The following is an 81,260-nucleotide window of genomic DNA, read 5'->3' as shown; positions in this document are numbered from 1 at the left end:
CATTGACAACGGACCTATGGAAGCCTTCTGGGGGACCTTGAAGTGCGAGATGTATCATCTGAACTCATACCATACGTTCGAGGAACTGGAGAAAGCCATTGACGCCTATATTTACTTTTACACGAACCAGCGAATACAGGCAAAATTAAACGGCCTCAGTCCTAAGGAATATTGGACTAAAGCCGTCTAATTCTTTTACTTATTTGTACTGTCTACTTGACGGGGTGCAGTTCAAGACGCGCCCGGTCGTTCCGGTACGCGTCCGCCTGCAGCGGGTCTTAATGAATCCAAATGTCCGAATGATATGCTTTCATGAAGCCGAGCAGCCATTCCAGCACCTCGACAGACCGATCGCGTACCGGTCCTTGAAGACGTGCGTCCATTCCCGCCCGCGCGCATGGTCGACGATCATGTCGAGCGCCATGCGCAGCATCTCGTACTTCGAATGGGGCAAGCTGTCCTCGATCGTGACGAGGAACAGCACATGGATTTTCGGGTGGCCGAAATCCGCGTACGAGATCGTCCCTTCCCGGGAAACGTCCTTCCCGTAAAACAGCTGCTTCTCGTCGTCGTAGCCGTACAGAAGTCCGAACTCCGGCGTGAACAAATCGAACGCGATAGCCGGATAGCCTTTGTCGATCGATCGCTGGACGAGGGCGATCGTCCGCTCCAGCTTCTCGGGCGAGACGGGGACGGACGCTTCGCCCATGCTGCTCGTATAGCCCAAATTGCACAAATTGCGGCGCAGGATATACCCGCCCGGAAACGAGGTCGGTCCCGCCACGTTCACTTCCGCCGGATCGATATTGAGCCGGAACGCGTGACCGGTCAATCCCATCACGTCCACGAGCGTAAACCCTTTCTTGTCCGTATAGCTGACCGCTCCGTATACGGCGCTTGCCGCGGTCGTCCACGTCTTCGTCCAGTCGCGCCCCGCGAACCGGTTCGTCGTCATGCGTCAATCCCTCCCCGTCAAATCGGAGGAGAAGCCAGGATGACCCGCTTCGGCAAGCCGAGCGACGCCCGCTTCTGCACGTATCCGTGCAAATAGACGCGGATCCGCTCCCTGGACACTTTCGCTCGGGAACGGGACAGCGCATTGTACACGTTCGCGGTCGTCGTCCCGAACAAAGCGGCGATTTCGGCCGGCGACAGCTCGCCGAAAAAATGCGCCTCGAAAATCGCCCGCTCCCGCTTCCCGAGGCAGTGCAGCAAGTCGCGCAGCGAACGGATCGTATCGGCCTTCATCATCGCGTAGGCGGGATCGCTGCGCCGGCGCGCTTCCTCGGCGGAGGAGCGGGAGAGTCGGACGAGAATGCGGTCGATGTCGGTCCAGTCCGGCTCGGACGCATCCGCCCAAGCGTCGCCGGACGCATCCCCCGCTCCCCCGCTACGGCCGAAGCCGGAAAACGGCCGTTCCTTCCCATAGGGTCCGCCCCGGCGCATTTTCATATACGCCTGATTGCGCACGATGCGCTGCAGCCAAGGGACGAACCGATCCGCGTTCATCAAGGTGCCCAAGTGCAGAAACGCCCGAATCAGCGCATCCTGAACGATGTCCTCGGCCATCGCGCTGTCTCTCGCAATCGAGTTCGCCCAGCCGAGCGCCTTGGCGCGATGATGCCGCACGAGCTCTCCGAACGCCTCGCGATCGCCGGCCCGGGCGCGCTCCACCAGCCGCCGCTCCTCGTCCCCGCATGGGTTCGCCGTCGGCGCGCGGAGCAGGACGCCCGATGGTACCGCTTCCGCCGATACGCCGCCCGCTCCTCCGTCCGTCGCCCCGATTCCGATTCGTTGTTCCTTTCCCGATCCCGATGCCGTTTCCGCTCTCCCGTGCAACGCCAGCCATCCTTTCCTTCTCCCTCTAAATCGTCAGATGCCCGTGCCGTCCTTGAATCTATCATGGCCGGAAATCTTTTTTTACGCAACGAAAAAAGAAAAGGCGCCTATCCCGACGGCCGGGCAGCAAAAAAGCCGGCTTCCTCCGAAGTCGGCTTGCAGCTTATAGGCGGGTTCCCCCGAAGGGAATCGGACAACGGCTCACGCTTGACCGAAAATGTCCATGCTCAAATACCGTTCGCCCGTATCCGGCGCGATGCACAGCACCCGCTTGCCCTTCCCGAGCTTGCGCGCTACCTGAAGCGCCGTCCAAACGGTGGCGCCGGCCGACGGCCCGACCAGAATGCCCTCGAGCGCCGCCAGCTCCCGCGTCGTACGGATCGCGTCCTCGTCGGCCACCTGGACGATTTCGTCGTAGACGTCCGTGTTCAGGATGGGCGGGACGAAGCCCGGACTCGTGCCGACGAGCTTGTGCGGCCCCGGCTGCCCGCCGGACAGCACCGGCGACCCCTTCGGCTCGACGACGTAGATGCGGATGCCCGGGATGCGCTCGCGCAGCACCTCGCCCGTCCCCGTAATCGTGCCGCCCGTACCGGACGAGGCGACGAACGCGTCGAGCTTGCCGTCGGTCTGCTCGATAATTTCGAGCGCCGTCGTCACCCGGTGAATGTCGGGATTGGCCGGATTTTCGAACTGCTGCGGAATGAAGCTGCCGGGTATTTGCTCCTGCAGCTCCTTCGCCTTGCGGATCGCGCCCGGCATCCGCTCGGCCGCCGGGGTCAGCACCACCTGCGCCCCGTACGCCTTCAAAATGTTGATCCGTTCCTTCGTCATATTGTCGGGCATGACGAGTATCGCGTTATAGCCTTTCGCCGCCGCATTCATCGCGAGCCCGATGCCGGTATTGCCGCTTGTCGGCTCGATGATCGTGGCGCCCGGCGCGAGCCGGCCGTCCTTCTCCGCTTGGGCGATCAGATTGAAAGCGGCGCGATCCTTCACGCTGCCGCTCGGGTTGAAATATTCCAGCTTGACGTACACGTCCGCGTCGTTTTCCCCGACGAGCCGATTGATCCGCACCGCCGGCGTGTCGCCGATCAGCTCGGTCACGCTCCGAACCATTTTCCGTGTCATGACGTACGTTCCTCCCATGGCTGATGTGTACGTCCATTATAGCATAAATTCATGGTATCGTTATCGGGATTTACCGAATTGAACCGGAACCAGCTTGTTCCGCATCAGCAGCCAGACGAGGAGCGGCGAGCTGCCGATGCCGAGCAGCAGCCAATTGATCACGTGCGGCGCGGTGCTCCACGAGACGACCGCAATAAACGCAAGCGTCCCGAGCATGCGTCCGAAGTTGAGGCCCAGCTCCCGCAGGACGACGTATTCGACCCGATGCTCCGCGCTCTCCCGGTCTTGGCCGATAATATCGAACACCGACGACGTCATCGGGACGGTATAGAGCGGGATGAACAGCGCGGTGCCGATGCCGAACACAAGCAGCGTCGCATAGCTTACCTGCCAAAAAAACGGCACGATGACGAGAATCATCGCCAACACGCCGACGATCATTCCCCCTTTGCGGTATGCGGGCTTCAGCCATTTGCCGACGGCGTAAAAGCTGAAAAGCGCCACCGCCGACGTGATGAGCGAGAAGTTGCCGATTTTCATCTCGTTGCTCGTCGCGATATAGACCATCAGTCCGATCAAAAATCCGAATACGCCTTCCCGGATCCCTTGAGCGACCAGCGCGCCGAACACCGTCTTCCACGGGCCCCGCCGTTGAGCCAGCGTCCGGTAGCCGTGCGCCCACTCGTAGGTGCCGGGTACTTTCCGCTTCTTCAAGAAAAAGCTGAAGACGACCCCGACGACGAACACGCCGAGCGATATCGCGAAAATAAGCCGGTACCCGTTCGTGCCGGGCATTCCCGTTATGAGCCAGCCGGAAATCCAAGGCGCGATCATGCCGATGCCGGAGCCGAGCAGCCCGGCCCAGCCGTTGAACCGGTCCCGGTTTTCCGGCGACGTCACTTCGAAGTAGACGACGTTGAACGCCAGCCAAAAAAAGCCCGAGGACAGCCCCTGCACCGCCCCGAGCAGCCAGACGTAATGCACCGCCTGCTGCTGGAGAACAAGAACGATCGTATAGAAGACGGCGGAGATGGCGACGCCGAGCCGCAGGCTGTTCATCTTGTTATGCTCCTTCACCCACTTGCCGGCGGCCCAGAACGTAAGCGCCATCGTCACTTGATGCGCGAACGCAAACCAGCCGATCAAAGCGAAGTCGCTTTTCGCCTTCCACAAATAGACGTTCACGAACGTGCCGGACAGCGCGTTGGCCGCGCCGAACAGCGCGTTCACGAGAAGCAGAAGCCGCGTCTGCGAATCGAACCGGGACCCCGGACGTGTCGCGCCCGCCCCTTTTCGGTCCTGGTCTCGGTCCGCGAAATAACCGTCCCGCCCTTCGCGGGTCAACGCCGCCTTGCCGCCCCGTGCGGCCATTTCCCCGTAACGCAGTTTGTCTCGCTGCATGAGCCTCACCTGTATCCGTTATTGCCATTGAAAACGCTGGGCGTTCGCGGCTGGTAATAACGTTCCCCAAAGCGGAGCAAAATAAGGTTGTCAAAACTTTGCAGCAGCGCAAAAACGCCCGTTCCGTAAAGGAGCGGGCGCAGGCGGGCGTAGCGATTATCGGTCTTCCTCATGATCGGCGGCCGACCATTCGTTCACGAGCCGGACCCGGTCTTCGTCGGACAGCGTTTGGGCTACCGAGAAGCAGGACGGGCAGACGAACAGATTGACGCGGAACGGAGGCTTCAGAAAGGCGGGCGCCGTCTCCGATGAAGCGGCGGGCGTGAACGATCGTTCGTCCACCTGCATCGTGCCGGCCAAAATCATGTCGTCCTGGCAGCGGACGCATTCCATGCCGTCCTCCTGCTGGTCGAGCCGCTTCCGCACGTTCAGCTCATAGCCGCCGAGCTCCGTCAGTTCGTCGTCGTCGTCGGAGGTCAGCTCCAGATCGTCGCCGTCCAGCCGGACGTGCAGGCTGCGGTAATCGTTCAGCTCGTTGAAGCAGTGCGGGCACGTCTCTTCCGGACCGATCTCCTCGTCCCATACGATTTCCATTTGGCACCACGGACAAACCGCGGGAGTATCGCTCATTCGTATTCCCCCATCAGGCGTATTTAACGAAATAATAAACGCCCACGGCTACAAACGCAAGCGCCAGCGCCAGAAGGGTTCCCCACAAATATTTCATCGTCAGGTCACGCTCGCGCCGACGACGTACGAGATGGAGATCGACAAAATCATGGAGAGCAGGCCGACCGCCTTGTTATCCTTTTGGATCTCGGCGTCGATCTTGAATACCGGCGTCAAAAATTCGAAGATGAAATACGCCGCGAGCAGCAGGACGAACCCGAAGCTGGCCCACATCAGCGAATGCAAAATCGTGTCGTTGTTCAGGATCGCGAACCGGAATATGTTGCATATCCCGAAAATTTTGCCTCCGGTCGCCATCGCGACGGAGACGTTGCCCTTCTTGATCTCCGCCCAGTCGTTATAGCGGGTGACGAATTCGAAAATCGCCAGGAACACGATCAGCGCCAATATGGCGATGGAGAAAAAAGCGAGCGTTTCCAACCACGGATTCGACAACAATACGTCCACCTCTTCGTTCATTAGGTTCAGCCGCCTTTCCCGAAATGGCTGAAAGAGACTTCGGAAACACGGCAAAACCGGCCGGGGAGGCCGATTTTGCACGTGCACGCGTCGTCTCTTTTTAAGTCATTGTATCACAGTTCGGGCGTTTCCGCTTATTGCTGTTGTTTCTTCGCCGCCAGCTGCGCCTTCAGAGCAGCGAGCTCGTCGTCCACGCCGTCGCTTTTGTCCAATTGGGCCAGCTCGTCGTCGAGGCTGCGGCTCGAGCTGCGCAGCTCCTTGCTCGCTTCGGCTTCCGCTTCGAGCTGGAGCACCTTCTCGGACATCCGGTCGAACCCTTTGGCCGCGTTGTCGGTGCCGAAGCCGCTCATCGCCTGGTTGATCTGCTTCTGCGCCTTGGCCGCTTCCGCGCGGGCGATCAGGATGTCCTTCTTGTTCTTCATCTTGTTGAATTCGTCTTTCATCTCGTCCAGCTGGTTGCGGAGCTGGTCGGCGTTCGTCTTCGCGATGTCGTATTGGCGCTTCATCTCGTCATAGCGAGCCTGATGCTCCTTCTTGTCCTGGAGCGCCTTGCGGGCAAGCTCCTCGTTGCCCTGCTCGAGCGCCTTGACCGCTTGCTCGGCGCGGCGGTTAACCATATCCTCCGCCTCGTCGGCTTGCTGCTTGAATTTTTTCTCGATGGCGATTTGCTTCGCTACCGCGGCTTCCGCCTCAAGGATGTCCTCTTCCATGTCCCGCAGGAACTGGTTGAGCATTTTGACCGGATCCTCCGCCTTGTCCAGCAGGTCGTTGATCGAAGCCATCGTCAAATCGCGCAGTCGTTTAAAAATTCCCATTCTAAAGTTCCTCCTTCGGAATATGCATCGGTTTATGGTTCAGGTTCGTTTCGAAAAATCAACGCGTCGTTTTCGGAATACATCCATTTCATACGCGCACGTCGAACCAAAGTTTCAACCCAGCTTCGCTTTTTTTCAAAAAATTTGTCGCCTCATGGACAATAAGGCCCAACGCCGCTCCGCCCGCCTTTTGTAGCGCGGCAGGGCGCGGTAGACGAGCAGCGCCTCGGCGAAGGCGCGCTTCGCCTCGGCGCGGTGGCCGAGCCGGTCGTAGATGCGGCCGAGCTTGTACGAGCCTTCGACGGACGACGAATGCATGCCGCGGAATTGCTCCAAATACCGGATCGCCTTGTCCGGATCGATCGGCGCGAACGTTTCGCCGAGCCGCAAGTACGGCTCGCCGTACTTCACCCGCGGATTCATTTCCAGACTTTGCAGGATCAGCTTCTCGCCTTCCTCGATGCGGCCGAGCTTCAGTCGGCAAAGCCCGGTCTCGTAAACGACGTCGGCCGAGTCGTAGACGTCCCCGACCTGCTCGAGCAGCTCGAGCGCTTCCGCGTAACGTCCCTTCTCGATGTAGAGCCTCGCCGCTTCCAGCTTGGCGGACGCGTTGTGGGGGGCGAGCAGCAAATCCCGCTTCAGGCGCGACAGTCTGCGGTTGCGACGGTACGGGGCCAGCAGGCTCGGCGACAGACCGACGAAGCGGCGGTCGAGCAGGTACAGCACGACAAGCAAAATGATAATGGCCAGAAACGGATTGCCGACCAGCCACCAGATCAGCGCGAACAAAAAAAATTTACTCAGGCACCTCACCTCCACCTTTTCCCATCTTACCACATCCTTCGCCGGCCGAACACGGACCCGGGGACGGAGGTTCGATCCGGTCAAAAAGCGAAGGAGCGATTCCGCGGAACCGCTCCTCCAATATTGGCTTTATTCGCTCAAGCGCGCCCGGACAGCAGCAGCTCGTACTTCCCCGATGCCAGCTCCATCTCCCGGCCGGAGAAGGCCGCCGCTTCGGCGCTCCCTTCCTTTGCGACGGACAGGCTTCCGGCTATAGGCACCCGGTCCAGACTCAGTTTGGCTTTCGTCGACGCGGGGATGTCCAGCGACAGGCGGAGCACGCTCCCGGTCGCTTGCCCGGTACGTTCCCATCGGACCGATATCGGACCGCGAACCGTCGTCACGCATGCTTCGGCGAAGCGAAGGCCTTCCGGAACGAAAGGACGGATCGACACCTCGGCGAAGCCGGGAGCGATCGCCCGAACGCCCGTCACGTATTCCTGGAGCAGACGGATCGGATACCCGTTCCATGCGTGGCAGTGCGATTCGATGTCGTTCCAGCCTTCCCACAAGGTGGTCGCCCCTTGCCCGATCATATAGCCCCATCCCGGATATTCCCGCCGGGCGATAAGCCGGAACGCCGCTTCCGGCTCCCCGTACTCGAATAAGGCCCTCAGCATCGGCAGCGAAAGCACCGTTCGCGCCTCCCACTCCTTGCCGGCGACATATTCGGCGACCGCGCGCTCATCCGCCTCCGGTACCAGACCGGCATGCAGGGCGAGCCCGTTTACCCCTTGGTGGGCGTTCGCGGAGCCGAGGCAGTCGACAAACCGCTTCCGCTCGGCGTCGTACAGATAACGGACGATGCTGCGGCCGAGCCCGTCGGCCAGGCGGGCATACGACTCTCCGTCGTCCGAACGTCCGATCCGTCCTGCGGCGTCGGCGACGATGCGCGCCGCCTGAACCAGCTTGACGTTCTGCACCGTCAAAAACGGCGAGCCGTGATCGACGGTCGGATACGGCCAATCGCTGATGTGCCACCCTTTGCCGACCGGCACGAGCCCGGTTTCGGAGTCCGCCGTTCCGAAATAGTAATCGACCATTCGTTTGGCGGTGTCGTAATACCGTTCGAGCACGCGAATATCGCCGCCGCTCCAATACAATTTCCACCACAACGTACAATAATGGAGGTCCCATTCCGGGATTTGCAGATGAAAATCCGGATGGTCGTTATTGGTCGGGTAAACGAACGGGAACGTGCCGTCCTCCAGCTGCGAATCGGCGAAATCCGCCAGCACCTTCTCCAGCATCGAATGGGAGTCGAAATTGTACAGCAGCAGCTCGGCCTGCAGATCGGAATCGGCCAAATATTGCGCCTGCTCCCGGTGCGGACAGTCGACCGTCTGGCCGAGCACGTTGTTTTTCTGCGTCTGTACGGCCGCCTCGAACAATCGGTTCAGCATCTCGTCGGAGCAGCGGAAACGCCCCTCGCAAGCAAGGTCCGTATGGGCAAACACGATGTCCACGTGGTCCCCGGGAACGAGAATGTCCGGATAACCGGTGATCTCCACGTACCGGAACGCCTTGTACGACAAATCGGGCTCCCACGTTTCGGCCGCATCGCCGCGCATCGTATACCGGTCGTAATGGCGTTCCTGCTTCTCGTTGCATACGTGGTGCTTCACGAAGCCGCTTTGCTCCAGATCCTCGGCATACCGCATCTGCACCGTAACGCCGGGAATGCCCGGCAGCCGGATTCGCGGCCAGCCCGAGACGATTTTGCCGGTATCGAACACTTGCGTTCCCGCCGGAGTGCCGGGCGGCGTTATATCCCGCGGGACGATCGTCTCCTCGGCCGCCCCTTCGGGAATGTCCTGCCATTTCATCGGCCAGCCGTCTTCGCGAACGTCGGCGACGACCGCCCGGCGGCACGCCGACTTGTCGAAGCCGGGAAGCTGCCAGGCCGGATCGAGCTTGCGCGCATCGTAATCGTCGATCGCCGACATGCGGCGGTTTTGCTGATAAGGCATTCCAGCCGAACGGGGCATAGTCTGAAGCGTCTCCCACGTCGTGTCCGTCGTCCACCTTTGTCCGGTTCCGTCCTCGTAGACGGCTTCGAGCTGCAGCCGGAAGCCCGGTACGCCGTTGACGTAATTTTGGCCCGAGCCGCCGAGATAGTGGGCGATCGCGCTTAGGCAGTTGCTCCCTTGTCGGAGCGCGGCCGTGACGTCGTATGCAAGGTAATATTTCCGCTTGTCGGGATTCGTCGGGGCCGGGGAGCCGTAGCCGCCGATCCTCGTTCCGTTGACGAACACTTGAGCTACGTTGTGCGCCGACATGAACAGCTTCGCGTATGCGATTCGCTTATTCGCTTCGATTTCTTTGCGAAAATACGCGTAATCGTTCGTCAACGTGTCGGTCGTCCGCCAAATCCATTGCGCCTTCCAATCCTCGGGGAACAATCCGGTGTCGAAGCGGGCCGGCTTCGAGTCGCTTCGCTCGCCGGCTTCGTTCCAAACCGCGACCTTCCACCAATATCGCGACGCGCTTTGCAGGCGGGGACCGGCGTAATCGGCATGCAGCGACTCACCGGCGAACGGGCCGCTATCCCATACGTCCGCCTCGCCTTCGTCCAGCAGCCGCCGTTCCGTCGCCACCCATATTCGCGCCGTCCGGCTCTGCAATCCCCGAGCTTCGCCGGCGAGACGCCAGGAGAAGCGAAAGGCGTCTTGATCCAATCCGAGCGGCGTCTCCTTGCCGTCCACCCGCAAATAGTCGACCCGAAACGGAGCCGTCAGTCCCGCTCCGCCTTCGTCCGCAGCTTTGCTCATACACCCGTCTCCTTATGACAAACGATAAATGATGCGGCGCTCCGCGCCTTACTCCACCAGCTCCAGCGCGATCGGCCCGAGCAGCCCGCCCTCCCGGCGCAAGGAAAACTGGTTTCGCAGCTTGATCCAGTTCGGCGCCGCGTTTTCGAGCTGCGGCTCCACGCTCATCCGGTTGGATACGACGTTGGTCACCGACACCCTAAACGCATTCGCGCCCGGACGAATCGCCGCCGTCACGTCGAACCGGTAAGGGGGGACGAATGAATGCCCGATCGGCATGCCGTTCACTTCCACCTCGGCGATTTCCTCCACTTGACCGAGGTCGAGCAGCAGACGATGCTGCGAATGAAGCAGGTCGGCGTCCACGTCGACGCTCCACGTATAGGCGACGGTGCCGGAGAACGTCGGATCAAGCTCCAGCCACGGCTTCAAACCGCGGTGTTCTTCGCCTTTACTCCACTCGAAGCGGACCCGCTCCGGATCGATCGGCTTCACGGACGCGACCGAAGCGGCGCTGCGGTAAGGGGCGGGCGCCATTCGGCCGATCGAAGCCCGTTCGTCGTCGGAAAGGCCGTCGTGCGTCGTCAATACGACCGACCGGTACGGCGGCAAGCAGACGAACAGGCCGATCCCGCTCCCGGACGTTCTCGTCGGGGGAAGCCACCGCTCCCCGGTCAACGGCTCCCAGGCGACGACCGATTGCGCGCCTCCGGTATCCGGCAGCGTCATGCAGCCTTCCGCGGGCTCGTCGATGCTTTCGTTGCTCACGAACCAAACCGGGCAGCCGTCCTTGATCCGGTGAAGGACGCGAAGCCCATCTCTTCCCGAGCCCTCGAACGCGAGCTGCGGTTCGATGGCGGCGTCCTTCCAAGCGGATGGGAGGTCGGCGCCGCAAGCCGTTACATAGACGGAGGGCATCTTCCGGAACGCTGCAAGCTTCGGCTCCCATTCCGATCGGTCCTCCGTCCCGATCAGCCGGCTCGGATACCGGTCCGCGAAAAAGACCGGAACGCCCGCATCGCGAATCGTCATCAGCTTGCGCAGAAGCGGTACGGTGATGCACTCGATGCCGGGGATGACGATGCCCCGGTACGTTTCCCGTTGAAGCCGCAATTCGCCGTTCTCGGCGACGACCGATCGCACCAGCTCGTCTTCCGGGATCAGGTCGTAGTCGTACTGGTGCTCGCACATGATCTGCTGAACGTCCTCCACGGGCACGCTGTCCCCCGCGTAGCCGATCGAGCCCGGGTACAGGAGCAGCAAGGAAGCGACGTGGCGTCCGCCCCGCAGGACCTCCTGGAGCCGGTTCGCATACTTCACGTAGTGGCCGAAATACGGCCATTGCGGGTTCAAGCCTCCGTCGTAAAAGTACGGCGGACAATCGAGGTCCGGCCACTTCGGATTGAACGTGTGCAGGATGAAATGGTTGATCCCTTTCACCGCCTGCCAGTCGGTCAGCCATTTCATCATGCGCAGCCCCAAGTGCCAGCCGTACGCGCCGAACGTTTCGGACAAAGCGAGATCGTCCTTCAAGCCGTAAATATGCGCGGCGGAGCTGCCTAGCTTCGGAAGCCCCCAGTAGTCCCGGTTGCGATGTCCGGGAATGATCTGGTTGCAGACGACGTCGATTCCGCCCTCGTGGGCGTAACGCGATACTTTGAAGAAATCGCCCGGCCCTTCCGTCGTCCGGTTGTGGAACATGTACCGCTCGCCTTGCGCGGGACTTGCCTCGTGCTCGTACCAATGCCCGATATATTTCAAGCCGTTCGCCACGCACCATTCGTACAGCGGTCGGCAATACGTTTCCGCGTATTCGCTGTTGAGAAACTCGTAATAATCGTAGACGAACGATGCCGCCGTCGGGCTTTCCTCGGACAGCCACAAGGCGGGCAAGTACGGCATCGGATCGTACCCTTTCTTCGCGATGAACCGGTTCCGGAGGTTATACCCCCACGGCACTTGATGCTCCTTGTTATAGTAGAGCGGCTCGTCGAAAAAGAACCCTTTCACCGTGGAGCCGAAAAAATGGCCCACTTCGATTTTGGACGATTCGTACACCCGCTCGCGGAACGCTTCGACGGCGCCGGGATGCAGCGGATCGATATAATTGTCGGAGCGGTCTTCGATCACGAAGCAGACGATCCACTCCCCCTTCGGCACGTCCCACCGGATCGCGTCCAATATGCCGTGCATGTGCAGCGAATCGGAGCGGGCCAGTTCGAGCGGCACGCCTCGGCCGTAATCGATCTCGCCGCGCTCGCACGGATACGCGTAAGCGGCCAAAATCGTATTGGCCGGCGACTGCGTCCACGGCAGCATGACGCTTACTCGGGCAAGCGGTCCCCGGTACCGAACGTACTGCAGACGGATGGAGGAGCGCAGGAAGGCCGGGTCCAGCTTTTGTACCGTATGGCCGGCCACGCCGCTCGGATACCATTTCTCGTCGAACAAATACACGTCGATGCCCGCTTCCGCGCACCACGATAAAATCAGCTTCAAATCTTTCCACCACTTGGGCCCCAAAAAGTCCCAGTGCGGCCGCGACTCCAGCGTCAATTCGCCGATGCCGGACCCGACGGCCAGCTCGAACGTGCGCCGAAGCTCCGCTTCGCTCTCCGTTCCGTGCAGCCAGAACAGCGTGCCGAGATGCCGCGGCGGACGATCGAACGAAGCCAGCGGGTGGGGCGATCTCTCTTTTCGCATCAGGCGGCGTCCTCCGTTTCGTTTCTCATTGATAATCGGTACTCCATATGCGGGCTTTATAGAACGCTCCTCCGGAAACGGTTCGCCGATCGCCCGGAACGTGCAGGTCGACCGTATCCGTCGTCCAGACATACTTGGTTCCCGGCTTTTGAACCGTCTTGACTACACGACCGGACGGCTGGTTGCCGATGCTCTTCACCCATCGTTCGTCGATCTCGCTTGCTCCTTCATAGGACGACGACCAGCTGTCGCCCGGCTTGTCGTACTGGTACACCCGCGTATTGGTCGTAACCCACAGCTTGTCCGGATTTCCGTATACCGCGAACAGATCGTGACCCCAGTCCGACGGCAGCTTCGACCGAAGCGCTTCCTCCAATACCGGCGCTTCGGCCGTTCCGTTCACCCGAAGCGCCGCCAAGTCGCGATCGCCGACCGCCCACAGCAGGCACAGCCGGGGATCCCAAAGCACCCCGTGCGCTCCCGGGAGCGCATATTCCGCGAAGTCGGCCGAATCGGGCCCGAGCGACGCCGTATAGACCCGAACCCAGCCGCCCTCGCTGGCCGCGATAGCGATGTTCCCGTCGGGCAGCAGCTCGGCCGCGTGCGGGTTGCCGCCCACGATCGCTCCCCACGTCCTGCGATCGCCCGCCGGATAAGGGACGATCGCCGCCAGTCCGCGGGAATCCGTGACGACCATGTACGTTCCGCCCGTTCTCCCTTCGCGCAGCTTCACGTCGGAGGGCAGTCCCCATCCGCGCGTAAGCCCGGCGAATCCGTTCGTCCCGGAAGGGGCCCACGACCACAGCTTCGCCTCGTCGTCGTTCCAGTCGTTCTTCGCCGGATCGTATACCGTAATTCGCTCGGCGGCTTGGTCCGTCACGGCTATGCCGTACTCGTGCAGCCCGCGTCCCGTTTCGGCCGTCATGACGATTTCAACACCTTTCTCCAGTTGTCGGCGATCCGGAACGGATCCGGCTTTCTCACCTCGTGCATGATCGGTCCCCGATAGCCGGTTTTGGCGAGCGCCTCGATCACTTCGTCCCACGCGATGATCCCATCGCCCGGCATCCAATGCTTCTCGTCCGTACCGTCGTTGTCGGAAATGTGAGTCGTCACGATCCGATCGCCCAGCCGTTCGATAAATTGCTGCGGCGATTCCCGGAACAGATGGTTGACGTCGCAGCATACGCCCAGCTCGGGGTTGGCGGCCAGCAAATCGAGCATTTCGTCCGCCGAATGGCCGAGGCAGGTCCGCGGCAAGCATTCCGCCGCCAGCCTCACGCCCCGCTCGGCCGCATCGCGGGACAACAAGCCGAGCGTTTCCCGCGCCGTCTCCAATCGCCGGGACCTCTCCTCGTCCGCGACGGGCTCCCAGCTCGGATGAAAGACGGCGGTTCGAATGTTCCATTCTTCGGCGCAGGCAAGCACCGTGCGAACCTGGCCGACGACTCGCTCGCGGACGGCGGCGTCCAGGCTGGACGGATCCCACTCGGTCCCGAACGGAATGTGCAGCGACCATACTTCGAGCCCGAGCTCCCGCGCCCTGCTCACGACCTCGTCGCAAGCCCGCTTGACGTCCGGGTCCGCTAGGCGAAGCGGCTGCCAGGTCAGCTCGATGCACGCCAACCCCGCTTCCTTCACCGCCTCCAAGTCGATCGGATTCGCCAAGCTGAAGGAGGTGCCTACCTTCCAAGCGCAGGGGTCCGATTTATTCGCGAATCCATGCTCCATCATCATCTCTCATCCTTTCACGCTGCCCATCACGATGCCTTTAATAAAAAATCGCTGAAGAAACGGATAAACCAAAATAATCGGCAGCGCACCGAGGAAAATTTGCGACGTCTTGACGGTCCGTTCGGACAATTCGTTCAGCAGCGACAAATCGGTCGAGGTGAGCATCGTCAAATCTTGGCCGACGATGATCGTTCTCAAGTAGCTTTGCAGCGGATAATGCTCCGGCGAATTCATCAGGATCAGTCCGTCGAACCAGCTGTTCCAGTGCCCGACGATCGTGAACAGGCCGATCGTGGCGAGCGCCGGCGTCGACAGCGGCACATAAATGCGCCAAAGCGTCGTCCAATGGCCGGCGCCGTCCATAAAGGCGGATTCCTCCAGCTCCTTCGGCAGTCCCCGATAAAAGTTCAGAAGCAGGATCACGTTGAATACCGGAACCGCTCCCGGCAATACCAACGCCCATATCGAATTGAGCATGCCCAGCGACTTGATCGTCATGTACCAAGGAATCAAGCCGCCGTGGAACAGCATCGTCAGGACGAACAGCCAGGCGTATACCGTTCTCCATCGGAACTTCGTCTTCTCCTTCGCGAGCGGATAGGCGGACAACACGGTCAAAAACATGCTGATCGCCGTTCCGAGGAACACTCGTTTCACCGTAACGAACAGAGCCGTCAAAAATTCGGGCTTTTGCAGGGCGAACTCGTAGGCGCTCGTCGTGAATTGGACCGGCCACAATTTCACCATGCCTCCCATGGCCGCCGCGCTGGAGCTGAACGAAACCGCCAGCACGTGAACGAGCGGAAGCAGACAAAGCACGGCGAGCGCGATGAGAAACGTATAGTTGAATGCGATAAACAGCGTTCGGCCGGCTCCCGTTCTTTGAACCATATGTGCGTTCCTCCTTAAAAGATCCGGTATCCGGCGAACCGGTAGGCCAACATATACGATACGGATATGAGCAGAAGCGAGACGACCGATTTGAAAAGCCCGACCGCGGTCGCCACGCTGTACTGCGCATCGATCAACCCGATGCGATAGACGAACGTGTCGATAATATCTCCGCTCTCGTACACTTGCGGGCTGTACAAATTGAACACTTGGTCGAACCCGGCGTTCAACACGTTCCCCAAGCTCAAGGTCGTCATAAGAACGACAACCGGCAAAATGCCGGGAAGCGTAATATGGATCGTCTGCTTCCATCGGTTCGCTCCGTCCATGACGGCCGCCTCGTACAGGCTCGGATTAATGCCGGTCAGAGCGGCCAAATAGACGATCGTGCCGAAACCGAAGTCTTTCCAGGTGTCGGTGGCGACCAGCACGTAAGGAAACCAGTCGTTGTCTCCGAGAAAATAGACCGGGTCGATTCCGGCCAGCCCGATCCATTGGTTGACGATCCCTTTCAACGACAAGACGTCGATCAGCACGCCTCCCAGGATGACCCACGATAAAAAGTGCGGCAAATAAATCAGCGTTTGGATGCTTCGTTTGATTTTTTCCCTCGCCACCTCGTTGAGCAGCAGCGCGACCGTAATCGGAACGACCAGCCCGGCGACGATTTTCATCACGGCGATATAGATCGTGTTGTAGACGATCTGGAACGTATCCGGCAGGTTGTAAACGTACAAAAAGTTTTTCAGTCCGACCCACTCCGAGCCGAATAGCCCCTTGGCCGGCACGTACTTTTGAAACGCGATCACGATCCCGACCATCGGCCAATAACTGAATATGAGCAGGATGACGAGTCCCGGCAGCATCATGAGATGCAGCGGCAGCTCGTGCCGCCATTTGTTCATCATCGGTGCATCCTCTCCTTATCTAACGTCGGGTAATAATAGAGCCGCGGGGAGGCGCTTCTCCTCCGCCGCAGCTCTCGCTTGCATGCCGGCATTACCGTGCCGATTTAGCCCATTCGTTGACTTCCTTCGTGATGTCGGTGCCGCCCAGCTTCTTCCAATCCTCCACGAACTTATCGAACGCTTCGATCGGCTCGCCCATAATGATTTTCGTAAACGTTTCCAGCTCCATCTTGTCGAGCGTCGCTTTTTTCTCGCCCATCGTCTTGGTCGGCGCCCCGAAAAATTGGCTCATCAGCGGCAGGTTGTTGTTTTGATATTGGTTGATCACCGCGAACGAGCTCGATTCGCCGAACACGCGCGCCTGGTTCCAATTTTTGTTGTCGCCTTCGTTAAACTTTTTGATTTTGTCGTAGGTCGATTTTTGCTCCCCGTTCAGCTTGGACGTATCGCCGGTTTTCAAGCTGTTGACGACCGCCAAATGCACATCCAGGTTTTTCGTCGGAGACCAGGCGTTGAACGGCGAATGCTTGAACAGCTCGATCCCGTCCTTGGACGTGAAGAAGTTGTCGAAGTCCTGCTTCTCGCCCCAGCCCTTTTCGACAAACAGGTTGACCATCTTCATGACCGCTTCGGGATTTTTGGCGCCTTTCTTCACCGCGTAATAGGCGAAGACCGGATTGCCCACCTGCGGCCGGGCCGGCTTCGAATCGACGGATACGATCGGAAACGCTCCCCATTCCATGTTCGGATCGAGATCTTTTCCTTTTTGCAGCGGATTGATCGGGTTCCACATGGCTCCGTAGTACAGGCCGATTTTGCCGGCTACCGCGTCCTCGCCCGCCTTGGCGCCGTCCTTCACGCCGAACTCTTTATCGAGCAAGCCGGCTTTGTACATCTCCTGCAGCTTGAGCAGCGCGGGCTTCACCTCGGGCAGGATCGAGCCGTATACGAGATTGCCGGACGCATCTTTCACCCACGACCCGGTATAGGCGTGGAAGCCGTTGAAAAAGCCGGCCAATCCCATAATACCGCCGCCGCCGATGCCTTTATTGATGCCGAGTCCGAACGTATCGTTTTTCCCGTTGCCGTCCGGGTCCCGCTTGGCGAACGCCTCGGCGATATTGCCGACGTCGTCCATCGTCTTCGGCTCGGACAGCCCCAGCTTCTTGAGCCAATCCGTCCGGACCCATAGGATGGAGGCGCCGTCGATCGACGAGTTCGTGTTCGGGATCGCCATCAGCTTGCCGTTGAACTTGGCCGAATTGAGCTGCTCCGGGCTGTTGCCTTCCATGAACTTTTTCGCGAGCGGCGAAGCGTATTTGGCGTATACGTCCGACAAATCGGCGATCAGGTCGGCCTCGACAAGCTGCTTCAGCTGGATCGCATTCACCGGGATAATATCGGGAAGATCGCCCGATGCGATCATGACGTTCATTTTTTGCGCCGAATCTTCCCCGCTCGTCGCGATCCAGTTGTACTTCAGCTTGATGCCCAGCTCATCCAGATACGCCCGGGTCCATTCGTTGTTGTCGATCGTATCGCTTCCGACAAACTTGATGGAAGCGTCGACGCTCCGGACGGTGGTCACTTCAATCGGAGTCGGGTATTTGCTCAAAGGACCCGCTGGCGCGGCCGGCGCCGTCGAGGACGAATCGCCCGATTTCGGCTTCTCGTCCGCAGGAGCGGTGGAACCGCATGCCGATGCGAGGAGCAGAGTACCGATTGCGGCAAACGATAAGGACGCTTTCAAATGCTTCATGTGGCAACCTCCCTTTATCTCGTAACCTCTCGAATGTCTTACAAGTTCCATTATAGGGAGGCCCTATTTTCGTTCCTATATGAACATTTGCACTTCTCTTGCCCTTTTTGCACCACATCGTTTGTGACTCACGGCTCGCTGCGGGTCGACCTGCCTTGCTCCCGGAATTCCTGCGGCGTCCACCCCGTCTTTTTCTTGAAAATCCGCGTGAAATAGGCGGGCGATTCAAAGCCGACCTGCTTGGCGATTTCGTGCATTTTCAGGTGGGAGCCGGCAACAAGCTCTTTCGCTTTTTTCAGCCGGACGTCGGCGATATAGTCGGACAAATTCAAACCGGTAATTTGCTTGTACAATCTCGACATGTAGTACGGATTCAGATAGACGATTTCCGACAAGGTCGTGAGCGAAAGATCTTGATCCAAGTGGGCCTCCACGTACCGGTTGATCGCCTCCACCACCTGATGGGTGCGCTCCGCCTTCTCGCTGTCGCGAGCCTCGAACAGCCGCACCGCGGTCTGAATCAAGTACTCGAACGCCTCCCTTCTCGTGGCGTGCAGCTCGTAGCGGGACAGCTTGTCCAATGGAACGTCGGGAAGCTCGTCCCGCCCGCCTCCCCACCGGTTCACTTGGGAAAGCAGGTGGGACGCGATCGCGTAGTACACTTCCAGGAAAAACCCCGTATCGTCGTACAAGTCGTCCATCAGCCCGGCAATTTCGTACATCCGTTTCATAAATTCTTCCTTGTCGCCGCTCTCGATATAACCGTCCGAGCCCGTCAACCGTCTCGCCAAATTCCGGATCGATTGCTTGCGGCCTTCTCCCTCCTCGAGCGCCACGTCCTCCTGCCGCTTGTCCACGATAATCATCGTTTCCCGGCCGATTCCGAGCCCCCGGCCGAGCCCGTTGCGCAGCATGGCGTAGCAGGCCGGAAGGTCGCTCCATTCCGCGGCCGTCTTCCCCGACGCGAACGAGACGGGCACCTCCAGCAGCTGCAGGCTCGTCGCCTGAATCACTTCCAAAACGCCGTGCACGAGCCGGATCGTCACGCTCCAAGCCGAATCGGCGTCGTCCGACCCGTTCCCGGCCTCTTCTCCCGGCTGAATGAGCCAAATAAAGCGGTTCTGATCCGCATTGACGGCGTGAAACGAGCAGGAAGCCAAATGCTCCTTGGCGATATTGTGAATGGCGTACATCATGAGCGCTTTGTCCGACGCCTTCATGATCCGGCTCGGCCAGCCGTCCACCCGCCCGATGACGAGCAGAACCGGCTCCCCGAGCCGCAGCGGAATGTACAAATCCCGCAGCAGCTCGGGCTTCAAGGCGGAGATCGACTTCGTGCCTTCGCAGATCCCGAGCATATATTCTCGCTGCAGCGAAGGGATGGCCAGCTGAATTTGCTCCGCGGCCTTGTCCAGAAACTTCGCGTTCAGCCTCTCGGCGTTCAGCGCTTCGACCGCCTTGGCCACGCTGCGAACGACTTCTTCGTCGCTTTCCGTTTTAAGGATATAATCGATGCTTTTGTTGCGCATCGCCGCTTGCACGTATTCGAAATCGGGATGCCCCGTCAAAAAAATGACTTTGCATGCCGGCCACCGCGCCACGATGTTCTCCTGAAGCTTCAGCCCCGACATGCCCGGCATCCGGATATCGGTCAGCACGATGTCGTATCGCATCGCGTTCAGCTTCTCCAGCGCCTCGTCCCCCGAATAGGCGCGGTTGAGATCCAGATCCAACCGCTCCTCCTCCTGAAGAAGCCGGTATATGCCGTCCACGATAATGGGCTCGTCGTCTACAATTAACAATCGGTACATCTTACATCCGCTCCTCCGCTGGAATGATGATTTCCGCCTTCAGCCCTCCCAAACGGCTGCGGGTCAGACGCAAGCCGGACTGCTCGCCGAACCGAATTTGAATTCTCCGGTGAACGTTCACGAGTCCCGTCGTCTCCATAGGCTGCCGCTTGGAAAGCAGCTGCGCCTGCAATTCGCTCAGCTTCTCGTCCGTGAGATCTTCGCCGTTGTCCTCGACCGAAATCGACAGCTGCGTTTCCTGCCGCTCCAGCGCGACTTCGATCAGCCCGTTGCTTTTTTTGTTCGCCAGCCCGTGGTTATACACGTTTTCGATGATCGGTTGAATAATGAGCCTCGGGATCGTCCGGCTCTTGCATGCCTCCGGAATATCCCCGAAGCGGGCTTCGATCCGGGACGAAAATCGAAACGATTGAATGTCCACGAACGTTTTGGCGAAGTTCCATTCCGTCTCCAGCGTCACTTCTCCCGCGCCGTCGCGCGTAATAAATTGGAAATATTCGCCCAAATAACGGGTGAACCGGGTCACGTTTTCGTAATCCTCGTTCTTGGCGATTCTCGACAGCGTAAAGAAGCTGTTGTATAGAAAATGCGGATTGATCTGGGATTGAAGCTGCCGGAATTCGGAAGCCTGGGCCCGGTATCGCTCCTCGTACACTTCGTGGATCAATACCCGGATGCGCTCTACCATCGCATTGAACTGAAAGTAGAGGTACGAAAACTCGTCCTTGAACCGGTAACGGACCGTCTGGTTGAAATCCCCGTGCTCTACGGCCCGGAACGCCCGCACGAGCGTTCGGAGCGGACGATGAATCAACCGGTAGATGACGTAAGAGAAAAAAGCGATGATGATCGCCGAAATGCCGGACAGCAGCCAAAACCAGACCCGATGCTTATCGAGCGGCGCCATGACGCTGTTCTCGGGCAAATAGGCGACCAGCGCGGCCCCGAGCACGGGCGAATGCTCGAAGCTGATGAAGTAGCTTTCATTGCCGATTTCGGCCGACTCGACGCCTTGCGACAATCCGGCCGACAGCTTGCCCTTCACCCAATCCGTCAAAGCCCGATCCTTGCTCCGGTCGTCGCTGCCGGAAATGCTCCATCGCAGATCGGTATCGACCAGCAGCGAACCGCCCATCTTGTTTTCGAGCATCTGCCGCAGCACTTGTTCGATCTCCTTCCGGTCGATTTCGATGTCGACCAGAAAGGCCGGCTTCCGGTCCGTTAAAGCGTATTCAGGATAAGGATACGTAATAAACATGCGGTTGCGCCAAGTGATGAAAGGGGAGTTGTAGGGATTGGGCGAGACGGACAAAGCCTCGAATTCCTCCATCGGAATCCGATCGACCGTATTGTTGGCGGAAATCGTACGATCCATCATCGAAATGTGAATGCTGGCGTTCGCGATATAGCTGCTGGACGCTTTCAGCAGGAGAAGCTGCTTCTGAAGACGCAGCATCGCTCTCGTCTTCTCGAAGTCGGGCATGACCTGGGCGGCGACGCTCAGCTTGCCGATGTCGTCGTCCGCTATATATTCCCGGCCGAGCTTGGCGATTTTGCTAATATCCAGCTCGAGAAGTCCCAAATAAAAATGAACTTTGGCCAGCATCGAATTCGATATTTCGCTTTTGACCGCAGTCTCGCCCGAGCTGTTCAGCAGAAGACTTACCGTATACAAAGGTGCCACGATAATGAAAAGCGTAAACACGAGACGCAAGTAAATGTTCAACTTCGGACGCTTGAACCGTTTCATGGATGATGTTCCTCGCTTTCCACCGCAAAATTCACGATGATTGTACCATCCCCGTCACGGCGGGGGGAAGGACGTAACGTTCCGGTCGGCCCGAAAAGACGAAATCGGTATAAATCGGGCAACAAAAATCGAAATATTACTATTTTGGTCGATCCGCCGCGGGGCATAAAATGAAGGCGCAATCCAATATGAAGCAAAGGAGGAAGGGTTGATGAAAAGAAGCATATCGGCGATTGCGCTCGCCGCCGCGCTGCTTATGCCGCAGTCGGCCGGCGCGGACTCCAACGCGTGGGTGGCCGTCACGGACGGGGTCAGCGACAAAATTAAAGTGTACGACCCCGTCGTCTACAACTGGAACACCTTGCCCGCACAACGATGGGAATGGAAGCCGAACGCCGCGGCCGGCTACAGCTCGGCGGAAATCGCCGCGTGGGACGGAGCGGCCGACGTCAAGCTGAGAGACAGCGGCTTCTGGGGCGGCCAAGTGATGGCGACGGTCAGCGGGGCCGGGCTCGCCACGGTCGCGGCCTATCCGGGCGGCAAAGAGCTGTGGTCCGTCGTGCAGGGCGGAACGGGTACCGTCAACTTGCATTCCATCGAAGTGCTGCCCACCGGCGACGTCGCAACGGTCGGATCCGTCGAGGGCAAGGTGCGCCTGTACGGTGTATCGCACGGCATCGCGACCCCGATCACGTACGATCTGCCCGACGCCCACGGCGTCCATTGGGACGATACCCGCGACGTTCTTTGGGCCGTCGGTAAATTCACGCTCGTCGGACTGCACGTGAACTACGTAAACGGCGTCCCGGAATTCAGCGAATTCCGAAAGGTCCCCATTCCGCTCACGAACGGGGAGATCCCTTACGGGCACGACGTCTGGCCCGTATACGGCAATACCGACCGGCTGTGGATTGCGGTCAATTGGCGCGTGTGGCAGTACGACATCGCCCAAAACAGCTGGGACGACTCCTATGTCGGGGCAAGCGTCCTGCACGATTCCGGCCAAATGGTGAAATCGGTCGGCAACGTCCCGAGCGGCCAAATCGTCTATACGTTCCCGAAGACGGGCTGGGTGACCGATACGGTGAGCTTTACGAATCCGACGGCGACCCGGCCCGTAACCGGAGCGCAAATCTATAAGGCGCGCCCGTGGATTCCGGGCTATGACGGCACTTCCGGTACGGCTCAGGACAATTTGGCGCTGAAGTCTTCCCCCTCCTCCTCGAGCACCTACGAATCGTCCACGTGGGGAAGGGCGAAAGCCGTAGACGGACAGTCCGGCTCGGTTGCGGGCTCTTACGGCTTTTCCAGCGGTGTCGGGAAGACGACCAACCATACCGAATGGTTCGCGACCGGCTTCACGAGTCCGCAAGCGTTCAACACGGTCGTCATTTACCCGAGGAGCGATAGCGGCTATGTGGGTGCAGGGTTCCCGATCGACTTTAAAATCCAGGTGTGGAACGGCTCTGCTTGGCTGGACCGGGTAACCGTGACCGGTTATCCCCAGCCCGGCAACGCGCCCCAGACGTTTTCGCTCGGCACGACGGACTGGTCGACGGCGATCCGAATTTATGCCACCAAAATCCCCAAGGTCGGTCCGACCGATTATTTGATGCAGTTCGCCGAGGTCGAGGTGCTGAATCAATAACGAACGGCCGATAACCATGAACCCAGATGGAGGGCTCGCTATGCAAAAAATGTTGCGTGTAACGGCCGTTGCCTTTACGATCCTGTTGGCCGGCGTTCTGTACGGGTTCCATTCGGACCCGAAAACCGAGGCCGCCGCCCCGCCCTGCTGTCTCATCGCCATCACGAATCAAGCGAACAACACGATCGAAGCGTACGATCCGGCATCCCCGGACTGGGACGGCGTCGATGCGCGCGTATGGTCCTGGAAGCCGAGTACGGCTCTCGGCTATACGTCCCGAGAGGTCGGCTTGTGGAACGGTCCTTCGGAAGCGAAGCTGAAAGGACGCGTGCTGGTCGCAACGGCCGGACAATTGGCCACCATCGCTTCGTACCCGACCGGTACGCGGATCTGGGCGGCGGACGTAGGCATCGGGAGCAATCCCCACTCCGCGGAGCTTCTTCCGAACGGCAACATCGCCGTTGCCGCCAGCGACGGCAAATGGGTGCGCGTCTACGCGTCCTCGCAAGGTCCCGATGCCGTTGCGTACGGCGAGTTCAAGCTCGACTTCGCCCATGCGACCCACTGGGACGAGGAGAACGAGCTGCTGTGGGTCATCGGGCACGATGCCGACGCGAAGCAGCATATATTGACGGCGCTCCGCGTGGGCGGAACGGATGCGAGCCCGACCTTGACGGAGGAACCCGGCCGCAGAGCCATTTTGCCCAGCCCGTGGGGCCACGATGTCGCCGCCTATGACGGCGACGCCAACAAGCTGTGGGTCAGCACGAACGCCGAGGTGTACGTGTACGACATCGCCGCGAAGACGTTTACGCCCGCGCCGGGCGGAGCGAACCGTTCGTTCGTCAAGTCCGTGGGCCAATTGCCTTCGGGTCCAATCGTGGAGACGAGACCGGACAACCTCAAGACGCCGCCGGGCAACTGCAAATTAAACGGCTGGTGCACCGATACCGTCGACCTGTTCTCGCCCGACGCGACGCGAACGGCGACCGGCTCGGCCATCTATAAAGCCCGCATCTGGGACGGCCGGTCGGACATGCGCGCGGCCTTCCTGAACCGGTTGACCGTCTCGGAGAGCTTCTATGCGGGGAGCGCGGGCGCAGCCGGGGGAGGAGCGAAGATCCCCGACGATTACTTCGTGAACGTCGACAACCCGCAGGACCCGATCGCGCTCTCCCGCTTTCTCGATCCGGCGACCGGAAGAAGCTACTTGTCTGTCGTCAATCTTTCCCTTGCCCGGGCGCAAACGGCCGTCCTCCAATTCGACGCCGACCGCCGCATCGATCCGGTCACGGAAGTGTCGAAGGAAACGGGCACGGAGATCGCAGCCGATTACGATGCCGGGTCGGCCAGGCTGACAAGCGCCTTGCAGCCGGGAGAATCGAGGCTGTATGCGCTGCCGTCCGATTTCCGCTATCAGCTGCCGCAGCAGCTTCCCTCGGAGCCGCCGATCATCGGGCCGTATACGAACCTGGCCCTGCATAAAACGGTTACCGCCTCCAGCGATTACGGCCGCTCCGGCTGGTACGCCCGTGCGGCGACCGACGGGCTGCGTACGTCGACCTCCAGCTCGATGGGCTGGACCAGCTACAACGATATCAAGAACAATCATACGGAATGGATCCAAGTCGACTTGGGCGCCGTCTACACGGTCAATACGGTCGATCTGTATCCGCGGGCGGACGGCAAAAACACCGGATTGGGGTACCCGACCGATTTCACGATCCAAGTGTCCGAGGACAACGTCCGCTGGTCGGTTGCGGTTGTCGGACACCAGGCGTCCAAGCCCGGCGGCATGCTGGAATACGTATTTCCCGCAGCGTCGGCGCGTTATGTGAAGGTTGTCGGCACGAACTTGACCGGCGACCCGTTCGGCAACTATCATATGCAGTTCGCCGAGATCGAAGTGTATTCGCGTACGAGTCCGTTGTCGATCGGGCTGAAGCCTTCCAGACTGCTGGTCGGCAAAACGGGGACGTTGACGGTCGTCGGCTGGACCCGCGACGGGCAAATCGACCCGTTGAACGGAGCTCAAATCCGCTTCGCCAGCCAAAATCCCGCCATCGCGACCGTCGATGAGAACGGCGTCGTGACCGCTCATGCGGAGGGAACGGCCGTTATAACCGTCTCCGTGACGAAAAGCGACGGGACCGTCGAGAGCGGCGAATGCGCCATCGTGGCCGAACGCCTCCCTTCCCCATGGAACGCCGATTTTTACGGGCATGCGCAAGGGGTGATCTCGGCGACGGAGAACGGATTTGACCTGCGGGCGAACGGCACGGGCTTCGGATCGGCCGGCGACGATCTCGTCTACTTGTACCGGGACGTCGGTGCCGCCAACCCGATCGCCGTCACGAGCGTCGTCCAATCGGTTTACAAAACCTCGACCGGCCATAACGGCCGTGCCGGAATCATGTTCCGCGAGGGCGGCGAAGCGGATCCGTACGGGCCGTCGGTCTCCTTGACGGTCAATCCGCAAGGACGCATCGTCATGACGGGCCGAACGAAGGACGGCGCGATTCAAGAGATCAAGGGGGATTACACCGTATTCCCCGTCCGCTTGAAGCTGGAGAAAACCGGAAACCGGTTTGTCGGGTTTTACAAGAAAGACGGAGAGTGGGTGCCGTTCAACGGCAATCCCGGACATTCGGGCATAAGCGTCAATATGGACAAATCGCTTCGGGCGGGGGTAGCGGTGTTCTCGGAGGATGCCGGGCACGATACGAAAACGACCGTATCGGACATTCGCTTCGAATCGAAACGAGGCTTGCCTTAACGGTCAGGGCCGGCGGATCGACTCCGCCGGCCCTGCCGCGTTAAAGTCGGCCGCAGGCTGTCGACAACCGGTGCGCTTTCGCTTCATCCGCGTCAATCGACTCCCTCGCTTATAGCGTTACGTGCCGAATCTTCATCAATTCGCCGACTTTCTCGAACAGGGAGGCGTTATGTCCGACCGTCATGGCGCAATGGTGGGTTGGCGCTTCGGCGAACCATTTGTCCATGTAATCGTCGGGGTGAAGGCGAAACTTGACCGGCGTCTGCGTATTGCCGATTCGCATAATCGGACCGTCCGTGGAGCGGCCTTCGCTTATGATGAGCTTCAGCCTGCCGTCGCCCGTCTGCGTCACGTTGAGCGTCGTAATCGGGCCCGGCTTCACTTTCGCTTCGACGGACACGCCCGTTCCCTGCTTTCCGTGATAAAGCCCCATGCCGCGCAAAATCGGCTTGCCTTCGGATATGGCGATATGGAACGGTCCGTCGTGTCCGAGCAAAATCGTCTCGTCCTCGTAATCGACCGCGACGATTTCGGAGAAGCTTCCTCCCGCGCCGGCGATGTCGCCTATTTTCATGGCAACGGCCGTTTTCAAATCCCCCTCGCCCGAGCATGGAATACCGCCGGCGGTTAGCAACGAATGTCCGACGATAAACCCGCTTTGCAGCTTCTCGTAAGCTCCGCCGGGCGCACCGTGGTAATAATAAGTCAGCGCGTCGAGATCGTACTCCCGCACCAGCTTTTCCTGCGCGGCCGCCACTTTGGCCGACCACTCCATCTGCTCCTCGGTCGGCTTCCTGGCGATCGGGTCGGAGGGCGAATCGCCGCTGATCCGGAACATGGCATGGATGTGCGCCAGCTTCTCCCTCACCTCTGCCGGCGTAACGTCCTTGACGAGACGATCGAGATCGCACATTTCCAGCACGACGACGTGCAGCCCCGTCTGCGCCTGCACCATCGTAAAATCGCTGTACAGATCCAGCATGCCGCCGTACGTGTTGCCCAGAAAGCCGAACCGGCTTTGCCGCAAGGTGCGCATCACTCCGGCCGCCCTCAGCCATTCCTCGATCCGCTTCCATGCGCGCACAGCCTCGATCCTCTCGTGGGTCGTCTCGTCGGTCAGCGAAATATCGGGGGTGTAGTCCAGCCCGAGCAAGCCGTTCACGACGCGAAAGGAAAGTCCGGCCCGCTCGAACGCGTTCGAGAACTCGGGTACCGGACAAGCGCCGCAGTGGGCGAGCCATTCGCCCGTCGTCGACTGCTCGTAATTCATCCGCGCCGTCGGCTGAAGGTTCAAGAAAACGGCGGGCGCTTGGCACCTCTGATGGACCTGCAGTACGGTCGAGCTTGTCGTATAGGTCGCGGCATGGCAAAATACGATGTCCACCTGCTGCGCGTTCAGCCATTCCCCCGCCTCGCGCCCCGTGTCCTCCGCGTCCACCAAGCCGAAATTATACACCTCGGCCCATTCCGACATCCGCTTCTGGATGAACGCATTGTACTGCAGCAGCCTCTCCCGCAGTCCGGGAAATTGCTCCCAATAGGCGCGCAAGCCAACGGAGTAAAGTCCCGCCCGCGGCTTCTTGCTCGGTTTGATCGGATTCGGCATCGACATGAACAGCCCCCCCTTTACAATGGAAATAGCAGATTTGTATCCTATTATAGAGAGCGCTGTATGGATGAACATCCATCAATATTGGTGAATAATAACACAATCTTGGGGAGATGCTCGCATGGCAAACGTCAAAGAACGATACGCTCCGGCTTGGACGGACGATTCGAAGCGGCTTGTAAGCGCTCCGTCTCCTTTTGCGAAGCAATCGTTGTTTTATGTCCAGGAAATCGGCCACTTCCGCACCTTGCCCGCCTATTTTACGGAACGGGAACGGCTCGACTCTTATTTGATCGTCTTTACGCTCGACGGACAGGGAAGCTTGACGTATCGGGGCGATGCTTATTCCGTATCCGCGGGGCAATGGTTTTGGATCGATTGTATGGACTACCATCATTATCGCACGCACGCCGACCGTCTCTGGGAGCTGCTGTGGGTTCATTTCAACGGGCCCTCCGCGAAGGGATACTACGATTGTTTTGCGGAGGAAGGCCGGTGATTGCGCCGCGGAGGCACAGCCGCGTCCCGCAGCTTATTCGGCAGCTGATCGAGCTGCAGGGACAAAGCGGCAGGATGAAGGAGCTCCTCTGCTCCCAACGGCTGGTCGATCTGCTGACGGAATGCCTGCTCGACCGGCAACTCGCCGAGAGCGGATTCGGAGAGCCTCCCGGCTTCGTCGAAGGCGTCGTTCGGGACATCGCGCTGCGCTATCAAGAGAAGCTGACGCTCGACGATTTGGCCGCCAAGCAATCGGTGAGCAAATATCATATGGCCAAGGAGTTCAAAAAGCACACCGGCTTTTCGCCGAACGAGTACCTCATTCATACCCGGATCACGAAGGCGATCGAATTGTTGAAGTATTCCGACCGCTCCGTAGCCGGCGTTGCGGCCGAAGTCGGCATCGAAAACGTCAGCCATTTCATTCGGCTTTTCAAGGAACGCACGGGACAGACGCCGCTCGTCTATCGCCGCAAATGGCAGCGGCCGGAGGAATAAGGGCGGGAGGGCCGGAGGAACGGCAAAAAGCGGCGTCCGTCGGGAACGCCGCTTTCACGATCGTTTCGCTTCTACGTGGAGCGATCCGCTCGCCGTTCCATTCGAGGTCGAGTCCCGATCGATGGCCCGCCCTGGCTCACGCTACGCCCGCAGCACGATCTCCACGTCGACCGGCCCTTCCGCATCGCCGCAGTCCATCGTATAGACGCCGGCCCGACCGCTGTCGGCCGTCATGCCGACCGGCCGGCCGTTCGAGAGCGCCCTTGCCGGCTCCCGCTCCGATACGAAGGCGAACAGCCCGCCCTCCTTCAACCGGACGAAGACGCGGTCGGCTTCCCGGCGGATGCGCTCCACGCCGTGGGCCGGCACCAGCTTGCCGATCAAGCCGATCGGCTCGAGCTCGTGACGCAGCGGGACGAGGCTGTACAGCGCCGTTCCCTTCGGTTCGAGCTGGACCGGGAGCCGTTCGCCCGGAGCAAGCTTCGTCGCTTCGCCCGCGAAATAGTTCCAGACAAGCACCGTCTCCGTCTCGAGCCCCGGAATGTCGGCCGCGGATACCGTTCCTTCCGCCGCTTGATCGCCGTCGTACACATGGAACAGCGCCAGCACGCCGGTTCCGTTCGACCGGCTCCATACTTTGAGCGGAATCGGCTCCGCCGAAGGATCGACCGTCAAGCAGTCCGCACCCGGGCGTCCCGGCTCGTCGCAGCGGACGATCGAACCGTCGCGGTAGACGATCGGCCATAGGTTGGACGGATCGGTGCCCCCCATTTTGTCGCTGACGTAGACCGGGCCCCCGCTGACCGCGCGCAGCACCATGTTCGAACGGCCCTCGTGATGATCGGTCCAATACATGTCCCAATCGCCCCAATAAAAGGCGCCGTGGTAAAACGAGTTGTACGCGTTTTGCAGCGCGTGCTCGCGGAAGCCGTGCGGCTCGTTCGGCACGAAGTCGTCGCTGTTGCGGGAAAGCGACGACGCCGGCCGGTTCCATACGTTTTCGCCCGCCATCCCCATGCAGTTGATGACGCAGCCGTCGAACCGGAGAGCGACCGACGCCTCGAGCGACGTGTGCATCGCCTTGGCCGCGGCTCCGATCGCCTTCTGGTCGCGCAGGAAGTTGAGCACCGCGCTTTGGCTGTCCACCTTGACGAAGTCGACGCCTTGCCGGCGCAAATAATCGTGCCAGGCGTTCCAGAAGCCGAAGCCGACCGCCGCGTCCGGCGCCGGGATCCACGCTCCGCCGTTCGCTTCGTGCAGCGACCCGCGCACTTGGGCGAACAGCTCGCCCGTCGGATCGATGCCGCCCCAATACCCCGCGATCGTATGCCAGACGCCGACGTGCCGGACGCCGTACCGCTCCTTCAACGAACGGACGGACGCGCCCAGGCCGTTCGGGAACTTGGAAGGCTCCGCATCGAACGAACGCAGCTTGCGGTCCTTGACGTCCGACCAGCCGTCGTCGATCATAACCCAGCGGATCGGCAGCCCCATGCCGTGCAGCTCCGCCAGCTTGGCGTCGAGCCCTTCCGCGCTGACGTCATGGTAGAAGGCGTCCCAGCTGCACCAGCCGAGCCCGTCCAGCATGGCGGGATACGCCTTGTCGGCACGCGGCCGGACTGTGACGCGGCCCGTCTCGCCGGCGAGCCGGAGGCCGCGCTCCGGCAATTCGAACGGCGATTCGTCCGCCGTCAGGACGAGCGCCAGCGTCTCGTAACGGCCGAAGCCGCCTTGATAGGCGGAGAGGCGGACGTTGAGCCCCGGCTCGCCGCCCTCCAGATCGGCCCGCAGCCGCTCGCCGGTCACCGGGAGCAGGTGGCCGTACGTCCGCTCCGTACGCCAGAGCAGCGACAGCGTCTTCCCCGGCAGCGTGCGAAGGTCCGGCCGGAAGTACGGGCGCGTCCACCAGTCCTTGTGCTGGTAGTTCGCCATCAACCCGGTCAGTCCCGGCAAGGCGGCGAACCGCACGACGATGCCGTCCGTCGGGGCGAACGTCCGCTGGCGTCCGAACGGAGACGCGTTGTCGACCGTTCCGTCGACGTACATCAGGACGCCCTGTTCCCGCACGTCGAACCGGACGTCGACGCGAATGTTCCCTTCCTCGTCGGCGAAACGGAGCGCATCCCCGTCCCCGTTCCTGGCCCCCTCCTCCGTCCGGATCAGCCGGATTTCGTCCTCGTCGCGGAGACGGACGAACACGTCAAGCCCTTCCACCGCCGCATGCCCGTCGTATTGAATCGAGAAGCTCCCGTTCGATGCGTTCAATCGAAACATGATGTCCTCCTTGTCAAGGTTATCGCCGCATGTCGACGTCTTCTTCCGCATACCAAGCCCGCACCGCCTCCTCGTAGGAGGCGAAGGCGCCGTGCGAGACGGCGGCGTGCAGGGCGGCGCCGTAGGCCGCTTCTTCTTCGCGCGGGGCGATCCGGAGCGGCAGGCCGAACGCCTCCGATACCGACCGCCGAAGCCCCGGATTGCCGCGAAGGCCGTTGCCGGCTCCGACGAGGGAGGCGCTTCCGCGCTTCACGTCCTCGGGAAACCGGTCGTAATACGCGAGCAGCTCGCGCGCCATGCCCTCCAAAAACCCGCGGACCAGATGCGACGCCGTGAAATTGCGCTCGGTCAACAGGTCGATCGCGCCCGTAAGTCCCGGCTCCTCGCGCGTGCCGAGCAGCGTCGTCCGGATGAGCGGCGGCGCTTCCGTTCCGGTTCCGCGGCGGCCGCCCGCATCCCGCTCCGCCAGCCGGTTCATCGCTTCGTACAGGTCGCCGGACGGCTCGGCGCCGGTCATCTCGCGCACGACGTCGCGGAAAAACGATTCCAGCAGCGCGTACGCTTTGCCCCCGTTAATCGAGGCGCCGACCCACAGGTAGCCGCCGCCGGGAAACGGGCGCAGCTCCAGCCCTTCGGCACGGCCGTACGTTCCGGCGTAAGCGGACACTTGCGAACCGGTGCCGACGTTGACGAGCACGGAGCGACTGACGGAATGGACCGCGCCGAGGAAGCTCGCCTGATTATCGCCTATGGCGTTGTAGACCGGGATGCCGTCCTCGGTCCGCCCGACCGGCGCGTTCGACGGCACGACCGCCGGCAGCGCCCCGGGCGGTGCACCGGCCGACTCCGCCGCGGCCGGATCGAAGCGGCCGCGCTCGAGGTCGAAGCCGCCGAGGCTGGCCGCGTTCGTCGCGTCGATGATCGGCTCGGTGCGGCCGGCAAGGCGCATCGCGACGTAGTCGCCGATCGTGCACATCGTGCAAGGCTCGTCGGGAAGGGCGCCGTTCGCCGCATTCCACGCGTGGGTGACGAGACCGTAGCCCGCGGCGAGCCGGGAGGACGTCGCCTCCGACAGCCACTCCGCATAAGTCCGGCCGCCGCCTCCGCTACGGCTGGCCGCAGCGTTTCCGGCCGGGAACCGCTGCCGGTCGCCGCGGCGGTCCTGCCACGTATAGAGAGGGCTCGCATGCCGCCCGCCCCGGTTCACGTAAACGATGCCATGCATTTGGCCGGTTCCCCCGACGCCGGCGATTGCCGGCCGGTACGCCCCGATGTCGCGAAGGACGTCCTCGACCGTCCGCCAAATCCGCTCGGGATCCTGCAGCCGCTCATCTTCCCGCGTTCCCGGAATCCAGGAGCGGTTCGGCCTGGAGGCGGCGTACGCCTCGACGCCCGTAGCGGCGTCCGTCAGCACGATGCTGACGGAGGTGGTTCCGATATCCAGTCCCGCCCATAACATAAGCGTTCCCCCAATCCGTCGACTTACCCGCCGTCCTCTCTCTCCTACGTTACAGCAAACTGGCCCGTTCGTAAATCGGTTTTTGACGTTTTTATCGATAGAATCTACAAAATCCGTCAAAAAATAATAATTATTTTGTTGCATTATGAGGCGTTGTAACAAAAAAACCCGAAACGCTTCTCGCGTCTCGGGTTCCTCATTTATCGGCCAACGGCCGTCCCTTTACTTCAGCTCGACGACGGTGACTCCCGCGCCGCCTTCGCCGTAATTGCCGAGTCGGAAGCTCTTCACGTGCTTGTGGCGGCGGAAATAGTCCTGCAAGCCGGCGCGCAGAACGCCGGTTCCTTTGCCGTGGATGATGTACACCTGCCCGAAGCCGTTCAGGAAGCTCTCGTCCAAAAACCGGTCCGTCTCGATAATCGCTTCCTCCAAATTGCTGCCGCGCAAATCGAGCTCGGTCCGGACGTTCTCGTCCCGGCTCCGCTTCACGCTGGCGGCGGCTGCCGGCTGTACCGGCTTGGCGGGCGCGGACTTGATCAGCTCGACGTCGGACTTGTTCACCTTCATCTTCATGATGCCGAGCTGCACCGTCAGCTCGCCGCCGCTCCCCGCCTCCACGACGTGCCCCTTTTGTCCGAGCGACACGACGCGCACCTCGTCGCCGACCTCGACCGCGTCCGGCTTCTTCTTCGCCTTCGGCACGTCGCGCTTGTCCCGCAGCTCGGGCACCGCCTGATCGAGCCGGCGCTTCGCCTCGATCAGCTTATGCTCCTTGACGGCGCCGCGCTCCTCGAGCGCCAGCCGCCGCAGCTCGCGGATCACCTCGTCGGCCTCCTGGCGCGCCTTCGCCACCGCTTCCCGCGCCTCGCTCTCGGCTTTCGCCATCAGCTTGTCGCGCTGCTCGCGGAGCTTCTCGCGCTCGTCCTCGAGCTGGGCGCGCAGCCGCTCGACCTCCGCCCGCAGCTTCTCCGCGCTCAACCGTTCGGCTTCGGCCGCCGCCCGGTTCGTCTCGAGCGAGGCGATCATCGACTCGACGCGGCGGTCGTCCTCGTCGACGTGCCCGCGCGCCATCTCGAGAATCGGCCGGGGCAGGCCGAGCCGTTCGGCGATCGCGAACGCGTTGCTTCGCCCCGGCACGCCGACGAGCAGCCGGTACGTCGGGCTCAGCGTCTGCACGTTGAACTCCATGCTCGCGTTGATGACGCCCTTCCGCTCGAAGGCGTACGCCTTCAGCTCGCTGTAGTGGGTCGTCGCCACGACGCGGCTGCCGATCCGGTGAATGTACTCCAAGATCGCGATGGCGAGCGCGGAGCCTTCCGACGGATCGGTGCCGGCGCCGAGCTCGTCGAGCAGGACGAGACTTTTCGGAGTCATTCCTTTCAGAATGGAAATAATATTGGTCAAATGGCTGGAAAACGTACTCAAGTTTTGCTCGATGCTCTGCTCGTCGCCGATGTCGGCGTAAATGGCGTCGAACACGCACAGCTGGCTGCCGTCCTCGGCCGGGATGAACAGGCCGGACATCGCCATCAGGCTGAGCAGCCCGATCGTCTTGAGCGACACCGTCTTGCCGCCCGTGTTCGGTCCCGTGACGATAATCGTCGCGAACTGGTTGCCCAGCTCCACGTCGAGCGGCACGACCGCCTCGCGGCTCAGTAGCGGATGGCGGCCTTTCTTGATCTTCAGAAAGCCGCGGTCGTTCATGATCGGCAGCGTCGCCTTCTGCTCGCGGGCAAGCCCCGCTTTAGCGAAAATGAAATCGAGCTCGCCCAGCGCCTCGACGGAAACGGCGAGCTCGTCGGCGGCTTCGGCGACGTAGCCGGTGAGCATGATCAAAATTTTCTCGATCTCCCGCTCTTCCTTCAGCTTCAGCTCGCGAAGCTTGTTGTTGAGCGTCACGACCGCCTCCGGCTCGATGAACAGCGTCGCCCCCGATGCAGATTGGTCGTGGACCATGCCGCCGAAGCTGGCGCGGTACTCCTGCTTGACCGGGATGACGTACCGGTCGCCGCGAATCGTGATGAGGGCGTCCTGCAGCATTTTTTGAATCGACGGCGTGCGGATCATCTGTTCGAGCTTCTCTCTCGCCCGCGATTCGCTCGTCCGCAGCTCGTGCCGGATGCGGCTCAGCTCGGGACTGGCGCTGTCCAGAATGTCCGCCTGATCATCGACGCACGATTTGATCTTTTCTTCGACGATGCGGTTCTCGCTGACCGGCTCCGCCGTCTCGGCGAGCGACGGAATCGGCTCGCTCTCGTGAAGCGCCAGCAAAAACCGCTTCAGCTTGCGTCCGCCGGCGATCGTGTTGGCGATGTCGAGCAGCTCGGCCGCGTTCAGCGTGCCGCCGATGCGCGCCCGGTGCAGAGCCGCCCGGATGTCGCGAATGCCGCCGAACGGCGCCCCGCCCTTCAGCCGGTCCACCTTGACGGCCTCGTCCGTCGCCCGAAGCAGCCGTTTCACTTCCTCGAAGTCGGGACTCGGCTGCAGCGCCTCGATGCGCGCTTTCCCGAGCGAGGTGGCGGCGTGTTCGGCGAGGCGGTTGCGGACTTTATCGTATTCAAGCGTATGCAGTACTTTCGGGTTCAAAACGGGGTCAAACTCCTTCCATCCGCAGCAAACGGAATCTATATCGACACGTATCGGAACTTGCGGCGTTTGCCTTCTATTATATCCGAACCCCGGGGGATTAGCTAATGAAGGAACGATTAAACCGGAATTCCCCTGACGGTTCGACAGGCCATATATTGGTTACATAGGTTTCGGCTTCGTGGAAAAAATAAGGGGTGCACCGATACTGTCGCCCATACGACCGGAATGCAGCGATGACGTTCCCGCGAACCGCCGGGTTCGCGACCATACCAAAGGAGGTAGCGTACAGTGCGATTTCTTGGACATGTGATCCGCTTTATCGTGTCGGCCCTCGTGCTGATGTTCGTCGGCTGGGTCGTACCGAATTTCGCCGTGGGGGGCTTCTGGAGCGCGTTGTTCCTGGCCTTGGTGATCGCCCTGCTAGGTTGGATCGTGGAAGGGATTTTCGGCAAACGAATTACTCCGTTCGGTCGCGGCATCGTCGGCTTCTTGGCGAGCGCGGCGGTCATCTGGTTGGCCCAATTCGTCGTTGGCGGCGTATATGTAACGGTAGTCGGTGCAATTTTGGCGGCGCTTGTTATCGGGATTATCGACTTGTTCATACCGGTCAGCACCCCGTTCGATGCGGGGCGCAGCCGGGAAGAAGCCCGTTAACGAACCGATCGAGCGCAGCGCCGGGGACGGTCCGCTTGAAGCGGTCCGTCCTTTTGGCGTCCGCCCGCTTTCCGAAAACCGCCATCGCTTGTTCACCAAGGTTCACCGGTCTGTCACTGACTTTCCCGCCTCCGTTCGCTATAATGGACTCGTTACCACATTACGAACGAGGTATGGAGGGGTTCTTATGAAAAAAACGTTGCTGTATGTGCTCGCGCTTGTCGCCGTACTGGCCGTCATTTCCGCTTGCGGCAAAAAAGAAGAATCGAGCGCTCCCGCGGCGACCGGACCGGTTAGCGGCGAATTGAAAATAACGGCCACCAACTGGCAATTCGACCAAAAAGAATACAAAGTGAAAAAGGGCGACACGATGAAAGTGACGCTCGACAGCAAGGAAGGCGCGCACGCGATCAAAATTAACGGCATTAACGTCGACGTCGGCACGAACAAGTCGAAGGACGTCACGTTCGACAAAGCCGGCACGTACGACATCATTTGCAGCCAGCCTTGCGGCACCGGCCATGCGACGATGAAAGCGAAGCTGATCGTCGAGTAACGTTCGATTCCATAGCGTCATGATACGACAAGCTGGTACCGGCACATCGCCGGTGCCGGCTTGTTTCGTTTTATCGGCCGGGAGTCGACTAGAACATCTCGAACAATACGGTCAAGGCCGCACAAATTTTCATCGGCGCGCTGCCGATTCTGCTCGTATATCCGTTCCTGCAAAAAAATATTTTGTCAAAGGCATGGTCGTTGGCTCGGTGAAAGAGTGGCGGGGGCGCAAATGTAGGAGACGTTTCGGGGAGACGTATCGGGATTGCCGGATTCGCTTCGGCCGGTTATCCCGACGGCCTCCCCGGCAATTATCCTGCTCTATGGCACAACAAAGCTGCCGCCGTTCAGCACGATTTCATTACCCAAACGCATATCTAGGATAAGATTGACAGTAAGAATAGAAACATTGTTGGGCTCTTGTACGTATCACGATCTACCCGACCGGCATTAAACTATACCAGTGTTTCAAGGCTGGCGCCCTGGAATAAATGTAAGTTATTGGTCAGGAGGGTCATGCGTGCCGCTGAAAAAGTTTGTTACCCCACTCGCCATTCCGCCGGTTTTAAAACCTAAGATCTCCGAAAAAAAGTAGTTACTACGAAGTAAGAATGAAACAGATTAAGCAAAAGCTGCATAGGGATCTTCCGCCTACTACGGTATGGGGATATAACGGGAGATATCCGGGACCGACCATCGTCGCCCGCAAAAACAACCGTGTCCGGGTCAAATGGATAAACGCGCTGCCGCTCAAGCATCTATTGCCTATAGACAAAACGATTCCAGGGGCCGGACCTGACGAACCGCAAGTTCGTACTGTTGGTTTAGCCGCAATTTTCGGCGGGTCGGACCGTTGTTCAAACAGAGGGTGTACGAATATCCGAACCGGCAATCTGCAGCCACATTGTTTTATCATGACCATGCGCTCGGAATTACCCGTTTGAATCTGTATGCCGGTCTCGCCGGCGCTTATCTACTGCGTGATGCTCGCGAAGCGTCTTTCCGCTTGCCCAAAGGAAAGTTCGAAATTCCGTTGCTCATTCAGGACAGGTCGTTCAAGAAAAATGGGCAGCTCTTTTATCCGAACAACACTACCCCGCCGGTAAGGGGGGTAAACCCTTCGATCGTCCCGCTTTTCTTCGGAAATACGAATCTGGTTAACGGAACGGTGTGGCCTTATCTTAACGTGGAGCCGAGAAATTACCGGTTCCGCATCATAAACGGAGCCAACGGGCGTTTTTATAAAATGCGGTTGAGCTCCGGTCAATCGTTTATTCAAATCGGGAACGATCAGGGCTTCCTGCGTAAACCGGCGCGGATTAAAGAACTGATACTCGCTCCTGCCGAGCGAGCGGATGTAATCATAGACTTTTCTCGGCACAAGGGCCAGAAAATTGTGCTCACGAACAGTGCGAGGGCGCCGTTTCCGGGAGGAGCAAAGGCTGATCCGAATACAACGGGAAAGATCATGCAATTCCGGGTAGCCCATCGTCTTACTTCCCCGGATAAAAGCAGAATACCCTTCAAATTGAGATCGATCCCTCGGCTATCACCTGCCAAGGCACGCCGGATACGGTACATTGAGCTAAACTCATCCCCCGATCAATATGGAAGGCAGGTTCAGCTGCTAAATGGCAAAGGCTTCGAAGCGCCGGCCACGCAGCGACCGAAGCTAGGGTCCATCGAGGTGTGGAACTTCGTTAATCCGGGTACTAACACGCATCCTATGCACACGCACTTGGTTCATTTCCAAATCCTTAGCCGAAGACCATTCGATGTGAATTACTACAACAAGACGAAAAAAATACGCTACACAGGCCCGGCCATTCCTCCAGCCCCTAACGAACGCGGGAATAAAGACGTTGTTCGCGTTCCCCCGGGATTTGTAACAAAAATTATAGCCAAATTCGTACCGTATACGGGCAATTTCGTTTGGCACAGTCATATTTTAGAGCACGAAGATTACGATATGATGCGGCCGCTTAAGGTTGTTCGCAGCAAAAGAGTCCGTCGCAGAAGTTGATTCGATCGAAAGGTCCGGGCCCCGTTCCGGCCGACTCCTGCTAAAGTCATGCAAGGTGCCTTCCGGAATATTCAATTTCTCGGCGATTCGAGGAACGGTCTTCGATTGTTCCTGAATGTACTTCACCGTCTTCGTCTTGAATTCATCGTTATTACGCTGATTATTTCTTCGTTGCCTCATGGAATTGCTGTTCAGTACCCACAAAAAATCGATTCACCGATTCTTTTTGCATCGTACCGTCTGAAAGCGGCGTTTCTTTCGACTTCATGGCTTGGCCGTGAATCAAATCGAGTCCGATCTCATTACGGTAACCTTGTTTATCGATGTAATAAAACTCCATTTTACCGGCTGTGGGAGCGTTTGAAGTCGTTACGATTCCCGTTTCGGGAACGACGTGCACGTAGCTTTTTCCTTCCACCGCGAGTGCGGGGCTATCTTTTTGATCGTATCGAATCTCGACCCATCCCGTATAACCGTCCGGAATGAAATAAATGTGACTTTTCTGCTTCGCAATCCCGATAGTCCCGATCGCAACAGCGGCAGCCGTAACGAGTACAAACAGGATGAGGTACCTTTTATACGCTGTTTTCATGTTGTTCACCTGCCTTCTTCATGATTATATAATAAAAACGAAGCCCGCTCCGCTTCGGAAACATTTCAGGGCGAAATTACCATTCGGAAGCGAACGGTCGAAAAAACAAACACGTCCAACGGATTGGGCGTATACAAAAAAGCAGCCGGTCGCTTCGGACGGCTGCTCTCGCGTTTTTTTATTCCCCGTTTACTCCGCCTGCTTCAGCAGCGTGACGAGGTGGGATCTCATGAAGTCGTAGCTGGGCTTGTCGTCCTTCTTGGCGTAAAACCGCAGACCGTCCAGTCCCTTGAACAGCTGGTAGCACAGCAGCCTTTTCTCGAAATGGGCGATCTCCCTCCCCTGCCGCTCCCAATGCTCCCGGAGCCGCTGCGGAAACCCGATTTGCGGAACCCACAGATGCAGTACGGCCGCGTCGAACAGGAAATCGCCGTACATCGCCATCTCCCAATCAACGATCGCCGTAATCCGGCCATCGTCCGAAAGCATGTTGCCGAGATGGAAGTCGCCGTGAACCAGATACCGCTCCTCGGGCGCATACTGCGCAAGCTCGATCATCGCGGCATACGTCCGGTCGAACAGATCCTTTTCCAGAAAGCTGCTTTCGAAAAGCGACGTCCATCCCTCGTAAAACCCTTCCTGCTCCTCGTTAAAAAGGGAGGCGAGCCAATCGGTCCAAGAGGCGGACGCCCCCTCTCCGGAAGGCGTAATCCAGCCGTAGCCGCTCGCAGAATCGACGCGAACTTGGTTCATGGCGGCGAACCGCTCGATCAAGTCGGGGATGACGCGGACGATTTCTTCTTTGGGCTGCGTTAGGACGGGGGCGCCGACCGCTTGTTCCGATATCGTATACGGCAATCCGTCGCACGTGCCGATCTTCACCATACGCGGAATCGGCAGCACCGACGAGTAGCGTTCGGAGATTAGCTTGACTTTGTCGACCGTTTCCCTGCCGCTTTTAAAATGAATGACGAACGATTGCGCGCCAAGCCGGTAGCGAAACACTTTGCTCAGCTCCCCCATTTCGATCGGGGCGATATCGGAGACCGTCTCCGATTCGATCGTCTGCAAAAAGTGCTGGGCACGCTCGATCGTCATGTCCGGCTTAAACGATTTCATAACGGAATCCTTTCATTGCTGCGCTTATTTGAACCAGCCCTTCTCCCTGAAGCGCTTAATCGCTTCGATCCGGTTGCCGACCTCCAGCTTGTCGAGGATGGCCGAAATATAATTGCGGACCGTCCCCGTCGTCAAATAGAGCTGACTGGCGATTTCCTTCGTATTTTTGCCGTCGGCCATCAGCACGAGCACCTCGTTCTCCCGCTCGGTCAACGGGTTGTCCTCGCCGTACGCCTCGTCCACCAGCTCGGGAGCGTAGACGCGCCGGCCGGCCATGACGGTCCGGATCGTACCGGCCAGCTCCTCGCTCGGGCTGTCCTTCAGCAAGTAGCCGTGGACGCCGGCTTTCATGGCCCGTTCGAAATACCCCGGACGGGCGAACGTGGTCAAGATGATCACTTTGCACCCGCATCCCTTCAGCTCCTCGGCCGCATCCAAGCCGTTCTTTCCCGGCATTTCGATATCCATGATGCAAACGTCCGGCTTCAGCAGCCGGACGAGACGGACGGCCTCCTCCCCGTCGGCCGTTCGGCCGACGACGGTCATGTCCTCCTCCAATTCGAGCAAGGCGGCAAGCGCACCGAGCAGCATCTTCTGATCTTCGGCGATGACGATGCGAATCATCCCTCACCCTCCTCTCGCGACGGCGCATAGCCGTTCGGTACCCGGATCGTCAGCGTCGTTCCCCGGTCCGATACGATGTCCAGACTTCCGTTCACGAATTCGAGCCGCTCCTTCATTCCTTTCAGGCCGTTGCCGCCGTAGCGTTCGGCCGGCCCTTCCATGCCGATTCCGTTGTCGCGCACCTTTACGACGAGCTCGGTGGCCGAAGAGTCGACGGTTACGGAGCAGCAGGTGGCGCCGCCGTGCTTCACGACGTTCGTCACCGCTTCCTTCAGACACATGCTCACGACGTTCTCGGCGATGAGCGACGTGTGCAGCCGTTTCGGATCGCCCTCCAGCGTAAATTCGATCTGGGCGGCCTTCAGCATCTGTTCGACGCGAAACAGTTCGTCCTCCAGCTTCGTCCCGCGCATGCGGGTGACCATCTCGCGCACTTCCTTCAAGGCGGTGCGGGCCGTCTGCTGAATATCGCGAAGCTCCGCGCGGGCCTGCGCCGGGTTTTTGCCGATCAGCTTCCCCGCCAAATCGCTCTTCAGCCCGATCAAGGACAGCTTCTGCCCCAACGTATCGTGCAGGTCCCGGGCGATCCGCTGCCGCTCCTCCAGCTTCACCAGCTCCGAGATCCGTTTGTTCGCATCCTCCAATTGGCCTTGCAGCTTATCCTCTTTATTCTTGTTATACGTGCTGACCGGCAGGAGGATGACCGCGACGAGACTTAAAAAAACGAACGGCAGCTGGTTGAACAGGATCGGATTTTGCGTGGCGAAGCCGTAGTTGACCGTAGCGAACGTGGTGACCAGATGAACCGTATACATGGTGATGAAGGCGGCCCGATTTTTCAAATGCCCGATAAAAAACGCCAAGAATAGGGAAAAGTACACGTAGCCGAACACGAGGCTCATGGCGACCGAAATGACGATCTGCACGCTCGACCAAAAATAAACGTACCATCCTTTCGAAACGAAGGACAGCACGTAGCAGACGAAAAAGACGATAATCATCAAAATGCCGAACACGATAAGCGGCGTCGAAGAAGTACGGAAAATGAAGTAGAACGGGAGGATGTACAGGACGACCCAGACGTACGGGCTGAGTCCCGTATTTTTGCGAAACGTATGGTTCCAGTTCGTCAAAGCCGACATCGCTCCCCTCCTCCTTCCATCGAATCAAGTGACCGAGTTGCTTGTCCGGGGCAGCTTCTCCCGAGCCGATTTCGCCGGCTGCGCGGGCTTGCGGATCGCTTTTCGGCTTGCCCGGTACCCGACAAACGTTTTGCTGTCTTCATCCCATAACCGGAAGCGCAGCGACTTCAAACTCGTCCCGATCGTGATCGTGGTCGCCTTCTGAAGCGGCGGCGTCGCCAAATGCGCCTGCTCCAAATGATAGTTTGGCACTTTCGGGCTTAAATGATGAACGTGATGAAACCCGATATTGCCGGTTATCCACTGCAGCAGTCTGGGAAGCTTGTAATACGAGCTTCCTTCCACCGCGGCCTGTACGTAGTTCCACTCCTCCTCGTTCTCGAAGTAGGAGTCCTCGAACTGATGCTGCACATAGAACAGCCAAATGCCGAGCAGACCGGATACGAAGAAGACCGGAGCTTGAACGAGCAGGAACGCCTGCCAGCCGACCGCCCAGCAGAGCAGCGCATACAGGGCCGCCGCGCCCGCGTTGGTCACCCAAGTGTTGATGCGCTCTTTCCGTCTCGCTCCCTTGCGGTTGAAGCGATATTCGATCAGAAACACGGCGATCGGACCGATTCCGAACATGACGAGCGGGTTGCGGTAGATCCGGTAGGCGATGCGACGCCAAATCGAAGCGGCCGCATACTCGTCGACGGTGAGCAGCCACATGTCCCCGGTACCGCGGCGATCGAGGTTGCCGCTCGTGGCGTGATGGATCGAATGGCTTCGTTTCCACTGCTCGTAAGGGACGAGCGTCAATATGCCCGTTATGGTGCCTAGTATATCATTTGCCAGTCGGTTCCGGAAGAACGACTGGTGACAGCAATCATGGAATAAGATGAACGTCCGGACCAAAAATCCCGCTGCGACGATCGCGATCGGCAGCGTAAGCCAATACGATACGGAAAGAGCGGCGTAGGCCGAATACCATAGGACGATCAACGGCACCATCGTATTGCAGATTTGCCACACGCTCTTCCTCGTATCGGAACGTTCGAAAGCGGCGACATCTTGCTTCAGCTTGGATATGCGGGATTGGGTCATCGCGGGTACGCCTCCTCGGGTCGAAGTCGCCGATCGTTACTCCTTCACTCGGTACACTTCCATAGCTCTCATTATAAGAAAGCCGACCCGCCCGCTGAAGTCATAAACGTCAGGTGGGGGACATGACATTTGTCATGCCGGACGGCGAATGGGAACAGCCCGCCGGCCGTTTCGAAGGCCGGCGGGCCCTTTGGCGCCGCGCCGTAGTTCTCCCTTGCGAAGACGGGCTCTTGAGCGGCCCGCCGCGCCTATCTGTTCAAAGCCATATGGAGCAGCGGGTACGGACGCCCCGAAGCATCCCGCTCCGACCGCCCGGTCTGCACGAAGCCGTACCGCGAGTAAAAAAGACGCGCCCCCTCGTTCTGCTCATTTACGTCGACCTGCAGGTCGCCGCCTTTCCTCGCTTCCGCGTACCGGATCAAACGCGTGCCGATTCCGCGGCCGAAATGGCCGGGGTCGACAAACAGCATTTCGATCTTGGCGCCCTCCAAGCCGATAAACCCTCTCGGCTTCCTGCCTTCGTCCACTTCGACCCAAAGCTCGGCGGCCTTCAACGCCCCTTCCCTTACAAGCCGATGGTAAAACTCGAAGTCCGCTTCCGCCAAAAACGTATGCGTCTGCCGGACGGCCCGGTACCAAATCGCGACAAGCTCGTCGTAGTGCTGATCTTCAAAGGGGATTATCCCGCTTGCCATCGAATGCCCTCCGATCACGGTTAAGGTCGATTTTCTTTGACGTACAGGTACGTCGGGAGATTCCGGTTTTTGGGGTTCATGAATTCCTTCTCCAACACCATTCCGAGCTTGACGGCCACTTTTTGGGAACGGGTATGATGAACCGGCATATTGGCGCATATGCGCGGCAATCCGAGCGTCTTCAGCCCGTATTGCAATAACGCCGCTGCGGCTTCCGCGCCGTACCCCTTCCCCCAATAGTTCGCATGAACGATGTAACCCAAATCCCACTCCGGTACCCCGTCGATATCCGTCTTTTGCAGACCGGCGTCGCCGATCAGCGAATCGTCCCGTTTCTCGAATACGCCGAGCCGGCCGTACCCCTCGGCGTACCGCTCCCTGTTCCGCTCAAACCATTGCCGGGTTTGCTCGGTCGTAAACGGCGCCGGCCAAAACTCCATCGTGACCGGGTCCGACAACAACTCGTGAAGCTGGGGCAGCTGATCGCGATCGTACGGCCGCAGCACCAGCCTTTCCGTCTCCAACAACATCGTTCGACGATGCCTCCCTTTTCAGCTGCGTCCGCGCCGGGACTCAAGCCGTATATGTCTCGACCAATTGCAGCAGCGCCGACCGGACGTCCCCGTGGAACTCCCCGCCGTGATAGCAAATCAACCGCTCGATATCGTACTCCAGCAATCGGCGAACGGAGCGCACGGCTTCGTCCATATCCAGCGTGAACTGGGGATTGGCGATGTTTAATTTCCCCTCCTCGATGACGACGGCGTCGCCCGCGATCATCGTTTGGCTCGCGGGAAGGTACAACGAAATATGACCGGGCATATGGCCGGGCGTATGAACGATCTCGATGCCTCCGCACCAGGGAAGCGTTTCGCCGGCGGCCACCGTTCGATCGACGGGCGCCGGTTCGACGGAACGGAGATAGCGGATAAACTGCTCCGCCCACGGCTTCGACTCGTCCGGCAATCCGTCATAGGTGGATTCCGCCTGAACGAGGCGAAGCGACTTTTTCTCGCCGCGAATATACGGTTCTTCCTCTTCGTACGCGATGACCTCGATTTGCGGATGCGCCCGCTTCAAAGCGGCAAGCGCCCCGATATGATCCATATCGTGATGAGTGACGACGATCTTGGTGATGGCATCCAGCTGAAGGCCATGCCGCTCGACGGCCGACCGAAAGTGCGGATAAAAGTGCGGGTAACCGCAATCGACGAGAATCGTCTCCCGTTCGTCCCGAAGCAGGACCGGTGTGATGACGTTATGCCGACCTCCTTGTTCGAACGCGATGTCCAGCAACATGACGTGTTTCATCGTTTTCTCTCCTTTGCCGATTAGCACCCCTATTGTATCAAAGCGCGGGAAACGCGCCTATTGTCCAATTCTCGTATAATAAAAAAAACCGACGCCGGTTGAATACCGACGTCGGCTCGCGATGCCTGCGTGTTAGCGCGAATCGAGCGCGCTGCGCAGCCCGTCCCCGATAAAGTTGAAGCACATGATCGTAAGGAAAATGAGCGATCCCGGAATGATCGGGAACCACGGCGCCTTCATCATGATCGTCAAGCTTTGGGCGCTTTGCAGCAGGTTGCCCCAGCTCGCGTGCGGAGGCTGGATGCCGAGACCGAGGAAGCTCAAGCTCGACTCCGTCAAAATCATCGAGCCCATCTGCAGCGTGGCCGAGACGATAACCGGCGCGATCGCGTTCGGCAAAATGTGCACGAAAATGATACGGAAGTCCGACATTCCCATCGTCCGCGCCGCGTCGACGAACTCGCGGTTTTTGAGCGTCATCACCTGACTGCGCAGCAGCCTCGCTTTGCCCATCCACCCGAATACGACGAAGACGACGATAATGTTGAACAAGCTCGGCCGCAGCAGCGTAACGACCGTTATGAGCAGGAAAAACTGCGGAAACGCGAGCATAATATCGACGAACCGCATCAGGATGCTGTCCGTCTTGCCGCCGTAATAGCCGGCGACCGCGCCGACGACGACGCCGATCACGACGTTGAAGACGACGGCGAATATGCCGACCGACAGCGAAACCCGCGCTCCGTAGAGCACCCGGCTGAGCAGGTCGCGGCCCAGGTCGTCGGTGCCGAACCAATGCTCCGCGCTGGGCGGCTTCAGACGGTTAAGCAAATCCTGCTCGGCCGGATCGTACGGCGCGATGACAGGGGCGAGCAGCGCCAGAAGAATAAGGGCAGCCATAATGAACAGGCTAACGACGGCCAGTTTATTTTGTTTGAACCGCCCCCACGCGCGGTTGCGGGGTTTGACGGGTTGAATCGTCGTGTTGTTGGCAACGGCTACGCTCATCGGCTACACCTTCACTCCTTTCTGGTCGATGCTCACCCGCGGATCGAGCGCGGCGTACAAAATGTCGGCGATGATGCTGCCGAGGACGGTCAGAAACGCGCCGACCGTCGTAATCGCGAAAATGATCGGGTAATCCCGCTGGAACGCCGCTTCGATGAAGAGTCGGCCGATGCCGGGGATGCTGAAGATCGTCTCGATGATGACAGCCCCTCCGAAAAACGACGGCAGCATCAAGCCGAACAGCGTCACGATCGGCATGAGCGCATTGCGCATCCCGTGCACGGCAATGACGCGTCCGTCGAGCAAACCTTTCGCCCGGGCCGTCCGCATGTAGTCCTGGTGGATGACCTCCAGCATGCTGGACCGGATATAGCGCGTCCAGACGGCCACTTCCGCAGCGGCTATCGTGCCGATCGGCAGGATGAGATGCTTCACCCGGTCCATGATACTGAACGGCGTATTGATTGTCTGCAAGCCTCCCGACGGCAGCCAGCCCAGCTTGACGGCGAACAGCATCATGAGGACGAGGCCGAGCCAAAAGCCGGGGATCGAAATCCCCACGTTCGAGATCGCCGTCACGATCTGATCGAGCCGCGAGTGCGCCCGGAGCGCGCAGGCGATGCCTAGCGGGATCGCGATGACGAGCGCGATGACGAAGCTCGTCACCGTAAGCAGCAGCGTCGTCGGCAGCCGATCCAAGATCAGATCGGAGACCGGATCGCTTTTCAAGAAGGAAGTTCCGAGATCTCCCCGCGCGATTCCGCTGATCCAATCCCAATACTGAATATAGAGCGGCTTGTCGAGCCCGTAGGCCTTGATCATATTGTCTTTGTCGACTTGTTTGATGGTCGGATCTTCGATGTACGCGGAGAGCGGACTCCCGGGCGCCATATGGATGATCGCAAATGAAATGATCGTGATGCCGATCAGTATCGGAATGGCGTTCAGGAAACGCCTCAGCGCGTAAAGAGCCACCGGAAGTTCACTTCTTTCGTTTCATTTATATTTTACTTGGTGAAATACCATTTCTCGATTTCTTTCAGGCTGTCGCGGTTCGGGTTGAAGCCTTCCAGGTTGCTCGGGTACGCCATCGTAATCGTCGGCGAGTACAGGAACGTGTACGGCTGGTCTTCGGCGATAAGCGCGTCGACTTTGTTCAGCAGCTCCTTGCGCTTCGCTTTGTCGAACGTCTTCAAATCTTCGTCGATCAGCTTGTCGACTTCCGGATTGCTGTACGAAACGGTGTTCAAGCCTTTCGCGATTTCGGACGAGTGCCAGATGCCCTTCGGGTTCGGGTCGCCGGAGATCGCCCACGCATAGTAGATCGCCTCGAAGTTTTTGCCTTGGAAGTTTTTCGTGAAGGCCGAGCTTTCCACGACGCGCGGCGTCACGTTGATGCCGATCTTTTTCAGCTGCTGCTGGATGACCGTTACGCCTTTTTCGCGAACCTTGTTGCCTTGGTTTACTTGCATTTCGAACTCGAAGTTTTTGCCGTCCTTGTCGAGCGTGCCGTCGCCGTTCGTATCTTTCCAGCCGGCTTCCGCGAGCAGCTGCTTCGCTTTGTCCGCGTTGAATTCGAACTTCGGCACGTTGTCGGTATACGTCCAATACGTCGGAGGCGTTTGGCTGTTGACGACTTTGCCTTGGCCTTCCACGACGCTGTCGACGATGCCTTTGCGGTCGATCGCCATCGTAAGCGCTTGGCGCACTTTTTTATCCTGGAACAGCGGGTTGTTCAAGTTCCAAGCGACGAACAAATATTGGCTGCCGGCGATTCCTTTTTGCAGCTTGATTTTGTCGTTCGTCTTCGTGTATTGCTCGATGGCGGCCAGGTTGTCGGCCGGTACGCCGATGACGTTGATTTCACCGGTTTGCAGCTGCGCCATCATGGCGTTCGCGTCCGGAATGATTTTGGCCGTCACTTTCTCGATCGCCGGCTTGCCGTTATAGTAGTTTTCGTTGCGGACGAAGCTCAAATATTGGCCTTGCTTCCATTCCGTCAGCTTGTACGGACCGGAACCGACCGGCTGCTTGAAGAACGGCGATTTGTCCATTTCCTTCACCGGCACGTCCTTGAGCAGGTGCTGCGGCAAAATGTTGTAAATCATCATGTCGATATAGCCGGCATGCGGCTCCTTGAAGGTGATCTTGACGGTCGTGTCGTCGACCTTCTCGATCTTTTGCATTTTCTCGAACGCGCCTTTGCGGGGGCCCGTATAGTCCGGGTTGATCGGAATGCTGTACGTGAACACGACGTCGTCCGCCGTAACCGGCTTGCCGTCGCTGAATTTGACGTCGTTGCGAAGCTTGATCGTCATCGTCAGCTTGTCGTCGGAGAACGTCGGCTGGCCGACGGCCAAGTCCGGCACGATGTCCTGCTTCTCGTTGAACTTGTACAGGCTGCTGAATACGAGGTCGATCACTTCGGTCGAAGTCGTCGTCGTCGCCCAGAAGCGAATGAAGCCTTGCGGGTCGCCCAGGTAAGCGGTCGTAATTTCGCCGCCGTCCACTTTCTCCTTCTTCGGGGCGGTCGTATTCGTGTTCGTATTGGTGGAGGTGTTGGACGCGCCGGATTGGTCGTTGCCGCCCGACGAGGAGCAGCCTGCCAATGCGATGCTGGCCCCCATGGTGGCGACGAGCGCTACGGTCGCGAGCTTGCGGTACGATTTTTGGTACATGTACGATAAATCCCCTTTCCCAAATCTGGTTTATATGAAATGGCACGAGGCGAAATGCCCCGGCTGCACTTCCCGGAAGACGGGCGCTTCGGTGCGGCACCTATCGGACGCGTGCGGACAGCGCGGATGAAACGCGCAGCCCGTAGGCGGATTGGCCGCATTCGGCACTTCGCCGCCGAGCACGATTCGTTCCCGCTTGACGGTCACGTCGGGCTCCGGCACGGAGGAGAGAAGCGCCTGCGTGTACGGATGCTGCGGCGTCGCGAACAGCTGGTCGCGCGAAGCCATCTCGACGACGCGTCCCAAGTACATGACCGCCACCCGGTCGGAGATGTGCCGGACGACGCTCAAGTTATGGGAGATGAACAAGTAGGACACCTTCGTCTTCTGCTGCAGTTCCCCGAGCAGGTTGACGATTTGCGCCTGGATCGAGACGTCAAGGGCCGATACCGGTTCGTCCGCCACGATCAGCTTCGGCGCGAGCGAGACGGCGCGGGCGATCGCGATGCGCTGCCGCTGGCCGCCGGAAAATTCGTGCGGGTACAGGCTCGCTGCCTGCGCGCTCAACCCGACCGTCTCGAGCAGCGCCTCGGCTTCCTTCATCGCCTCCCGGCGGCTTCGTCCGCCCTGGACGACGAGCGGCTCGGCGATGGCGCCCCCGATCGTCATGCGCGGATTCAGCGATGCGTACGGATCCTGGAACACGCACTGCATCTCTTTGCGAATCGGACGAAGCTGCCTTTGGCTCATCCGCCCGATCGACATCCCCTTGAAGAGAATATCGCCTCCGGTCGGATCGAGCAGCCGGAGCGTCAGCCGCCCCACCGTCGACTTGCCGCAGCCCGACTCGCCGACGATGCCGAGCGTCTCGCCTTCGTACACCGTCAAATTGACGTCGTCGACCGCCTTGACCGAGCCCGATTTCGAGCCTCTGCCTATCGGAAAATATTTCTTCAATTGTCGGATTTCGAGAAGCGGTGCGGACACGTAGTAATCCCCTTTCAGTAACGAGCTAAGCCAAAATGCAGCGCACGCGGTGGCCCGGCCGGATTTCCCGGAGCTCCGGCGGCTTCTCGCGGCATTCCGCCCGCGCGACCGGACAGCGGTCGGCGAACCGGCAGCCGGGCAAGACGGTGCCGGCGGGAGGAACGGTGCCCGGAATCGGCACCAGCTTCTCGATGCTGCCGGTCATGCGCGGCGTCGATTGGAGCAGCCCTCTCGTATACGGATGCATCGGCGAAGTAAACAGCGTGGCGACGTCCGTCGTCTCCACGATTTGACCGGCGTACATGACGATAACCCGGGTGGCCATCTCCGCGACGACCCCGAGATCGTGGGTAATGAACAAGACCGACATGCCGGTCTCCTCCAGCAGCTGGCGCATCAGATCGAGCACCTGCGCCTGGATCGTCACGTCGAGCGCGGTCGTCGGCTCGTCGGCGATCAGCAGATCGGGCTTGCACGCCATCGCCATCGCGAGCATGACCCGCTGGCGCATCCCGCCGGACAGCCGGTGCGGGAATTCCTTGCGGATGCGCGCAGGCTCGGGGAACCCGACCCGGCGGAGCCATTCGTCGGCCGTTGCAATCGCTTCCAGTTTCGTAGCTCCCGTATGGCGCAAGATGGCTTCCGTCATCTGCAAGCCGATCGTCAGGACCGGGTTGAGCGACGTCATCGGCTCTTGAAAAATCATCGCGATATGGCGGCCGCGGACTTTGGTCATTTCCTTCTTGTTCAGCTCGAGCAGGTTCCGTCCGCGAAACCGGACTTCGCCCCCGACGACTTTTCCCGATCGGGGAAGCAGCTGCATGATCGAGAGGGACGTCATGCTTTTGCCGCAGCCCGATTCGCCGACGAGCGCCACCACTTCGTTCGGACCGATCTCGAAATCGATGCCGTCCACGACGGTCGACGTTTTGGTTTTATTTTGAAAAGCCGTTTGCAGCGCCTTTACTTCCAAGATCGGTTCGGGCAAAATCGATCACCTTCGCTTCCACTTCTGTCAAGATAAAAAAAACATAATGTTATTTTACATATATTATCGGCGAATGTCATTAAATTTTTTTTCACAATTTAACTATAAAATATGGCATTTTATTACCTAAAAGCGTTAAAGGAGCAATACTTCAAAATATAGACGCTTTGAAGGAAAAACGCTTCAATGTAGGAACGCGACAATGAATAAACGCTTCGATAGACAAAAGCGAAAAAGGAGTAAACGGCCCGCCGAAACGGTTCGCCCACGTCAAAAAAGCTCCGACCCGCTTCGCGCGGACAGAGCTTCTGCCTCATTCGGTATTCGCTTGAGCGGCCCGTCCCTGTCGATTCCTTCGCGGCGGGCGGCCTACGGGGAGTCTTGGTTCCACAAGCTTTGCAGCTTCGCCGCGAGCTCCGGCATATGATCGATGACGTAGCCGGCGGCGACCGATTCGCGAAGCGTGTTTTGCAGCGGATCGGACGGAATGACGCTCATGACGTGGACGGCGACCGTGAACAGCACGACCGCTTCGAGCAGCGCCAATGCCGCGCCGCTCCATTGATTCAGCTTTTTCAGCCCGGGAATCGAGGCGATCAGATGCAGCATCCGGCCGACGACGGACATCCCGACCTTCACGAGGAAGAACAGCAGCGCGAACGACAGCGCGTTGTAAAAGTAGACGTTCCAATTCAAGCCTTCCACGAGAAACGCATACTTGCCGTACGCTTCGAACTTGTCGAGGGGGAGAAAACGGGCGACGATCGGAGATACGTCGTCGTACAAAACGTACGCGACCAGGTAAGCGACGAACAGCCCGGCGATGGAGACGAGCTGGGCGATAAAGCCGCGGTTGTAGCCGAGCGCGAGCGAGCCGATGCCGAGAACGGCGGCGACGATGTCGATCGTATTCCAATGATCCATGCTTGGGGCGGCATCCGGGGCGTCCGGAGCCTACTCCTTCTCGACCAGCTGAATCCACTCGTTGAACTCGTTTTGCAGCTTGGCGTATTCGTCCTGCAGCTTGCGGTACTGCTGCGCGAGCTCGCTCTCGTCGCGGCGGTCGGTCTGCAGCTGCTCCAGCTCGAGGCGCAGCCGACCGCGCTCCCGCTCGAACTGCTCGAGCAGGTCGTCGCGCTCCGCGGCGAACGCTTCCCGCTCCGCGCGCAGCCGCTCCTCGAGCTCCGCGATGCGCTCGCCGTCGCGCGCGAGCCGCTCGCGGCCGTCGGCCGCCGCCGCTTCGACCCGCGCGCGCAGCTCGGACGCCTCCGCTTCGAGCGCGGCAAGCGCCCGCTCCCGCTCTTCGGCGAACTCGCGGCGCATCCGTTCGCGCTCCGCCTCGAACGCCGCCCGCTCCGCCTCGAGCGCGCGGAGCCCTTGCAGCCGCTCCGCTTCCGCCGCCTCGGCGGCCATGGCGCGCCCCGCCTCCAGCGCTTCGGCGACGCGGGCCCGTTCCGCCTCGAGCGCCTGCCGCCCGCGCTCCTTCTCCGCCTCCAGCTCCCGCTGCGCCTTGCGGCCCGCTTCCTCGGCCGCTTGGCGGGCGCGCTGGCGCTCCGCCTCCAGCTCCCGCTGCGCCTTGCGGCCCGCCTCCTCGGCCGCTTGACGGGCGCGCTGGCGCTCCGCCTCCAGCTCCTGCTGCGCCTTGCGGCCCGCTTCCTCGGCCGCTTGACGGGCGCGCTGGCGCTCCGCCTCCAGCTCCTGCTGCGCTTGGCGGCGCGCTTCCTCGACCGCCTGGCCGCCTCGCTGACGCTCCGCCTCCAGCTCCTGCCGCGCTTCCTCGGCGGCTTTCGTACGGGCTTCGCGCTCGCCGACGATTTCGAGCAGCAGCTGCTCCTCCTGCTCCTGCATCAGCATCCGCTTCAGCTCGAAGCTCTCCTCCAGCTCGCGGTACGCCTCGCGCAGCCGGGCGGTCTCCGCCTCGAGACGCTCTTCGGCCGTCCGCCGCGCCTGACGCTCCGCCTCGAGCTCCCGCTCGGCCCGGCCGGCATGATCGCGCACGCGCTCGACCTCTTCGGCGAGCTCGCGCTCCCGTTCGCGCAGCCGTTCGGCTTCGAGCTCCGACGATTCCTTCAAGACGCGGTAGCTCTCCTCCAGCTCTTCCAGACGCTTCTCCGCGCCCTGCACCGCTTCGAGCTGCTGCTGCACCTGCTCGAGCATCGAATGCAGCTTGAAATATTCGTCCGCCATGTTCACGGCGGCCAGTACGGCCAGGCGCGGCGTATCGAGCCGCGGGAACACTTTTGCGATCTGGTGCATCTGGTCGTTCACGTGCTCCGCGACCCGCTTGACGTAGCTCGGGCTCGAATTGCCCATCAGTTTGTATTGCGTCCCATATATATCGACCGTGACTCGTATTTTATCGCCCGTACTCACGAAGGCACTTCCTTTCTCCCGTTCACGGAAACTGTCGAAGTCCGACGGCATTCGACCGATAACGAAAAAGGCCGATCCATCGACTATATCATTCGATGCGACCGGCCTGTTTTCCTTCTATTTGCGCAACTCCGCGCCGAATGTTTGTTCAAGCGCGGCGACGACCTTGCCGTGCAGCTCGGCGACTTCGTCGTCGGTCAGCGTCCGCTCCGGATGACGGTAGACGAGGGCGAACGCCACGCTCTTCTTGCCGCCTCCGAGCCGCTCTCCCGTGTAAATATCGAACACGTCGATCGACTCGAGCCAATCGCCCGCCGCATCGGCCGCCGCCTGTCGGATATTGCCGACGGGGACGCCCGCGTCGACGACAATCGCCATATCCCGCCCGACGGCCGGATATTTCGGCAAGGAACGGTACGCGATGCGGAAGTCGGCATGCTCGACGAGCGGCGCGAGCTCGACCTCGAGCACGTACGTATCGTCCAGGTCGTACGCCTTCTGCAGCTCCGGGTGAAGCTGGCCGATGCGTCCTACCGTCCGCTCCGTCGCGCCGGAACCGATCGCGATCGTCGCCGACCGGCCCGGGTGGAAGCCTTCCGGCTGCGAGGCGACATAGCGGATGCCCGCGATGCCGAGATGCGCCGTCAGCTTCTCGAAGACGCCCTTCAGGTCGTAGAAGTCGACCTTGTCGGCCTTGCCGCCCCAATGCTCTGCGGTACGGCGGCCGGTCCAGACGATGCCGAGAGCGAGCTTCTCCTCCGGCAGCTTCGTGAGCGTCTCCTCCGCGGAAACGAACACTTTGCCGATCTCGAACGCCGCGACGTCGTCCATGTTGCGGTTCCGGTTGTAGACGGCCACGTCCAGCAAGTTCGGGACGAGGCTCGTGCGCAGCACGCTGCGGTCTTCGCTCATCGGCATCGCCAGCGCGACCGGCTTCGCCTCGGGGAACAGCCCCCGGTACGAGGCGATCCGCTCCGGATGCGTGAACGAATACGTAACGACCTCGTGCAGACCCGTCTCGGTCAGCAGCCGCCGGATCGTCCGGCGAATCGTCTGCTCGCGCGTCAGCGAGCCCGGCGTCGTGGCACCCTCGATCGGAGTCGACGGAATGTTGTCGTACCCGTATAGGCGGGCGACCTCCTCGATCAGATCGACGTCGCGCGTAATATCGCCGCGGCGGGACGGCACACGGACGTTCAGGGCGCCGTCTCCCGTTTCCTCGTAGTCGAAATGAAGCCGGTTCAGGATGACCTTCACCTCGAGCGACGCGAGCTCGGTGCCGAGGTAGCCGTTCATTTTCGCAAGCGTCACGGGGACCGTGACGGGCTCCGGCGTCTTCGTCACGCTCTCGGCGATGCCGTCGTTCACTTCGCCGCCGGCCAGCTCCGCGATCAGCGACGCCGCCCGGTTCAAGGCAGGGATGACCGCCTCCGGATTCACTTCCTTCTCGAAGCGCAAACTCGCCTCCGAACGAAGGCCGAGCTGGCGCGACGTCTTGCGGACGGTGCTGCCGTCGAACTTCGCCGATTCGAGCACGATCGTCGTCGTCGCGTCGGTCACTTCCGAATTGGCGCCGCCCATGACGCCCGCGATCGCGATCGGCTTCGCGCCGTCGGCGATCAGCAGCATGTGCGGCTCGAGCTTCCGCTCGACGTCGTCCAGCGTGACGATCGTCTCGCCTTCGCGCGCGAGCCGTACCTCGATGCGGCCGCCTTCGAGCCGGTCCGCGTCGAACGCGTGCAGCGGCTGGCCGTACTCGAGCATGACGTAGTTCGTCACGTCGACGATGTTGTTGATCGGCCGGACGCCCGCGGCCATGAGCCGGTTTTGCAGCCAAAGCGGCGACGGGCCGACCTTCACCCCGGCGATGCGGCGCGCGGCGTAGCGGCTGCACGAATCGGCCGAGGCGATGTCGACGCGGATCTTCTCCGCCGTCTTCGTCTGCGACGGATGAAGCGCGATGTCGTCCTTCGGCAGCTTGACGTCCCGGCCGAGAATGGCGGCGATTTCGTAAGCGACCCCGATCATGCTGAGGCAGTCGGACCGGTTCGGCGTCAGCTCGAGCTCGAGCACCTCGTCGTCGATGCCGAGCACCTCGACGATCGGCTTGCCGACCTTCGTGCTTTCCGGCAGGACGAGTATGCCCTCCTGCTGCTCCTTCGGCAGCAGCCGGTCGTTCAAGCCGAGCTCCTTGGCGGAGCAGATCATCCCCATCGACTCGACGCCGCGCAGCTTCGCGCGCTTGATGTGCAGCCCGCCCGGCAGCTCGGCGCCGACGAGGGCGACCGGCACCTTTTGGCCCGCGTCGACGTTTTTCGCGCCGCATACGATTTGCAGCTCTTCGCCTTGCCCCGCGTCGACGGTGCAGACGCTCAGCTTGTCCGCGTCCGGATGCTTCTCCCGCGCCTTGACGTAGCCGACGACGACGTTCGTCACGCCTTTATTCCGTTTTTCCACGATATCGACTTCGATCCCGCTGCGGGTCAGCTTCTCCGCCAAGTCGGAGGCGGTGTACCCTTTCAGATCGACGTATTCGGACAACCATTGGTAAGAGACTTTCACGTCCCGGTCACTTCCCTTCCTCGTTAAATGCGCGCGAACTGCTGCAGGAACCGCACGTCGTTCGTATAAAAATGACGGATGTCGTCAATACCGTACTTCAGCATGGCGATGCGCTCGACGCCCATCCCGAAGGCGAAGCCGCTATATTTCGCCGGATCATAGCCGGACATTTCCAGCACGCGGGGGTGAACCATGCCGGAGCCGAGAATTTCGAGCCAGCCGGTCTGCTTGCACGTCCGGCAGCCGTGGCCGCCGCACATCATGCACGAAACGTCGACCTCGGCGCTCGGCTCCGTGAACGGGAAGAAGCTGGGGCGCATGCGGATCGTCGCCTGCTTGCCGAACATTTCCTGCACGAACTGAAGCAGCGTGCCTTTCAAGTCGCTCATCCGGATGTTCCGGTCGATGACGAGCCCTTCGATTTGCATGAACTGGTGGGAATGCGTCGCGTCGTCGTCGTCGCGGCGGTACACTTTGCCCGGGCAAATGATTTTGACCGGCACCTCGCCGTTCCGCTTCTCCATCGTGCGTACCTGCACCGGAGACGTATGCGTCCGCATGAGCAGCTCCTCGGTAATGTAGAACGAGTCCTGCATGTCGCGCGCCGGGTGGTTTTTCGGCAGGTTGAGCGCCTCGAAGTTGTAGTAGTCCTTCTCGACCTCCGGCCCTTCGGCGACCGTATAGCCCATGCCGATGAAAATATCCTCGATCTCCTGCACGACCTTGTGCAGCGGATGAACCGCTCCGCGCCCGGCCGGACGGCCCGGCAGCGTCACGTCGATCGTCTCGGCCTTCAGCCGGTTCTCGGTCTCGGCCCGGTCGTAGCCGGCCTGCTTCGTCTCGATGACCCGCTCGATGGCGGCGCGCACGTCGTTGGCCACCTGGCCGATGACCGGGCGCTCTTCGGCGCTGAGCGCGCCCATGCCGCGCAAAATTTCGGTGAGCGGCCCTTTCTTGCCCAAATATTTGACCCGCAAATCGTTCAGCTGCTGGGCGTTCTCGACCCGCTCCAGCTCCTGCAGCGCTTCCTGCTGAAGCGCGAGCAACCGTTCCTTCATCGGAATCCTCCTCGCTTGTTCGAAGCTTCTTTCTTGGTTTCGGCGCGAACGCAAAAAAGACACCTTCTCCCGATAAGGGACGAAAGTGCCGCGGTACCACCCTTGTTAAGACGCCTGCCGCCTCGCTCGCCCATCCGAACCGAAATACGGGGGCTTGCCGAGACGACGCGATTGTCGCGTCTTCGCTCTGCCGGGTTAACGGTCCGGATGCCGGTTCCCCCTACTTGCGCTGGCGGTTGCCGGCAGGCGTCGAACGCCTCGGCAAAGCCGGTTTCAAGGGACTGCTCGGGAGCGAACTTCGGCAGGCCGGTTCCGTTAGGAGCGCTCTCAATCTTCGGCGCTCCCTCCCTGTAAGGAGGCGCTGCGTACTTTTCTCCGTCGACGCATTTGAATGTTTAACACGTATTATATGCAATCTTTGCAAAAGATGCAACCGGACGAGCGCCGGGCCGTGCGGACGGGCCGTTCGGGACACGGAAGGGCGGGAAGGGCGGGAAGGGCGCGGCGTTGCGGTCGAATGCGGGGGCGGAAGGCGCGACGGTGCGGACGAATGGTTGGAGCGGGAGCGGAGGAGTTACGGTGCCATGCACCGAACATAAAGTGGACATATGGTGGACGCATATAGACACCGTCAGGCGCACATGGACACTCTATAGACTGGCCGAGGATGCACGGGGGCGGACGGAACCGGAGTGAACGGACGTGCTCGCACGGCAGGTGCACACTGACCGCGTTGCGCCGCCGGGTCGCCCTGCTGCGTTGGCCAGGCAAGCGGCCGCTTTGCCGCACGGCTCGTTCCTCCCTCCCCCTTGACTCTAATGGATTTTGTCCAACAGATGCGCATATAGCGCGGGAAAATACGCTCGCAATTGGATTTAATCCAGCAGATACGCTCCACTTCGGCTCCAACGCGACGTTCGCGCTCCCACCTATTGCATAAAATCCAATCGGACGCCTCCCCACCCGCCCCGACGGCGCTTTCTATTGGATGAAATCCAATAACGCCGCCGGACGGAACGTGCCTTTTGCAGCGATTCAGGCGAATCCGGTCCGGCTCCATTTGGGCTCGTCCCCCCCCTCTCCCTGGCTCTATTGGATTTTGTCCAACATGCGCACGCTTGCGCGGGAAAAATACGCTCGCATGACGATGGGAGCTTCGCCCCTCTTGACCCTCCCCTAACGGGAGGTTTTACACTGAAGGCGGAAAGGAGGAAATCGCATGCCGTACACGGTCAAAGACATGTCGGCGCTGTCCGGCGTCACCGTCAAAACGCTGCATCATTACGACGAAATCGGTCTATTGCCGCCAAGCGCGGTGAGCGAAGCCGGCTACCGGCTGTATGGAAGGGCCGAGCTGGAACGGCTGCAGCTCATTTTGTTTTACCGGGAGCTGGATTTTCCGTTGAAGGAAATCGCGCGGCTGCTCGAGGAGGAAACGGACCGGTATGCGATGCTTTCGCGGCAGAAGGAGCTTCTTCTCGCCCGCAAGCGGAGACTGGAGACGGTCATCCGCACATTACAACAGTCCATGTCCAGCATGGAGAAGGGAGAAACGATGAACGACAACGACATGTTCAAAGGATTCGAGAATGCGTCGGCCTGGGAACAAGCTTTGGAGGAGCAGCAGCGACATTTGAAGGACACGTACGGCTTCGACATGCCCGCACCCGAAGAGGCGGACGTGCAGGCGATGAACGAGCAGGCGCGGGAAGCGGCCGCTTTCATGAACGGGATGGCGGACGCGCTCCGCACCGGGGTCAAGCACGGCGACGCGGCCGTCCGCCGGCTGATCGGGGACCATCTCGACGCCCTGAACCGGTTCGGGCACGCCGTAACCGCCGAGCAGTTCGCCGCGCAAACGCGCTTTTTCCTCGAGGACGACTTTCATTTGCGCATGCTGGAAGGGCAGCAGACCGGGTTGGCGTATTACCTTTCCGCCGCGGCCGACTCGTATGCCGCAAAGGATGGCGGCCGCCCTTAAGCGGCTGCAGCGTGTCGCAGCGATGATCGGATAATCCATGTTTTTTGCGCCGGATGTCCATGCCTTTTCGATAGCGCCGGGAGTACACTTACGGTGATAAGCTTCGTACTCCCGCGCCCGATCCGGCCGATGCGGCGGGCGTGAGCGGAAAGGACAGATCCGAACATGAAGGCGACGACCCGCATTTACTTGGACGCGATGCTGCAAAATATAAAAAGCGTCGCGTTCTTCACGTTTCTGGGCGTCCTGATCGCGCGACTCGGCGCCTCCGACTTCGAAATCGCGCTGTCCAACTCGCTTCCCGCCTTTTTCTGCGCGCTTTCGCTCGCGTTCCTCACGCGGCAGCTGCCGGTAACGCGGGGCGTCTTCCTGACGAGCGGCTACGTCCGCCAGTTTGCGTTCATCTGCATGGCGCTGTCCGTGCTGCTGCCGGACCCGATACCGGTTCTCCTCGTCTTCTGGAGCATCAACGCCGTGTCCGTCATCGTGACGTCCGCCCAGCAGCCGGCCATCCTGCGCCGCGTCGTCGAGCCCGACCATTTCCCCGCCCTGTTCAGCCGGATCAAAATGATCGCCCTGTTCATCACGACGGCCGGCGGCCTCGGGATCGGCTTGGCGCTCGACGCGACCGATGCGTATTTTCCGTATAATTACGTCGCCTCGATGCTGATCGGCTGCTTGGCGACGTTTACCGGCATGTCGCTGATCGCCGGACTCGCTCCCCGGGAGAAGACGACGATCCGCTTCGCCCGGATGCGGCCGTTCCAGGAATGCGACCGGAACATCTGGTGGATGGCGCTCAACAATGCCGGCATTTATATGACGCCGCCCCTTTTCACCATTTACCATGTCAAAACGCTGCATCTGACCAACACGCAAATCGCCTACTTCGTCGTCACGTCGGGCATCGTCTCCGCGCTCGCGCTGCCGTTCGTCCGCAAGCTGATGGAGCGGTTCGGCACGATGCGCGTCTACCGCGCCGCCCTGCTCGGCATGATCGTCTGCGCGTTTCCGTACGGCTTCGTCGAGCAATACGGGCTGCTCGTCGCCGCCCAGGCGTGGACGGGCTTCATGCTCGCCGTCAGCGAGGTGGCCACCCAGACGACGATGATGGAGGAGGCGGGCAAGCATAAGGCCGAGATGGCGTACTTCTCCGACTTCCAGCTCGTCATGCAGCTCGGCATGGCGGCCGGTCCGCTCGCGGCCGGCGCGCTGCTCGCGGTCATGCCGCTGTGGGCTTGCTTCTGCATCGTCGCCCTGGTGCGACTCGCCGTATTCCTCGCGCGCCCGCTCCTTCCGGATCGGAAGAAACGCGAGGCGGGCGACGCCGAACGCGACCCGGCTCGGCTCGCCGCGCGATAACGCCGCTCACCGGCGGTCCTTCGGCAGCCAAAACGCGACGATGCCGAGCAAGGGCAGGAAGGCGCTCATCCGGATGACGAGCGATACGGTCGTCGCGTCCGCCAGCCAGCCGAGCGCGACCGAGCCGAGCCCGGCCATGCCGAACGACAGGCCGAAGAACAGGCCGGCCACCGTCCCGACCTTGCCCGGCAGCAGCTCCTGGGCGTACACGATAATGACCGAGAAGCCGGACATGAGGATGAGGCCGATCGGCACGCACAGCAGCATCGCGAGCGTCGGGCCGGCGTATGGCAGCAGCAGGGCGAACGGCGCGGTGCCGAATATGGAAAACCAGATGACGTTTTTGCGGCCGATCCGGTCGGCGAGCGGCCCGCCGAGCAGCGTGCCGACCATTCCGGCGAATTGCAGGACGAACAAGCATACTTGCGCGTCGGCGAGCGGCCGTTGAAAGCGGTCCATGTAGTAGAACGAATAATACCCGTTCATCCCGGCCAGATAGACGAATTTGGAAAACAGCAGCAGGATGAGCACGCTCAAGACGAAGACGATCGTCTTCTTCCCGGGCATCGCCGCGTCCGCCTGCGGCGACGGAGCGGCGCCCCGTTGTCCGCGCGCGCCGGTCACCCGCGGCTTGTACCAGCGGGCGACGCCGACTTGGATCGCCAGCCCCGCCGCGGCCAGCAGCGTGAACCAGAGAAAGCCCGGCTGCCCCTGGGGAACCAGTACGAGCGCGACCAGGAGCGGACCGAACGCTTGGCCGGTGTTGCCGCCGACCTGGAAGACGGACTGCGCCAAGCCTCTGCCTTTCCCGGCGGCCATATGGGCGACCCGCGACGACTCCGGATGAAGCACGGACGATCCGATGCCGACGGCCGCCACGGACAGCAGCAGCATGGCCAAGCTCGACGAATACGCAAGGCCGACCATCCCCGCCAGCGAGAACATCATCCCCAGCGGCAGCAGGGACGGCATCGGCCTTTTGTCCGTGTAATACCCGATCAGCGGCTGCAAAATCGAGGCGGTCACGTTGAGCACGAACGCGACCCAGCCGATTTCGGCGAAGCTCAAGTGAAGCTGCTCCCGGAACAGCGGGAAGCCGGCCGGAATGACCGTCTGCATCGCGTCGTTGAGCAGATGGGCCATACTGACCCCGACGAGAGCGTAGGCGGAATACGTGCGGGCGCGTCGTTCCGCCCGCTCCGGATCCGTCGGCAATTTCGTTTGCGATTGCGATTGCGTTTGCGGCAGCATAAAGCGTCTCTCCCTTCTCGTTTACGTTCCATCATAGAGAAGGGGGAGACGCCCGGTCGACGCGATTCGTGCTCCGAAACGCGCAATATTTGCTATACTGGCAGTAGGTGAACGAACATGAGGATGAACATCGCTACGTCGTCCATGGAGCTGTGGCGCATCGAGAACGGCTTCGCCAACGATACCCATGCGCACGACGAACAAGTGCAAGTGACGATCCCGATCCGGGGCGTCTGCCATTTCACGCAGGAAAACCGCATGTACCGGCTCGACGCGGGAAACGCCCTCGTGCAGCACCCGCGGGAAAAGCACGAATTCCGGCTCGGCGCGGACGCGGGCGTCATCATCTTTCAGGTGAACGCCGACGCTCTCGCGGACGCGGGCGCAAGGCCGCCGGATTTCCCGCTTCGGTCGTACGTCGAGCCGGACGATATCCAGAGCCGGTTCCGGCAATGGACGAACGACCTGCTCGTCCGAGACCCTTCCGACCGGCTCTCCGTCCAGGAAACCGAATCGCACGTCGCCGCCTATTTAACCCGTCTTCTCCGGGGAAGCCCCGAGCGGGACACCGGCGAACCCGCGAGGCGGCCGGCCGCAGCCGATCCGCATCTGCGGCGCGCGCTCGACTACATCGACGTCCATTACCGCTCGGCGCTGTCCGTGGACGAGCTGGCGGCTCTGGCGCTGCAAAGCCGGTTTCATTTCATCCGCTCGTTCAAGGCGGCCACCGGCTTGTCGCCGTACCAATACGTCCTGCATCGGCGAATCGAGGAAGCGAAGCGGAAGCTTCGCGCCACCCGCATGTCGGTGACGGACATCAGCGCGCATCTCGGCTTTTCCAGCACGAGCCAGTTTTACCGCGCGTTCCGCAACGCCGTCGGCGTCACGCCGGAGCAATACCGCAAATGACGCTCCGGCTTCCCCGCTTCCCGCTTCCCCGCCTTCTTCGCCTGCGGATCCCCTTATCGCCGCGATCCGTACCAGTCGATCGTCTCGTTCCAGCGAAATTGGCCGTAATACTCCGGCGCCACGTCGATCGCCGCGATCCATTCCCGGGCGCCGGAGCCGTCAGGCGCACCGATCCAGGCGGAAGCCGCGATGCGGTCGGTTCGCACCCAGCCGAGCCGTCCCGCCGCCGGTATATACGCCGGCCCGTAGTCGCCGAACGCGCCTTCCGGCGCGGTAATCGCCGCCGACGTCGCTTGCGGGACGTCGACCCGCGCCAAGAACGGCTGCGGCGCTCCCGGCTGCGGCGCTCCGCCGCCTCCCGAACTTTCCGCGATGCGGGAGACGACCATCCGCCCCGCGTCCGTCCATACCGGGTCGCGATCGGCGAACCCTTGCGGCGTCAGCTGCGTCTGCTTGCGGAACGGCGGACGCTTCGTCGTCAGCTTCTTGTTGGAAGCGGCGTCTCTCCCTCCTCCCGCAATAAAGGCGAGCGTGTCCCCGCGCGGCGACCAATCGACCCAATCGTCTCGGTTGAGCATCTCGCCGGCCGGAAGCAGCCGCTTCCCGTGCCAGCGCAGGACGAGCAGCGTATCGCTGTCGGCGGACAGCGAGGCGGTCGGGACGCCGATGAACGACACCCATTTCCCGTCCGCCGACCATTGGAACCGGCTCGTCTGCACGGCGAAAAACGATTTCGACTCGCTCGGAAACGTCAGCAGCAGCTTGCCTCTCGGCGTATCCTGCCCGTACTCGAACGGCACCTCGTACAGCGAAATGTCCGACCAGCCGCTCGGCAAAAGCTGCGACTGCGTCGAGACGAGGAACCCTTTGCCGTCCGGCAGCCACGAAAAGTTGCCGACTCCCGGCGACGCGGTCTGGAACTTCTGCTCCGCCGCCCGGTTCGGATCGGTTACCTGCAGCATCGAACCGTCTTGGAACGCGAGCAGACTGGCGGCCGGCGACCATTGGTAGTTGTCCCCGTTCCCGATTTCGATTCTCCGGTCCGTCGCGGGGTGATACAGGCGGATCGAGCGCTCGCCCGACGTATAGGCGATCCATTGCCCGTCCGCCGACCACGACGGGCGGTGCGCCTGCTCTCCGTACGTCAGCCGCCGCTCCCGCTCCCCGGTCTTGATCCACAGGTCGCCGCCTCGGATGAAGGCGGCTTGCAGCGCGCCCGCCCCGTCGCCGGACGGCTCCGCCGCCGATGCCGACGCCGATGCCGGCGGCAGGCCGAAGGCGCCTAAGGCTGCGGCAAGCGCCAGCGCCGCGGTCAGGCACAGCAGCGCCGCTTGGCGGTATATCGTTCTTTTATGCATGGTTGGACTGCCTCCTAACGGTGGAAGTTGCAGTCCTAAGTTTTCCAATAGAGGGAACGGTTATGCGGGGGCGGCGAGGCGCGGCACCGTCCACCGTGACCTCGCAGCTTCTCCGCCGGCGAGCGGCGCTATCCGGCCAAATTAGGTACATTCGTACCTTATTTGGCCCTCCAGCTCGACGAAACGCCCAAATAACGTGCATTTGTACCTTATTCCCCCGAGCCAGCCTCACGAGCGGCGCTTTTCGGCCAAATTAGGTACATTCGTACCTTATTTGACCCTCCAGCTCGACGAAACGTCCAAATAACGTACATTTGTACCTTGTTCCCCCGAGCCACCCTCGCGAGCGGCGCTTTCCGGTCAAATAGCGCAACGTTTTACCCGATCCCCCGACCGGGAGCGGAAACCGCCCCCGTTTACGTTTCCCCCTTCCGGGGCATAGTGAAAAATAACCAAACCAACCGGCACTCCGCCACTCGAGGTGACCTTCTCCATGAGCCTGAGCGTGCTCGCCATCATCCCGGCCTACAACGAAGAAAAGAGCATCGCGCAAGTGATCCGCAAAATCAAAAGCTGCCGGCCGGAGACGGACATCGTCGTCGTCAACGACGGCTCCACGGACGGCACGTCGCGCGCGGCGCGCTCGACGGGGCTCGCCCGGGTCGTCGACCTGCCGGTCAACGTCGGCATCGGCGGCGCCATGCAGACCGGCTACCTGTACGCCGACCGGCTCGGCTACGATATCGCCGTCCAGATCGACGGCGACGGGCAGCACGACCCGGAGGAGCTGGACAACGTCATCTCCACCGTCGCCAGCGGCGAGACGGACTGCTGCGTCGGCTCGCGGTTTCTGCACGGGGCGTCTTACCGCTCGACGGCGTTCCGCCGCACCGGCATCGCCTTTTTCGCCTGGATGATCCATTGGATGGTCGGCAAAAAAGTGACCGACCCGACGTCCGGCTTCCGTGCCGTCAACCGGGACGTCATCGCGCTGTTCGCCCGTTACTACCCCTACGACTACCCGGAGGTGGAGGCGATCGCGATGCTCGTCCGCCGAGGCTACCGCGTGACGGAGACGCCGGTCCGGATGCACAGCCGCCAAGCGGGCAAATCGTCGATTACGCCGGCGAAATCGATGTACTACATGATGAAGGTGTCGCTCGCGGTATTGATGACACGGATACGGGATGTGAGATGAACGAGTGACGATTTATTTGCTGTCCGCCGTCTTTTGCCTGATCTTCCTGTTCGCGACGATCGAGCTGATCCGCCGGCAAAAGCTCGAGGAGCAGTACGCGCTGCTGTGGCTCGGCCTCGGCCTCGTCATGCTGCCGTTCTGCCTGTTCCCGGACATGCTCCCGAAGCTGTCCGAGCTCGTCCGCATCCATTATCCGCCGTCACTGCTGTTCCTGATCGGGCTCGCGTTCTCGCTCGTCTTCATCCTGCATCTGACGATCGTCATCTCGAAGCTGCAGCGCAAGCTGACCCGGCTCGTCCAGCAGCTGGCGCTGCTCGAGGCGGGCGCGAAGGAGGGAGCCGCGGATGACCGCCATCGGAATCGTCCTACTTAACGTGACGCTGCTCGTCGGCGGGCAGCTGCTCTGGAAAACGGCGCTGACGCAGCAGCCGCTTCGTACGCTCGGCGGACTGCCGCAGCTGATGACGAATCCGTACGTGCTGCTCGGCGGGCTCGTCTACGCGGTCGCGACCGTAATCTGGTTTTTCGCGTTAAGCCGCTACGACATGAGCCGGATTTACCCGCTTCAGTCGATGGCTTACGTCGTCGGCGCGATCGCCGGCATCTGGCTGTTCAAGGAATCGGTGACCGTCCACCAATGGATCGGCATCGCGCTGATCGTGGGCGGCGCCTGCTTCATGGCGAAATAGGCGGGGCGCGGCCCGACCGCGCGCTGCCTGCGAAACGGAGGGATCGGAATGGACCGTACCGGGGAACCGCTCGGACGAAGGACGGCGATAAACGTTTACCGAGCCGCGCTTGGCGTCATCCTGACGTTGGCGCTTGCGCTGCGGCTGCATTATGTGTTGAACGAGACGTACGCGCCGGTGGAATGGGATCAGCTCGAATATACGAAGCTCGCCATCCAACTGCTGGAGCACGGCTTCTACGCCTACCGCGATACGGTGCCGAACACGCTCGTCACGCCCGGGTTCCCGATGCTGCTCGTCGCCGTCTATGCGCTGTTCGGCTACGATGCTGCCAACCCGGCCTCGATGGATTCGTACATGGCCGTCCGCGTACTGAATTGCTTCATGAGCGTCGGCGCAATCGGGTTTCTGTACCTGATCGGCACCCGGCTGTTTCATCGGTTCGCCGGCCTGCTGGCGGCGCTGTTCGCGGCCGTATACGCGCAGTACGTATGGGCGTGCTCGCTCATTTTGACAGAGGTGCCGTTCCTGCTCGCCTTCACCGCATTTTTGTACATGCAGGTGCGCGTCGTCCAGGACAACCGCCTCCGCGACCACGCGATCATGGGGCTGCTGCTGGCGGCCGTCGTGCTGATCCGGCCCAATACGCTGCCGCTCGCGGTCGTGCCGTATTTGTTTCTGTGGGCTAGGCACCGCAAGCCGTTCGCCAAAGAAATCGGATATGCGGCCGCCGCCTTCGTCCTGCTTATGTCGCCGTGGTGGATCCGCAACGGGATGACGTTCCACGCGTTCATTCCGGTGGCGCGCGGCGAGGCGGGCAATCCGTTTCTCGGCGGCACCGATCCGTATTTCCGCGGAACGATCGATTGGACGCGGGTGAACGCCATGAGCGGGGAGGAGCAGATGGCCGAAGGGCTCAGGCGCATCAAGCAGGGGCTGATCGACGACCCGTGGCTGTGGATCAAATGGTTCACCGTCGGCAAATTCGCCGTCTTCTTCAACCATCTGTGGGTCGGGCCGTATCAGGTGTTCGTGCCGGACTGGTACTTCGCGGCGCTGCGGCGGCTTCACTTCCTGCTCGTCTATGCCGGCTGGTTCACGCTGCTGACGCTGCGGACACGGTCGCTCCGGCTCTTGTTCGCCAACCTGGCGCTCTTCCTCGGCATCCATCTGCTGTTCATTCCGGTCGACCGGTATTCGTTCGGCATGATGCCGTTCCTCATGCTCGGCACCGCGTACTTGGCGTCGAGCGCCGCCTTCGTCCTGGCGCGGCTCGTCCGGCTGATCCCCGCTTGGCGCCAGCGGCCCGAATGAACGCCGACGCGCGCCGAAGAGCCGGCCCCCGGATTCGATCCGGAAGCCGGCCCCTTGGCGCGCGCTACGGCAGCAGCTGCTTGTTTTTGCGGTATTCGCTCGGCGAAATGCCGTAATACTTTTTGAACGTGCTCGTGAACGTCGACGAGTTCAAGTACCCCGTCTTTTCCCCGATTTCGGCGATCGACAGCTCCGTGTTTTTCAACAGCTCCTTCGCATGCGCCAGCCGCACCTTGTTCAAGTATTCGACGAAATTGACGCCGAACGTCTTCTTGAAGTAGTTGGAAAAATATTTCGGGGTCGTCTCCAGCTGCTCCGCCATATGGTCGAGGTGCAGGTTGCCCATATAGTTCCGTTCGATATATTGCGCGATCGACGTCGGATCGAGCTTGCTCTTCGCCCCCGGCTTGCCGGCCTCGGCGATGACCCGGATCGCCCGGAACAGCGCGTCGCGAATATCCTCGTAGCCGGCGGCGGCGTCGACCGACCTGTTGAACTCCATCTCCAGCGCGACGACCGCCTTCGTCTCCATGTCGCTCGTCTCGACGTGCTTCAGCAAGCCGTAAAACACCGTTCGCGCGACCGTCGCGAGCTGGTGGACGTGAACGTGCCGCTGCATGTTTTGCTCGAGCAGCCCGCCCGCGATCCGTACGCTCTCGTCCGCATTGCCGATGAACAGGCTGTGCGACGCCTTCTCGATCTCGTCCGGCGGCGCGTACACCTTCCACGTATACCGGATCGAGTGGACGTCGACGACCGCGTCGTCCGCGTGAACGTTCCGATAGGCGAAGGCGTCGGCCGCCTCCACGTACGCCCGCCGGACGTTCGCCGTTTCCGCGGCGTAGCTGCGGCTGACCGCCGCGTCCGCGAAATAGCTCTGCCATTCCTCGAGCATCGTTTTGTTTAGGAAGCCGCGCAGCTGCTTGACCGCCTGCTCGCGGTCGGACGGCCGCTTCAGCGCGATCGTCGCCGCGAACGTCCCCTGCGCCAGCGGGAAGACGTACGCTTCCTCGAGCCGCTCCGCCAGCTCCGCTTGCAGGAAGGCGGCCGTCTCGTCAAGTGCCGGAGCGGAGGGGGAATCGTCGCCTCCCGCCTTCGGCCTCACCCGGATCAACGTGAGGACGAAATGCCGCTCCCGATAAAACTCGGCGAAGTACCGCTGCATCTTCAGCTCGGTTTCCCGCGACACCGGGCTTTCGTGAAGCGCATTCAAAAACGCCGCCCGGCGCATTTCCAGCCGGAACAAGTCGAGCTGGTGCTTGAACGACTCGTTCTCCTCCTGGATTTTGACGATGCCGGTCCGGATGTTGAGATAGTCCGCCCCCTTGTCGTCCCGTCCGCCGAGCAGCTTGCGAAGGTTTTGCACCGGACGGTACAAATAAAAGCTGAGCAGCATCGACAGCACGAGCGCGCAGGCGATGGCGACCGCCATAATTTGCCGGTTGGCGTCGCCGACCGCGTTCAGATCGGCGAACCGGTAAGGCGCCTTGTTGATGTAGATGAAGCCGTTGAAATCCGACTTGAACAAATTGTACACGTAATCGTTCCGCTTCAGCGTCGCTTCCGGGCTCCCGTTGAAGTTCAGCTCGTACAGCATGTCGACCAGGTCCCAATTCTCCTCGGTGTTCAAAATAATGTTGCGGTCCTGGTCCATCACGATGAGCGACGTCCCCTTCATCATCGACTCCTGGTTCACGTGGCGAAGCAGCTTGTCGTAATTCAGGAAGACGAGAATGTTCGAGTCGTAAATATGGTTGCTGCCGAGCACGGGAATGAGCCTTCGGCGCTTCTCGGCCGATCCGTCCTTCTCCGTATACCATTGCGACGGAAGGACGCGGAACGGATGCTTCGACCTCGTCAGCGACTTCCAATAGTCGAGATTGTAGGACGGATGGCCGAACCGGTTCGGCATGAGCTCCTCGAGACGGATCGTGCCGTTCAGCGTGATCGCGAGGTCCGAGCCGCGATGGAACACGACGACGTCCTCGATGAAATCGGTGGACGAGGCGATCGTCTTCATGTCCTTCGCCGTCATGTACATGCCGTGCAGGTCGGCCGTCCCGTCGTCCGACCATGCGCCGTACGGCAGCTGCTGGATCGAATAGATGACGTCGTTGATATCTTTGAAGCTGTCGTCGAAGTCGCGGATCATGTTTTTGACGACAAGCTTGTTGTTTTCGCTGACTTGGTTATATATACCTGTTATTGAATTTTTATACACCAAATAGTTGGAAACGAACATGATGATCGCCACCAAGAGGAGCGCAAAAAAGATTTGCAGCAGCCCTTTGTTGGCAATCATCTTGAGCTTGGGCATTGCCCCACCCCCACCTGCGAACAACGAGGAGAACCGAGTCGTCATGTCGACATGACATGACTATATTCGACATCGACGACCGTTAACCCTTCTCCGAGCCGAGCATAATTCCTTTGGCAAAATATCGCTGGGCGAACGGATAGATGAGCAGCACCGGAATCATCGACACGAAAATGGTGGCGTTCTTCATCGCCTGAGGCGTAATGGTCGCCTGATCGATCAGTCCCGTTTCCTTCGCCGTATCGAACATCAGCATGTCGCGAAGCACGACCTGAAGCGGGTACAAATCGGCGTCGTTCAAATAAATCATCGGAATGAAAAAGCTGTTCCAATGGCCCATGAAGAAGAACAGACCGATGGAGGCGAGCGCCGGCTTCGACAGCGGGATCATGATGTTGAACAAGATCCGGTATTCCGACGCGCCGTCGATCAGCGCCGATTCCCGCAGCGAGCCCGACATCGACTCGTAGAAGCTTTTCAGGATAAGCAGCTCGACCGTCCAGATCGCGTTCGGCAGCACGATCGCCCACATCGTGTCGATCAGGCCCAGCTTCGAGACGATCAAGTAGGTCGGGATGATGCCGCCGGTCAAAAACATCGTCAGCACGATGGCGATCATGAAAAATTTGCGTCCGAAAAACCCGGGTCTCGACAGCGGATACGCCGCGATGGCCGTCATGAGCAGGTTGATGAACGTCCCGACGCCCGTATACAAAATCGTATTCAAGTAGGAGCGCGGAATTCTCGGGTTCTCCAAAATTTGCTTGTACGCGTCCAGGTTGAACCCTTTCGGCCACAAAAACACTTTGTTCTGGACGATCGACGCCGTGTCGCTGAACGATACCGCCACGATATAGAGAACGGGATACACCGTGACGACGGCGACCAAGCCGAGAACGACGGTCAGCACCGCGTCGAAAAGGGTAAATCGTTGCTGAAGCGCGCTTCCTTTTACCATAACCCTTTTCCTCCCGCTTTTTTGCTGATCAGATTGGACAGCAGCAGCATGACGAGGGCGATCAGCGATTCGAACAAGCCCACCGCGGCGGCATAGCTGTAGTTCGTCTCCAGCAGCCCTTTCCGGTACACATAGGTGGAGAAGACGTCGGCCACCTCGTACGTCATCGGGTTATAGAGCAGCAGCACCTTCTCGTAGCCGATCCGGAACATGGAGCCGGATTTGATGATGAACATGATGACGATCGTCGGCATGATGCTCGGTATCGTGATGTAGCGCATCATGTGGAACCGGTTCGCGCCGTCCACTCTCGCCGCTTCGTACAGCGTCGGGTCGATGCTCGCGATGGCGGCCAAGTAGATGATCGCCTCGAAGCCCATATGCTGCCAAATGTCCGATCCGATATAGACGGTGCGGAACCATTCGGGGGCGGCCAGGAAGTAGATCGGCTCGAGGCCGATCGCCTTGAGCAGCTGATTGACCAAGCCGTGCGTCGGGGACAGAAAATCGATGATCATGCTGCTGACGATGACGACGGACAGAAACGTCGGCAAGTAGCTGAACGTCTGGACCGCCTTCTTGAATTTGACGCCGCGGACCTCGTTCAGCAGGACGGCGAACAAGATCGGGAACGGGAACGTCCACAGCAGCGTGAACAGGCCGAGCAAAAACGTGTTTTTGAACAGCAGCCAAAAGTCGGGGCTATCGAAAAATTTGCGGAAATGCTCGAGCCCGACCCATTCGCTGCCCAATATCCCTTGATACACGCTGTAGTCCTTGAACGCGATGATCAGGCCGTAGATCGGGCCGTAGCGGAACAGCACGTAGAACACGATACAAGGGATGAACAGGATGAGCAGCTGCCGGTCGCGCTTCATATGCCGCCAAATCGAACCGAGGCGGGAGCCGTTGACGCGCGGTTGCGGTCGGTCGGTCAGCTCGGGTTGTGTCGTAGTCATGGCTTCCTCCTCCTATCCGACGGATAGGACAGGCACCCGAACGGATCGTGCATCCGGGTGCCTCCTTCCGTGCCGGTCTAACTCGACGTTACTTCGCTTCGTCGAACCGCTTTTGCGCGGCGTTGTAAGCGTCGATGAACTTTTTGGCGCCGAGCTTCTCGGCGTTTTGCAGCCACTCGTTCCATTGCGCTTCGCCGAACTCTTTTTTCATGATATATTTCGTCGCGAACTCGTTGGCCGCCTTGTCGAGCGTCGTGCGCAGCTCGGCCAGCGTCTTCGACTCGTCGTCCGTAAACTTCAGCTCCGGATCGGCCGGCTCGAACTTCTTCGCCTTGATGATTTTATCTTGCGCTTCCTGCTCTTTCTCCGTGAACTTGTAGTAGACGCTGCGCTTGTCGGGACGCAGGTACATGCCTTCGAGCCACATGCCGTATTTCGTTTCGAGCGCCTTGATGTCGACGTTCGGCACGTCCTTCAGCTCCGGATAAACCGGCTTGCCGTCCACGAGATTGTACGTTTGGCCTTCGATGCCCATCGTGACGAGCGAGGAGCCGGACGGGCTGGTCAAGTAGTCGAGCAGCTTCAGGGCGATTTCGCTGTTTTTGCCTTTCGGCACGACGATGCCGAAGTTGCTGATTTTCGGCAAGGAACGGACGTTGCCCGTCGGTCCTACCGGGTTCGCATAACGCAGGTTGTATTCCGGGTTCGTCGATTTGACTTGGTTCGCGAACGAATCGAGACGGCCGATCCAGTCGAACGTGACGAACGATTTGTTGTTGGTCGTCATTTTCGCCGTCCAGGACGCGTCGGTGTCCGTGATGAACTCCGGATCCATCAGCCCTTCGTCGTACAGCTTCTTCATGAAGTCGATTTGCGCCTTGAATTCCGGCGCCGTGTACGCGAGCTTCCACGTTTTCGCCTTCTCGTCGAAGAACGCCGGGTAGCTCGTGCCGCCGGTTCCCCAGCCGTAAGCCCAGTCGCGGAAAATGTTCTCCTTCGTCTTGGACGCGTACGGATACGAATCCGGATAAGCCGCCTTCAGCTGCTTGAGCGCCGCGTAAAACTCGTCGGTGTTCGTCCATTCCTTGATGTTGTGCTTGTCGAAAATGTCCTTCCGGTACAGGAACCCGTGGTTGACGTCGCGGTTCAGCCCGTAGATCGGCCACGTGTACATGTTGTTTTTCTCGTCGGACCACGATTTCATGACCCAGTTGTTCTCGGCGTTGTCGACGTACAGCTTTTTGAAGTTCGGCAAATCCTTCAGGTGCTCGTTGATCGGCGTCAACGCGCCTTGCGCGCCCATTTTATTGATCTCGGCCTGCGTCTGCCCGTGGAAAATGTCCGGGAGCTTGCCGGAGGCGACGACGACTTTCATTTTATCTTTGTACGTTTGCGAGGAATACGCCTGAATGTCGAGCTTGATGCCCGTCCGTTTCTCGATCTCTTTGACGACCATCGATTCGGCCAAATTCGGGTTGTCGCTGACGAGCATCCAAGTCAGCGTCGTCGGCTTGTCGACGATCGGAAGCTTGATGCCCCCCGTGTCGCCGTAGTTTTGCGCCGCGGCCCCGGCTTCCGATTTTTGCTGCGTGTCCGGCGTCTGCGAGGCGTTGTTGTCTTTCGTTCCTCCGCAGCCCGCAACTAGCAGCGCCATCGCCGACAGCGACAGGAACATCGATTTGTACTTGCCTGCCATTCGTTCGTCCTCCCTTTGATCGTGTAGGTGAAGCTGGTGTGCCCGGTGACTCCCCGGTATCGTTTCGTTTGCACAGTCCCCATTATAAAACGCTTTCAGCCGGAGTAAATGAAGCGTTTTCAGCGCGATTTGTTTTTTCACGATTTTCGCTTCGAATTTCGAAAAACCGTTGATACGAAAGGGTTTTCCGGATGCGGAAAATGCTAAAGCGGTAGAAAATGATAAAAAATCGAATGCGTGACGGACGGGTTTGCGCGGGTCGGAACGCGCGTCTTGGACGCCGATATCGGAGTCCGGACCTTAGCATAACTCCCGCCCTATGACGGCGGCAACCCGGTCCGGCTTCCTTTTTATGGACCGCCGAAAACGGACGAGCCCCCGCCGGCACGCTTGAGCGTGCGACGGGGGCTCGTCCTCCAAGTTAATTTCTCGAAGCCTTCACGTTATCGAAGTAGACGTTGCCGGCCGAGCGTTGGCTGAATAGACGAAATGCGCTTATTTTCGGGCTGGCCGCCGCATACGGCTCGGAAGCCCGCTCCGTCAGCGTTCCGTTCTGCGGACCCGTACGGAACGTTACCGTGCCCGCGACGAAATCCAAATCGATCGCGACCGTATACCAAGCGTTCAATTGAAAGCCGGGCAGCAGAGGGCGGTACGTGCCGCTCGTTCCCAACCGGTACTTCAGGCCGTTCGCGCTATCCGTCTGAATCTCCAGGAAGCTGGCGCCCGTATAGATCAGCAGCTTATCCCCGTTGTAATTCGCCTCGCGGCTATAGTCGAATTGGAGGCGGGCCGTCGGCCCTTCGGCGATGAAGTCGTAGACGAACTGTCCGGCGGCGCCGTTCGGCACGCTCAAGCTTTTGTCCGCGGCGCTCGGCACCGAAGCGACCGGCCAGACGGACGGCCAGTCGTCGGGATAGGCGGTATAAGGCTGACCCGCCGTTCCGTCGTTGAAATCGACGAACAGCTCCGAGGACGGGCCTCCGACCGTAACGGCGACGCCGTCCGAAAGCGGCGATTCGCCTTCCGCGTTGACGGCGCCGATCTTGTAATAGTACGTCGTATCCGGCGTCAGCCCTTGATTCCGATACAAGGTTCCCGTATCGGCGCCGATCTCCAGCTTCCGGTACGGCCCGTCCGGATGCTCCGCCCGATAGATCGCGTAATGGTCCGCTCCGGCTGACGGATTCCAGCCGAGCGCGACTTCGTTCCTTCTGGCGGAGGCGGTCACGCCGGACGGCTCGGCGGGGCCGTTCCAAGCCTTCATATTGTCGAAGTAGACGTTGCCGGCCGAGCGTTGGTTGAAGACGCGGAACGCGCTTATGTTCGGACTGGCCGCCGTGTACGGTTGCTGCGTCCGCACGGTCAACGCCCCGTTCTTCGGCCCCGTCCGAAACGTCACCGTATTCGCGGCGAAGTCCAGATCGATCGCCACCGTGTACCATTCGTTCAGTTGGAAGCCGGGGATGAGGCTGCGGTACTCGGTGCTCGTCCCGAGCCGGTACCGGAGTCCGTAGACGGAGTCCGACACGGTCTCGAGGAAGTTCGTCCCCGTATAGATCAACAGCTTGTCCAGGTCGAAGTTCGCCTCGCGCTTGTAATCGAAGCGCAGGTGCGCCGTCGTCCCGGGGGACGTGAAGGCGTAGGCGAACGTGCCGGCCGCGTTGGGCGGGACGCTCAAGCTTTTGTCCGCCGGGCTCGGCGTAGGCGATACGGTCCAGGCTATCGGCCATTCGGCCGGCACGACGTACGGCTGCCCGTCCGTACCGTCGTCGAAATCGACGACCAACGGCTTCATCGGCTCCCGGGTCGCCGCCGCGGCGTGCAGCGACAGCGCCGACTCGCCTCCGGCCGTCACGGCGGTCACTTTGTAGGCGTACCCGGTTCCCGCCGTCAGCCCGTCGTTCGTAAACGTCGGGGCCGTCAAAGCCGCGGACGTTAGTTTCGCATACGTCCCGTTCGCGCTGCCCGCGCGGTAGACGTGGTAGCCGGTCGCCCCCGCTACAGGCGTCCAATCGAGACGAATCGAGTCCCGGTCCAGCGCTTGCGCCCGCAGCCCGCTCGGCGCCCCGGCGATCGCGACTTTCGGCACCGCGGGTACGACCCCTTCCGGGAACGTATCGATCGTCAGCTCGTTCAAATATTTCTCCAGGTTCGTATAGCCGTCGCCGGTGAAATCGGCTTTTCCGTCGAGCGGATCGTTCGGGTTCAAGCCGTGCTCGCGCTCCCAAACGTCGGGCATCCCGTCGCCGTCCGTATCCGCGGGCACCTCGGCCGTTTGCAGCGCCGGCCATTGCAGCGTCACCTTCGTCGCGCGCTTCTCGTCGAGCAGCGCTTGCTCTTCCGGAGTGACGGCGTTCGCGGTATAGATGACGCTTCCCGTCCCGTTCATGACGTCGTTCACGACGGCGCGGTCGACCGAGTCGCGCTTGAGGCTCGCCCCGGCGTAGTTCAGCACCTTCCCGTAAGCGGCGTCGGGGCTATCCTGCGGCGACGGGTTGGGCATCGCGTAAGGCGTCGCGACGAACAGCTGCGGATTTTTATAAATGCCCGCGAAGTTGTTCGGGTGACTGCTCGAGGACAAGCCGCCGTCCCGGCGGACGCTCTTGTTGCCGGTCAAGGCGATGCTGGAGCCGAGCTCCGCTTCGGCCATCCGGTCTTGAACCTGGGTGCTCGCGCCGGCTTTGTAATAATTGTTCACCATGTTGCCCCGCTCGTTTTCGCCGTACATGCTTTTGTAGCCCCAATCGTAGATCACGTTGTTGCGGACGTCCATCGATTTGCCGGAAAACCGCGGATTGCGGCTGTCGTTATGCGCGAGCAGGTTGTAATAATACGTCGCGTTGTCGCCGCCCCAGATGCCGCCGTAGCCGTGAAACCCTTTGCCGGCCACATTGGACAGGACGATCGTTTGCGCCACCGTGCTGTACTGCATCGTGAAGTCGGTGTTTTGGTAAAAGGAAGCGGACTCGTCGCTTCCCCAGCTTGCCGAAATATGGTCGAAGACGAGCTGTTTGCGAAACCGTCCCGTGACGCCGTCCATGTCGACGCCCGCTTCGTCTCCCGTACGGAAGCGGAGATAGCGAACGATCAGGTTGTCTCCTTGGAACACGACGGTATGCTTCTTGAACGTGATGCCGTCGCCCGGCGCGGATTGGCCGGCGATCGTCAGGTTGGAGGCCGTCACGAACAGCATCGACTGCAGCTCGATCGTCCCGGACACTTGGAATAAAATCGTCCGGTTGCTTTGGCTGACCGCGTCGCGGAACGAGCCGGGGCCCGAATCGTTCAAATGGGTAACGTAGTACACGTCCCCGCCGCGTCCGCCTGTCGCATACTTGCCTCCCCCTTCGGCTCCGGGGAAGGCGGGGATCGTGCCGGGTACGACATCCGGCGGCGGCGGAGGAGGATCGAGCGGCGTCCCGACGGCGGGTCCGACCAGCACGGCGTACATCTGGCCGAAGCCGATGTGCCCCGTCGCGTTGTTCCCTCCCAATGCGACGGTTCCGGCTTTGAAGGTGCGCGCATAGACGCGGTACACGTTCGTCGCCGTGACGTTGCCGGCCGCATCCTTGACCTCCGCTTCGATCGTATTCCCCGTATACGTCCAACCATATGACGGGGTCAGCCAATAATCGGCGGAGAACGGATCGGTATAAGCGTCGTCGGCGTGCATCGCGACATAGATCGTGGCATCCGCGTCGATCGTGAACGTCAGGAACGGGTTCGCCGGCTCGTTCTTGTGCTCCGTTCCGCCGCCGGTCTGAATAAACGACAATCCGGCATAAGGTCCCACATCGGAAAAGGTCGTATACGGATCGTTGACGTACACCTGCCGTCCGGCCTGCAGATCGGCATATACGGCATAAGCGACCGGCGCGAACCATTCGTTGTTAAGCTCGATATTGCGGATGCCTATCGCGGAGGCTTGTACTCGGGGCGAAGGCGACAGCTGCAAGGCGATCGCAATCGCGAGCAGCAAGCTTATCGATTTCTTCATCATATTCCTCCTTCGTAATCGTAGCGTCCTCGGCCAAGCGAACGTTATCCGACCGCATCGTTTGCCATCCGATCACCTCCCCGGAGCGCGTATGCAAGCGCTTGCTTATCGCTCCTTCGGTTCCGATCATACCCCCGTTCGGCGAAACGGGACCAGATGCATCTGATCGGGCCGCCGTACGTTTTTTTAGAATGGCCGTCCGGACGGTCCCGATCGGCCCGGAAAAAGCGGCATTCTAAGGAATCGTACCCCCGTCACGAGGTGTACCTTGTACGCACGGGGGGCGCCTTTGTAAGATGGGGAGGAAGCGCTACCAACATCCGCGGAAGGAGGCGAAAACGTGAAACGGAACGAAACGAGGCGCAGCGGAAGGAGTCGAGGCACGTGAACAAAGCGGCGGCCTTAGCGGGCGACCGGACGGTCGTCCGGAACGGTTGGAGGTCGGCGGTCCGAAACGGGTGGGCGCGCTCGAAGCACCTCCATTTATTGGCGTTGCCGGGGGTTTTGTTTTATTTGATTTTCAATTATGTTCCGATGTACGGCGTCCTGATCGCCTTTCAGGATTTTCAGCCGAACAAAGGAGTATGGGGAAGCCCGTGGGTCGGATTCGACCAATTCGCGGCCTTTTTCAATCATATGTATTTTTGGCGGGTTATCCGCAACACGATTTTGCTGAGCGTGCTCGAGCTGCTGTTCGTCTTTCCGCTGCAAATCTTGTTCGCGCTCCTGCTGAACGAGGTGCGCAGCCGCTTTTACAAACGGTTCGTGCAGACGGTAAGCTACCTGCCCCACTTCATATCGCTCCCGGCGATCGTCGGGATGCTGTTCATGTTCCTGTCGCCCCAGGACGGGCCCTTGAACATGCTGCTCGTCAACGTATTTCGGATGGAGCCGATCAACTTCATGGGGCAGTCCGAATGGTTCCGGCCGCTGTACATTATGTCGGACATATGGACGCAGCTCGGCTGGGGGGCGATCATTTATTTGGCCGCCTTGACGAACGTAAACCCGGACATGTACGAGTCCGCCTCCATCGACGGGGCGACCCGGCTGAGGATGATCTGGCACATTACGCTGCCGGCGATCCAGCCGACCGTCATGATCATGCTGCTGCTGCAAATCGGCAAAATGATGTCGCTCGGGGCGGACAAGGTGCTGCTCATGCAGTCGCCGGCGACGTACGAGGTGTCGGACGTGATCAGCACGTTCGTCTACCGGCGGGGGCTCGAGTTCGGCGAGTACAGCTTCGCCACGGCCGTCGGCTTTTTCAACTCGCTCATCAATATCGGCTTGCTGTTGACCGCCAACTGGATCGTCAAGAAGACGACCGACAACAGCTTGTTCTGATCCGAAAGGAGGTGTCCCCATGATCCGAGATCGATCGCTGTCGTCGAAGCTGCTGGACGCTGTCGTCCACATCGTCATGCTCTTGGTGCTGATCGCGACGATTTACCCGGTGCTGTACGTCTTGTCCGCCTCGCTCAGCAGTCCGACCGCCTACAACTTGGGCAAGGTGTCGATTTTCCCGGTCGATGTGACCTTGAAGGCGTACCGCCTCATCTGGGAAGCGAAAACCGTCACCCGCTCCTTTCTGAACTCCGTCGTCTATACGATGCTCGGTACGGCGATCAGCATGCTGCTTACGACTTCGCTCGCCTACGCCTTGTCGCGAAAGCGCTTAACGCTGCGAAGTTTCTACCTGGTGTTCGTGCTGATCACGATGTATTTCAACGGAGGGATGATCGCCAACTTCTTGCTCGTGAAGCATCTGGGCTTATACGACTCGATCTGGGCGATCGTCTTGCCGACGGCGATTTCGACGTATTACTTGATCATCATGCGCTCTTACTTCCAAGCGATCCCGGAGGAGCTGAACGAGTCCGCCTACCTGGACGGCGCCAACGATCTGATCATCTTCATCCGCATTACGCTGCCGTTGTCGATGGCCGCGCTGGTTACGATCGGTCTCTTCTATGCGGTCAATTATTGGAACGCGTGGTTCTCTTCGCTGCTATACTTGAAGGATCAGGACAAATACCCGCTGCAGATGGTGCTTCGCCAAATCATCATCCGCTCGGAGCTGCTCATGCAGTCGATCCGCGCCGGGGAAGCGTCGGCCAGCGAAATGGCTTCCACGGACGTGACGTCGGTCAAATATGCGACGCTGTTCGTGTCCATCGGGCCGATGATGATTTTGTATCCGTTCATTCAAAAATATTTCGTCAAAGGCGTCATGATCGGTTCGTTGAAAGGCTGAAGCCTTGTTACATGAAGGAGGAATCCGAGTGGGGAAATCGAAGAAAGCGCTTGCAATATTGATGGCCGCCGTCCTGCCCGTTACGCTCGCCATCGGCTGCACGAAGGAGGGCGAATCGAATGCGCCCGCGCCGGGTGCTTCCGGCGGTTCGGCGTCGGGCGGCAAGTATGAGAAGGAATTGACCGTCACGGTGTCCCGGGCGATCCTGGACGCGGCTACGGTGAAGGACGATTTGGAAGCGAAGATGCTGAAGGAAAAATTCAATCTCGTATTCAAGGCCGAGGATTACAGCCGCAACGATTGGCCGACCAAAACGACGCTGCTGTTCTCGACCGGGGACGGGCCCGAGTTCATTCCGTACGCCCGGGACCAGTGGAAATCGGTGGAATGGATGTCTTCGGGCTTCCTTCGTCCGTTCGAGCCGGATGAGCTCAAGCAGAAGCTGCCCAACTATATGAAGCTGTGGACCGACGAAGAATGGGATACGGTGTTCAAGTCGACCCGCTTCTCCGACGGCAAGCTGTACTTCCTCCCGTCGAAGCGGACGATTCCGGTGCAGACGGCTTGGCAGTACCGCAAAGACCTGTTCGACAAGTACGGGTTGACCTTCCCGAAGACGCCGGACGAGATGATCGCCGCCCTGCAGACGATCAAGGACAAAACCGGGCTCATCCCGTTCGTCTCGCCGGGCAATTCGTCCAGCCCGCTGTGGGCGGTCAGCACGTTTTTCCAAATGTTCGGCTTTCCCGACCTGATTCTGAGCTGGAACTCGTTCGTCGATCCCGTCACGAAGCAGTTTCACGCCTACCCGCTCGCCGGCGACCAGAGCCGCGACATGCTGCGGTTCCTGAACGCCATGTACAAACGCGGCTTGATGATGAAAGATTTCGCGACCGCCACGGCCGACCAGACGAACAAGCTGATCGCGCAAGGCAACAACGTCATCATGCAGACGATTACCGATCCTTCGTACAACAACGGGCTGCAAAAAGCGGCCGCCCCGGACGTCGACTGGGCGTGGGTCGACAACTTCGACCATCCGTCCCGCGATCCGCAGAAGACGATTTACAAGCGGGAGGCGTACCATTCGTACTGGGGACCGGCGATCAAGAAAGGGACGAGCCAGGAAAAGGTCGACCGTCTTCTCGATTACTTGAACTGGGCCGCCTCGGAGGAAGGCCAGCTCTGGTACACGTACGGCAAGGAAGGCGTCACCTACGAGAAGAAGGACGGCGCCCCGCGCTTCCTGCCGACGATGAGCACGCCGGCCAACGCCCAGGGCGACAAGCTGTCGACCTACGGCATCAACATCGGGTCGATCGGACTCGGCGGCTTCCTGACGCTGCACAAGTCGTTCGACGAAACGTTCAACAAGACGAAGCTCGACATGAGCAAAACGATCCCGGCCAAGCCGAACTACTTCGGTCCGATCGAGCCGATCTTCCAGTTCAACGAAGCCGACCGGAAAAAGCTGGTGGGCCTGGAGACGAACCTGAACGGCGTGCGGGACGAATATTGGCTGAAGTTCATTACGGGAGCGCTCGACCCGTCCAACGATTCGGACTGGAAGAAGTTCATGGACGCCGCGAACAAAGCCGGGCTCCCGGAAGTCGTGAAGCTGCGCACGGAAGCGTACAACAAGGCGAAATAAGAATAAAGGGGCTTGCCGGGTCACAGCCGCTTGTAGGACGAAGGCGAGACGCCCGTCGCCCGCTTGAACGCGCGGCGGAACGAATGCGTGCTGTTGTACCCGGCCTGCGCGGCGATGCTCTCGATCGACATCGCGTCCTCTTCGATCAACCGGCACGCGAGATTAATGCGGAGCTTCTCCAAGTAGGAGCTGAACGTTTCGCCGGACTGCTCCTTGAAAAATTGCGACAAATACGATTCCGACAAGTTGAAATGAGACGCGATCGCGTACAGGCTGAGATTGGCGTCCCGATAATGCTCGTCGATATGAGCCACGATTCTGTCCATGAGACGGGTATTGCGGCTCTTTTTGTTTTTCTCGATCGACCGGCACAAATGATGCAGTCTGAGGAACACGTCCCGCAGCTCGTTGTCGATGTCCGCGAACGTCTCCCCGGAGTCCGGGGCCGCGGCTTCCGACGGGAGGTGGCGGCCGACCTCGTCCTTCAGCTTGCGCTCCGTCGATTCCAGGTCGCTCAGCAAATGCTGCTTCGTTACGGCGGACAGCGTCTTGGCGACGAAATTTTCGTGATGCAGATGGCGCAGCATATGCTCCAGTTCCGGCGCATTCCCCGCTTTGACGACATTCATCAGGCGGATTTCGATTTCGGTCGGGTAGTAATAGCCGGTATGCTTCTTGTCCATCCGGTCGTACCATACGACGGCGAGCTCGCCGTCGCCCGCCGAACGGCTGTCGGCGACGGCCAGCCTCGCTTCCTGGAACGAATAATGCACATCGAGCAGCTCTTCGTAAATGTCTCCGACCCCGATCATCGGCGCGATGACGTACCGCTCCTGGATGTCGCGGCTGATGGCGCGAAAGAGGGCGTCGAGGTCGGCGACGAACGCCTTGCGGCTTCCGGCGTCCGATCGGATGAGGACGGCGAGCTCGTTCTCGTGCATCGTATGGAGGTATCCGCCGTCCCGGATATGCTCGCGGACGACTTCCTCCATGAGCGCCCGGAGAATGCTCAGCTCCTTCAAGCTTTCGGCGTTCAACGAATCGTTCTG

63 protein-coding genes and 2 pseudogenes (1 of these 65 only partly in view) are annotated in these 81,260 nt (G+C 60.2%); 19 read left to right on the top strand and 46 right to left on the bottom strand.

The features are described 5' to 3' along the window. Positions 1-190, top strand: a 190-nt coding sequence (locus tag DLM86_RS19495) for an IS3 family transposase (RefSeq protein ID WP_158289575.1), incomplete at its 5' end; no start/stop codon positions are given. A 120-nt stretch (positions 191-310) separates the two neighbouring features. Here the strand turns inward: DLM86_RS19495 and DLM86_RS19490 are convergent. The 17 genes from DLM86_RS19490 to DLM86_RS19415 form a co-directional block, all read right to left on the bottom strand. Beyond that, positions 311-955: a hypothetical protein gene (locus tag DLM86_RS19490; protein ID WP_245954720.1), complete on the bottom strand. Its 645-nt coding sequence runs from the start codon at positions 953-955 to the stop codon at positions 311-313. A gap of 17 nt (positions 956-972) precedes the next feature. Then, positions 973-1,839 (bottom strand): RNA polymerase sigma factor, encoded by an 867-nt coding sequence (locus DLM86_RS19485; RefSeq protein ID WP_110841718.1) that lies wholly within the window; start codon positions 1,837-1,839, stop codon positions 973-975. Positions 1,840-2,040: 201 nt separating this feature from the next. Continuing rightward, positions 2,041-2,970: a cysteine synthase A gene (cysK, locus tag DLM86_RS19480; RefSeq protein ID WP_110841717.1), complete on the bottom strand. Its 930-nt coding sequence runs from the start codon at positions 2,968-2,970 to the stop codon at positions 2,041-2,043. A gap of 60 nt (positions 2,971-3,030) precedes the next feature. Beyond that, on the bottom strand, positions 3,031-4,371 hold the full coding sequence (locus DLM86_RS19475) for an MFS transporter (protein ID WP_110841716.1): 1,341 nt from the start codon (positions 4,369-4,371) through the stop codon (positions 3,031-3,033). Positions 4,372-4,527: 156 nt separating this feature from the next. Then, the gene (locus DLM86_RS19470) at positions 4,528-5,001 is read right to left on the bottom strand and encodes a hypothetical protein (protein WP_110841715.1); all 474 of its coding nucleotides are present in this window, start codon (positions 4,999-5,001) and stop codon (positions 4,528-4,530) included. A gap of 99 nt (positions 5,002-5,100) precedes the next feature. Further along, complete coding sequence (locus DLM86_RS19465) at positions 5,101-5,520, bottom strand: DUF350 domain-containing protein (protein ID WP_110841714.1); 420 nt, start codon at positions 5,518-5,520, stop codon at positions 5,101-5,103. Positions 5,521-5,654: 134 nt separating this feature from the next. After that, on the bottom strand, positions 5,655-6,335 hold the full coding sequence (locus DLM86_RS19460; RefSeq protein WP_110841713.1) for a PspA/IM30 family protein: 681 nt from the start codon (positions 6,333-6,335) through the stop codon (positions 5,655-5,657). A 135-nt stretch (positions 6,336-6,470) separates the two neighbouring features. Then, positions 6,471-7,172: a tetratricopeptide repeat protein gene (locus tag DLM86_RS19455; protein WP_342773098.1), complete on the bottom strand. Its 702-nt coding sequence runs from the start codon at positions 7,170-7,172 to the stop codon at positions 6,471-6,473. 104 nt (positions 7,173-7,276) lie between these two features. Further along, positions 7,277-9,949 (bottom strand): alpha-L-rhamnosidase, encoded by a 2,673-nt coding sequence (locus DLM86_RS19450; protein WP_110841712.1) that lies wholly within the window; start codon positions 9,947-9,949, stop codon positions 7,277-7,279. A 48-nt stretch (positions 9,950-9,997) separates the two neighbouring features. Continuing rightward, complete coding sequence (locus tag DLM86_RS19445; protein ID WP_158289574.1) at positions 9,998-12,652, bottom strand: glycosyl hydrolase; 2,655 nt, start codon at positions 12,650-12,652, stop codon at positions 9,998-10,000. Between the two features lie 25 nt (positions 12,653-12,677). Then, positions 12,678-13,577 (bottom strand): DUF6528 family protein, encoded by a 900-nt coding sequence (locus tag DLM86_RS31770; RefSeq protein ID WP_146250256.1) that lies wholly within the window; start codon positions 13,575-13,577, stop codon positions 12,678-12,680. After that, positions 13,574-14,386 (bottom strand): sugar phosphate isomerase/epimerase family protein, encoded by an 813-nt coding sequence (locus DLM86_RS19440; RefSeq protein WP_158289573.1) that lies wholly within the window; start codon positions 14,384-14,386, stop codon positions 13,574-13,576. The genes DLM86_RS31770 and DLM86_RS19440 overlap by 4 nt, the downstream gene beginning before the upstream one ends. 6 nt (positions 14,387-14,392) lie before the next feature. Then, positions 14,393-15,277: a carbohydrate ABC transporter permease gene (locus DLM86_RS19435; RefSeq protein WP_110841709.1), complete on the bottom strand. Its 885-nt coding sequence runs from the start codon at positions 15,275-15,277 to the stop codon at positions 14,393-14,395. Positions 15,278-15,291: 14 nt separating this feature from the next. Beyond that, positions 15,292-16,185, bottom strand: a complete 894-nt coding sequence (locus DLM86_RS19430; RefSeq protein ID WP_425453983.1) for an ABC transporter permease — start codon at positions 16,183-16,185, stop codon at positions 15,292-15,294. A 91-nt stretch (positions 16,186-16,276) separates the two neighbouring features. After that, positions 16,277-17,944: an extracellular solute-binding protein gene (locus DLM86_RS19425; RefSeq protein ID WP_158289572.1), complete on the bottom strand. Its 1,668-nt coding sequence runs from the start codon at positions 17,942-17,944 to the stop codon at positions 16,277-16,279. Between the two features lie 128 nt (positions 17,945-18,072). Next, positions 18,073-19,755, bottom strand: coding sequence for a response regulator transcription factor (locus DLM86_RS19420; RefSeq protein ID WP_110841707.1), 1,683 nt, complete (start codon positions 19,753-19,755; stop codon positions 18,073-18,075). 1 nt (position 19,756) lies between these two features. Beyond that, a complete protein-coding gene (locus tag DLM86_RS19415) occupies positions 19,757-21,505 on the bottom strand; it encodes a sensor histidine kinase (protein ID WP_110841706.1) in 1,749 nt (582 codons plus the stop codon). Positions 21,506-21,716: 211 nt separating this feature from the next. On the opposite strand from DLM86_RS19415, the gene DLM86_RS19410 reads away from it, so the two are divergent. Beyond that, positions 21,717-23,153, top strand: coding sequence for a DUF6528 family protein (locus DLM86_RS19410; RefSeq protein ID WP_110841705.1), 1,437 nt, complete (start codon positions 21,717-21,719; stop codon positions 23,151-23,153). 40 nt (positions 23,154-23,193) lie between these two features. Next, positions 23,194-25,929 carry a DUF6528 family protein gene (locus DLM86_RS19405; RefSeq protein WP_146250255.1) on the top strand — a complete coding sequence of 912 codons (2,736 nt, stop codon included), beginning with the start codon at positions 23,194-23,196 and terminating at the stop codon, positions 25,927-25,929. Positions 25,930-26,038: 109 nt separating this feature from the next. On the opposite strand, the gene DLM86_RS32780 is transcribed toward DLM86_RS19405, so the two are convergent. Beyond that, positions 26,039-27,541, bottom strand: a complete 1,503-nt coding sequence (locus DLM86_RS32780) for an L-fucose/L-arabinose isomerase family protein (RefSeq protein WP_110841703.1) — start codon at positions 27,539-27,541, stop codon at positions 26,039-26,041. Positions 27,542-27,659: 118 nt separating this feature from the next. Between DLM86_RS32780 and DLM86_RS19395 the strand changes: the two genes are divergently transcribed. Both DLM86_RS19395 and DLM86_RS19390 read left to right on the top strand, forming a co-directional pair. Beyond that, positions 27,660-28,037: an AraC family ligand binding domain-containing protein gene (locus DLM86_RS19395; protein ID WP_110841702.1), complete on the top strand. Its 378-nt coding sequence runs from the start codon at positions 27,660-27,662 to the stop codon at positions 28,035-28,037. Further along, complete coding sequence (locus DLM86_RS19390; RefSeq protein ID WP_158289571.1) at positions 28,034-28,534, top strand: helix-turn-helix domain-containing protein; 501 nt, start codon at positions 28,034-28,036, stop codon at positions 28,532-28,534. The genes DLM86_RS19395 and DLM86_RS19390 overlap by 4 nt, the downstream gene beginning before the upstream one ends. 141 nt (positions 28,535-28,675) lie before the next feature. Here the strand turns inward: DLM86_RS19390 and DLM86_RS19385 are convergent, their stop codons facing one another. The 3 genes from DLM86_RS19385 to DLM86_RS19375 form a co-directional block, all read right to left on the bottom strand. Then, entirely contained in the window at positions 28,676-30,808 is a 2,133-nt protein-coding gene (locus DLM86_RS19385) for a Sip1-related alpha-galactosidase (protein ID WP_158289570.1), read from the bottom strand. A gap of 19 nt (positions 30,809-30,827) precedes the next feature. Beyond that, positions 30,828-32,267 (bottom strand): sedoheptulokinase, encoded by a 1,440-nt coding sequence (locus tag DLM86_RS19380; RefSeq protein ID WP_158289569.1) that lies wholly within the window; start codon positions 32,265-32,267, stop codon positions 30,828-30,830. A gap of 222 nt (positions 32,268-32,489) precedes the next feature. Further along, a complete protein-coding gene (locus DLM86_RS19375; RefSeq protein WP_110841698.1) occupies positions 32,490-34,853 on the bottom strand; it encodes an endonuclease MutS2 in 2,364 nt (787 codons plus the stop codon). 291 nt (positions 34,854-35,144) lie between these two features. On the opposite strand from DLM86_RS19375, the gene DLM86_RS19370 reads away from it, so the two are divergent. The 4 genes and pseudogenes from DLM86_RS19370 to DLM86_RS19355 all read left to right on the top strand — a co-directional run bounded on the left by DLM86_RS19370 (position 35,145) and on the right by DLM86_RS19355 (position 38,088). Next, complete coding sequence (locus DLM86_RS19370; protein WP_110841697.1) at positions 35,145-35,510, top strand: phage holin family protein; 366 nt, start codon at positions 35,145-35,147, stop codon at positions 35,508-35,510. A gap of 187 nt (positions 35,511-35,697) precedes the next feature. Next, a complete protein-coding gene (locus DLM86_RS19365) occupies positions 35,698-36,066 on the top strand; it encodes a plastocyanin/azurin family copper-binding protein (protein ID WP_110841696.1) in 369 nt (122 codons plus the stop codon). Positions 36,067-36,158: 92 nt separating this feature from the next. Beyond that, a pseudogene (locus DLM86_RS32775) lies at positions 36,159-36,283 on the top strand (carbohydrate ABC transporter permease); the annotation flags it as partial. A gap of 302 nt (positions 36,284-36,585) precedes the next feature. After that, positions 36,586-38,088 (top strand): annotated as a pseudogene (locus DLM86_RS19355) (multicopper oxidase family protein). A 160-nt stretch (positions 38,089-38,248) separates the two neighbouring features. On the opposite strand, the gene DLM86_RS19350 reads toward DLM86_RS19355, so the two are convergent. The 17 genes from DLM86_RS19350 to pheS form a co-directional block, all read right to left on the bottom strand. Beyond that, positions 38,249-38,680, bottom strand: a complete 432-nt coding sequence (locus DLM86_RS19350; RefSeq protein WP_110841695.1) for a DUF6843 domain-containing protein — start codon at positions 38,678-38,680, stop codon at positions 38,249-38,251. A gap of 189 nt (positions 38,681-38,869) precedes the next feature. Then, positions 38,870-39,799, bottom strand: a complete 930-nt coding sequence (locus tag DLM86_RS19345) for a phosphotransferase family protein (protein WP_110841694.1) — start codon at positions 39,797-39,799, stop codon at positions 38,870-38,872. 24 nt (positions 39,800-39,823) lie between these two features. Then, positions 39,824-40,423, bottom strand: coding sequence for a response regulator transcription factor (locus tag DLM86_RS19340; protein ID WP_110841693.1), 600 nt, complete (start codon positions 40,421-40,423; stop codon positions 39,824-39,826). Beyond that, positions 40,420-41,556 (bottom strand): sensor histidine kinase, encoded by a 1,137-nt coding sequence (locus tag DLM86_RS19335; RefSeq protein ID WP_211326559.1) that lies wholly within the window; start codon positions 41,554-41,556, stop codon positions 40,420-40,422. Before DLM86_RS19335 ends, DLM86_RS19340 begins: the two co-directional genes overlap by 4 nt. Before the next feature lie 33 nt (positions 41,557-41,589). Next, on the bottom strand, positions 41,590-42,651 hold the full coding sequence (gene desA / locus DLM86_RS19330; RefSeq protein WP_110841691.1) for a Delta(5) desaturase DesA: 1,062 nt from the start codon (positions 42,649-42,651) through the stop codon (positions 41,590-41,592). A gap of 248 nt (positions 42,652-42,899) precedes the next feature. After that, positions 42,900-43,346 (bottom strand): GNAT family N-acetyltransferase, encoded by a 447-nt coding sequence (locus DLM86_RS19325; RefSeq protein WP_110841690.1) that lies wholly within the window; start codon positions 43,344-43,346, stop codon positions 42,900-42,902. 20 nt (positions 43,347-43,366) lie between these two features. Continuing rightward, positions 43,367-43,876 carry a GNAT family N-acetyltransferase gene (locus DLM86_RS19320; protein ID WP_110841689.1) on the bottom strand — a complete coding sequence of 170 codons (510 nt, stop codon included), beginning with the start codon at positions 43,874-43,876 and terminating at the stop codon, positions 43,367-43,369. Positions 43,877-43,919: 43 nt separating this feature from the next. Continuing rightward, positions 43,920-44,657, bottom strand: coding sequence for an MBL fold metallo-hydrolase (locus DLM86_RS19315; protein WP_110841688.1), 738 nt, complete (start codon positions 44,655-44,657; stop codon positions 43,920-43,922). A 132-nt stretch (positions 44,658-44,789) separates the two neighbouring features. Continuing rightward, positions 44,790-45,665: an oligopeptide ABC transporter permease gene (gene opp4C, locus DLM86_RS19310; protein ID WP_110841687.1), complete on the bottom strand. Its 876-nt coding sequence runs from the start codon at positions 45,663-45,665 to the stop codon at positions 44,790-44,792. Between the two features lie 3 nt (positions 45,666-45,668). Continuing rightward, positions 45,669-46,640 (bottom strand): ABC transporter permease, encoded by a 972-nt coding sequence (locus DLM86_RS19305; protein WP_110841686.1) that lies wholly within the window; start codon positions 46,638-46,640, stop codon positions 45,669-45,671. A gap of 32 nt (positions 46,641-46,672) precedes the next feature. Then, a complete protein-coding gene (locus DLM86_RS19300) occupies positions 46,673-48,343 on the bottom strand; it encodes a peptide-binding protein (RefSeq protein WP_110841685.1) in 1,671 nt (556 codons plus the stop codon). Between the two features lie 30 nt (positions 48,344-48,373). After that, positions 48,374-49,330 carry an ABC transporter ATP-binding protein gene (locus DLM86_RS19295; RefSeq protein ID WP_110841684.1) on the bottom strand — a complete coding sequence of 319 codons (957 nt, stop codon included), beginning with the start codon at positions 49,328-49,330 and terminating at the stop codon, positions 48,374-48,376. Positions 49,331-49,355: 25 nt separating this feature from the next. Beyond that, on the bottom strand, positions 49,356-50,318 hold the full coding sequence (locus DLM86_RS19290; protein ID WP_110841683.1) for an ABC transporter ATP-binding protein: 963 nt from the start codon (positions 50,316-50,318) through the stop codon (positions 49,356-49,358). Positions 50,319-50,687: 369 nt separating this feature from the next. After that, entirely contained in the window at positions 50,688-51,242 is a 555-nt protein-coding gene (locus DLM86_RS19280; RefSeq protein WP_110841681.1) for a CvpA family protein, read from the bottom strand. A 30-nt stretch (positions 51,243-51,272) separates the two neighbouring features. Beyond that, the gene (gene zapA / locus DLM86_RS19275) at positions 51,273-52,691 is read right to left on the bottom strand and encodes a cell division protein ZapA (protein ID WP_158289568.1); all 1,419 of its coding nucleotides are present in this window, start codon (positions 52,689-52,691) and stop codon (positions 51,273-51,275) included. Positions 52,692-52,808: 117 nt separating this feature from the next. Then, complete coding sequence (gene pheT / locus DLM86_RS19270; protein WP_110841679.1) at positions 52,809-55,253, bottom strand: phenylalanine--tRNA ligase subunit beta; 2,445 nt, start codon at positions 55,251-55,253, stop codon at positions 52,809-52,811. Between the two features lie 23 nt (positions 55,254-55,276). Further along, entirely contained in the window at positions 55,277-56,311 is a 1,035-nt protein-coding gene (gene pheS, locus DLM86_RS19265) for a phenylalanine--tRNA ligase subunit alpha (RefSeq protein ID WP_110841678.1), read from the bottom strand. 1,219 nt (positions 56,312-57,530) lie between these two features. On the opposite strand from pheS, the gene DLM86_RS19260 reads away from it, so the two are divergent. Continuing rightward, complete coding sequence (locus DLM86_RS19260; RefSeq protein WP_110841677.1) at positions 57,531-58,292, top strand: MerR family transcriptional regulator; 762 nt, start codon at positions 57,531-57,533, stop codon at positions 58,290-58,292. 165 nt (positions 58,293-58,457) lie between these two features. Further along, the gene (locus DLM86_RS19255; protein ID WP_110841676.1) at positions 58,458-59,654 is read left to right on the top strand and encodes an MFS transporter; all 1,197 of its coding nucleotides are present in this window, start codon (positions 58,458-58,460) and stop codon (positions 59,652-59,654) included. A gap of 6 nt (positions 59,655-59,660) precedes the next feature. Here the strand turns inward: DLM86_RS19255 and DLM86_RS19250 are convergent, their stop codons facing one another. Continuing rightward, positions 59,661-60,797, bottom strand: coding sequence for an MFS transporter (locus DLM86_RS19250; protein ID WP_245954732.1), 1,137 nt, complete (start codon positions 60,795-60,797; stop codon positions 59,661-59,663). Between the two features lie 225 nt (positions 60,798-61,022). Here DLM86_RS19250 and DLM86_RS19245 point away from each other — a divergent pair, with 225 nt between their 5' ends. Then, positions 61,023-61,814: an AraC family transcriptional regulator gene (locus tag DLM86_RS19245; protein WP_110841674.1), complete on the top strand. Its 792-nt coding sequence runs from the start codon at positions 61,023-61,025 to the stop codon at positions 61,812-61,814. Between the two features lie 53 nt (positions 61,815-61,867). Here DLM86_RS19245 and DLM86_RS19240 read toward each other — a convergent pair whose 3' ends face one another. Beyond that, complete coding sequence (locus DLM86_RS19240; protein WP_110841673.1) at positions 61,868-63,172, bottom strand: alpha/beta hydrolase; 1,305 nt, start codon at positions 63,170-63,172, stop codon at positions 61,868-61,870. 493 nt (positions 63,173-63,665) lie between these two features. Between DLM86_RS19240 and DLM86_RS19235 the strand changes: the two genes are divergently transcribed. The 4 genes from DLM86_RS19235 to DLM86_RS19220 are packed head-to-tail and all read left to right on the top strand — an operon-like array spanning position 63,666 to position 66,373. Further along, on the top strand, positions 63,666-64,370 hold the full coding sequence (locus DLM86_RS19235) for a glycosyltransferase family 2 protein (protein ID WP_110841672.1): 705 nt from the start codon (positions 63,666-63,668) through the stop codon (positions 64,368-64,370). A 4-nt stretch (positions 64,371-64,374) separates the two neighbouring features. Then, positions 64,375-64,743, top strand: a complete 369-nt coding sequence (locus DLM86_RS19230; RefSeq protein WP_110841671.1) for a DUF2304 domain-containing protein — start codon at positions 64,375-64,377, stop codon at positions 64,741-64,743. Further along, on the top strand, positions 64,715-65,059 hold the full coding sequence (locus tag DLM86_RS19225; RefSeq protein ID WP_110841670.1) for an EamA family transporter: 345 nt from the start codon (positions 64,715-64,717) through the stop codon (positions 65,057-65,059). The genes DLM86_RS19230 and DLM86_RS19225 overlap by 29 nt, the downstream gene beginning before the upstream one ends. A 48-nt stretch (positions 65,060-65,107) precedes the next feature. Continuing rightward, complete coding sequence (locus DLM86_RS19220; RefSeq protein ID WP_110841669.1) at positions 65,108-66,373, top strand: ArnT family glycosyltransferase; 1,266 nt, start codon at positions 65,108-65,110, stop codon at positions 66,371-66,373. A 64-nt stretch (positions 66,374-66,437) separates the two neighbouring features. On the opposite strand, the gene DLM86_RS19215 is transcribed toward DLM86_RS19220, so the two are convergent. From DLM86_RS19215 to DLM86_RS19195, 5 genes are all read right to left on the bottom strand, one after another. Continuing rightward, on the bottom strand, positions 66,438-68,690 hold the full coding sequence (locus tag DLM86_RS19215) for a helix-turn-helix domain-containing protein (RefSeq protein WP_110841668.1): 2,253 nt from the start codon (positions 68,688-68,690) through the stop codon (positions 66,438-66,440). An 82-nt stretch (positions 68,691-68,772) separates the two neighbouring features. Next, positions 68,773-69,648 (bottom strand): carbohydrate ABC transporter permease, encoded by an 876-nt coding sequence (locus tag DLM86_RS19210; protein ID WP_110841667.1) that lies wholly within the window; start codon positions 69,646-69,648, stop codon positions 68,773-68,775. After that, the gene (locus tag DLM86_RS19205) at positions 69,642-70,607 is read right to left on the bottom strand and encodes an ABC transporter permease (RefSeq protein WP_110841666.1); all 966 of its coding nucleotides are present in this window, start codon (positions 70,605-70,607) and stop codon (positions 69,642-69,644) included. Before DLM86_RS19205 ends, DLM86_RS19210 begins: the two co-directional genes overlap by 7 nt. An 88-nt stretch (positions 70,608-70,695) precedes the next feature. Beyond that, positions 70,696-72,303, bottom strand: a complete 1,608-nt coding sequence (locus DLM86_RS19200; protein ID WP_110841665.1) for an extracellular solute-binding protein — start codon at positions 72,301-72,303, stop codon at positions 70,696-70,698. A 421-nt stretch (positions 72,304-72,724) separates the two neighbouring features. Next, entirely contained in the window at positions 72,725-76,303 is a 3,579-nt protein-coding gene (locus DLM86_RS19195) for a fibronectin type III domain-containing protein (protein WP_158289567.1), read from the bottom strand. Between the two features lie 384 nt (positions 76,304-76,687). Between DLM86_RS19195 and DLM86_RS19190 the strand changes: the two genes are divergently transcribed. From DLM86_RS19190 to DLM86_RS19180, 3 genes are read left to right on the top strand one after another with little or no spacing between them, the layout of a single operon-like run. Beyond that, positions 76,688-77,650: an ABC transporter permease gene (locus tag DLM86_RS19190; protein WP_245954719.1), complete on the top strand. Its 963-nt coding sequence runs from the start codon at positions 76,688-76,690 to the stop codon at positions 77,648-77,650. Positions 77,651-77,669: 19 nt separating this feature from the next. Next, positions 77,670-78,560: a carbohydrate ABC transporter permease gene (locus DLM86_RS19185; RefSeq protein ID WP_110841662.1), complete on the top strand. Its 891-nt coding sequence runs from the start codon at positions 77,670-77,672 to the stop codon at positions 78,558-78,560. Between the two features lie 28 nt (positions 78,561-78,588). Beyond that, positions 78,589-80,211: an extracellular solute-binding protein gene (locus tag DLM86_RS19180; protein WP_110841661.1), complete on the top strand. Its 1,623-nt coding sequence runs from the start codon at positions 78,589-78,591 to the stop codon at positions 80,209-80,211. Between the two features lie 20 nt (positions 80,212-80,231). Here the strand turns inward: DLM86_RS19180 and DLM86_RS19175 are convergent, their stop codons facing one another. After that, on the bottom strand, positions 80,232-81,260 hold the final stretch of the coding sequence (locus tag DLM86_RS19175; protein ID WP_158289566.1) for a helix-turn-helix domain-containing protein. 1,293 nt of this gene lie beyond the right edge of the window; the window shows 1,029 of its 2,322 coding nt (coding positions 1,294-2,322); its start codon lies off the right edge, out of view; its stop codon occupies positions 80,232-80,234.

Source organism: Paenibacillus flagellatus, from assembly GCF_003217775.1.
In the GTDB taxonomy this organism is placed as follows: Bacteria; Bacillota; Bacilli; order Paenibacillales; family NBRC-103111; genus Paenibacillus_AB; species Paenibacillus_AB flagellatus.
Note: the sequence above shows the minus strand (reverse complement) of the source record. Positions and strands in the feature narration are given on the sequence as shown.

What these genes read in the sequence shown, in the direction of transcription:
- DLM86_RS19490 (WP_245954720.1), bottom strand. Translation starts at nt 955, where the DNA reads ATGACGACGAACCGGTTCGCGGGGCGCGACTGGACGAAGACGTGGACG.
- cysK (WP_110841717.1), bottom strand. Translation starts at nt 2,970, where the DNA reads ATGACACGGAAAATGGTTCGGAGCGTGACCGAGCTGATCGGCGACACG.
- DLM86_RS19475 (WP_110841716.1), bottom strand. Translation starts at nt 4,371, where the DNA reads ATGCAGCGAGACAAACTGCGTTACGGGGAAATGGCCGCACGGGGCGGC.
- DLM86_RS19470 (WP_110841715.1), bottom strand. Translation starts at nt 5,001, where the DNA reads ATGAGCGATACTCCCGCGGTTTGTCCGTGGTGCCAAATGGAAATCGTA.
- DLM86_RS19465 (WP_110841714.1), bottom strand. Translation starts at nt 5,520, where the DNA reads ATGAACGAAGAGGTGGACGTATTGTTGTCGAATCCGTGGTTGGAAACG.
- DLM86_RS19460 (WP_110841713.1), bottom strand. Translation starts at nt 6,335, where the DNA reads ATGGGAATTTTTAAACGACTGCGCGATTTGACGATGGCTTCGATCAAC.
- DLM86_RS19450 (WP_110841712.1), bottom strand. Translation starts at nt 9,949, where the DNA reads ATGAGCAAAGCTGCGGACGAAGGCGGAGCGGGACTGACGGCTCCGTTT.
- DLM86_RS19445 (WP_158289574.1), bottom strand. Translation starts at nt 12,652, where the DNA reads ATGCGAAAAGAGAGATCGCCCCACCCGCTGGCTTCGTTCGATCGTCCG.
- DLM86_RS31770 (WP_146250256.1), bottom strand. Translation starts at nt 13,577, where the DNA reads ATGACGGCCGAAACGGGACGCGGGCTGCACGAGTACGGCATAGCCGTG.
- DLM86_RS19440 (WP_158289573.1), bottom strand. Translation starts at nt 14,386, where the DNA reads ATGATGGAGCATGGATTCGCGAATAAATCGGACCCCTGCGCTTGGAAG.
- DLM86_RS19435 (WP_110841709.1), bottom strand. Translation starts at nt 15,277, where the DNA reads ATGGTTCAAAGAACGGGAGCCGGCCGAACGCTGTTTATCGCATTCAAC.
- DLM86_RS19430 (WP_425453983.1), bottom strand. Translation starts at nt 16,185, where the DNA reads ATGATGAACAAATGGCGGCACGAGCTGCCGCTGCATCTCATGATGCTG.
- DLM86_RS19425 (WP_158289572.1), bottom strand. Translation starts at nt 17,944, where the DNA reads ATGAAGCATTTGAAAGCGTCCTTATCGTTTGCCGCAATCGGTACTCTG.
- DLM86_RS19420 (WP_110841707.1), bottom strand. Translation starts at nt 19,755, where the DNA reads ATGTACCGATTGTTAATTGTAGACGACGAGCCCATTATCGTGGACGGC.
- DLM86_RS19415 (WP_110841706.1), bottom strand. Translation starts at nt 21,505, where the DNA reads ATGAAACGGTTCAAGCGTCCGAAGTTGAACATTTACTTGCGTCTCGTG.
- DLM86_RS19410 (WP_110841705.1), top strand. Translation starts at nt 21,717, where the DNA reads ATGAAAAGAAGCATATCGGCGATTGCGCTCGCCGCCGCGCTGCTTATG.
- DLM86_RS19405 (WP_146250255.1), top strand. Translation starts at nt 23,194, where the DNA reads ATGCAAAAAATGTTGCGTGTAACGGCCGTTGCCTTTACGATCCTGTTG.
- DLM86_RS32780 (WP_110841703.1), bottom strand. Translation starts at nt 27,541, where the DNA reads ATGTCGATGCCGAATCCGATCAAACCGAGCAAGAAGCCGCGGGCGGGA.
- DLM86_RS19395 (WP_110841702.1), top strand. Translation starts at nt 27,660, where the DNA reads ATGGCAAACGTCAAAGAACGATACGCTCCGGCTTGGACGGACGATTCG.
- DLM86_RS19385 (WP_158289570.1), bottom strand. Translation starts at nt 30,808, where the DNA reads ATGTTTCGATTGAACGCATCGAACGGGAGCTTCTCGATTCAATACGAC.
- DLM86_RS19380 (WP_158289569.1), bottom strand. Translation starts at nt 32,267, where the DNA reads ATGTTATGGGCGGGACTGGATATCGGAACCACCTCCGTCAGCATCGTG.
- DLM86_RS19365 (WP_110841696.1), top strand. Translation starts at nt 35,698, where the DNA reads ATGAAAAAAACGTTGCTGTATGTGCTCGCGCTTGTCGCCGTACTGGCC.
- DLM86_RS19350 (WP_110841695.1), bottom strand. Translation starts at nt 38,680, where the DNA reads ATGAAAACAGCGTATAAAAGGTACCTCATCCTGTTTGTACTCGTTACG.
- DLM86_RS19345 (WP_110841694.1), bottom strand. Translation starts at nt 39,799, where the DNA reads ATGAAATCGTTTAAGCCGGACATGACGATCGAGCGTGCCCAGCACTTT.
- DLM86_RS19340 (WP_110841693.1), bottom strand. Translation starts at nt 40,423, where the DNA reads ATGATTCGCATCGTCATCGCCGAAGATCAGAAGATGCTGCTCGGTGCG.
- desA (WP_110841691.1), bottom strand. Translation starts at nt 42,651, where the DNA reads ATGACCCAATCCCGCATATCCAAGCTGAAGCAAGATGTCGCCGCTTTC.
- DLM86_RS19325 (WP_110841690.1), bottom strand. Translation starts at nt 43,346, where the DNA reads ATGGCAAGCGGGATAATCCCCTTTGAAGATCAGCACTACGACGAGCTT.
- DLM86_RS19320 (WP_110841689.1), bottom strand. Translation starts at nt 43,876, where the DNA reads ATGTTGTTGGAGACGGAAAGGCTGGTGCTGCGGCCGTACGATCGCGAT.
- DLM86_RS19315 (WP_110841688.1), bottom strand. Translation starts at nt 44,657, where the DNA reads ATGAAACACGTCATGTTGCTGGACATCGCGTTCGAACAAGGAGGTCGG.
- opp4C (WP_110841687.1), bottom strand. Translation starts at nt 45,665, where the DNA reads ATGAGCGTAGCCGTTGCCAACAACACGACGATTCAACCCGTCAAACCC.
- DLM86_RS19300 (WP_110841685.1), bottom strand. Translation starts at nt 48,343, where the DNA reads ATGTACCAAAAATCGTACCGCAAGCTCGCGACCGTAGCGCTCGTCGCC.
- DLM86_RS19280 (WP_110841681.1), bottom strand. Translation starts at nt 51,242, where the DNA reads ATGGATCATTGGAATACGATCGACATCGTCGCCGCCGTTCTCGGCATC.
- pheS (WP_110841678.1), bottom strand. Translation starts at nt 56,311, where the DNA reads ATGAAGGAACGGTTGCTCGCGCTTCAGCAGGAAGCGCTGCAGGAGCTG.
- DLM86_RS19260 (WP_110841677.1), top strand. Translation starts at nt 57,531, where the DNA reads ATGCCGTACACGGTCAAAGACATGTCGGCGCTGTCCGGCGTCACCGTC.
- DLM86_RS19255 (WP_110841676.1), top strand. Translation starts at nt 58,458, where the DNA reads ATGAAGGCGACGACCCGCATTTACTTGGACGCGATGCTGCAAAATATA.
- DLM86_RS19250 (WP_245954732.1), bottom strand. Translation starts at nt 60,797, where the DNA reads ATGGCCCATCTGCTCAACGACGCGATGCAGACGGTCATTCCGGCCGGC.
- DLM86_RS19245 (WP_110841674.1), top strand. Translation starts at nt 61,023, where the DNA reads ATGAGGATGAACATCGCTACGTCGTCCATGGAGCTGTGGCGCATCGAG.
- DLM86_RS19240 (WP_110841673.1), bottom strand. Translation starts at nt 63,172, where the DNA reads ATGCATAAAAGAACGATATACCGCCAAGCGGCGCTGCTGTGCCTGACC.
- DLM86_RS19235 (WP_110841672.1), top strand. Translation starts at nt 63,666, where the DNA reads ATGAGCCTGAGCGTGCTCGCCATCATCCCGGCCTACAACGAAGAAAAG.
- DLM86_RS19225 (WP_110841670.1), top strand. Translation starts at nt 64,715, where the DNA reads ATGACCGCCATCGGAATCGTCCTACTTAACGTGACGCTGCTCGTCGGC.
- DLM86_RS19220 (WP_110841669.1), top strand. Translation starts at nt 65,108, where the DNA reads ATGGACCGTACCGGGGAACCGCTCGGACGAAGGACGGCGATAAACGTT.
- DLM86_RS19215 (WP_110841668.1), bottom strand. Translation starts at nt 68,690, where the DNA reads ATGCCCAAGCTCAAGATGATTGCCAACAAAGGGCTGCTGCAAATCTTT.
- DLM86_RS19210 (WP_110841667.1), bottom strand. Translation starts at nt 69,648, where the DNA reads ATGGTAAAAGGAAGCGCGCTTCAGCAACGATTTACCCTTTTCGACGCG.
- DLM86_RS19205 (WP_110841666.1), bottom strand. Translation starts at nt 70,607, where the DNA reads ATGACTACGACACAACCCGAGCTGACCGACCGACCGCAACCGCGCGTC.
- DLM86_RS19200 (WP_110841665.1), bottom strand. Translation starts at nt 72,303, where the DNA reads ATGGCAGGCAAGTACAAATCGATGTTCCTGTCGCTGTCGGCGATGGCG.
- DLM86_RS19195 (WP_158289567.1), bottom strand. Translation starts at nt 76,303, where the DNA reads ATGAAGAAATCGATAAGCTTGCTGCTCGCGATTGCGATCGCCTTGCAG.
- DLM86_RS19185 (WP_110841662.1), top strand. Translation starts at nt 77,670, where the DNA reads ATGATCCGAGATCGATCGCTGTCGTCGAAGCTGCTGGACGCTGTCGTC.